This is a genomic window from Wolbachia endosymbiont of Anurida maritima (assembly GCF_042182995.1).
GTDB lineage: Bacteria > Pseudomonadota > Alphaproteobacteria > Rickettsiales > Anaplasmataceae > Wolbachia.
This window is the reverse complement of sequence record NZ_CP102058.1, coordinates 1,153,427-1,268,769: the sequence shown is the minus strand read 5'-3', so window position 1 is coordinate 1,268,769 and position 115,343 is coordinate 1,153,427. Positions and strand designations below refer to the sequence as shown.

Here is a 115,343-nt window from a genome sequence, read left to right as displayed (position 1 = left end):
GAGTTAAGTTAAATTTCCCGAGCGATAATTTCTAGTCAAGGGAATTGCCTCTGTTAATTTCGTTGAAATTGATACGCGATGCCCACCTTAACTTTAGTCTCAGGAATCTACTAAGGCTGACGGTAGATACGGATCCTATTTTGATTGGTTTAACATTTATGCTTCATCAATACAAAGAACAGGGTGTTTTCCTATGTTCGCCTAATGAAGTATTCCAAATTGTAATTGATGTTGAAAGGTATCCTGATTTTGTTCCTTGGTGCAAAGCCGTTTATATAAAAGAAAAAATTAACAACCAAATGGTTGTGGATCTCCTCGCAGCTTTTCATGGAATTAAAGGTAGATATACATCAGAAGTTACTTCTCTTTCTCCAAGTGGGACAAATGAAGGTTGGATAAAAGCTGTATCATCAAATGGAATATTTAAACATCTATATAATGAATGGCAATTCATTTCCATAGATGAAAATAAAACTATGGTAAAGTTTTATATAGAGTTTAAGTTTAAGTCCAACTCATTTTCCATTTTATTAAACTCAGTATATAAGTATACACAAAGTAAAATAATTGCTGCATTTAAAGATAGGGCTGAAAGCCTAGCTGAGTAAAAGTTATCTTGACATTATTTATATAAATGCATAATTTCTTTTAGTAAATTAAGTGTTTATATTATAATGATTTTTAGATTATTGCTTTTATTAATTCTTATAAGTGTTAATTCTTATGCAGTTGTTCAGCAAGACTTATCCAACAACCAGTACACTCAAAAAACTGATGAAATAACACCAGAAGAACTACTATCACCTTTGCCTGATGATAAATTATTAGGAGATCCCAAAGCACCAATTCTAATGATAGAATACGCTTCATTAACTTGCTATCATTGCTCTCTTTTTCATAGGGACGTTTTTCCTAAAGTTAAAAAAAAATATATAGATACAGGTAAGATGTTATATGTATTCCGTCATTTTCCTTTGGACTATAGAGGACTAAAGGCTGCAATGTTAAGTTATTGCTACGAAAAACAAGAAGACTATTTTAATTTTAACAAAGCTGTTTTTAATTCAATAGGTTCGTGGAATTACTCCAATTTAAGTGATTTGACTGTACTACAAAGAATTGCTGCACTAAGCAACTTAAAGCAAGATGCATTTAACCAATGCATTAATGATAAGAAAATGATGGATAAAATCATAAATGATAAATCACTGGCAATTAATAAACTTGGTATCATGGCCACCCCAATATTTTTTATCAAGCTTAATGATGGTAAATCATATATAGAGCATGATAAAATTAAACATGAAGGATATAAAACGCTGGAATACTTTACTAGTGTGATAGATAAACTATATGGAAAAGCTATAATGAAGTAATCCACTGTAGCTTACCACATAAAAGACTCTATACTGAGTCATTATTTTTCACTATTGTTTGCTGTTTTTTACGCTCAAATTCTCTTTTTTTACTGTGCCAAGTATAGTAATACATAGCGATTTTATTCTCTATTAATACTATTGTTCCATCATAAAACTGAACCATATCCATAACTTTTCTCTGAGCTTCATTAAAACGTTCTTTATACTTTTCACGATAAGCTGGATTATGTAGCAACATAACCCCTTCATTCTTGTTAGATTTTTTATTTAACGTTTCAACTTCACTAGCAATAGTATAAGACATATAACCCCCTCTAATTGATTATAAAAATCATATTTTAACAAAGAGGAATGTGCATGAACAATTCCTCTAATTTTAATATAATAATTGATTGATTATTATACTAGTTAACCATAGTACGATATATAATAACTTTTGTCACTTAAAATTTTATACCATAAAATAATAACTTAAAATAAATGTTTTTATTGTTCCAAACTATATTATTATATTTATAAACTTTATATGAATTAAGCCTCCTTAATTTACAATATAAAAAGTAATGCGTAATAACTTTAGCACAAAATTATCATATATAAGAAACTTATTTGCAAAAGAATATAAAACAATAGAAGAATATTGTATCCTTGAAAAAAAGCAACATATTCAGATTAGCCCTGAGGAAGGAAAACTATTAAGTTTATTTATAAAAATTCATAAAATCAAAAGTATTGTTGAGATTGGTACGTTATACGGTTATTCGTCAATTTGTATGGCGAAAGCTCTGCTGGAAGACGGTCATATATATACAATAGAAAATCATCCTCAACACTTAAGGATAGCANAAAAAAATTTTAGTGCTTTTAATCTGAGTGATAAAATTACTCTAATAGAAGGCAATGCATTGGAAAAACTTAATGAATTATCAGTAAAAGCACCTTTTGACATGATATTCATCGATGCTGACAAAAGTAGTTATCCTAAGTATTTAGATTGGGCAGAGTCATACATTAAACAAGATGGTCTAATCGTTGCAGATAACACTCTATTGTTTAACACAGTATTTTTAGAATCGCCTACAAAAGAAGTATCAGAAAAATCATGGCATGCTATGAGGGAGTTTAATGATAGATTATCAGATGAAAAGAAATATTTCTCTATATTGATTCCAACTGATGAAGGAATGACTGTAGCTTTAAAGCTAACATAAATTAAAAATCAAGGTCAGCATAATGTCTAGGAGGAGTTAATCCGGAAACTCTCTCTAATAATATCTCACGAAAACAAGGCCTTGATTTAACAATGGAATACCATTCTTTTAAAATTTTACTTTTTTCCCATGGAAAACTATTTACGTAGTCTATTACAGAAATATGCGATGCTAAAGTAATATCAGCTAAAGTGAACTTATCGGTTGCAAGCCAAACGTTCTTGTTAATTAAGTGTTCGATGTATTCCATATGGCAAGGCAGGTTATGCTGAGCTGCATGAAGAAATCTAGAGTCAGGGCTGCGGTTAGTAATTACTTTTTCATTCATAATATACTTAGTAACTTCATTGTAAAATTTGTTATCGAACCAATTGATTAGAGCGCGTATTTTAGACTTAATAATAGTGGATGAACCAAGCAATTTGACATCGCTATTGTAAGTCTCTTCTATATATTCACAAATGGCATTACTATCCGCTATTACAAAGTTATTATCTATTAACACTGGTACTTGCCCGGTTGGATTGATCTCCATAAATTCATTACGCTTTTCCCACGGATTTTCATACACTAGATCACAACTCAACTTTTTTTCTTTTAGAAGAGCTATAACTTTTCGTGAAAATGGACAAAGAGGAAAATGATATAAAATCATAATATTCCTCTTTTATTATCCCAGTACCTATAGATTGTCATTCCAGTGCGTGACAATGGAATCCAGTTTATTTCATTATGGACGTTATTTTTAACATATACTCCTAGAATCCATTGTACATTGCATAATTTGCAAATATTTTTATATCTGGATCCCAGTACAACTGTACGAACATTGTAGTTTGAGAGCAATTCCCACCGGAAGGGTGTCATTCCAGTGCTTGACACTGGAATCCAGTTCTTATTATACAACAGCCTGATGTATTCATTTAAAATTAAGTTTTCTTGATCCAAGTAGTCAAGCACTGGGATGACAGAAGAAGAGTATTTTAGGTAACAGTTGTTTACTCCAAAGTAATGTCGCAAAAGGTCTAACATATAAATTATAAGACTAATATAGGATATACCTTGCTAAATAAAAAAAAAAGTATAATATTTTATAAGGTATGCAGGCAAAAACTCTGTAATTTGGTCAGATCAGAAATGAAGCAGCCATATCAGAACCTTTTTGGGTTGCATACCTATTTCATTATTTGTTTTATCCGAGGCTATGAATATAGCATTAAAACATCGTCCTAGTAGCTTTAAAGATCTAGTAGGTCAAGATATATTAGTGCGTGTATTAGAAAATGCTTTTATTTTAAACAAAATCCCACAATCTATACTGCTCTCTGGTAGTAGTGGAGTTGGTAAAACCACCACTGCAAGGATAATAGCTTTATGTTTGAATTGTTCCCTGGGGCCAATTTTTGAACCTTGCGGATCATGTGAAAATTGTCTAGCAATAAAAAATTCAAGCCATCCAGATGTACTTGAAATCGATGCAGCAAGTCACACTAGCATTGACGATATTAAAGTAATCCTGGGAGATATTTGCTATTCACCTATAAGCTCTAAATTCAAAGTCTACATTATAGATGAAGTACATATGTTATCCAGCAGCGCATTTAACGCACTACTTAAAACCCTAGAAGAGCCACCATCTAGTGTAAAGTTCATTTTAGCAACTACGGAAATAAAAAAGATACCAATAACTATTATTGCACGTTGTCAAAGATTTGATTTACACAACATTCCTGTAGCTAAAATAGTGGAACGTTTAAATGATGTTGCACAAAAAGAGAGTTATTCCATTGAAAAGGGAGCATTAGAATTAATTGCACGACACTCTGGAAATTCAATGCGTAACGCCTTGTTTCTGATGAATCAAGCAGTTCTATATAGCAAAGATGGTGCAATATCCACTAAAAATGTGACAGACATACTTGGCTTAGTGGATAAAGATATTACATTCGATCTATTAGGGGCAATATTAGAAGGTGATTTACAGAAAGCTCTATCAGTGTTTGACAAGGCGATAAAAACAGCAAACCCACTTAGTATTTTTGAAGGTCTATTGCAAACAATTCAGTTAGTATGCCGTTTTTTGATTACAAAAGAAATTGATAATGCAGTTACAGAGCATGAAAAGAATAGGATAAAAGATTTAAGTATAAAGAAGTCTTTAATATTTTTTTCGAGATTGTGGAAGGTGTTGCTTAAAGGTATTCAAGATATAAAAACTTCAACATGCAACGATGTTGCTGCTGAAATGATGTTAATTAGCCTCTGTTATCTTTCTGATCTACCTTCTCCAGAACAGGTGATCAAAAAAGTTCTTTCGCAGAATGTAGAGCAAGGAAATAGACAGGGCAGACCTGTTGCACCTTCCCCCTCTGTCATCCCAGTGCGTGACACTGGGATCCATGTGGAAAATAAACAACAAAATTACGATTTTGATAAGATTTTGCAACTATTAAGGCGAAGTAACCAAATTTATCTTTACAAACAACTGTGTAATAATCTACAATTAATAGATTGTAAACCTGGATATTTAAAATTAAAAGCTGTATCTAAGTTGGATAGTAATTTTTGCAATGATTTAAAAAATTACTTAAACCAGGTGACTCAGCAGGAGTGGGTTATTACAGTTGATACGGGTTATATAAACAGGGAAGTGAGTAATTTAAATTATGCACCTGCAGTTAAGGATATACTTGATACATTTAAAGGTGCAAAGGTAGTTAATATAGAAAATAAGGAGTAAGTTGTGGATTTTAGTCAAATAATGAAACAAGCGCAAGAGATGCAAAAAAAGCTTGCAGAAGCTCAAGAAAAATATATTGGAAAAGAGTTTCAAGGTATTTCTGGTGGTGGCAAAGTTTCTGTGTTAGTGGAAGTCATAAAAATAGGTAGCTATAAAGCTAAAAAGGTGAACATAGACTTAGAACTTATGAGAAATGAGGAAAAAGATATAGTAGAGGATTTAGTAACGGCAGCGTTTAATGATGCCGTTAAAAAAGCAGAAGAAGATATGGCAAATGCAACTTCTGATCTTGCAGGTATGATGGGTTTACCATCTGGATTTAAACTTCCTTTTTAAGTTTACTACCGGAGTTTCTTTTAGTATAAGTATTTCTTTCCTAATATTTCTAACGCTAGTACTTCTTCATATAGTGCGCCTATAAGCCCTACATCATACCGCGCACAACTGTACGAACATTCATTTTTGAAGACAACAAATGGTGTCATTCCAGTCTGAAATCCAGCTTTTCCATAATCATTAAAACGTTGTGTTTTAACATANAAACGGCTACTTTTATGCTTACCAACTTAATAANNAATTCCTGGATCCCAGACTGGAATGACACCCTCCTGGTAGGCCCAAATTGCAATTTTCATACAGTTGTGCGCGGTATCTCAGCCGCTAACAAGCAGCGGAATGACGAGGTCTTTCGATAGTAAATCTTACCTGTGTTAGCTATACCAAAAAATCAAAAGTCGTATTTATTCATTAATAAAATCTTTGTCTTTTCCTAAAAATTAGTTAAAATGTAGAATATTTTGTGTTATTAAGTTAGCACTTGACTTAACTTTAGTTGTTACTTAGACTGCTAAAGTGGAATTTTAATTTTTTTACGAGGACAATTATGCATTATAAAAAGTTTTTTTCAGCAGCCGCTTTAGCAACGTTGCTAAGTTTATCAAACTCTGCTTTTTCAGATCCTGTTGGTCCAATAAGTGATGAAGAAACTAGCTACTACGTTCGTTTGCAATACAACGGTGAAATTTTACCTCTTTTCACAAAAGTTGATGGTATTGAATATAAAAAAGACACCGAAAATCATACTCCATTAAAAGCATCTTTTATATCTGGTAGTGGCGCATTTGGTTACAAAATGGACGACATCAGGGTTGATGTTGAAGGGCTTTATTCACAGCTAAACAAAAATGATGTTACAGGTGCAGTATTTGTGCCAGCAGATACTATTGCGGACAGTTTAACAGCATTTTCAGGGTTAGTTAACGTTTATTACGATATAGCAATTGAAGATATGCCTATCACTCCATACATTGGTGTTGGTGTTGGTGCAGCGTATATCAGCAATCCTTCAAAGATTCCTGCAGTTAAGGATCAAAAGGGATTCGGTTTTGCTTATCAAGCAAAAGCTGGTGTTAGCTATGATGTAACTCCAGAAATCAAGCTTTATGCTGGAGCTCGTTATTTCGGTTCTTATGGTGCTAACTTTGATAAGGCAGCTACAAACGATGCCGGAATCAAAGGAGTTCTTTACAGCACTGTTGGTGCAGAAGCTGGAGTAGCGTTTAATTTCTAGTCTATCTCAGTCTTGTTATCCCAGTGGGTTTTTTCTTGTCATCCAAGTAGCATGACGCTGGGATCTAGAAAAAGAAATGTGGATTCCAGTGTCAAGGCACTGGAATAACATCACTTTATTTAAACTATAATGTTTATCGTTACACGCTGGCAGGATGTCAATGTTATGTTGGGGCTTATCGTCTTTAAGATCCCAATTAGATGGGAAATTTGTACTTTTTTCAAATCAAAGCTTGAATTTTTCCCCGAAAATCAATATATTATATGCATGGAGTTTTAATTTAAGTTGTTATGTTGACCCCAATGGCAAGCTTATGTGTCGATAGCAGAACCAATCTTATGCAATATATTGCTAGGGTGCAAAAATTTCCTATGCTGTCTCAAGAGGAAGAGGTACGATTAGCAAAAAATTGGAACCAATATAAGGATGCTTCTTCTGCTCATAAATTGATTACCAGCCATTTAAATTTGGTAGTGAAAATTGCAATGAAATTCAAAAATTATGGACTATTGTTGATGGACCTGGTCATGGAAGGGAATATGGGTTTAATGCATGCAGTGAAAAAGTTTAATCCTGATTTAGGGTTTCGTTTTTCAACTTATGCGGTGTGGTGGATTGAAGCTTCAATAAAAGACTTTATATTGAAATCTTGGTCATTTGTGAAGATAGGCACAACGCAAGCACAAAGAAGATTATTTTTTAGTTTACGTAAAATANAAAAAAGAATTTTACAGTATACAAACAGGGAAACTTTAAACAATGAGGAAATAAAAGCAATATCTAATGAGCTTTCTGTATCCGAAGGAGACGTTATACAGATGAATTACCGTATGGCTTGTAAGGATCAGTCGCTAAATGATTGCATAAAAATAGGTGATGATTCTAAAAGGGAGTTACAAGATATGATCCCATGTAACTTGGTCAGTCAAGAAGTAACCTATCAGAATCATGAAGAAAAAGAATTAAAAGAAACAATTTTAAACAATGCACTAGCGAGCCTCAACGAAAGGGCAAGAGACATTTTTATCAGTAGATATTTGTCTGAAAACATTCAAACTCTGGATGAACTTAGTAAAAAATATTGTGTTTCAAGAGAAAGAATAAGACAGTTGGCTGAGCAGGCGATGGCTAAGGTAAAACGATATATACAATCTGAAAGTTTGAAATTTGGTTTGCATGCGTAGTTTTTTTATATTTCTAATATTTTTTTCAATAGGCGCTTTTGCATCGGTTAGTGATGTGCAATTGAAGGAAAAATATAAAGATTGGCTCGTGTATACTGCATCGGAAGATGGAGAGAAAGTATGTTATATTGTATCCTATCCTAAANAAAAAAGCGAACATTATACAACCAACCGCAAACCATATGTAATGGTTAGTTATGTTGATAAAAAAGCAGATGAGGTAAGCGTTACCTCTGGTTTTCAGTATGATAAGGAGCCTGTAGCTCTCAATATCGACAAAAAAATTAAATATACATTCCCCATAATACATGGAAGTTTTGCGTGGGCAGAGCATACAAAAATAGATCAAGATCTCATTCTAAAAATGAAGCAGGGATTATCAATGGTAGTGAATGGAAAAGCAAAAACAGTGACCATTGATGATACTTATTCCCTACTTGGTTTTCAAAAAGCGTATCAAAAAATGCATGATTTATGCCATACAAAGTAAACTATTGTAACAGAATACCCAGCTATAGTATAAATTAGACTACTCTTTCAATGAATAGCACTTTACTTTATATGGAATGCGGATATCATTTAAAATATATTTTTGAGAGTTAGCAATGTCAGAGGTTGCAGGTGTAGATACAGAAATCAAAAAGCAAAATTCTGTGTGCGAGCAGATGCGTTTTAGCGTGAGCCGCACAAGTCTTTTAAATACATTATCCAGAGTAAGTGGAGTGGTTGAAAGGCGTAATGCAATAGATGTTTTGGCGTGTATAAATATCAAAGCACAACACGGCAGCATAAAATTAATGGCAACTGATCTTGACATTTCAATGTTTGCCTCGCTTGCTGCAACCATATTAACAGAAGGAGAAGTAAAAATTTCAGCGCATACTTTACATGACATAGTGAAGAAGTTACCCGCTGATTTGGATGTCAATTTTGAAGTAAACAACCAAGGAAAATTATTGATGTCTTGCGGAAATGCAAACTTTTCTTTACCGAATGTAGTTTCAAGCAGCTTTCCTGCTCTTGAAGAAGACAATTATAAACATGATTTTATTCTACTAAATACGGACCTGATAGACTTATTAACTAAAACAAAATTTGCTGTATCACTAGATGATACAAGGTATAATTTAAATGGAATATATCTGCATACGGATGAGCAGTTTCTGTACTGCGTTGCAACTGATGGTCATCGTTTATCGTGTATCAAGAGGCCAAAGCCTGGGAACATCAATGGCGAATTTGGTGTGATCATTCCACGTAAAACTGTTATGGAGCTGTTAAAAATATTGGACGATTGTAATGAAATTAATGTAAAACTCTCAGACAGAAAAATCAAGTTTACATGCGGTGAATATATTCTAATATCAAAATTAATAGATGGAACTTTTCCAAATTATAAAGCAGTTATTCCAGCATCTCAAGATAAGCATATGATTATTGAAAGTAAAAAACTTTTAGATGTTATAGATCGAGTTTCCGTTGTTGTATCTGATAAAGTAAAATCCATTAAATTCTCACTACAAGAAAAGCTGCTAACTCTGCATTCAAACTCCCAAGAGTGCAGTGATGCAACTGAATCCATAGAAGTGGACTACAATGAAGCCCCTATAGAAATAGGGTTCAACTCGCGTTATTTGCTTGATGTTCTATCCTGTATAAAAAATAAATGTAAGTTTAGCTTAGCCGATGGTAATAGTGCTACAATTATCACTGATGAAGATGATTCAAGTGTATTATATGTAGTGATGCCAATGAGAACTTAAACTCGTCATCTCGCTCCTTGTTAGCAAGATCTGGAGATACTGCGGCGGTATGACACTTATTTCACTAAGAACGTTACTTTTTATTAAATTAGTAATCTATCTTTACCAAATACAAGCCAAAAGGCGGCGCGGTAACCCCAGCAGCACTTCTTTTGCATTGGCTTAATATATGTAGCATTTCTTGCGGATTAGTTCTATTTTTTCCAAATTCAACTAAAGTACCCGCAATAATCCTCACTTGGTTATGTAAAAAGGAAATAGCAGATATTTTGATGTGTATATGATCCCCGTTTTGTACTATATCGATATCATCAATTGTTCTTATCGGATTTGCGGCGTGACAATCTTTTGAACGGAAACTTGAAAGGTCATGTTTTCCAAGTAGATGTTTAGCAGCTTCACGCATAATATTTACATCAAGTGGGCTAAACACTTGCCATACATAACCAGTCTCCAGAGCAGCAGGAGCATAGCGATTAACTATTCTGTATTCGTAATATCTTTTTTTTGCTGAAAACCGGGCGTGAAACGCATCATCTACAACTTCTGCATTAAGCACGACTATAGGAATTGATTTTAAATGATAGTTTATTGCATTCCTTATTCTATAAAGCTCAAATTCCTTTTCCATATCAAAATGAGCAACTTGCCCTAAAGCATGAACCCCAGCATCGGTCCTTCCACCACAGTACAAGGCAATTTTCTCACCACTAAAATTAAATATAGCATTTTCTATCTTCTCCTGGATTGAGTTAGCAGAGTGTTGCTGTTTTTGCCAACCAGAGAAATTACTACCATTATATTCTACCGTTATTTTGTATCGCACTACAAAGTCTATCTAATTTTCTATCTAATACCAAACTTCGTTATTGGGAAGACAAATAGGACATATTATAAATTTGCTTAAACTCCGCAATTACAGGCAAAAGGGCTATTTTTAATTTGTCTTATTATTAATGAGACTTGGTATTAATATAATTTAAGCAGCCAGTTTCAATGACGTTCTTCGTTATTAAAAAACCCTTGGCAGGTTGTTCGCGTTCGATTATCATGGAAGTTATACAAGTTAATAAATGATCCATGGCAACCAACATAGAAGAAAAAAATAGTGATAAACAAAAAGCACTAGAAAGTACAATCAGTCATATAAATAAACTATTTGGTACTGGCTCAATAATGTGGGCAGATCAAAACCCTATACAAGAGGTACCAAGAATCTCTACTGGATCTATTGCTCTTGATGTAGCGCTTGGTGGTGGTCTACCTAAAGGGCGTATAATCGAAATATTTGGTCCTGAAAGTTCTGGTAAGACTACTCTTGCCTTACATGCGATGGCTGAGGCACAAAAAAATGGCGGAGTATGTGCATTTATCGATGCAGAGCATGCACTGGATTTACTATACGCTAGTAAACTTGGAGTTAACGTTACAGCTTCAAATCTAATGATTTCGCAACCAAACAGTGGAGAGGAAGCATTGCAGATAGTTGAACGACTGGTTTGCTCAAGTGCAGTTGATGTTATAATTGTTGACTCTGTTGCAGCTTTAACACCAAGAGCTGAAATTGAAGGTGATATGGGTGACCAACACATGGGTCTGCAAGCAAGACTACTTAGTCATGGTTTAAGAAAATTAACTTCGATTGTTTCTAAAACAAATTGTACATTGATTTTTATCAATCAAATTCGTATGAAAATAGGGGTAGTTTATGGAAACCCAGAAACAACAACAGGTGGAAACGCGTTAAAGTTTTATGCTTCTATCAGGCTTGATATAAGAAAAGTTGGTGTAATAAAAGACAAAGAAAATATTACAGGCAATGAAACAAGAGTTAAAGTTGTAAAAAATAAAGTTGCTCCTCCATTTAGAGAAGCGAAATTTGATATAATGTACAATGAAGGTATATCAAAACTCGGAGAAATAATAGATATGGGAGCAAAGCTTGGTGTGCTTGAAAAAGCAGGCGCTTACTATTCACATAACAACACACGTCTTGGACAAGGAAGAGAGAATGTAAAAACTTACCTAAAAACAAACAAAGAAGTCGCAAATGAAATAGAAACGAAAATCAGAGATTTACTCAGAAATCATGATAATTCTATCACAATTGATGAGGATAGTGAGCAACTTCTAGAAGAATCAGTTTTCTAATTTAAGCTATAACATAGTATTTTCAAAAATAAATGATATATGGATAACGCTTTCTTGATTCCAGTGTTAGTTACCTGGATGACAGGAAAGGGGCTATTTGGATAGTAAAATTGGCATTGGGATAAAATGCAAGAATTCTAACGAAAAAATACAACCCTCTTTTGTTAGCTATAAAATTCTGAAAAAATAAAAACCATAGGCGCCAGATTGTTTTTAGCTCAAGAACAAAAGTCAAATATCTGGAATTCTAGGGATAGAACCTCTAAGTCATTGATTGGACTCTTTATAATAATTTTCTCTGTACAGCAATAGTTACTATATCAGCATCTTGTGCAATGCTTCCGTAGGTCTGCCAATATAAATTAATCAGAGTGTTTTTTGCAAGTTTTCCTAAAACGTTGGATTGTTGAGAGAACCTTTGCTTGGCTCTCCAATTTTAGACGTATGAGTAAGGATTATGAGCATTCTCCTCTCACTTCAAAAAATAACATCTTTTTTAATATGATCACTATTATGCTTCACAAATTAGCTCATTCTTGAGTTTGAAGACATGCTCTAAGAGCCTGTACGTGATCTCTGAATATGGTAAGATGAGGTATAGTTGATATGAGGTAAACTATGAGGAATACATATCCAAGTGACATAAGTTGTGAAAAATTTGAAAAGATTAGACTAATTTTAGAAAGCGTGCGAAAGAAAACAAAGCCAAGAAGACTGGATTTATATGAGTTATTTTGCGGTGTGCTTTATGTGCTAAAAAGTGGCTGTCAATGGCGAATGCTGCCAAAAGAGTTTCCAAAATGGCGCAATTGTTACGATTACTTCAAGAAATGGAGTAAAAAAACGAATGAAGATAGAGAAAGTGTTCTAGAAATTGTCTTAAAAAAATTAGTTGGAGAGGTTCGTTCCAACAGTGGTCGGAATACCAAAACAAGCTTCTGCATCATTGATGCCCAAAGTGTAAAAAATACCGATACTGCTGAAGAAAAAGGTTATGATGCCGGCAAGAAAATTTCAGNNGGTCACATTGCAGTAGATACGCAAGNNCACGCAATTTATATTACTACAGCTAATATCGGAGATCGTAATGCTGCTGTAGAAATGATTTGTAAAGCAAGAAAAAATCTTTCCGAAGTTCAAAATATACTAGTTGATGCAGGTTATACAGGAGAAAATTTTGCAACTCAAATAAAAACGACTATTGGTGCAACTGTTGAAGTAATAAAACGAAGTGAATTACATACCTTTGTTGTATTGCCAAAAAGGTGGGTTGTAGAGCGTTCTTTTGCTTGGCTGGAAAAGTGTAGACGGTTGTGGAAAAATTGTGAGCGAAAGCTCAATACTAGCCTACAAATGGTCGTTCTGGCTTTTACTGTTTTGCTCCTTAAAAGATTATGAACAGGCTCTAAGAACCTGTTTAAAATCTTGGATGGATGAGGTAAAATAGGCATAGATTTAAGAAAGAGGTGTATCTATGCGTAAAAATTATCCAAGTGATATAAGTCGAGAGCAATTTGAAAAAATCAGACCAATACTAGAGAATAGCAGCANNAGACCAAGAAAACTTGATTTATATGAAGTATTTTGTGCAGTCTTATACGTACTAAAAAGTTGTTGCCAAAGGATTTTCCAAGGTGGGAGAGCGTATATTACTATTTTCAAATGTGGAATAAAAAGAATGGAAAAGAACCAAGTTGGTTGGAATTAGTTTTAAAAAAATTGGTTGGAGAGAACAATGGTCGGAAACAGTTTCTGTATAATTGATGCTCAAAGTGTAAAAAACACAGATACTGCTGAGAAAAAGGGCTATGATGCAGGTAAAAAGATTTCAGNNGGTCATATTGCAGTAGATACGCAAGNNCATGCAATTCATATAACAACAGCAGAGATAACTGACCGTAGTAGCGCTGTGAGAATGGTCGAAAATGCTAAAGAAAACCTCTCTGAAGTTAAAAACATATTGGTTGATGCTGGCTACACAGGAGAAAATTTTGCAACTCAAATAAAAACGACTATCGGTGCAACCGTTGAAGTAATAAAACGAAGTGAATTACATACCTTTGTTGTATTGCCAAAGAGGTGGGTCGTTGAACGCTCTTTTGCTTGGTTGGAAAAGTGTAGGCGGTTGTGGAAAAATTGCGAACGTAAACTCAACACTAGCTTACAAATGGTTGTCCTTTCCTTTATTTCTCTCCTATTACGAAGATTTTAAACAGGTTCTTATATGAAAAAGATTCAATAGAAATGCAACGCATATATGGCAGAGATTAAGCACATTCATGTACGCTGAAGAAGATACGCTACATTTTTACTGGAATTTAATTATTTTTAATAGAAAAGCCTGCAGGCGAAGATAAATTTTGAGCTCGAGAAATATCTCAATTGTCATTATAATTGAAATTTTTAGTATGCGGAAGTACTTTTTTAGCTAAGTAAGATTTACGTGCTGGAATGACAAGGTATCATCCAAGTAGCTGGAACCTAGAATATCCTAAATTATAAATTGAATTTGAAAAATACTATAGTATAAGCTCTCTTAAAAAAAGCTTTTCATGAGGAGTGATAGATGATAAGTTGTTAATAGTAGATTATTGTTAATAAGATTATGTGTTTTGGTTTACCTAATATAAACAAGGAAGGTTATTCATTTATAGTAGTTTCCTTTATAGTAACGTGTATAGCATTCTCTATATCTTGGGGATTTGGTGTTACGTGCTTGTTTCCGACATTATTGTGTACTTATTTCTTTCGTGATCCAGCAAGAGCTGTGCCAAATAATAAGGATCTTATATTAAGTCCTGCTGATGGTGTGGTTTCAAAAATTGAGGAAGTTCATTATCCTTTACCGGCAGAAAATGGAGAAGAGAAGAAGTTTACGCTTGTTAGCATATTTTTAAGTGTTTTGAACGTCCATGTGAATCGTATACCAATATCTGGTACGATAAAGGAAATGAGTTATAAAAAAGGCAAGTTTGTATCCGCAATGAGCAATAGGTCTAGTAATGAAAATGAAAAGCAGGTTATTGTGATTGAATACGAAAAGGGAAAAGAAATTATTGTGGAGCAAATAGCTGGATTAATTGCACGTCGTATCGTTTGTAATTTAGGAGTATCCCAGAATGTGAAAGCAGGTGAAAGGTTTGGAATTATAAGATTTGGCAGTAGAGTGAATATTTATGTTCCTGCTGATATAGAAGTAAGAGTTTCAGAAGGGCAAACTGTTATTGGTGGTGAAACAATTATAGCAAACTTAAATAAGGAAAACGTTCAAGAGAAGCTTACTTTTGACGTTATATGAATAACGATGGAAGTAACGGTAAATTCTTACCTATTACCAAATTATTTCCAAACTTTATAACTTTACTGGGTTTATGTGCTGGTCTCACTTCACTTAAATTTACATTTAATGAACAATGGGAATTCTCAGTAATTTTTATCATCATTGCAGCAATACTAGATGGGATGGATGGCAGAATAGCTAGAATTCTAAAATCAACTAGCGATTTTGGAGCCCAGCTTGATTCTTTTGCAGATTTTCTAAATTTTGGTGCAGCGCCTGCATTTCTTTTGTATTTTTGGAAGCTAAACGAAATCAAAGTCATAGGTTGGATTTTAGTAATGATATACGTAATCTGCATATCAATAAGACTTGCAAGATTTAATGTTTCGCTACACTCAGAACAACCATACTGGGGAAAATTTTTCTTTTCTGGTGTTCCAGCTCCAGTGTGTGCTTTACTTTCTTTGTTACCAATAATTATCACCTTTCAATCTCATGAGAGTGAATACTTACTTCTTATAGAGCGATTTTTTAACACAAGAAACGTAGCTTGTTACTTTCTGGCCATTTCATTTTTTTCGATAAGTCACATTCCAACTTTCTCCGCAAAATATATTTATATTCCCAAAAGCCTATCCTATATATTTGTGTCATTTTTTGGAGTACTTATTGTATTTTTCATCAGTAAGCCCTGGATAACTTTACCAATTTTAGGTATAGTGTATACACTTACTATTCCAATAAGCACCGGGTTTTACATATATTTTACATATAAAACTCGTTAGCTAACAAAAAACAGAAAGCTGCATGATTTTGAAGATAAGTGAACTATTAAATTCATTTCTGTACATAAAGATATTCAACATTCCATTTATAATTATTTGGGTAATTGCAACTGGAATCTTTTGTACTGCCCAGTTCAAATTCATTAACTTTAGGTTACTTAAATATGGAATACAGACGCTATTCAGTCTAAAGTGTAATAGCAATAACAATGGCATAATCACTCATATTCAAGCGTTTGCAACAGTAATTTCAGGAACAGTTGGTCTTGGAACAATATCAGGAGTTGCAATAGCNATCACAATAGGGGGCCCAAGTGCAGTTTTTTGGATGGTAATTACCGGAATACTTGGTATGTCGATAAAGTTTGCCGAGGTGGTGCTTGCATTCACCTATCGCTCTGAAAATACAACTGGTGGTGCTTTTTATTACATGGAATACGGGCTTGCAAAGATTGGATTTGCAAAAACTGGTAGATTTCTTGCCTTCACTTATGCGATTATGCTACTTATTGCAATGATTTTGGGCGGTATACCATTTCAAGCAAATCAAATAGCAGCATTGTCAAATAACCTCTTCGAATACAACGCATCCATCATTATATCCCTGCTTGTCTTCATTGTAATATTGGGAGGAATAAAGCGCATTGCTTTCGTTTCAACGAGCTTAGCACCAATTATGATAGTGCTATATGTGGGTATGTGTATATATTTAATTTATATAAACGGAAGTAACTTGCTGAATGCTTTATCCATAATATTTCAAGATATCTTTAATAAATCAGCTATAGGAGGCGGAGTATTGAGCGGATTAATAGCCGGAGTGAGAAGATCAGTGTTTGCTAACGAAGCAGGTACCGGAACAGCAGCTATAGCACATTCAGCTGTAAAAGAGGAAGATCCAATTAAAGTTGGTTGCGTTGCAATGATTGCACCACTTATAGACACAATATTAATCTCATTTTTGACCGGTATCGTGATAATTATCACTGGTATGCACAGCACTGATAACGTGGGTGATATTATACTAATTAGTTCGTTATTTTCAACAGCTTTGCCCTTGTTTAGCAAGTTAGTTTTTCCGCTAATGATATTTTCCTTTGCATTTTCCACAATAATAGCTTATTGTTACTACTGTGAAGTTGCTTTGCTGTACTTATTTGGTAATAAAAAAATACTGATACTGTTTCAAATTCTTATAGTGATTTCAGTGTATATTAGTTGTATGTCAAAAAATATAGAATTTATATCTTACCTAGGTGACAGTTTGTTCATGTGCCTTATGATTCCAAATGCTGTTGCAATATATCTACTGAGAAGGGAAGTTTTGAATACAATAGATTCTTATTACAATCCTAAAGGGTATTAACATGATTTATAGATTACTTTATATGGTGTTATTTTGCCTATTGTTTAATGATGTGTACGCTGCTTCAGGTTTTTACGAAAGTTATGATGCTGTGTTGAGTGGAGTAAATAACTTCATGAATGAAGTGCTGTTTTTCAAGATCTTTTACGTGCCATTTATAATTTTTCTACTAGCTTTTGGGTATGTGTTCCTAACATTGCGTTTTAAATTTCTCAACATAAGAATGTTTAAGCACGCGTTCGCTATTTTATGTGGAAAATATGACACAGATCATCACGATGGTCACATTACGCATTTCCAGGCATTTATAACTGCACTTTCAAGCACAGTAGGCCTTGGAACTGTTGCTGGTGTTGCAATTGCAGTTTCAATGGGAGGGCCAGGAGCGGTGCCTTGGATGATAATCACAGGTTTTTTTGGTATGTCAGCAAAATTTGCCGAAGTGACTTTAGCATTTAGACATAGAACAGAAGATCAGGAGCAGTTGTTTAGTGGTCCCTTTCAGTATATAAGGAATGGTCTGGAGGAATTTGGATTTAAAAGACTTGGTATTGTTCTGGCTGCTATGTATGCAGTATTTTTTATATTATCAGGTCTTGGTGGAAGTGTAGCGTTTCAAACCAACCAAATGGTCTCAATATTATCTGGCTATTCAAGTTGGGTAGATGGTCACCCTTGGTTTCTTTCTTCCATAATATCTGCGCTGCTTGCTCTGGTAATTATTGGCGGAATTAAAAGGATAGCTAAGATATCTTCCGCATTAGTACCTATTATGTCGCTTATATATATACTCAGTTGCCTTATTATTATTGCATTTAATATTCATAACCTTGGTTATACGTTGAAAATATTATTTTCCACTATGATAGATTTCAATGCTGTTGGTGGAGGGATAGTAGGTGCATTTGTTACCGGAATCCAAAGAGCAATCTTTGCCAGTGAAGCAGGTGTTGGTTCTGCCTCAATTACTCATGCAGCAACTAAAGATGAAGAACCAGTAAGAACAGGGCTTGTTGCAATGATAGAGCCGTGTTTTGATACAATGCTCATTTGTTGTTTAACAGGAATAACAATAGTAATAACAGGCGCATACCAGACTGATGTTGGTAAGGGAATATTGATCACTCAAAAGGCATTTGAAACAGTTTCTCCTTGGTTTCCTATACTTTTAACCATAGCTGCACCTTTGTTTGCATTTTCTTCGGTAATTTCATTTGTATATTGTTGTGAAATGGGGTGGCTATATTTATTCGGTGCAAAAAGTATAGTGATATATCGCATAGCGGTAATAATTGTGGCGTTTTTTTCTGGTCTTTCTAAAGACATAATGGCTATTGCCAATATCGGTGGAACTTTGTTCTCTTGTTTAGCTCTCATCAATATGACAGCGCTTATACTGTTTAGTAATCAGATTAACGATGAAGTCCAGTGCTACCTAAAAAGGCTGAGGAATAATAAAATTAATTAGGTTCTTGGTATAATGGAAAAGCATGTAGTCCTTATACTATCCTACATACTCGGTTCAATACCGTTTAGCTTAATCATTACAAGAATAAAAGGGATAAACTTAAGAGAAGTAGGTTCAGGAAACATTGGTGCTACAAACGTTGCAAGGACGGGAAATAAATTTCTTGCTGCTTTGGCATTATTTCTGGATTCCTTTAAGGGATTTATTGCCGTTTATATAGCACAACAATTTTGTGATAATAACGATTTTTATATATATGTATCTGCAATTTTAGCAGTTTTAGGACACATGTTTCCTATTTGGCTAAAATTTAAAGGAGGCAAAGGAGTTGCAACAACTCTGGGAGTGTTGATAGCGTTTAACATACCTGTGGCATTAGTGTTTATATTTGTTTGGCTAGCAGTGTTTTTTACCTTTCGATATTCTTCCCTTGCTTCATTAAGTGCTACCTCAACGGCTGTAGCATGGTCCTTTNTTTTTCAGAGGAATTTGTTCTTAACATTACTAATTATAGGAGCACTGGTCTTCCTAAAACACCACAGAAATATTGTGAATCTTCTGCAAGGTAAAGAGTATAAATTTTATAGATAATGTACTGCCAAATTATTGACACTTAAACTACGAGACAAATTGCTTGACGGTATGATTTTGTCCTCTTTGTTTAAGTCTATGATTTTTGCTTTTGTTATATTTTCTACTTCTTGAGGTGTTAAAAGACCATCTTCAATGAATTCCTTTTTTGTTTCTCTTATTTTTTCATAAAGTTGAGTAACGTGATCTTTATTTCCTTCATATACACTTTCAATTTCTAACTCTAGCTTATGTGAAGCTCCTTTTTTTAACATTTCATCCATTGCTGCTTTTGTTACTTTTAACCTTTCTTGCAAAATTTTCTTTATTTTTTCCTTATCATTTTCGTTGTTTTTACTGAGTTCTACATATACCCTATAACATCTTTTTTCTCTTGGGAGCATTCTTAACCCATCTAACATGCTAATTATCTGACCTTCAATAGTTTTTTCAGCTTTCAACTCAAATTCCTTCACTTCTTCTTCTATTATTTTATCAGCTATTCTTTTAGCTCCATCCAAAGATGAATCCTTGAGAGAAAAATCTGTCTTGAGTAAATTTTGGTTTAAAAGCTCTAGAAAGACTTTTTCTCCGATGTTTTCGAGTAAACTTTCTTGGTCACCTAAACCATGCTCCTGCAGTTTATTTCTCATGTGCTGAACCAGCTCAAAACATTGTAATTTATTTAACCCTATAGAGCTAATATTTTTCATCAACGTCAGCACAATTTGTTCGCTATATTGAGAAGTAAAATTCAGTAATTTTCTCATTAAGGGAACACTTACTTCTGAGATGAAATCATCAACTATTTTTTGACTTTCATTGTCACCAGGATTGTTCTGAACCTTATACCAAGCATTAAAGATTTTTTTATTGTTTTTCTTGTTTTTTAACCTGTCTAACATAAACTCACGTGCTTTATTTTGTGCTTCTGAGAGCAACATTTCCCTTGGGGGAGTAAATCTAATTTCTGGATCAGGATGAATACCCTCTAGCGTGCTTAACATTCTATAGATAATACCGGTGAAGCAAGTGTTAGGAATTCGCTCTTTTCTAGAGAAAGTTTGGCTATCAAGCAAATTTGTAATTAACGCGTCTTTTTTATTTTTTACAGCTCCTCTATCTCCATCATTGCAGGCTCTCAGAACTAGAAGTAAAATCTGCCCACCTGTGAAACCAGAGCTATGCTTTTGATCATCTTTGCAAAAGTCATCTAAAAATGCAATTACTCTTCCTTTATCCTCATCACTAAACTCATATGAATTGTTTATATATCCAATGAATTGAATATATTCATCATTTTTGATTACGTCTTCAGGTACTTGTTCGCAATACTTACCTTTTAATTTATCAATATTTTTAATGATATCATCATTTAACTTATGAGGAAGCAAATGTTCAAGCTTAACATCAAAACTATTAACCATACCACGTAAATTCTCTTTTATACCTTCCAAAAAGAAATTTATAGAAGCTTTAAGCAGCGTAAATGGGTTAAAATCTTTTGGCCTTAGTTCACTCTGCAATAAAATTAATAGCATTGTAAGTGGTATAGTTCCCAGTAACGAAATAAGCAAGAAAGTGGTAGTGAAAGTTAGATATGTTATGAAAGCAGAAAACAAGAGGAAGGCTGCTACCTTGATTGTATTGTTTTTAAAAAATATTTCCCAATATTCCCTTTTGCTCATTTTTTGCTGTTTTGCCGTTTTTATTTCTTTGTAGATATAAAGAGTTTTAATTTCAGACCTGAAGAATATAGTACCAAGAGAAAAAAGAACATTAACGGGATTAGTGATAATGCTTAAAGAAACAAAAGTTGCAAAATAACTAACAAACTTTAGCTTGCTAGATTCCTTTGAAGGAAATTGTATTTGAGAAATACCTATCATAGCTTACCTTTAACATCATTGCATTCTAGTAATAGCATAATAATTTAAAACGTCAATGTTTAAGTATCTTATTATCCGCACACTCATCGTATTCGATCTCGACTGTAGAGTGTGCTATCTCGAACTTATCTAGCAATATTTTTTTTATTTCATACAAAATATTAGTGTGTTGCCCATTTTGCTTTATCTTGGCATGCATGGTAATTATAAAATAATTATCAGACAGCGACCATGTATGTATGTGGTGCACATCTATCACTTCAGGTAATTCTGATGTGATCTTACTTTTTATTTCCTCAGTAGATATCCCTTCAGGTGTGCCTTCAAGAAGTATGTGGCAAGAATTCTTTAGAATTTTGTAGCCACTATTTAAAATTATTACACTAACAAGTACTGACAAAATAGGATCTACTATTTGCCATCCAGTAAGCATAATAATTATGGATGCAAGTATAGCAGCTACAGAACCTAAGATATCTCCTATAACATGCAATACAGCACTTTTTATGTTTATATTGCTTTCGCATTTACTATGTAATATAAAAAAGACTATAATATTAGAGATCAGGCCAAGTGTAGCAATTACTAACATTACTTTCCACTCAACATTTACCGGAAAAATAAATCTTTTTATTGACTCAATTATAATGATTACTGCAATGAAGAATAAAGTTAAACCATTAACAAATGCTGCAATTATCTGCAACCGATGATACCCGTATGATCTTTGCAAATCAGATTTCTTAGCTGAAAATTTGTGTGCTAACCAGCTTAAAACTAAGGCAAAGAGGTCAGTAAGCATATGCCCTGCATCTGATAATAGAGCAAGCGAATGTGAAATTATTCCACCTACTATTTCCATAAGCATTGTTATCGCAACTATTATTATGGAATAGATTAAGCGCTTGGACTGCGCTACTGAGTGTTTACCGTTATGCACTGCTGTCATATAAAATCTTTTCATGAACAAAAACGTGGGTAACACAGGGTTCGAACCAGCGACCGCTTGCACGTCAAGCAAGTGCTCTACCAACTGAGCTAATTACCCATCGTGGTTTTAGTATAGTGCTTCAGCAGAATGAAAGTCAATAAACCACTTTGCTTTTGTCCTTGTCCAATGTGATTCCGGAATATAGCTGTATAGAACTTCAGCTATACCCTATATTTTTCACATAAAATTAACAACTTATATTTCTTCACTAAGATATAGATTATACCAATATGAAAATTCACACTTTTTTAGTAGAGATCACCTTATATTTGAAGAGTTAATAAATTAGAGGTTAGAATTATGTCGATCAATCAACAAATAAATAAAAATATAACTAAAGAAGAATATTTCAACAATAATGGCAAAGCGCCACATGTTATAGAAGTTAAAGACTTAAATATTAAAGTAGAGGTTTATTCTCATAATTTAAGAGCAAGTAAAGTTGCTAACATTGAAAGTGAGATAAAAGAAACAGCTGCTAATTTTAAAGACGCATTCGAGTTAGAACGCGGCAGTTCAGAACAAACATTTAAAATTTATATGTTTGATGACAAGGATGATTACACTCACCTTGGCGGAAGCGAGCGTTTCGGTTCTTACCTTGGAGATGAAGGTGGTAAATGTTACTACAAAGGGGAAGCTGATGTTTTTGCTGAAATGTATGTCTACCAACAAGGTGGCGTTCATAATCTTCAGCATGAATTTGCACATGGTTTGACTTACTTGGCTACAGGAGGTAAGCCTCTACCTACAGTATTAATGGAGGGAATTGCAGATTACTTTGAGCACCATTCAGACCACAAGTTCAATTCTCAAGGATCAAGTATCGACAAAACTGAAGCTGCAAATTTGGATTTAGATAAAATTTTAAGTTTAGAATATTCAAAGGATAGCGAAGCAAATAGCCTGGTTTATAAAACTGGTCATGCGTTGATAATGTACTTACAGGAAAAAGATCCTAGTTTACTAAAAGACTACCTAGATGCTTTATGTCAAGGTGATTCACATAAATCAGGAAATTTTCTAGATCAAATAAAAGGTCACAATGATGCCTTCANNAAGGCTGGCTGGCTGGCTTCTAATAATACGGAAACTGCTATGGAAGACATTAATGCCCTACAAGTTACAAAAGGAGATTTTATAGCAACTGGTCAAGAAATAGTGGGTGGAGAAATTAAAAATATATCCTACTATAGAGCAAATATAGAAAAAATGGATGGAGAAAACGTTGGAAGTTTTTCTCCTATAGAACACGTTGCATTTTATGATCTTGCTCGTGCTATAAATAGGGCAACAAATGATACACTTGATATATCAAAGGAATATCATTTCCTCAAGGTAATAAAAACTTCCGATGGACAGGATAAACTAACTTACTCTGACCAACAAGGTAATGAATATCAAAACAGTCAAGAGTATAAAATGCAAGCTTTGAGGATATTATCAAAATATGGTGAAGATCTAAGAAAATCTTACTATGATGGGAAAGAAGACTTAGAAAAAATACGTGCGGGCGAGCTAGAAGATTTGGATAAGCAGAAGAACATAGAATATGATGATGTGTTGAAAGGCCTGCGTGAACAGGAAGAAACACAGCGTCATGATGCATACGAGCAATACAAAAGAGGAGAGATCTCTTATGAGAAATTTGTAGAAAAATACAATTCAGCCAGCACTAATTATCATAGTGAAGATAAGAGATTATATAGTGCTACACAAGACAAATATACACAATTGAAAGATGCAATACTAGATAAGTATGAAAATTTAAAAAGTACCTTGCTTGATGAAACCATAAACACTGGCTTAGAACAAGTAAAAGCGACTAAGAACATCGATGTAGAAAAGATGTTAGAAGAGATGATCAATATCGATTCAAACTTGATAAGAGGTACAAATCATATTGACCTACAAGAAGGTAAGATTTTTTCTATGCAAGCTCATGGTCACGGAAATATGGGCGCACTTTCTATATATGATGGAAATACAAAACTTGGAGAATTATCGAGCGAATCAGGATTTTTTAAGCAAGTTGAAGGACAAACTCAAGAAACTTTCGTTTTTGAGGATATATTGCACAACTTAAATGTTTCATACGAAGGCGGTGCTTATATGGCTATTACAAAAGAAAATGGTCATCATAAAGCTTCTCTGATAGACGGCAGAACAGTTGAACGCGATGAATACTTTGATGAGGCGCATTTACATGAAAATGAATTGTTGCATCCTAGCACTGGACACATCCAAAAAGATTTAGATTCTCTGCTCCTTAGAGGTACCAGAATTTTGAATCATCAAGATTCAGAGCATGCTCAATATTCCGATGAGCAAAAAGCAAATGGAGTAATCGTGGAAAAAAGAACATTACTGGATAATAAGGGAACAGATAGGACAGACGACGATGTATATGAAGCTGTCGTAAAGCAAGGAGACGAGCACTTATACGAATTCAAAAATATGGGCTTCTATATTACTGAAGAGGTGAAAAATGAAAGAGGTGAAGTTATAAATGAAAGTAACTTGTTCATTCATGATCATGGAAAAAACGTAAGGTTTCACTTGCCAAGCAGTGTTACTCACCTAAAATTAGTGGAAAAAGATGGACAATATAAATTAGCACCATCTGATTCTGAAGGAAGAGAGTATAATGGCATACCAGATGAATATAGATATATAGATCCAATATTTGCACATGAATATGAGAAGAGAGATTATTCCCATAAACATGTAAATGTGGGCCTTATAAACTTAGAGAAATATGGCTCTGGTAAACTTTTTGCTATAAAGTACGATCCAAATGATTACCACATACCAAGAAACTCTAGCGGTGAAATAGTTAGAATAAAAGATCAAACATATTTCACTAAAGTAAAATTGTTTGATGGTGATGAAGAAATTGGAATGTTATCTAATAACTTCCATAACTTCAAAGGAAAAATATTCTTTTCTGCTGATTATAACTACAGTTATAACGACTTCCTAGCATCTGTTTCTCCTCAAGTTGAAATTGAGAACATGGAAAATGGAAGTAAAAAAATAACTTTCGATCAAGGCAGTGGCGATATCGGTGATACTAATAGAGGCTACACGGATTATCAGAGAATATTCACAAAAGAGAAACAAACTGAAAGTTCAGCACAACAAGCAAGTGTAGGTAAAGTTGATGCAGAAGTTGATACTTCACATAGAACTACTAATGTTATTGCACAAGCCGCTAAAGAACAAACTGTCATGAGAGAAGACGAAATGCAATCTGATCAGTCAATTTCATCACAAAGTTTAACAAGAACGAAAAGAGCATCTTTAGTGGAGGAGAAAGAGCAGGTGTTAAAAGACACAATCTTGAAAATAGGAAAGAGCTCTGATCAATTCTCGGAAGGGAAGCACAAGGCAAATGTAACCATAGATTATTACGACATAAAGGCCTTGTATGATAAAGCAGAAGGAGCGGAAAAGCAATCTGTGTTAAAGTTTTGGCACAAATTGGCTGAATCAGGATATAAGGTTGGTGCTTTGCCAGAAGACAAATACTATTTTGAAAAAGGCAAATTCGTAATCCACGATAGTGGCGCAAAGAAACTTATAGTGTTACCTGAGGATAAGGTATCCATCAAAATAATGAAGGATGGCAATCATTATGATTTAGCTATATCTAATAAGGAGGGCAAGGTAATAAGTAGTATTACAAGAATAGATGACTTAAACTATGAGTTGCTGTCAGATACAAACGGTTTCAACTTAGAAACACAAGATAGCACTATATTTTTAGGTCAACATAACGAATATAATCTTTATCTAGAGAATGGCTTTGCAAAAATGTTCGATTGCGCAAGCGACCACATTTACCACGACCACAACTCGGCCTACATCTAATACATACAAGGGAGGGCAGTGCCCTCTTCTTGTCATCCGAGTAGCTGACACTGATTTACTTTATGATGATGTCATGAAAGTAGCCTCCTTCTCCTGTCATCCCAGTGCTTGACACTGGGATCCAGTAAATTTTACTATATATGAAAAGTTATAAAGAGGGTATCATCCGAGTAGCCCCTCCCCTGTCATCCCAGTGCTTGACACTGGAAATTTATTTACTAGATATGAAAAGTTATTATGTTTATATACTTACAAGCAAGCACAATAAGGCTCTGTATATAGGTATAACGTCAAATTTAACTAAACGAATTTGGGAACATAAAAATAAAGTTATTTCTGGCTTTACATCAAAGTACAATGTGCAGAAATTAGTTTACTTTGAGGTATTTCAAGACGTAGGTTCAGCTCTGAACAGAGAAAAACTTTTAAAAAGCTGGAAAAGAGAATGGAAAATTGATTTAGTTGAAAGGGAAAATCCAAATTGGGCTGATTTATATGATGAAATTACAAAATAAAATGAGATCCCAGTGTCAAGCACTGGGATGGCAGGAGAGAGGACTAAGATGACAGGAGAGGGGACTGGGATAGCAAGAGAAGAATTCTGAAGCGAAAAGCCTCAAGGGAATTTTATGCAAAATCTAGTATTTACGGAATTTATACTATTTTCATGCACATTATGGTTTTTATAATTAACGGAGAGTGTGATATGGCGTTGAATGAAGAATTGCATGGTAAGACAGAACAAGATCTCATAGACGATGGTGATTTTATAAATGCTCTAGTAAGAAAGCTCACAGCAGGAGCTGGTGATAATGGTGTTTATACTAAAACTGCTGCCGATACTGCATTAGCAGGTAAAGCTAATACTGCAGCTCTAGATACTAAAGTTAACGTTACTGGTGACAATCTTCAGCTTCCTGCTTTCGTAGCAGCACTAGCAGTAGGAGCTGGTGATAATGGTGTTTATACTAAAACTGCTGCCGATACTGCATTAGCAGGTAAAGCTAATACTGCAGCTCTAGATACTAAAGTTAACGTTACTGGTGACAATCTTCAGCTTCCTGCTTTCGTAGCAGCACTAGCAGTAGGAGCTGGTGATAATGGTGTTTATACTAAAACTGCTGCCGATACTGCATTAGCAGGTAAAGCTAATACTGCAGCTCTAGATACTAAAGTTAACGTTACTGGTGACAATCTTCAGCTTCCTGCTTTCGTAGCAGCACTAGCAGTAGGAGCTGGTGATAATGGTGTTTATACTAAAACTGCTGCCGATACTGCATTAGCAGGTAAAGCTAATACTGCAGACGTTTACACTAAAGGCATAGCGGATACTAGTTTTGTTAAAACTGATGGTACCAATGCTAATAATATATTAGCTAGATTAGCTGTTCCAACAGCTGATGATGTAGCTAGTGTACTTAGAGGAAATTCCACTTTCATAAATGCTATTAAAACCCATGCTAATGCTGAAGATGCAGGATTTCAAGGAGCTGTAAAGAACGTAATGTCACAACAGCATTTTGAGATTCCAGACGCAGCAGATGTTCCAATTTCTGTGGATTGGTAATCCAGCAAGTAGTCACGCTACTTGGATGACGTCATACGGTCCTCGGATGACGAAANAAAGGACTCGGATAACACCCTACAATGTCATTCCAGCGCGTGACGCTGGTTTACTTTATGATGGTGTCATCCCAGTACTGATTAGCTATAAAATTTAAGAAAATATTTAAGAAATTTACCAAATAAAAAAAAGGCAAAAGAAACCCTAGGGTAGCTAGTTATTCACTATCCATTTTTTAAATCGGCGTTTTTTGATGTTTTAAATAGCGTATTTCAGCTTGAAAACCTAGAAATTTGATAAAGACATAGAGTGCACATAGTGCAAAAAATTAAAAATAAGACGCCAAATACGTTGAGTTTTTTTTGTCATTTAATCTGTACAGAGAAGATAAATAAATAGCTTCAGTCTCATGATAAGGGCGCTGGCGAAGGAAGTTTTTATAATATCAGAGGATAATTTCGACCATAAACCCCTACCAATACATTTTAACAAAAATACTTCAGTGCATTTTCAAATATAAGCATTCCATCACCATATTTTGGCACAGCAACACCTAAACGCTTGCTCTTTTCTTTTTCAAGGGGCCAATTATCTTGCTGGGTAAAAAATATTCCCCTTTCTGGATGGGGCATTAAAGCCAATACTCTCCCACTTTTATCTGATAAAGCTGCCAGATCGTATGTAGATCCGTTTGGATTGTGAGGAAATTGCAGATTAGCATAGCTACTATTATCATCTATATAACGTAATGCTGTGCAATTTTTTTCGATTAATTGATTCAAAGTATCTTGATCCATAAAAAACTTGCCTTCTCCATGAGCAATAGGGAGATATAGTTCACTCAGGCCCCGTAGCCAAACAGAATTACTCTTTGAATTAACTCTCACTCTAATCCAACGGCATTGATAATTGCCTATATTATTATGGATTAAAGCTAGATTAGAGAACTCTGGAATTAATTTTACTAATATCTGACAACCATTACATATTCCTATAATCAGCTTGTCCTGAGATAAAAACTCTTGAAATTCATCCAACAGGTTGTTTTTAATGCGTAAAGCAAATGCATTACCAGCACCAGTGTCATCACCATAGGAAAAACCTCCTGGAATTGCAAGTATATTGCTTAATTTTAGTTCACCTGGATTATCTATGATATCGTTAATGTGAACGATTTTTACTTCAATATTACCAATACCAAGTTTTCTGCTGCATTCCATAAATGCAAATGCAGTTTCTTTTTCGCAATTTAAGCCATAACCAGATAGGACTGTGATTTTCATGAATTGCTAAAAATTAAAAAATTCGAATTTCTTTTTTACAAAATTTGCTACTAAATTTAACGCAAATAATACCAATAATAAAGCTATAATTGCAATAGCAGCAAGTTCAACAAATGCAATTTCAGGACTACTTGACCATATGTATATTTGTACAGGCAGAACAGTTGCCGGATCGAAAAAGGATGTAGGTGTATCAGCAATAAATGCTACCATACCTATCATAAGTAAAGGGGAAGATTCACCTAAAATCCTTGCAATTGCAAGTACAGTACCATGTATTATTCTTGGTAATGCAATCGGCAAAGAGTGATCTAATATCACCTTGATGTGAGGTGCACCGAGCGCAAACGCTGCATCTTTTATCGTAATAGGAACATTCGCAAAGGCATTTTTTGTTGCAATTATAATATTAGGTAACATCATAAATGAAAGAGTCATTCCACCAACAAGTGGTGAAGAGCGTGGTAGCCCAAATATGCCAAGATAGAGAGTTAAGCCTACTACACCAAATATTATTGAAGGCACTGCAGCAAGATTATTTATGCTAATTTCTACAATATTGGTCATGAGCCTATTTTTAGGCATAAATTCGTAAAGACAGATGCCCGACATAATTCCTATTGGTAATGCTAATGCTAGGCACACTATAATTGTCATCAATGAGCCGATAAATGCACCTAAAATCCCTGCATTCTCAGGTTCACGAGAGTCAGATTTAAGGAATAAAGACTTATTAAAAAATTTTTTCACTCTCCCTTTTTCTTTTAGCCAATCAAGTAATTTAGCATAATGATCATTCAAATGTTTATCTTTATTTATTGAATTAATTATACTTGACGCGGTAAACCAGATCTCATATTCACCACTACCTTTCACTTTCTTACGAAAAAATTTTTCTAGTTCTTTGTAAGAATTACGACTTAAAATTTCGTCACTGTCTTTAAAATCAGTTCCTTTAAACACCTTACGTAAAGAATCGTTGAGTAAGCCAATGGACTTATACCGCAAATCACTAGGATTACTCGCCAAAGTAAGATCAGCATTTATTTCAACTGGCAATAAAATTTTCGTTACTGTTAAGGCACTGTAAGAGTTAACTAATATACTCAACAATATGCACACAGGACAGCCAAGTGAGATAACTAGTGCCGTGAAAGAACAAAAGCGTAACGCTCTGTTCTTTTTATTTTTCCTTTTTATACGAGCATGTACACGCCTTGACTGAAGTAATTTAAGGAATTTTTTCTTTATGCTCATTTACTTTTTTTTACACGAGGATTTGAAAAAACTTTCCCCTTTTTCGTCATCCGAGTAGCTGACACTTGGATCCAGCAGGCTTTACCTGCAAATAATTTTTACATTTTCCATGAAAGCACAAACCAAAAGGAGAATAATGAATGCTGGATCCCAGTGTNNCACGCACTGGGATGACAAGAGAGAGTTCTGAGATGACATAATTAACATCACTCTCTGTTGTATCTACTTAGATTTCTTTTTAACATAAGTAGTACGTTCTTTGATCCTTGCAGCCTTTCCAAATAGCTTGCACAGATAATACAGTTTTGCTCTACGAACCTTTCCTTTTCTTGTCACTTGCACTGAAACCAGTGCAGGAGAATAAACAAAAAATTGAGACACTATACTTTCTCCATGACTTACTTTTCTGACCGCAAAAGAAGAATGTAACCCGCGGTTCCTTTTTGATATACATACACCTTCAAATATCTGTATACGCTCACTTGCACCATCAACTACCTTGAAAGTAATCTTCAGATCATCGCCAGGACGAAATTCTGGTACTTCTTTAGCTAACACTTGCATTTGTTGCTTATTGAACTTTTCAAGTAAATTTGTCATTTATCTCTCCATTTAATAATTCAGGCCGACGCTCTTTCGTTATAACTTGAGACTGCTTCTGTCTCCAATCACTTATTTTTTTATGATTGCCAGATAACAGAACCTCAGGTACTTTATATCCTTTCCACTGCTCAGGTCTAGTATATTGAGGATATTCAAGCATACCACCACCATAATTAAAACTTTCTTCAGTAATACTATCGGAATTATTTACTACACCTGGAAGAAGCCTAATGCATGCATCAAGAACCACCATCGCAGCTGGCTCACCTCCTGAAAGTATATAATCTCCGATACTTAACTCATAAGGAGTATACGCATCAATTATCCTTTGGTCAATACCTTCAAATCGACCACACAATATTGTTATATGAGGAAACTCTAACAATTCTCTGGCAATATTCTGATTAAACTTAGTTCCAGATGGAGTCATGTAAATAAACTTAGTGTTTTTATGAACAGAGAGCATACTATCTACTGCATCACCAACTACATCAGAACGCATAACCATTCCTGCTCCACCTCCATATGGAACATCATCCACAGTTGAATGTTTATCTTTCGCAAAAGAACGAATATTTATTACTTCAAGGTTCCATATTTTTTTTTCTAACGCTTTTCCGGCAAGAGAATAGTTCAAAAACCCGGGGAACATTTCTGGGAATATGGTTAATATTGTAACATTAAATGCCATTAAGGTTTATTTTAAGTTATTTGGGGCTATACTCTAAGAATAGTAAATTGATATAATATATAGTTAAATTAAACATGTCACTGAATAAAACGATATACGAAGGTAAAGCGAAAGCCATTATTGAAACTGAAGACTTATCAATTGTCATACAGCACTTTAAAGATGATGTTACAGCATTCAATAAGGAAAAATATGAAATAATCGATGGTAAAGGGATAATTAATAATCATGTTAGTGCTTTTATCATGAAAAAGCTTGAAGAAGCAGGAATTAGCACGCACTTTATAAAAACTCTAAATGAAAGAGAACAGCTAGTCAAAAAACTCAAGATAATACCTCTTGAGGTGGTAGTTAGAAATGTTGCAGCTGGCAGCTTTTGCAAACGTTTTAATATTAAAGAAGGTGAGAGGCTTGCATCTCCTATAATCGAATTTTTTTACAAAAATGATGACCTAGCCGACCCAATGGTAAGTGAAAATCACATACTGTATTTTGATTGGCTATCTAGCAAAGAAATGGATGAAGTTAAAACTACAACTTTAAAGATCAACGAAATCTTAGTCGACCTATTTTCAAATGCAAGTATATATTTAATTGACCTCAAGTTAGAATTTGGCAGATTAATAAATGACAGTACTAAAATCGTTTTAGCTGATGAAATTAGCCCTGATAACTGCAGATTATGGGATAAAAATACTTATAAAAAGCTAGATAAAGATGTCTTTCGTTTGAATTTAGGAGATTTAAAGGAAGCATACCTAGAAGTTGCAAAAAGACTGTCAGTAAAGTTAAGTTAACTAAATACTACTCTATCAAGTGGAGGGTTACATGCCTCATCAAATTTTCCAATAATTTCAATTTTTTCTCCACGTTTTTGGAAATGATTTTTCACGTTTTGCATATTCTCAGGACTTACGATCAATACCATTCCAATACCACAATTAAATGTTTTTAGCATTTCTTTCTTCTCTATTTTACCCTCCTTTGTTAGCCATAAAAATATATCTGGCCATTTCCAGGAATTAATGTCTATGTTTGCAAATAAGTTTTTTGGAAGAATCCGCGGAATATTATCTATCAAGCCACCACCTGTTATATGTGCAATGCCTTTTACCTTTGGCATAATAGGCAACAAAGAATCAACATATATTTTTGTTGGTTCGAGCAATACTTCTTTCCAAGGCTGATTATTCCATGGAGATGAATCATTATAATTTATACCTAAATCTTTAAAAATATGGCGCACTAAAGAAAATCCATTTGAGTGAATTCCATTTGATTCTAAGCCGACTATATAGTCACCTTCCTTCATAGCATCACATTTTGGAAGAATTTTGCTTTTATCAACTACACCAACTACAAATCCTGCAAGGTCATAGTGATTATTGCCATACATTCCAGGCATTTCCGCAGTTTCTCCACCAATCAATGCTATTTTAGCTTGCTTGCACCCCTCTGCAATTCCCTTAACCACAGATAATAAAACGTCTTTGGTCAAAACGCCTGTTGCAAAGTAATCAAGGAAAAACAAAGGCGTTGCTCCTTGTGCAAGTAAGTCATTTACACACATTGCAACTAAATCTATACCTATAGTATCATGCCTATTCACTTCTTGAGCTATCAACAGTTTCGTACCTACTCCATCAGTTGAGGAAACGAGCACTGGATGGTCATACTTCTTACTTAGTGCAGCAAAATCAAACAATGCAGAGAATGAACCTATTTCGCTGATTACTTCTTCTCTAGTAGTCTCTTGAGCAATAGGCTTGACTTCTTTTATTAACTTATTATATAGTTCAAGATCTATTCCTGATTTAGCATAAGTGTTCATAACTTTTTCAAAAATTTTATAATTATTAATACTACATTAATGCTTTAACACAAAAAGTGCAACGAAACTTTCTCTTAATTGACTATTATATGCTTACCAATATAGGGTAACTTAAATCATTTATAACTATCCAATGAACAAAAACATCAAAAACATACTGTTACTAATGGAGCTGCTATCAGGACGGCTGCTTCATGACTTTGCTAACTCTATGAATGGAATAATGTTTGGCTTAGAAGAGCTTGAAGTAATAGATAAGAACGATGCTGATACGCAGAAGGAGGCATTGTCACTGCTTAAAGAAAGCTCTGATGATTTAATATATAAACATAAAGTTATGAAGCAGGCATATTCTTCTTCAGTGGATAATTACAGCTTTGATCAGACCAAATCTAATATCGAAAATTATTTATTAAAAAAAAAGTAAAGCTCACGTGGAAAATAGATGCATACTCTACAAAAGGTAAGGAAGATTTAATTGAAAAGATAAATAAGATAATTTCTAATATGGTGCTAACTATAGCCAGTGCAGTAGCGGAAGTTGAACTAGTGTCTATTTTACTGAGTCAAACAGAAGATAAAATGCTATTAACTATAAAAATTCTAAATGAACACAAACCAATAAGCAAATCATTAGTAGACAAATTAATCAAAAAAAATGACACTAATTTAAATACAAAAGATATTAATATCTATATGACCTCTTTATTATTAGAGTACTATAACACTGAACTGCATTGTACTTGCAAAAATAATTTGCTGGAGATAGGTTTAATTATAACTTGAGTTGCATATTTGGTTATTACAACTTTTTCTTCGTTTCAAGGCATTCCCCGATAAGGGATACTAAATCTAATTTTTATAATCATTTAAATCTAGTACTATTTTATTAATGTAGCGCTCATTTGCATCTTTGATGATAAACTTCATACCATTTTTATATTTAATGACTTCATCTACAGAAGGCACTTTACCAGCAATCGAAAGAATCAAACCACCAAGTGTAACATAGTCTTCTTCAGGGTCACGTAATTCTATTTTTAGATCCTCTTCTATATCTTTTATAAGAGCCCTTGCTGACACTTCAAACTTGTTTTGAGACAATTCAGTAATGGTATATTCTGAATTTATTTCGTTCTCACTATCAACGTTTGGTATTAGCTCCTCTATAAGATCGGTCATTGAAATTAAACCATCAGTTCCACCATATTCATCCAATACGATAGCTAAGCATGATTTAGAAGATTTCATTCTAATAAAAAGATTAGTTGTCTTCATCGAGGGCGGAACAAATATTACGCTTTGTATAATATTTCTCAGATTAAAATTTTTATCCCTATTAAAAATAACATCTTTTACATAAAAAAAGCCTATTACGTTATCAAAGTTATTTCTATAAATTGGTATTTTAGTGTGGCAAGTGTTTTTTATCTTCTTTATTATTTCACGCTCGCTTGACTCAATGTTTACTGCGTATATCTCTGTACGTGGAGTCATTATATCCATTATACCACAATCACGGAATTTTAATAGACCATTAAATATATTAAGGTCTGGCAGATTTTTCATTAATGCCTCAGTCGCACACTTTTCCAACACAGAAGCTTTTTTGAAAAGGAAGAGAAAAATTTTGTATACTATTTTTTCTACTAAGGTTCTTTTTTTACTCAACTTATTCCCTGTAATGGCAAAAACATTTTCAGATCAGATTTATCAAGAAAACTGTTATTAAATGTTTAATAAGCATGTGAATAATGTCAAATTAATTTGTGAATCAATTGTTGATATAAAATACCAACAATTGATCAACAACTTTTTCAATGACATATACATAGTTGTGTAACAATCCATGATGGTAAAGTGTTTTTCATAAAAGAAAATTACTAACACTCTAAACATCTTACTTATACACATAAATTATAACAGAAAATCAATAGTATATAGAAGTTATCAACATATTTATCCACAAATTAAATAACGTCAATTTTTACTGAATTTTAAGTTAGTAACAAGTTGTTGATAGGACTATTATTACTACTATACTTTGAATATATAAAAGAATAGATTAAATAGGTTGGAAAGTAGTGAAATGGTGATAGTTAAAATTATTAAAGAATGTAGGCCGGACAAAAAAAATACCTATTTGGCTAATGCGTCAGGCTGGTAGGTCCCTTCCTGAATACCGCAAAGCAGTAGAAAACATGAAAGATTTCATAGAGATGTGCTATAATACAGATCTAATAGTAGAACTAACATTGCAGCCAATAAAAAGATTTGACATGGATGCGGCGATAATTTTTTCAGACATTTTAATAATAGCTGATGTTTTAGGTTGTGACGTAAACTTTATACGTGGTGTTGGACCAAGAATAAAACCTATAGAAAGTTCCGAAGAATTAAAAAACTTGCAAGAGCGAGAAATTGAAACTAAAACCTTGCCGATTCTAAATGCTATAAAAAAAGTCAGAGGTCAACTGCCCAAAGAAAAGTCTCTTATAGGATTTGCTGGCGGACCATGGACAGTAGCCTCCTACATTATAGAAGGTGGAAGCAGTAAAAACTTTTCTAAAGTGTTAAATTTTCGTCTACCTGATCTGAAGAAAATAATTGAAAAAATTACAGAAGCAACGATTATTTACTTGATAAAACAGATAGAGTCTGGTGCAGATATAATTCAGTTATTTGATAGTAATGCTGGTGCCTTGTCAGAGCCATTGTTCAAAGAATATGTTATAGAGCCAACAAAAAAAATTGTTTCAGCAATAAGGGCTAAGTTTCATGATTTTCCAATAATAGGTTTTCCAAGGTCTGCTGGAAATCTTTATAAGGATTACTGCGAACAAACAGGTGTATCTGCATTAAGTATAGATTATAATGTTCCAATAGAATGGGCAAAGGCGAATCTAAAAATCCCTCTACAAGGAAATCTTGCTCCTAATCTTTTATCCTATAATAAAATGGAAGCAATAAAAGAGGCGAAACGTATAATAGATTGCTTTAGAGATTTACCCTTCATATTTAATCTCGGACATGGAGTACTCCCTGATACTCCAGTTGAAAATATTGCTGCGTTGGTAAACCTGGTAAAAAGCTACTAATACAATACACAAAATTCCTAGCTTTTTTGTTGTACAGGGTTTATCATTTAAATTTAGCTTAAACAAGATTATGTCAGATCTAGCAGAAAGAATGTCCTTAATAAAACCTTCGCCTACAATTGCTGTAACCGATAAGGCAAATAAATTAAAAAGTGAAGGAAAAAAANNATCTGTGTTTTAGCTGCAGGGGAACCAGATTTTGACACTCCAGATCACATAAAAAAAGCGGCTATTCAAGCAATAAATGATGGCAAGACTAAATACACTGCTGTTGATGGAACGCGTGAACTGAAAGATGCAATAATTAATAAGTTAAAAAGAGATAATAATCTCGAGTATACAGCAAACCAGATTTGTGTTGGCACCGGTGCTAAACAGGTGTTGTTTAATTTATTTATGGCGACAATTAACTCTGGAGATGAGGTGATTATTCCAGCTCCATACTGGGTTTCGTATATTGACATGGTTAACCTTTTTGGCGGCGTATCAGTTGTCGCTGAGTGCAAACAAAATTTTAAACTAACACCAGAATTGTTGAAAAGTAAGATAACAAAAAAGACTAAGTGGTTAATTCTGAATTCACCAAATAACCCTGTAGGTGCGGTGTACACGTATGATGAATTGAAAAGCATATCAGAGGTATTACTTGCGCATCCACATGTAAATATCGTCACAGATGATATTTATGAGCATATAATATACGGCGAAAAGTTTTTTACCATCGCTCAAGTTGAGCCAAAGCTCTATGACAGGGTTTTTGTGGTAAATGGAGTATCAAAAGCTTATGCAATGACAGGCTGGAGAATAGGTTATGTTGCAGGTAGAAGTGATGTTATAAAAGCTATCTCTACATTACAATCTCAAAGCACTTCTAACCCAAATTCAATAGCACAAGCAGCAGCAGTTGAAGCATTAAACGGTGATCATAGCTTTTTGAAAGAAAGAACGGAGATTTTTAAGAGTCGTAGAGATTTTATGGTAGAAAAACTAAATTCTGCTCCGGGATTATCAGTAACTATCCCACAGGGCGCATTTTATTTATTCGTTTCATGTGAAGGTTTGCTTAGTAAGAGAACAAAGAGTGGCAAAATAATAAATAATGATTTAGATTTTACTGAATACTTACTGGAAGACCATTTAGTTGCTGTGGTTCCAGGAATTGCATTTGGTCTAGAAAATTTTATCAGAATTTCTTATGCAACCTCTCAGGAACAATTAGAAATTGGATGTGATAGTATTACTAAAGCGTGCCAGGAGTTAAGATGAAATAGACTACCCATAAGCTGTCTATTTTGCCATACTTCACCAATGTTATCTTAAATGCTCTAGCTTGTGTTTTTCTATGGAAGGCATTTTTATTGATTGAGCAAGTGTCTTTCTAATATTGAATTCCTCATTTTTTTTACTTCGTTGAAGTAGGTTAATATTATTTATTTTATTTACTAAATCTTTTCCTTCCTCTAAAACTTTTGAATCGCTTTCGTTGATGTGATGCTCATCGTTAAATTCTACAACGATCTCTTTCTTCTTTGGATGAGTATTCAGAAATTCTGACACCTGGAGTTTAGCAACAGCTTGAATAAATTTCTTATTAAATCTTGAATCGTTATATAGATTTTCCAAACTTTTGTCATAATGCTTTGTTTCGTTTATAGTGAGTTTTATTATCTCTTCTATGCCACTTAGAAGTTCCCTATACAATTTATCATATCTATTGCCTGACACATGTGTAGCGAATGTTTGTTCAATGTATTTTGTTATGTAATTTTGCAGCGTATTATCTATCGTGCTTATGTTCATCAGCCTACCTTGATGTTATATTAACTATTTTACATGTAGAAAGGTTAATATTGAGTTAACAGGGTACTTCTGAAGTCAAATTTTACTGAAAATTATGGTATTTTAGATATAATTGTCAGCATGAAATAAAAACATAAATAAAATGGATCTTGTAACAAAAGTGAAGCTTAAGATAAAGATGAATAAAGGTAAAATAATAAATATACTTATCATTTGCGGTATAATTTTTTTCATATACCTTATTCATGAGCCAGTTATAAATATGGTAGAAAAAATTGTAAGTAAAATAAAAGGTCTCTTTTAAAAATTGCAAAAGTAAAGTAGATTTTTTACATTACCCTCTGCCATCCCAATCTAGAATCTGGAAGATTTAGTTAATATATATAGTTGCTTACGCTAGTTATCTATATTAAATTTCGATAGATCGAAATAAATATTTATTTTGTTTTTTATAACTAAAGTATCTATAATTAAAGATTTTAGGTAAGTTTAGTGTTACAGAGGAATTTTTTAATATGGTTGTTGGCGTCACTGTTTTATGCATACCAATATATATTACGCGTAATTCCAAACATAATTGCGCCTGAATTGATAACAAAATTTAACATAAGTATTGCAGATGTTGGCCAGTTTGGTGGATTATACTATGTAGGCTATACGCTGGCTCACATACCTATTGGTCTTGCTCTTGACAGATTTGGGCCAAAATTTGTTTTGCCTATTTGTATTATCTTAACATTTACCGGAACATTACCACTTATATGCTTTGATGAGTGGTATTATTCAATACTTGGCAGAATAGTCGTTGGAATTGGGTCATCCGCTTCAGCAATTGGGCTTTTTAAAGTTGCAAGCATGTATTTTGCGCAAGAAAAATCAGCAAGAATGGCTAGTTTATCCATAATTATAGGAATTTTGGGGGGGATATGTGGCGGATTGCCTTTAGACTTCTTGCTCGATAAATTTGGCTGGAATTATGTTATCTATACCTTCTCAGCATTCGGATGTTTACTTGCTCTGTTGCTGTTCTTAATAACGCCTGAAAGCAATGCTCAGCAGGAAAAAGTTAGCATTAGAGACTTAAAAAACATACTTCTCAACAAGCATATTATTCTAATTAGCTTTTTTGGTGGACTCATGGTCGGTCCAATGCAAGGTTTTGCGGATGGTTGGGCAAAGGCATTCTTTTTTGAAGTATATGAAATGAATGAAGACTTAGCATCTTCTCTCTCTTCCGTAATATTGATAGGAATGTTAATAGGATCATTCTCTTTGGCTTATTTATTGGAAAAGTATAAAAATAAACATTATGAAGTAATAATTACCTGTTCATTTGCAATGATCGCCGGTTTTCTATTACTTTTTACTCAGATTGGTGGCTTGTATGTTGTATTACCTACGCTTTTTGTTATTGGTTTTGCATCTGGATATCAAGTAGTTACAATTTATAAAGCACTAAGTTATGTGAATAATAACTTGGTAGGCTTGGCTACAGCTGTGTCAAATATGATAGTCATGGTTTTTGGCTATTTTTTTCACACTGGGATCGCAAAAATAATAGGTTTGTGTTGGGATGGAACAGTAATACAAGGAAATCCTGTGTNNAGTGCTGAGTTGCTGATAAAAGCAACATCTATTATTCCTGTATGTTTGCTGATAGCTGTTTTTGGGCTCTTATGGTTAAAAAAGCAGGGTAAGTGGTCTTAAAATTGCTTGTGCATCTTAAAATTAAAGCGAGGTTTGATCTATGATGAGTGTTTTAAAAAAAATCTGCGGCTCTAAAAATAGTTTAAAGTCTTTTGATAACGAGGTTTATCAGTTTATAGAAAAAGAATTACAACGCCAAAAATCACAATTGCAATTAATTGCATCAGAAAATTTTGCAAGCAAAGCGGTAATGGAGGCACAAGGCTCTTTTCTGACTAATAAATACGCAGAAGGTTATCCAGGTAAAAGATATTACTGTGGTTGTGAGCATGTGGACAAAATTGAAAGTCTGGCTATAGAGAGACTTTGTAAGTTGTTTGGTGTAAAATTTGCAAATGTTCAGCCTCACTCTGGTTCTCAGGCAAATCAAGCAGTTTTTGCATCATTACTTACTCCAGGCGATACAATACTTGGATTATCGCTTAATTGCGGTGGGCATCTAACTCACGGTGCGGCGCCAAGCCTTTCTGGTAAATGGTTTAAGTCGATTCAATATACAGTAAATAAAGACACTTATCTGCTCAATATGGATGAGATAGAAAAGCTGGCGCTGGAGCATAAACCGAAATTGATCATAGCTGGTGCTTCTGCTTATCCAAGAAAAATGGACTTCAAACGCTTTCGCGAGATTGCAGATAAAGTTGGTGCTTATTTGCTTGCAGACATTGCTCACTATGCAGGGCTTATTGCAGCGGGCGAATATCCATCCCCTGCTGAATATGCACATGTTATGACTTCCACGACTCACAAAACTTTGCGTGGTCCTCGTGGTGGAATAGTTATGACCAATGATGAAGCATTACACAAAAAAATTCAATCCGCAGTTTTTCCAGGATTGCAGGGCGGGCCACTTATGCATGTGATAGCTGCAAAAGCTGTTGCATTTAAAGAAGCATTAGCACCAGAGTTTAAGACTTATAGCAAGAAAGTCGTGGAAAATGCGAAAGTGCTGACTCAAGAATTGCAAAAGCATGGACTTGACATTATAACCGGTGGCACTGACTCTCATATAGTGCTAGTTGACTTAAGATCGCAGAAATTAACTGGAAAAGACGTTGTAGATAGCCTTGAGAGAGCCGGTATTACCTGTAATAAAAACTCTGTACCATTTGATACAGCAAAGCCGACCATCACTTCAGGGCTCCGTTTTGGCACCGCTGCTGAGACAACACGCGGACTTGAGGCAGAAAATTTTAAAGAGATAGCTGGTCTAATAAATGAAGTAATTCAAGGATTAATCAGCGGAAATAGCCCTGATATTGAAAGAACGGTGAAAACTAAAGTTGAAAGGATTTGTAGTAATTTTCCTATTTATTAATTTATGTGGCGTTATTCAAGTAGCCCGCAGAAACGAAAAACTTACTTGATAAACTCCGCCAGCCTCCTTATCATGAAATTGAAGCTATTGTATTTGCTTTCGCCAATCTGCAGATTAAAAGGTAAGGATTACTTAATAGACCTCTTTCGAAACTCATATAGACAGCTCAAAGTCTGCTATCAAATTGAACCTCAACCCGAAACGTTTTCGTCTATTTCGATATCGATCTGTGATAATTTTGAATCTTTTCAGCAAACCTATAACATTCTCAACCACAACTCTTTGACTTGCAAGCTCTTGATTTTCTTCCTTAGTTAGTGGCTTCTTTTTCGTCTTCCTGTTCGGCAATTCAACATTTGCGTGAATTTTCTGCATTCCTCTATAGCCAGCATCAGCTAAGACCTTAATTTTCGGTAATATTGCCACTTTTGATTCCTTAAAAAGCCGAAAATCATCCATTTGAGAAAGATGTGCAAATGATCTTTTTGCTTTTCTTTTCTGCAATTATTTGTGTTTTTATACTGTGCTTTTTCTTTTTTCCTGAATAAAATCGTTTTTGCTTTTTTTGGGTCTTTCCACAGGAGTTTCTGTTGCATAGATCACTATATTCCATATCGCTTTTTAGAAGTTCTTTTCGTCCTGGCAACGCAAAATCTGGATGTTTTACCAATGTATCTTCAATCCACTTTATTATTTTATAGGTCGTACTTTCGCTCATACCATAACTTCGACCAATGTGGAAATATGTCCGATATTCTCGCAAATATTCCAATGCCATAAATAGCCTGTCTTCTATACAGAGCTTGCTTTTGCCCCCACTCCTTGCTTTTTTTCGTCTATCTTCTTCATCTATAATTTCTACCATTTTATTAAATGTTGACCTTTTTACTCCTGTCAGCCGCCGAAATTCTTCATTATCTAATTCCTTGTTTTGTTCATATCTCATACTTTTAAATGTATGATTTTATACTAATTTTTGCTCTTTGCCAATTTTGAAAGAGGTCTATTAGTGCTGTCCTTATTTGTAAAAGACATTCCTGACTTTTCCGCCACCTTTTTCTGGCTAAGGTCAAGTTAGCAATGCCTGAATTTTGTACACAGGACTTAGAAAGAAAAATCCCAGTATTTTTTCGTTCTTTCTTCATTCCTTAATCCGCAATTGACGTTTTAACAACTATTTCTTGCCTATTCTGATTTGCTAATCCAACAAGCAGATAATTACCTGAATTGTCGAATTTAAATAAACCATATTTAGCATTTTGATAATGCTGAGCGTGTCCCTCCTGAAAAAAGAATGAATTAGGAACGATACGTATGTTATACTGCCTGCGGAAATACAATAATTTCTCACCAGAGACTAAATTTTCCCCTTATTATGGAAACGGACAAATTGTGCCACGTTATTCTCATCTGGGCTAATCACCATATATCCACGTTTCTGCTGTAGTGCTAGCTCTTGTACAGGTGTATTGCGCTCTATAGCATACCTAAGTTGCATATAGTCCCCTTGCATAAGCGAGCGCGGATCAGCAGGAGCAAGTTCAAGCAATAGAGTTTCACCATGTTTTTTGATCTGTTCTTTTTCGTAAATGCCATAATTCATAGCTACCAGAACAATTACAGATAACACAATCATCACTTTTGTGCGCATGATGTGCCTACCTTATCCCAGCCTTTATTGCGCAAATAAAATCTTCCTGCCAACAGTACGATTCCGCTTCCTATAAGAATATAAGATTTCTCCATTAAGGAAATATTGAGTGTATAGTAGTATAAGAACAAGAATACCGGCATGAATAAGGCTCCTGCTATGATTAGTAATTTTTCATGTTTGCTGTAGCCGAGTACCATTAATCCAATAGTAAGTAATATACCTGAGCTTGAAATTAATCCCAAGATTACTGCACCTATAGATGCCAGTATCAGCGGAGCACATTTGAGCTTTTCTATCCCGCCTGCAGACCATCCAAATAAGACAATCAGTCCGCTGGCCAATGCCATTCTGATGAAGCCAGGGTGAATTAGTTCTTTATTTACAAATTCTGCACAGTCCAAAGACAGTACAGTAGCGCAGAGTGAAAAGACGAACGCATAAGAAATAGGAATATAATCACGCTTAATTTTTCCATGCGTCAGCAGAATGGCCGCACTAGCTAACTGGAATAAGAAGAAGCTGTTTAACAGCAAATCTATTGAACCTCCATCTTCATTTACAATAATATATATATTTATTAAGATGGAAAACAGCACAGCAAAAGAGGACAGGAAGCGGTCAATTGACATTCGATAAATGTGGTACGTGATGCTACCAATAATAAGTAAAGCTAAGGTTATACCCCAATAAGAATTCAGCATTTCCCCAAAACCGTACACAAAAATGGTCTTGCCGACTGCCATCAATGCAAACGAAAGCTGCATGTAAAAACTGTGTTTGATCATATCATTGTGATCAGCAATCTTTTGTAACCCTATAGCCCCAGCGACGAAGACCATTCCCCAAATAATCAGCCCTTTCTCATTATCGTAGTCAATAATACTAGCAGCACTTAAAAAGCAAATAAAACATACCGATATGATAAAANNTGCACCAATACCAATCACAACTCTCAGATAAATTGGCAGCTCCTTCTCTTTTTGTTGACTGATAATAAAATCAGACAGCCCATTATCAATGGCAAAACCTTTGCTATTTAGCTGTTGAAGTAGATGTGCTGCATTGTATTTGTTAGACATGATCAATCTCCATTTCTTTTACTATTTTTCGTAAATATGTTATGGCATAAGTGAATACACTAAGTGTTGTCAAACTCATCAATAGAAACATAATCGCACTTTTTTCATCAAGCATTTCATAAAGTATCTTGAAAACTGCTGCTTCGAAGATAATGCAGGTTGATAGCACTATAGTAGCTAATGACCACATATTCAACAACCTATAGCGATAGAAGAAATATGCTGATCCATGTCCAATAAGGCCAATAATACCACTCAACTTAATAGATTTTGTAGCATTGCTTGGTTCTGCTATCCAAATTATGATAGGGATCAGCATGATCAATAACGTTGCAATGGTGAGCACTACTCTTGTCCATTGTACTGCAAGCCATTCGTACGTTTTTACCGTGGCAAAATATTCACGTAGTGCCAAAGCAATACCATTGAGAATGNNGGCTAAGTAGGAAAAGATCATAAACCCCATTTCTGTGTTAGGTAGAGCTACTTGTTCCCACCATAACACAAGGAAGATGTTGGTAATCACCAGCCATAAAATCCATTGTGCAGCAAAATTAGAGATAAGTGTCCAGCCGATCGTTAGCAGCGACCACATCATGAAAAGCTGATAGGAATCTGCACCAGTCTGATAAATCTGTCCGAATACTGCCATAAACACACCTACCAATACACTTGCAGAAAGTAACAATACTTGCCCATTAGCGTGTTGTAAGGAATGGAAATAGACTCCGATGAGACAGGAAATAATAAAAAATTGGATAGAAAAAAGCTTCATAGCTGAAGTAATTTTTGTCCAATTAAAAGCAAAGAAACAGACTATACCACACAATATAAGCACTACACTGACAGTTAGTAGTAACCTAGATATCCATAAACCCCATTGATTATGAGGATAAAGAAGAGTTAAGGCATACTCTCTTGCTTCTCGCGTAATTTTCCCATGTGAATAGAGATCTTCAACTAACCTGCGATTTGCAGGAATTTGCTCAAGTGTATAGTGACATTTTTCTGTATCCATAATAATTATCTTATCGAAATACCCACTTTGTAATACTATTTTATAATTACGTATCTTTAAATTTCAATTAAACTATATAGTTTGTATCTATTTTATCTACTCTTTAAATTCTGTTTCTATAATAAATAGGTTTTTATTGCCTACATGGTTGGATAAAATTACAAAAAAAAATTTTAAAAAACGTAATTGATCAAGCATGCACAAAAGCAACTCACAGAGTAGATAATGCAAAAAAATAGAAGCTAATATTCAAATATAAAATGTTTACAAACCATTTTAGAAAGGCCTTCAAATTGTTTATGTAGGGTCGAGAACTGGCGCGCCTCCTTTAGGGTTTAGTGGCTATTCCGTCGTTTTCACTGTGGGCCTCAATCCAAATTCCCATGTTAACGTTTCCAGCTCCCGCCTCGTCAAACGCAGCATCCGCACTACGCTTTCCTAGCAGATTCTTTACCAAAGTTTATAACATATTGTACTGGTGATGCTTTCGGTTTGTAATACCTTATTCTGTAGTCTGAATATAGACCCAGCGTTTTGTATATCCATTCGCTACTCCATTTCTTCCAACCAAACCCTTTCTTTGCTTTCCTGGCTCGCATTAAATTGCGTCTTACCTTCTTTTCCACCCAGTGTTTTACGTAACTGAACTTTCGACTAGAGTTTCCTATCCTAAAGTAGTTTACCCACCCTCTCAATATCGGATTGATGTCATTTATCACTCTTTTTATCGGTTGCGATTTATGGCGCCGAAATATTTCCTTCAACTTGCGTAGCAGGTTTGTTCGTGCTTTCATCTGCGGTGTTTTCTTGACATTCCACTTTCCTTGTTTTGTGATATTCTCTTGAAAATCAAACCCTAGGAAGCTAAATGTTTCTCCTTTCTTTAGGTTGATGACTTTTGTCTTTTCTTCATTTACGCTCACTTCTAGTTTTGCTAATTCTTCTTCCAACCTTCTGTATACTGCTCTTTCTAGCCATTCCCGTTTCGGGTGTTCACTAATCAGTATCACTAAATCGTCTGCCCATCTGGCATATTCCATACGTTGGTACTTTCCTTCTTTGGTCACCTCTTTTGCTTTCTCCAACATTTTATCTACCTCATTTAGGTATATATTGCTTAGTAGTGGCGAAAGTGGTGATCCTTGTGCTATTCCTCGTTTTCCTCCTGTTTTGAGGATTAGCTTAATCATGCGCATTTGGCTAGGCCTGCGTTCAATGTCTCTTCTATATCTTCTGTCATAATACTTTCTAAGTTGCTAATAAAGATAGTTGACCAAAAATCCTGCTTAACACTTTTACCTGTAAAATTTTCTAAACCTAACCTTCCTTTGAGCTTGGAAAAAAATGTTTCTACTCCCCAACGTAAATAGCCCNNAAATTCTTCAGCTTTAAACTGCTGTTCGTCTAATAACGATGTAGCTAACACTTCAATCTCACCAGAATGAAGAACTATTTTGACTAATCGAAACTTTATTTTATCAGGTAATCCTAACTTTCTTAGCTGTCTCGCTATTTTGACAGATGCAGTTGACACTACTATCGTATCAGATNNTGGCTTAAACATAGCATTAATTTCATTAAATGACGAATATGGACAGCGAATTATGTAATTAATACCTCTTTGTGCAAGCTCAGCAAAAAACCGATAAGAAACATATCACAGATCATTAGATTTCACGCTGCCANNAATAGCTAAATAACTGTCACTTCTGCCAAGTACTGATTTTATTGCGACATTGTTTAGTACATCGTAATATACTTCAAAGGTTGTACTTGTGTAATCTCCGAGCTCTTTTTTGGTATAATTTCTTNNTGCTCGAGCCAAATTCATTTATCACCTCGCTACTTTTTGGCAGGATNTATAGAAGCATCAAATGCAAGCATTCTGAAACCATGGTAGGTTTTAAATTCCTTATCTTGGTAGTATAGAGAAACTATATCATCGTTTAGCTCTGAAAATGCAGTATGCTTTAGCTTTTTCCTTGCTTGAGTAAATGCACTCGCCGTAATTGTATAATCCTTTCTTGTATGTAGAATAAACTCATTAAGCATTACTTGTAATGCTTTTACACTCTTTCTAAAGATCAGAAGAAATACATTAACGAAAGGCAACTTTCTTTTTCGTGAGAAATCTTTCGAGGATGCTTTGTGAGTGTTTATAAAATTTAAACTCATCAATTTATTTTTTATAAATGTGATTATTCTTTTTTTTACTCATATTATTACTTCTTTTGACTCACGGATCTTACTTGATTTTATACATCTCTTTTTCCTTAACTTAATGGCAGTGGGGAAGTTCCGCCGGTCTACTCTCGCAGAAGAGAGTGATGGAATAACAGAAAAATCTAATCTATTTTCTCTTGATGAATGAACCTCGGTAGAGTATAGTAGCAGTGCGTTTATATAGATTCTAATGAGTAGTTTAGTTTTGATTTATACAACTTTTTCAAATTTTGAAGAAGCTAAAACTGTTTCTGAAGAATTGTTAAACGAGAAATTAATTGTATGTGTAAATATATTTCCTGAAGTAAATTCTCTGTATTTATGGGAAGGTAAAATTAGTAATAGTTGTGAAGTAGTAGCAATTATGAAAAGCAAAAATGATCAAGTTGATAAAATTGTAAAAAAAATCGAAGCAATGCATTCTTATGATCAGCCAGCTATTGCTGTGATGCCCATAGAAAGAGCAAATAAATCTTTTACTAATTGGGCTAATAGTGTTATTGATGTAAGTAGTATTGGGGTGTAGCCAAGTGGTAAGGCAGCGGTTTTTGATACCGCCACGCGAAGGTTCGAATCCTTCCACCCCAGCCATGTTGAAGTGGGTGTGAAATGATATCACTTTTCTATAGATTAAGATTATTAAATTATATATTAGGTGGTCTAAAAGATATAACTGTGAAACTGTTTCTCTTCACAATGTATCTTTACACATTCAGCATTGTACTCATGTTTCTCAGCAATGGTTTTTGGTATGCTGTAGAATTTGGCTCTTTAAAAAATGCGTTTTACCATTTGTTTCAATATTGTAAATTGTATTATAAAAACAGGGAAGATCTCGGTTATGGAATTTCTATTCGAGTGTTAGTAGCATTCCTTACTCCGCATTTTCTCTATAAGTTGTTCCTTAGCACAGGCTGGAAGTCCTTTTTAAAGGAAAAGATAATACGGATACTTATGTTCATAATCACAAGAAGAAAAAAGGGTAGTAGCAGTAGTAAACCAAGTGGCAGTAGTTATAGTGACAAGAATAATTACAGCAATAACAGTGGTAACAATGAGTATCACGCTCAAGATGCAAAGCGGAAAGTAAACATGATAAAGCAGCTATTAATCAAAGATATAGAGGCAACTATAGATAGGAGATTGAATGATATTTTTTTCGGTAAAAGGAGTAAACCTCATTGAAAAGGCTTTATCTAGTAAGGCTTTTTAAAATTGGTTGTATTTTGTTTTTTACGTATACCGGATCACAATCAGCCAATATACATGTGTGCACAAAATCTTGACTAAGGTCTGACAACCAAGAAATCGCTTTACGTTTTTCCACCAAGCTTTCTGTTTTTTTACAGTTACTTGTTGCATCAATCGTTGCCTGCGCTATTACTGATTTCCACAGTATACAGTACCGTTGTATATCATCTGACGTACTATTTGCTTTGTAATGGTGAAAAAATTCTTTAAAATTGAAGTTATTTGACATAATGATACCTCTTTGGATTGAAATTTGAAATGATTTGAGTTTATGTCGCCACAGCAGATCCCGCTAACACGTAGCGGGATACTTGACCTTTACAGGGATGACGGTTGTCGTTTAGCTATAAACATTAAGAAATTTACCAAATAAAAAAAGGCAAAAGAAGCCCCGTGGTGGTTGGCTATTTACTATGTACTAAAATATCGGCGTTTTTTTTATTCTAAAACGCTTGATTAAGAGCGATTTAGCTGCTTTTAACTTGCAACTAACCTACACCGCAAGTGTTTAAGAAATTTACTAAGCAGGAAAAAAGGCAAAGAAAACCCAGAGTAGCTAGTATTCAAATTCTCCCTTGTCAATTTGACGTTTTTTGCTGTCTTAAACAGCGCGTTTCGGCTTATATAGCTAGAAATTTTTAAAGACATGCGATGCACGTAGTGCGAAAAATTAAACATGAGACGCCAAATACCCTAAGTTTTTTGTCATTAACCTGCACAGATTGCGAAGATAAATAAATAGCTTCACTATCATGATAAGAGGACTGGCGGAGTTTGTCAAGGAAGTTTTTCGTTTCTATTCCCAATAAAAGTTTGTTATATGGTTATGCAAGAAGTCTAATTGGTATAACCATGCATAAATGCTATTTTCGGCAAAATCTCTTACAACACTCAAAAACAAAAACTTGATTTTCGCAGCTAAATAGTGAACCATCAAAAGCACGTATAAATATCTACAATGAAAGAAAAAACTTTCACAATCATCGATGGCTATGGTTTTCTTTTCAGAGCTTACTATGTACTACCTCACTTAATTACCACAACAGGAATGCCAATAGGTGGTGTATATGGCTTTCTGAATATGGTTCTTAAGTACATTGCCCATTCGGACTACTTAACTATAGCACTTGATGCAGGGAAAAAGAATTTTAGGCACAATTTATATCCTGAGTACAAAGCGAATAGAGTAACGCCTCCTGAGGATCTAACTCCACAGTTCACCATACTGAGGGAAGCTGTAGAAGCTTTTAACCTCAGCTATGAAGAAATTGAAGGTTATGAAGCAGATGACATAATCGCAACACTAGCTGCAAAATATGCCAACCACCAAGACTTTAAAGTGGTAATCGTTTCATCAGATAAAGATTTATTTCAACTCTTGAACCACAATATTTTAATATTCGACCCCATTAAAAATATATACATAGATGAAAAACAAATAGTAGAAAAATTTGGTGTAAATTCAAACAAGCTTCTTGATTTATTTTCTCTAACTGGTGATGCATCCGATAACATTCCAGGCGTTCCAGGAATAGGTCCGAAGACTGCAACTAAATTACTGGATGAATTTGATTCATTGAATAATATTATAGAGAACATTGATAACATCGAGCAAACGAGGATTCGTAATATTCTTACCGAACATAAGGAAAAAGCATTGATTTCAAGAGAGCTTTTATCACTATGCGAAAAAGTAGACCTTCAACATGATATTGCAAAATATGAAGTCCATTCTCCAAATATGGAGAAACTATTATCCTTTTTAAAGAAGTATGAATTCAATTCCTTAATAGGTAAAATGGAAAAGCTTTTTTCTTACAAAGGATCCAGCACAGAAGAAAAAATAGAGTATAGTAGTGAAGAGTTAGAGAAATTTTTAGAGCATTGTAGATATGAAGGCAGAATTGCAATTCATTACCACCTTGAAAACAATGTATTAAGTCTATCTTATAGCGAAAGTAATATTTTTTATATAGGGCAAGACAGCATACAAGATGCACTCATTATAATTAACTTAACTTTGCTCTCAAATGGGGTGCTTAAAATAATACATAACATTAAAGAGATCAGGAAAATCTTTCCTGCAGTAGAGAAGATTCTAGATTCAGTTGATGATTTGATGATAATGTCGTATAGCTTGGATACAGGAAAGCATGATCACAGTATTCCAAACATAGTTGCGCATAATTTGAGTGAAAATGCAGAAATTTTCTCGGCAAAAACTTTAATAGCAATTCATGAAAAGCTAAAGCAAAGGTTATTTCAGGAAAAATTGTTCACAATTTACGAGCGCTTCGATAAGCCACTTATGAAAGTAATATTTGATATGGAGAAAAATGGGATATTACTGAACATACAAAAATTACAGGAGCTGTCCGATAAATTTCAGCAGGTAATTGCCGTGCTTGAAGATGAGATATATAATTTGGCAGGAGAAAGATTTAATATTGCTTCGCCAAAACAATTAAGTGATGTTTTGTTCAACAAAATGGGGCTTAATAAAAAGAAAAAGTCAAAAAAATCTGGATCGTATAGCACCAATTATGAAGTTCTAGAGGCACTCGAAGAAGAAGGGGTAGAAATCGCAAGTAAAATTCTAAATTGGCGACATTTAAGTAAATTAAAAGGCACCTACACTGATGCATTAATAAAGCAAGTTGATTCCATTGATGGTAGAATACACACAAGCTTTTCAACGACTGCAACTGCAACTGGAAGGCTGAGCTCCAGCAATCCTAATTTACAGAATATTCCTATCAGAAGCGAAGAGGGAAATCTTATCAGACAAGCATTTATTGCGCCAAAAGGGTGCAAGATAATCTCTGCTGACTATTCACAAATAGAATTAAGACTCCTGGCACACGTTGCAAACGTTGCAGCATTTAAAGAAGCTTTTGCAAACGGACAAGATATTCACGATATCACCGCTAGGCAAGTTTTTGGAGTGCAAGAAATAGATGAACAATTAAGACGCAAAGCAAAATCCATCAATTTTGGAATTATATATGGCATTAGTCCATTTGGTCTTGCAAAGCGACTTGGAATTACCTTTCAAGAGGCTGCTGAATACATTAATTACTATTTTTCCTGTTACCCAGAAATAAAGGCCTATATGGAAAAAGCAGTGTCTATCGCAAGATTGCATGGTTATGTAGAAACTTTGTTTGGCAGGAGATGCTTTGTAAGAGACATAAACAATACAATTCCTTATGTAAGACAATTTGCAGAAAGGGCAGCAATAAACGCACCACTGCAAGGCACCGCCGCTGATATAATAAAACGTGCGACGATTCAGCTTTTTGACCAATTAAAAGTAGGTAAAATAATCCTCCAGGTTCACGATGAACTACTGGTTGAAGTGGAGGACGAAAAGGTGCAAGAAACAGCAAAACTTATGAAAGACGTAATGGAAAATGCAGTGAAGATTTCTGTACCACTTGAAGTAGAAATAAAAGTTGGCGACAACTGGGGTCTAAATTCCCTTAATTATGACTTAAACATCGTGAATTCTAGGAGTATAAATCATTTGAACTAATACGAAAAATATGTTAGAATAGAACATAGCAAATGCAAATAGGTCAGCCATGACAGGCCCACAAGTAAAAAGCTCAAAACCTCCAAAATTACCTACTCAGGTAACTAACAAAGATGAGAAAATTTTTGAAAAAGAGGAACATCAGGTAATCTACGATTACTTTGTAAAAACATTAGAAGATAAAGCCAAATTAAAGGAGAGCAAAGGAATAACTGATTATTTTATATTAGCTTATAAGAAGATACTACTAACTAATGTCAATCCAGAAAAGATAAGACCACTCAGTGAAGAGAATTTTTGTCAGTTTTTACTTTCTGTGCTTAAAGAAATTAGAGAGAAAAAATTAGCTGGAGAGGAAGATAGTAAAGTAAAGCAAGTAGTAGAGGGATGCTTAGATGATGTACGTGGTACAGAAGCTAAAGATTCACTAATAAAACTTGTTGGGTTACCATTGGGAATAAAAATAGACCCAAAAAATATTTCTGGCTCCTTTATGGATGGAGTGAAAGAAAAAATACCATTTTTAGGTGGGGATAAAAAAGAAGAGGATGAACCACCACTTACTGATGAAGAGATGGTAACAACGTTCTTACGTAAAGTTTTTCTGCCTATTCTTTTTTCCATTGCTTCAATACTAATTTTTGGTCCTACTACACTTGCGATAGTTGCTGCTGTTATTGGTACAATATTTGCTGTAAAGGGAGGAGTTGAAGTCCTTTTTTCAAATAACAAACCAGGTACTTTGTATGATCCTAGCTCACGAGATAGAGATGATACAGAAAAGAGAGCAAAATTGAATGGGAAAATTCTCGATGGTATTAGTAAAATTTTAGGATCCGAAGTTAATGAAACTGAGCAGAGTAATCAACCTGCTGTAACAGCTGAGGAGCAACTTACTAAAAAGAGTAAGCAGCCTACTGTGCTTGAACAAGTTACTTTAGATCCGCAAACAGGGCAGCAAAGGTAAGACTACTCAGGTTTGCCAAAAAGTGAGTTGTGTAAGAGATCTGCTATAACGCATACAACAGGAGTATGATCAGACGGATTTTCTAGCTTACGCAATCTATCATCTGTGTAACATGTTTCCAATTTATCTACAGCTTGTGGTGATAACAGCATATAATCTATGCGCATTCCTTGATTATTTCTGAGTGAATTGCCTTGATAATGCCACCAAGTGAATTGTTGCAAATTTGGGTGGGATATTCTAAACGCGTCTTTAAACCCAAGATTCAAGACTGCTCTTAACTTCTCACGTTCTTTTATATGAAAGCACACTTGGCCATTCAATAAATTTGAATCAAAGACATCAATTTCATCCGGTGCAACATTATAATCGCCAGCTATAATAGTTAACTCTTCATTCTTTAACAAAGTGCTCATCCTTTCATATAGGTTATCAAAAAACTTGAGTTTATATTCAAATGCGTGAGAGTCCGGGCTTTGACCGTTTGGAACGTATACACTTCCTACCCTTACCTTCTGATTATTGTGCTTTATTATGCACTCTATATAACGTGCTTCTTGATAACCTTCTACGATATCAATCTTAAACTTCTCCAGTATTGGATATTTAGATAAAACACAAACGCCATTTCTTGCAACTTGTCCATAGATAGCATATTCATATCCTAACTTTTCTATCTCCGCATAAGGAAATTGCTCTTCCGTACATTTTATCTCTTGCAGCAAAACTATATCTATCTGACTATCAACTATAAAACTACAAAGTTGGTTAACTCTTTTACGTATGGAGTTTACATTCCAAGTTGCAATCTTTAGCATCAGCAATCCTTATTAATTATATCAATTAAACTCTCCCCAGTAGGTAACCTCGATGTTATAATTTTTTTCCATTTGATTAACTTTAAACTATCAGCAATGTTCTTACTCATAGTATATGCAACTGTATTATTCATCGCATGAGATAGCCCACTTTTTAGAACTAATGAACAAAATACCCTTGCTGTCTGTGAGGAAAAAAAAGCAACACCATCAATTTTACCATCCAACAGCAAATTTTTACACCTATTAGTTAGACTCCTTTTAATAATTGTTTTATAGAGTACAACTTCTCTTACATTAAAATCTTCTTCGGATAATCTCTTTTTTAGGTCACATGATACTTCTTGTCCCCTTATATACAAGAACTTTATTGCGTTTGAATAATGAGCTTTTATGAATGATATCAGACCATCAACGTTGCTGTCTGCTGAGATTATATCAGAAAATCCCAAATTTTTTGCAGTCTGCATGGTTGAATTACCAACTGTAATAATCGGAAAGTCATCCACTTTGCATATTTGACTAAAAGCCTTTACACTGTTTTTACTTGTGGATATTACAACGTCAAATTCGTGCGCAGATATATCAGGATTTAAGTGTTTTATTGTGAATACTGGTTCTATAAAAACTTTGTATCCATACTTTCTCAATATATTTCTTGTATTGAACGAATCCAATAAAGGCCTCGTTAATAAAATAGACTTCATTCTGATTTATTTCACTACCAGTAAAATAATATCCTTTATACACAAATTACTAAATAAAAATTTTTATTTTTCAAATGATTAGACTTCTTGCATAACCTAGGAAAAAGGCAAATAGTTTTTAGGTTTACTGACGATTTGAAGAACTGTCACTCCAGCATTCTCTCCCTGTCATTCAAGTGTAGCTTGACACTGGTTCCTTTATGACGGCAGTGCCCCTATGAGGCTTTGTTGCATAGCGAGTAGAGATAGGAGAAAAAAAGAGAGAAAATTAAAAAAGAAGTGGTTACTCTATTGAAAAATGAATGCTTTAGGGAGTGTATGCATAAGTGTTGAAAGTAACACAAAAAAGACATAAAGAACTATTATTGCAAGAAAATGGAGGCAATAATGGATCAAATAGAAAGAGTACTAAATTTAATAAAAGATGAGGATTTAGAAAGGCTAGGAAAATTAAGTGAAGTAGATAAATGTAATACTAAATTGTTGGGCAAGATTATATTTAAAGGTCTAATGAAGTTAATATTAATGGGGCAAAAAACAAGCCTAAGAGCGCTAGAAATGGTAATAAACAGGTGTATAATGGATAAGAATAGCGATAAAAGTACAGTAACATACAGTGGTTTGTCAAAAAGGTTAAAAGTTATAAATCCAGAATATTTTAAGGGAGTATATATTGATTTGATGAGCAAGATTAAAAAGCTATTACCCCAAAAAACATCAAATAACTTACATAAGTTTGATTCGACGATCATAAATTTATCGGGATATCTCATAAAAGATGGGCTAAAAATAGGCGGTAAAAGTAACGACAGTCAAGTTAAAGTGAGTGTAGGATTAAAGGATCAATTGCCGACAAGTATAAGATTTTGTAAAGGACAAGAAGAAAGTAGTGAAGATATAGCATTAGTGAGAGCAATTAATGAAGCTAAAGTTGAAAAAGAGGATATTTTATTATTTGATAGAGGAATCAGAAAAGTTGGAACTTTTGCCGAATTTGATGAAAAGGAGTACAAATTTATCACAAGAGTTAAAGTGGGAAGAAAACATGATGTTATAAGCAGGAACAAAGTTATAAGAGAACAAAAATCGGATGGATCAGAGATTTTAGAAGATATAATAGTTAATCTTTATCGTGCACGAGGTAAAGTGGCAGAAAAGCATGATCTACGGCTAATAAAAATCAGAAATAAAATTGGAGATGAAATATGGTTTTTGACAAACTTGTTTGAAATGCCAGCTTATGAAGTAACAGAGCTATATAGGCGCAGATGGGATATAGAAGTGTTCTTTAAATTTATAAAGCAAAATCTTGGATATAAGCACTTTTTAAGCCATACTATGAATGGCATGAAGGTGTATATTTACATGATTATTATTACGGCTTTGTTATTTCTTGTTTATAAAATCAAAAATAATCTACATGGGTTCAAAATAGCATTACTGCAATTCACATTGGATCTAAATGACTCTTTTATACGTTCGATTGTTTTACTGTCGGGAGGTAATTTACATGCCGTTGATCATCTCATATCACGTTATTTTTGATACTTTCAACACTTATGCATACACTCCCTAAAGCATTCATTTTTCAATAGAGTAACCACTTCTTTTTTTAATTTTCTCTCTTTTTTTCTCCTATCTCTACTCGCTATGCAACAAAGCCCACATAGTGCAAAAAATTAAACATGAGAGGCCAGATACGTGAGTTTTTTTGTCATTTAATCTGTACAGAGAAGATAAATAAATAGCTTCAGTTTCATGATAAGGGAGTTGGCGGAGTTTGTCAAGTAAGTTTTTCGTTTCTATGAGCTACTTGAATAGCGGTTACAATGTTTGTACAGCTATATACATAGCGCTGGAACCCAAAAAAAGAACCAAGTAGCTCTGGCTACTTGGATGACAAAAGGCAATACAAGAAATCTATTGGCTCTCGTATACCTTAGTGAAACTTAACAAGTTTATCTATAGTTTTAGTGATGATTCTTGGAGTATCCGGAGAAACTGCTGAGCTCAGCCTATTTAGTCGCTCTATAGCAAACTCGCTGTTCTCATTTGTTATGAAATCACATAAAATATTTTCTATATCTTTAGTAACACTTTCATGCTTCCTCAGAGGATGATTATGTGGATACTTATTGATGGTTTTGATACTGGAATACTCAACAAAAGCTTGATCCTTAAAAGCAAGTTGTCTCAATTTCTCTTTGAATTTTCCTTCTTCCTCTTTTGCTAAAAGGCGAGACTTCATCAGTGATTTTATAATCAAATTTATAGCTTGATGCATTTCAGAATGCACTATAACTTTAATAGTATTTTCCTCTACTATACAATCATAGATACTTTTTTCGCTCTTTAATGACTCTATAAGGGCTCTGCTATTTTGTGAATTCAATTCCAAATTCTCTTCACTCATAGGAGTTATTATAAAGGTATTCTTATTTACTCTGATATTAAATTGTGGAAATCCTTCAGAAAAGGAAAAGGCTACATCCTTAGATTCAAGTGCGTGATTGCATGCAGAAAAAAGGGTATATGCTATGATGCTGCTTGGCACTTCCATTACGTGTTTACTCAGGTGATTCAATACATTTTCAATATCATGATATGTAAAGCCTGTGTCTTTTAGCAACTCAACAACTTCTTTGCCGTTGTGCTGCTTGTACTCTATTCTCACTTCTTCTGTAAAAAGTGTTTTAGCTGCTATATTCTTATCAAGCACTGTGAAAATTTTGATGAAATTCTCTAAATCTTGTTTGTTAACTAATTCAATACTAATTAAGTTTCTGCTAATAATTGAAATATTTTTTGTCATTTTTTCCCACTAAAAAAACTCACTAAATGAATTGTATTTTTAATTCATTAAGAATTGTTTAAAGTGAGCACACTAGTTTTCATTTACGTATACACGACAAAACAAGATAAAAAGTTACATAAAATCATCATGTGGTATAACACACTCTCCACATTCATCATTGCTGTTTGTGTAGGTTGTGACATCAGTGTGATTGTCATTATTATTTAGCATATCATCCAACTTTCCTTCTTTTTCAAGATCCATCAATTTGTCACTTCCTGCAATATGATGAATATAACTCCCATTGTCATCAGTATCTGTGGAACTGTTCTAACGTTATACTTTGATTTTATGTCGTTAAATAAATCTGAGTTTTTGAGCACATCGATTTCTTCATACTTCACACCTTTTTTATCTAGTAAATCCTTTGCCCTTATGCAGTATGGACAGCCCTTCTTTACATATATCACAACATTTTTCACAATTTATCTCCGTAGCTTACTAAAATATAGTTATTATATATAAGAAATATGTAAAAACATCAAATTGTATGAAAATTATTTATAATTGTGAGCAAGAGATAGAAAATAATGTAGCACTAACCTTCGGAAATTTTGATGGCATTCATTTAGGACATGAATTTGCAATTTCCACTCTAAAAAAGGTAGCACAAGAAAGAGGATTACCCTCTGCAGTTTTAACTTTTGAGCCTCACCCATCAACTGTTTTATTTGGTAGAAACAATTTTAGGTTAATAGACCGAGAACAAAAAAAGGAACTGATCAGCAGCTATGGTATAGATTACTTGTATATTATTAATTTTAATAGAGGTTTTTCTGAGGTTGGCTGCGATAACTTTATCAGTAAGATTTTAATAGATAAATATGGCACTAAACACATAATTGTCGGAGAAAATTGCACTTTTGGTCATAAACGATTGGGTAATATATTAACTCTAGAGAAATATTCTGAAACATATGGATACTCTTTGACTAAATTAGAGCCATTAATAATTGACGGCAAAATTTGCTCTTCTTCTTCAATAAGGGAGTATGTACAAAGGGGCGAAATAGAAATTGCTAATAAATTGCTCGGCAGACCTTATCAAATTTCTGGTGTTGTGACAAAAGGTGCATGTAGAGGTAGAGAAATAGGATTTCCAACCATAAACATTCCGATAGAAGATTACATGATAAAACCTAAATTTGGTACATATTACGCTAAAGTGGCATTTCCTGAAAGTAGTACAAGTTGGCTATATGGAGTAGTCAACATTGGTATGAGACCTACATTTAAGGACTTAAAAAAACCTATAGTAGAAATGCACATATTTGACTTCAATGAAAATGTATACAATTTTAAGGTCGATATACAACTTTTGAAATTTATTAGGCCGGAAAAAAAATTCCATAGTATTAACGAGTTAACAAAACAGATAGATTGTGATATACTGAAAGCTNTACCAGTTAAAGATAAACTTATGAAAAGGATATGTTTAATTATTATACTAATTATAGTAACATTTGATCAAACAAGTAAATTGTATATAAACTCATTGATTGATGAGGGCGAGTCAATCGAGATTACTAGTTTTATGAAATTAGTTGAAGTTTGGAATTCAGGGATTAGTTTTGGAATGTGTAGCGCTTTACCACATGGCAGTTTCTTTTTGTCAGCAGTTTCAATACTAATAATTGGTATACTTGCATACTTGATATACAAGTCTGATGATCAGTCAACTTGCCTTGGTTTCTCTCTGATGATTGGTGGAGCGATCGGGAATGTAATTGACAGAATCTATTGGGGAGCTGTATATGACTTCATATATTTTCATATCAATGATTGGTACTGGCCAGCCTTTAATTTAGCGGATTTATCTATAGTTTGTGGAATCTTTACATTGTTGTATAAGTGGTATATATATGATATGCTTATTTGTAAACAAAATGAAGAATAAAATAATTATGTTTATTTCCAAACAAAATGAGGAATCAAATAATTGTTTTTATATTAGGTCGAAATAATGCTTCATAAGCTTTTTAGTTTTCTTATACTACCTGTACTTTTTTTTACTTACCCAATTTCTTCGAATGCTTTAAACATAGAGCACGACATAAAATATGCTAAACTCAGTAACGGACTAGATGTCTATGTTGTTCCTAATCATCGGATTCCAGCTGTTTTTCATGCAGTCATATATAAAGTTGGGGGAATGGATGATCCAATCGGCAAAGCAGGATTGGCTCACTACTTTGAACATTTAATGTTTGAAACTACAGGAAAGTTCACAGATATAGAAGCCACTATGAGTAGCATTGGGGCTCAATTTAACGCGTTCACCACTAAAGAATATACCTGTTATTATGAGTTGGTCTCCAAAAAAGATTTGCCACTGGCAATGGAAGTTGAAGCAGACAGAATGGGCAGCTTTAATGTTACTCAAGACAAAGTAGACAGAGAAAAAAATATTGTACTAGAAGAAAGGAAGATGAGACTTGATAATCATCCTAACAACTTGTTATGGGAAGAAATGGATAGTGCATTTTACCGTAATGGCTATGGTAGGTCTGTTATTGGCTGGGAGAGCGATATTAAAACTTACAATCAGGATGACATAACGAGGTTTCATGATAACTATTATCACCCCGGCAATGCAATATTACTGATTGTGGGTGATGTGGAACTTGATGAAGTAGTGAAATTAGCAGAAGAAAAGTATGGCGAAATTAAAGCTAAGCCTATAATTAGGCATTACCCAAATCAGGATCCAGTACATAATGCAGGTTTATCAGTGATTTTAGAGAGCACTGAAGTAAAAGAACCAGTTTTATATTTTCGTTATCGTGTTCCCTTATTTGAGCACATAAATGAAGCTTCTGCTACTCATTTAGCGGTTGACATTTTAGGTGGCGGCAAGTCCAGCAAGTTATACAAAGATTTAGTTCTAGACAAAGACGTAGCGGTGTCTGTATTTGCTGAGTATGACAGCTTAACTTTTAGTGATAGCTACATTGATATTCAGGTCATTCCAAAAAGTGGCGTTAATTTAGATATTGTTGAAAGAGAATTAGATAATGCTATTAATAACTTCATGTCTAAAGGAATAACGGATGAGGAGTTGCAAAGCTCGAAATATAGATACAAAGTAGCACAGTTTGATAATCTATCTGACTTAACTCATATAGCAATGTTTTATGTGCCGCACCTAGCACTTGGCATTCCACTTGATGAAATAGATATTTCATATAGCAAGATTAATGATGTCAATCTAGAGGATGTAAATAATAAAATCCGTGCTATTTTTTCTGCTAATAAGTTGATTGGTCGTTTATTACCAAAAGGAGATGATAATGAGAATAAGTAAATTTGTATTTCTATTTTTTTTCTGTCTAGGCTTTAATTTACAAGCAAGTGGTAACTTAAATATAGAGGAGGTCACTACCCGTAAAGGATTTAAGTTTCTATTTGTTGAAAACCACGATTTACCAAAAATTTCACTTAATATATCATTCAAAGATGCAGGTTATGCATATGAAAATGTAGAAAAACAAGGACTTACCTGGTTTACTTCTCTTATAATTCAAGAAGGGGCAGGAAAAAATGATGCCAAAGATTTTGCAAAAAGGCTAGAAGATAAAGGGATTAGTTTAAATTTTATTGCTGGTTTAGAAGCATTTAGAGTTTCATTAGGTGCTTTATCAGAAAATCTTGAAGAAGGTATTTCATTATTGAGCGACGCTATAATGCGTCCTAAAGTTGACCCTGAAGGGTTGAATAGAGTTTTCGAGGAAGCCAAAGTTGATTTTAATAATCTTGAAAAAAATCTTTTTTTTGTTGCTGGAAAAGAATTGAATACGTTATTGTTTAAAAAACATCCTTACTCAAGAAGTGAATATGGAACTCTTGACACTGTAATGAGCATTACTAGAGATGATGTTTTAACATACATAAAGCGTAATTTTGCTAAAGATAACATAGTTATCAGTGTTGCTGGTTGTGCAAAAAAAGAAGAAATTATTACATTATTAGATAAATATTTATCTAAATTGCCGTCAAAAAGATCAAAAATTAGAAAAATACCTGTGAAAAATGATTTTGGTTCTGCAGAAAGTAAGAATATTTTTATGGATATACCACAGAGTGTAATATTTTTTGCTCAAAAAGGTATAGCTTATGAAGATCCTAATTATTATAACGCAAGCGTCTTAATTAATGCACTTGGCGGCATGGGGCTAAATTCAATATTAATGAAAGAATTGAGACAAAATTTGGGTATTACTTATGGTGTTTATGCAAATATTATTTCCAATAAACATGGGAACGTTATAGCTGGAAGTATTAATACTGATAGTTCTACTGCTGGCAAAGCTATATCAGCAGTAAAAGATACATTTAGCAGGATAAAAAAGGAAGGAATTGATGAGCAGTTGTTTCGGGATACAAAAATTAGTATGGTAAATTCCTATGTTTTCTCTATGTTTAATAATAACAACATAGTTGCAAAACTAAATAATATTCAGACAAACAACCGCGATATTAACCATATAAATGATTTTGTGAGCTATATTAATGACGTTAAATTAGAGAAAGTAAACGAACTGGCAAGCTCTTTACTGGAACCCGAAAATTTATTTTTTTGTTGAAGTTGGGAGAAACACTTAAGGTCAATAATTAATATTTTCTGCTATTGATCTTACTGCTTCTACATAACACTTATGCTCCTCAGCTAGAATGCGTTCTGAGAGGCTTTGAATATCATCATTAGGTAGCACTGGCACAGCAACTTGAGCAATTATGGCTCCAGCATCAACTTCAGGAGTGACATAATGTACAGTACAACCTGTAATTTTTACACCTGCTTTTAAAGCTTGCTCTTGAGCGTTTAGGCCTTTAAAAGATGGAAGTAAAGAGGGATGAATATTTATTACCTTGTTATGCCATTTACTCAGAAAACCAGCTTTTATAATTCTCATAAACCCTGCAAGGCAAATTAAATCAACCTTATGTTGAACAAGTATTTTGTGAATTTTATCAGCATCAAGCGGTTTATCCTTAACAATAAACGCTGGAATTCCTGCTTGCCCTGCTGCTTTCAGACCAGTAGCTTCACTATTATTTGTGATAACACATGCAACTTCTGCGGGAAAATTCTGATCTTGACATGCTTCTATCAAGGCTTGCATATTCGATCCCCTACCTGAAATTAGTATTCCGAGTTTTATCTTTTTCATTATAGCACAGTTAGTTTAGGATTTAGTTAATACTAACAAAACAGCTCAAAAGGAAAACTTATTTTATAGCAAAAAAGGCAGACTAAACTCTTTATATAAGTGGACCTCTAATTTTGGACCTCACTGGACAACACAAAATAACGTAGCCCCATGTACCCAGCTTAGATTAGCTTTAATGCTTAGATATTGTGCTATTTTTGTATAATATACCACTATAAGTATATATTTTTGTAATCGCGTTATTATTTATTTAACAAAGTATTAGTATAATTTATTACACTGGATTAAATGGAGAAAGTTCAATGAGTAAATTACCGAATAATGCAAAAATAGGTAAATCTCAGGTTACTCAGTGGGAGGTAATAAAAAATTGTGAATATGCTGATAATTGCTTGTCAAAAATAGTAACTTTGTACGTTATTAGAATAACTCAGCTATCAGATTTTTATACGAGTGATGAACCTGAAATTAACACTGTTTTAGCAAGAATAAGCGTGACAAGTGAAAATGTATTTTTAAACAAGGCTACTACTATTGAAGTTATGGAAGGTATTTTTCCGTATAAATTTAACAGCAAGAAGAGAAATAACATATTAAGGTTAGAAGATTTATATAATTATTTATGTTCTATTGTTAATAATAGCCTTCCAAAAGAAATGCTTGAAAGTCTTATAAGGGAATATAAGGATGCTGTTAACTTATTTAAAGCAATTACTTAACTGAACGTAGTATTTTTAAGATTTTGTTTTCTATTTCAGAAATGCCGCTTTCAAGGTTTTTATCTATCAAGCATATGGTAGACAAATACGTTTTTTGCTTGCTTTCAACATTGATAGTTAAAGTTCCGGGAGTGATTGTAACTGAACTAGCAAATAATGCAATGCTTTCATCATTATGCCCTTTGCATTTTCTTAGGATAATGATCGGTTCAAGCTTAGATTTGAACTGTAGCACCTTTTTTGTTACATAAACACTTGATAAAATGATTTGGTACATTAACCACGGTATATAACTTACTAACTTATAAAACGACAGTCTACTCGTACCATTTAAAATCTGACTCAGAGCGCTTTCAGCGTTTATCAACCGTCTAAAGATAAACAATGTGAATATAGAGGAAAACACTCCACAAAAAATAAAAAACGGCTCAAAATAACCAGACAATACAGTCCATAGAATAAATAAAGTTATAAACGACAGAGAAAAAAATTTGATTTCCTTCCTAAAGTTGAGGTTTTTCATAGTCTGTAATATAATTCAAATGACTCTTTAAGGAAAGATATATTATGAATTAAGTCAAAAATTCTGTAATATATTGAAGCTTAAAGATATCTTTAGATATGGAAGTTATTGCAGAAAATAGGAAAGCAAGATTTGAATACTTCATCTTAGAAGAATTTGAAGCGGGTATGGTCTTATTAAGCAGTGAAGTTAAATCGCTAAGAGAAAGAAAAGTAAATATTTCCGACGCCTACGTTATCGAAAAGAATAGCGAAGTATGGCTGCACAATATGCATATTGCAGAATATAAAGCTGCAAACCGAAAAAATCATAAACCAAAAAGGGAACGTAAACTACTTTTACATAAAAAAGAGATAAACAAACTGATTGGTCAAATCAAAACCGCTGGGATAACTGTTGTGCCGCTTTCGGTCTATTTTAACGATAAAGGATTGGCAAAAACTAAAATTGCCATTGTAAAAGGAAAAAAACTCTACGATAAGAGAGCAACCATAAAACAGAGAGAGTGGGATCGTGAAAAAAGTAGATTGTCTAAAAATAATTTATAGCAAAATATGTCTTTAAATCCAGTAATTTTCAGCATCGGTCCTGTTTCTATATATTGGTATTCCTTAGCCTACGTTTTGGGTATAATGTTTGCATATTGGTATTTACATAGGCTAGATGACCAAAAAATATTTACTAAGAATTTTTACGATTCGTTATTAACAGCCACTATTGTAGGTATTATCCTTGGAGGTAGACTTGGCTACGTATTGATATATGATCCGGTTTATCATATAAGCAACCCTATCGAGATATTGAAAACCTGGGAAGGAGGGATGTCATTTCATGGCGGTGCTATAGGAGTTTTGCTTGCAGTAATAATCTCCTGCAGAAGACATAACATTCCTATATTTTATGCACTGGACCTAGTTTCTTGCGGAGTTCCCATAGGTTTATTTTTAGGTCGCATAGGCAATTTTATAAACGGAGAGTTGTTTGGCAGAGTTACAACTATGCCATGGGGTATGGTATTTCCAGAGAGCGGTGATAATCTGCTGCGTCATCCAAGCCAGCTTTATGAGGCATTTTTTGAAGGACTGCTACTTTTTGCAGTTGCAAATTCACTGTTTTTTTTGACTAGAATAAGACTATATCACGGTGCATTAACTGGTATTGCAGTTATATGGTATGGACTAGTACGTTTTTTCGTTGAGTTTTTTCGCGAACCAGACTATCAAGTTGGCTATCTGTGGCTTGATTTAACTATGGGGCAGTTGCTTTCTATACCTATGGTTTTGCTGGGAATGCTTGTATATCTAGGCGCATTTAAATTTGAAATTTAATACGAAATCTGTTACATAGAGGAAAGGTGAGTTTAATAGAAAAATGTAGCCAGAAACCCCACATCATGTACAATTGTACGAATTTTCTGCGTTGTAGTAGAATGAATGTAAGATGTCAACCGCCGGTAGCGCGTGACGCTAAGCCATAAAAAATTCCTTGACAACTTCCGCCAGCGCCCTTATCATGAAACTGAAGCTATTATCTGGCGTCTTATTTTTAATTTTTTGCACTATGTGCACCTTATGTCTTCACAATATTCTAGCTATATAAGCTGAAACGCGCTTATAAAGCATTTAAAACATAAAAAAACGCCAACTTAAAAAATGGATAGTGAATAACTAGCTACCCTAGGGTTTCTTTTGCCTTTTTTTCTGTTTAGTAAATTTCTTAAACATTTATGACTAAAGGTTAGTTGCATTAAAAAGCAGCTAAATCGCGGTTATTAAGCGTTTAGAATAAAAAAACGCCATACTTGAAAGTATAATGTAAGTAATTAGCCAACCACGGGGCTTCTTTTGCCTTTTTTTTCATTTGGTAAATTTTTTAATATTTATAACTAAACGACAACCGTCATCCCAGTGCTTGACACTGGGATCTATTTTACATGTAACTCCAATTGTGTTTTGGCATAAAACGCGACGCGTATTAGACTTATTTGCAAGCAAAGCTTGCTAGATCCCAGTGTCAGCTACTCGGATGACAGGAGAAGGAGGCTACTTGCATGACACCCTTCCTAGTGTAACTTATTCGGAAGATTTGCTGAGCGGTAAGATTTTTCCTGATATGCTGCAGTCTTCAGAAGCTAATTCCACAAATTTATCTGTTAGTTTATCAAGTGACACCAATTCAGATCCAGGAAACGCCTGCTCACTACCCACAGGTCCTTCCGGATATACAGCATTTGCACATAATTTTGTATGTTTTGTTTCAGATGCATATATTTTCACCATTATTTCCAGTGCAGCTTTACTTGCAGCATACGGCATCCAATATGGATAAGAGGAAGGAGAAAGTGTCACCTCTGAGGTCATGAATATCGCTCTTCCAGCATTAGACTTTTTTAGCATTGGATCTAAGTTTTTTAGTAAGCACCAACTGGCAGTAAAATTTGTATTCATTACGTTCTGTAGCTCTTCAACCTCACAGTCGTGAATGGGGTTCAGTTTGCCTAAAATTCCAGCACATGCAACTAATATATCAAGTGCTCCAGATTCTGATAATTTCATGCTTTCTATCATGTTTGTCAGTATCTTTACATTCTCAAAATCTAAAAGATCAAGCTGTATTAGCTTCACAGAGCCTTCTTTAAATTCTTCAAGCCCTTCAATTTCATTATATAGTGGCTTGAGATTATCAATAGACCTTGAAATCAGAATCACATATGCACCTTCTCTTACAAACCTTTTTGCAACAGCAGAGCCTACTCCACCTGAAGCCCCGGTAATTAAAGCTACTTTACCTTCTAATTTACCCATTTCTTTTTCCTTAGCGAGATTCNNATTGAAATATTTTAGCTGAAAATTAAATTTTGCTCCATATATAAAAATCAAACTTAGCATATAAAAAAATAGTAATGACACTACCACACCACCTAAACTTCCATATATCAAATCCAGTTGGTCAAAGGAAGCTTTTAAGTATTGCTTGAAAGCTGAAGCGGAAATTGTCCAAAGAATAACAGCTACACAAGATCCAGGAAATACGTCTGATAAGTTTTGTTTTATGTTTGGCAACATAAAATATAGCCAAGAGACTACTGTGAAAAGTACAAGTTCAATAAGTAAATACCTAGTATAACTTAGCCCCTGATAGGAAAAATCAATTAGCATTGGTACTAATGTAGAAAACACTATAGTTAGAGTTATAATAAGCGTGATCACTAAAAATTGTAATATACTGAGCACTCTTCTCAATACATAAGGCGGCGAAATCGGAACTTTATAGGCCTTATTGAGTATTGTTCTAAGCCCTTCAATTGTCGATGAAGCGGTCCAAACAGCACCTACAATTGCTAAAGTTAGTAAGCTTTGTGGCGGGCCTGATATTATCTCTCTAATGCGTGGCATCAAAGATGATAAAATATCCTGTGGCATGTTATCAATGATAAATACCCAGCCAATGTTATACTGGTCTAAAAAATTTGCGAATGTTGACGCCACAGCCATTAAAACGATGAGAAAAGGAAATATTGATAACAGGATTAAAAATGACAAATACCCTGCATGCTCCACTCCATCATTGTAAATTGTGTCAATCAAAGCACGATAAAGACAATAAACGATGCTGTAAAATTTCTGTAGCACTGTAATATAAACGAACCAAGAAAAGTATTCTAAATGAAATAAAGGATACTTTTAAGCAAAAAAATCCTCACCGTTTACTTAAATTTAATCAAAGTGAAGGATAATCCAGCGTTAAATAGAAATTATCGGAGGCGTAATGAAAAAATTTCTTCTACTTGTAGCTTTAATTCTCTCCTTTGCGTTTGATGCAAATGCTGATGAAACAGTAAGTACAATATGTAACATAGTGAACTATGCTAATAGTATAGGTGGGCCGATGATCACGATAGTGATAATTGGTGCAGCTTTGCTTTCAATATTTGGCAGAATGCCTTGGCCTGCTTTATTTGCATTAGGTATGTTTACCGCTGTATTTTTTGGTGCACCTAAAATTGTAACAGCAATGACAGGGAAAGAAACGTGTAAAACCTGTGGTACTAATCAAGATTATGTATATGTAAAGGGTACGGGTACGTGTCAAGCCAAATGTACTGGTACTCAAAGACGCAACCAAGATGGAAATTGTGTATAATGGAAATGGTGCTCCTTGAAAGGAGCACCATAATTATATGACATTATAAACCTTTGCTGAGACTTTTGTTACATCTTCACTTGAAAGTGGTCAAGCTGACCACTTTCAGTTTCTATGACTACCTAATAAATTCTCTTTCTGTAATCATATTAGTTAAAGTCTGGATTCCAGCGTCACGCGCTGGAATGACAAGGTGGAGTGAATAACCATAGGGTGTCATCCCAGTGCCTTGACTACTTGGATCCATTTTCTTTTTTTCTAGATTCCAGCGTCACGCGCTGGAATGACAGGGTGAAGCGTCATCCAAGTAGCTGACACCACTTTTGCTTCAATATTTGCAATGCCCCTGTACAGATACAAACAATAGGCCTATCTATCATTCTGATGTGATTTCAGTTTTTTTTACGTGCAAACTCTCTAATCCCACCTTGTAGTTAGGGTAAATTAGAGAGACATCAAGATCTTTTTTAATTTTAACATTACTTACTTTTTTTGATCCTAAATAAAAACTCTGTGCATAATCTGGTAACTCAATTGGCTCTGGAGGGCTAACATTGAGAAGTTTGGCCGCATACATTACCACTTCAGATTGCGTGGCGGGTAAATCGTCTGCACAATTGTATATTTCACCAGGTTTTATGTTTTGCATGGAAGAAAATAAAATATTCGATATATCTTCAACGTGAATACGAGAAAAAAAATGCCCTTCCTTTTTCACATTTCTTGCTTTGCCAAGCTGCAAGTCAATTAACACATTCCTACCAGGACCGTATATTCCAGCTAAACGAAAAATATGTACAGGCAATCTGCTATTTAGCCACTTCCTTTCAGATTTAAGGCGCTTTTCTCCTCTGATTTCTATAGGTTTTGTTTCAGATTCCTCATCCACCCAATTACCTGAGTGATCACCATAAACACTAGTTGCAGACAAATAACCAAGCCATTTGACATTTTGCAGGCAATCACCGTATCTCTCCACAACATCATCGCCATCTGGAGGAATAGAAATTAAAACGTGCGTTGCGCTTTTAAGCAGATCTTGGCTAACTTTCTTATAATTAAAGAGGATTACATTTTGTATATTTTTACTTCTTGATGTGCCACTAACTTTCCAACCTAAGTTCAGTAATTTTCCCGATAAAAATTTAGCTACATATCCATAACCAAAGCAAAACAAGTGCATAGAAGTTAGTTGCTGAAATTTTTCTTGATAAATTCTACTCCTAATTTTATTCCCTCTTCATTGATAATATGCCCTAATCCATGAATTGGGTGCCCTTCAACATTTACTCCATTTTCTTTCAGAGCTTTAACCGCTAAGTCGAGAGACGAAAAAGGTACCACATCGTCAGCATCACCATGGATAACACATATGTTAGGTTTTGACTTGATCTCTGGTGCAGTTTTTGAAGGTGAAAGAAACCTACCAGAGTATGCAACAACTGATGCACAGGATTGAGAGCGGGTGAGAGCTGTATGTATTGCAAGCATTGCTCCTTGAGAAAATCCAACTAAAGAAAGTTGCGTATCTTTTAAATTAAGCTCCTTTAATTTTGTATCAATAAAATGATTTACAATTAATGTAGCATTTTTTACTCCATTATATAGCGCTTCCTCACTACGATCTTCCAAGCTGAACCACTGATAACCGTCACCTATTTCTCTCTTAAACGGAGCATTGGGTGCTACAAAACATGAACCCAGTAAAAACTTGCTCATAACTTTAGCAAGGTGAACAAAATTATCACCACTTGAGCCCCAACCATGTAAAAAAATAATCAAATTTTTCTTATTTCCGCCTGCACAAATTTCTGGACCTTTAAGTTCAATCATCTCTTTTCTTTTTGCATTTATATCTTTATTTAACACTAATTTTCAAATTTGTAAAATCAATGCGCAATTACGTTCCCGATAATATAGATAAAGTGACTTAGGTTCACCGACAACCGTCATCCCGCTACGTGTTAGCGGCTGAGATACCGCGCACAACTGTACGAACATTTCAATATGGCACATTAAACAATGTCATTCCAGTCTGGGATCCAGCTTTTGATCGAAAATGTTGCATAGTGCACAATCAATCTTTCTAGATCCCAGTGTCTGGGCACTGGGATGACATCATGGGGGTGCTGGGCATAAGTGTTGAAAGTATCAAAAATAACGTGATATGAGATGATCAACGGCATGTAAATTACCTCCCGACAGTAAAACAATCGAACGTATAAAAGAGTCATTTAGATCCAATGTGAATTGCAGTAATGCTATTTTGAACCCATGTAGATTATTTTTGATTTTATAAACAAGAAATAACAAAGCCGTAATAATAATCATGTAAATATACACCTTCATGCCATTCATAGTATGGCTTAAAAAGTGCTTATATCCAAGATTTTGCTTTATAAATTTAAAGAACACTTCTATATCCCATCTGCGCCTATATAGCTCTGTTACTTCATAAGCTGGCATTTCAAACAAGTTTGTCAAAAACCATATTTCATCTCCAATTTTATTTCTGATTTTTATTAGCCGTAGATCATGCTTTTCTGCCACTTTACCTCGTGCACGATAAAGATTAACTATTATATCTTCTAAAATCTCTGATCCATCCGATTTTTGTTCTCTTATAACTTTGTTCCTGCTTATAACATCATGTTTTCTTCCCACTTTAACTCTTGTGATAAATTTGTACTCCTTTTCATCAAATTCGGCAAAAGTTCCAACTTTTCTGATTCCTCTATCAAATAATAAAATATCCTCTTTTTCAACTTTAGCTTCATTAATTGCTCTCACTAATGCTATATCTTCACTACTTTCTTCTTGTCCTTTACAAAATCTTATACTTGTCGGCAATTGATCCTTTAATCCTACACTCACTTTAACTTGACTGTCGTTACTTTTACCGCCTATTTTTAGCCCATCTTTTATGAGATATCCCGATAAATTTATGATCGTCGAATCAAACTTATGTAAGTTATTTGATGTTTTTTGGGGTAATAGCTTTTTAATCTTGCTCATCAAATCAATATATACTCCCTTAAAATATTCTGGATTTATAACTTTTAACCTTTTTGACAAACCACTGTATGTTACTGTACTTTTATCGCTATTCTTATCCATTATACACCTGTTTATTACCATTTCTAGCGCTCTTAGGCTTGTTTTTTGCCCCATTAATATTAACTTCATTAGACCTTTAAATATAATCTTGCCCAACAATTTAGTATTACATTTATCTACTTCACTTAATTTTCCTAGCCTTTCTAAATCCTCATCTTTTATTAAATTTAGTACTCTTTCTATTTGATCCATTATTGCCTCCATTTTCTTGCAATAATAGTTCTTTATGTCTTTTTTGTGTTACTTTCAACACTTATGGGGTGCTGGGATGACACCTCTGGGCACTGCCGTCATAAAGGAACCAGTGTCAGCTACTTGCATGACATCAATAATTGATCTCAACTTACCGTCCAACTAGAAAGTTGTACATAGAATGACAGAAGAGACTCGCGTTAGATATTATTTATTTACTTTCGATCTTTTCTATCAATTTTTTAACTAAACCTCTTAGCCTCTTACTGGATTCATCAAGCTCTTGAATTTGCGAGCTGCGCTCTTTCATCAGTTCCTTATAGTTACCTTTTATGTAGTCAATCATTTCCTTCATCTGAGCAATCATCTTGTTAGCATCCATGCTGCCCAAATCAGGTATCATGTTAGGCATAGTGCCTTCTAACATACCGCCAGCCATAAGCTGCTGAGACATTTGCATAAATGGTTTTAAAGTCTGATTAAGCAATTCGGGATCCTTGGCTAATTTTTCTATTTGCTCTTTGCAAGTATCCATATACTGCTTCATAAATTCATCTTCTTGCACTTTACCTGTCATAATTACACCTACTTGAAAATATCGATTTTCTATTATATATTGTTTTTAAATTAAAAACAATACAAAATACTCATCACAATTGCATTAATACTCTTTAAACAACAAAAAATGCTCCTTTGCTTATAAAGGGTTACATACTTTCTTTAACCACTCCTTATCTTTGACGCTATTTTCTAAGAGCATGTCTTCAAACTAAGTAGAAAGGAGTTAAGAAGTGTGTTATAAGATATATTTTAAATGTACCCAAGCGATATAAGTGACAAAGAATGGAAGATGATAGAGCAATATTTTGAACCTAAAAAGACCGGCAGACCAAGAAAACACAGTATCAGAACGATTATCGATGCAATAAGGTATGTGATGAGAACAGGCTGTCAATGGAGACAACTACCTAAGAATTTTCCACCATGGAAAACCGTGTATAGTNTGTAATTCGCGTTTAAAAAAAGTGGAATATGGCAAGAAATTCATGATTTTCTAGTTAAAAAACTAAGAAAGATAATTGGTAAGAATGAAACTCCATCAGTAGGAATAATTGACAGTCAATCAGTAAAAACCACTCAAAAAGGGGATCCANGAGGATATGATGCTGGCAAGAAAGTAAAGGGTAGAAAACGCCACATCGTTGTAGATACTCTAGGTCTTGTAATTGCTGCTGAAGTACACAGTGCAAGCATTCAAGATCGTGATGGTGCACTAAATCTTTTTGTTCAAGCCAAATGCAAAGCTCCAACATTACGTAAGTTTTTTGCTGATCAAGGATATACAGGTAAATTGCAAAACCGCTGTTTATTGGAAACTGGATGTTTGTTGACGATTACCAAGAAAGTAGTTGATACAGGATTTCAGGTTATTCCTAAACGTTGGATTGTTGAGAGAACCTTTGCTTGGCTCTCCAATTTTAGACGTATGAGTAAGGATTATGAGCATTCTCCTCTCACTTCAAAAAATAACATCTTTTTTAATATGATCACTATTATGCTTCACAAATTAGCTCATTCTTGAGTTTGAAGATATGCTCTAAGTATCTCTACCATCAGCATAATAATGATTTTGAGTATGCGGAAGTAATTTTTTTCGTTAGAACAAAAAAAATTCTTTTCTTGTAGACCTAAATCATAATGTTCACATAGTTTTCCGTAGTAGTTAAAAAATCAGTGGAAAGTTACTGTAAGTTCATGTATTTTGAGGCTATAATGGTTAAAAATATGTGACGTATGGACGATTTTATCAGAGTTAAGGGCGCAAGAGAACATAATCTGCAAGGTGTAGACGTCAATATACCGAAAAATAAGCTGGTTGTTATAACTGGGCTTAGTGGTTCTGGCAAGTCTAGCCTTGCTTTTGATACAATTTATGCGGAAGGCCAACGCCGGTACGTCGAAAGCCTATCAGCTTACGCACGTCAATTTCTCAACATTCAGGATAAACCAGATGTTGAGTCGATTACAGGCCTTTCTCCTGCAATATCTATCAACCAAAAATCTATCTCAAAAAATCCAAGGTCAACCGTTGGAACTGTTACCGAAATTTACGATTACTTGCGCTTAGTGTATGCACGAATAGGAGTTCCTTATTCACCCGCAACTCAATTACCAATAACAAAACAAGCTGTATCTCAAATTGTAGATATTATAATTGCGTTACCTTTAGAAACTAAAATATATATACTTGCCCCTGTTGTGCGTGGTAGAAAGGGAGAACATCTCAAAGAGATATTGGAAATTAAAAGACAAGGTTACGTAAGGTTCAAAATAGATGGTGAAGTATACAATGTAGATGACTTGCCTAAACTCGATAAGAACAAGAAACACGACGTTTTTGTGGTTGCAGATAGAATATCAATATTGGACGATATAGGAAATCGACTGCCAAGTAGTATAGAATCCGCACTAAAACTTGGTAATGGTCTAATGTATGTAGAAGTAGTAAACCTACCTGACAATCATAATTCTGAGTATAAAAATGGTCAAATTCTGACTTTTTCAGAGAATTTTGCATGCCCCGAGTCTGGTTTCACTCTTGAGGAAATAGAACCAAGATTATTTTCTTTTAACAGCCCTTACGGTGCATGTGGTTCGTGTAATGGGCTTGGTAAAAAGCTGGCTATTGATGTAAAGCTGATAGTGCCAGATGAAACTCTTTCAATATCTGAAGGCGCTTTAAAGCCAGTAGGGCAGACAGCACGCCAAATGCACACAAGTTATGGATTTCTAAAAAATGCAATTCTATCACTGGCTGAAAATTACAAATTTAGCCTTGATATTCCGTGGAAGAACATAGGTCAAGAAGTAAAAGATATGATACTCTTTGGCTCTAATAAATTTCAAGGTTTGATCAGTATCTTGGAGAACCAGATGGATTATGATGAAACGCTTGTTGAGCGATATTGCTCTGTTACTCACTGCAGAGAATGCACTGGCTATAGATTGAGAAAAGAAGCGCTTACAGTAAAAATTGATAGCAAACATATAGGTGAAATATCAGGGCTTAGTATCGATGAATCCCTTAAGTGGTTTGAAAATTTGTCAGACAAGCTCACAGAACAACAGAAGCAAATCTCAAATAAAATACTAAGTGAAATAATCAAGAGGCTAACATTTTTGAAGAATGTAGGGTTGAATTACCTAACGCTTGATCGAGAATCTAGCACTCTCTCTGGCGGCGAGAGTCAGAGGATCAGACTTGCTTCGCAAATTGGCTCAGGATTAACGGGGGTTTTATATGTTCTTGATGAACCCTCAATTGGCCTTCATCAATGTGATAATGATCGGTTAATTGCCACACTAAAAAACTTAAGAGACATGGGTAACACTGTAATCGTTGTTGAGCATGATGAAGATACAATAATGGCTGCTGATTATGCGATTGATATTGGTCCTGGAGCTGGCGTAAATGGTGGAAAAGTTGTTGCAGAAGGAACACCAGACCAGGTGCAAAGAAATTCGGAGAGCATAACAGGGCAATATTTGAGTGGAGAGAAAAAAATTTTAATTCCAAGGAGAAGAAAGAAAGCAACTCAGTTCATAAAAGTAATAAATGCATGTGAAAATAACTTAAAAAATATAAACGTTAAATTTCCTATAGGGAATCTTATTTGCGTTACTGGAATATCAGGAGGGGGAAAATCAAGTTTAGTCATAGAAACGTTATATAAATATTCAGCACATAAGATATATCATTCGTCTGCACGGTATGGTCGGTGTGATAGAATAGAAGGCCTTGAATATATAGATAAAGTTATAGAAGTTGATCAGTCGCCAATTGGTAGAACTCCTGCGTCAAATCCAGCAACATATGTTGGTATGTTCACTCATATAAGAAATTGGTTTGCAGGTCTTCCAGAGTCAAAAGCAAGGGGATATAATATAGGCCGGTTTTCATTTAATACCAGAGGAGGAAGGTGTGAGGCTTGCAAAGGTGATGGGCACTTAAAGATAGAGATGCATTTTCTACCGGACGTTTATGTGAAGTGTGAGCAGTGTAAAGGGCGAAGATATAATCGGGAAACATTGGAAGTTACTTATAAAGGAAAATCAATCTCTGATGTGCTTGATATGACGATAGATCAAGCTTGTGATTTTTTTGAAAACCTTCCAATGGTAAAAGAAAAGTTGATTTCTTTGCAGGAAGTGGGACTTGGCTATATAAAACTCGGACAGTCGTCAACAACGTTGTCTGGGGGTGAAGCACAACGAATAAAGCTGTCCAAAGAACTATCAAAACGATTTACCGGAAGAACATTGTATATTCTTGATGAACCAACAACTGGATTACACTTTGAAGATATAAATAACTTACTAAAAATACTCCATAGATTAGTCGATCTGGGAAACACTGTTATAGTTATCGAGCACAATTTGCACGTTATAAAAACTGCAGATTATATAATAGACATCGGACCAGAGGGCGGAATAAAAGGCGGAGAAGTAATTGCTACAGGAACTCCAGAAGAAGTGGTAAAAATTCCAGAGAGTGTTACAGGCAGGTATCTTAAAACATATTTATCACATAGAACATAAACTATTTCTTAATTATATTAGGCTAGGTTGCATATTTATGATTTGGAGAGGGTAATGTCAGTATATCGATACTTTAGAAGGTACGTTGAATATGGAGTTGTACCTGCTAAGAGAGCAGAAGATTGCACACTAGTTCCAGAAAATAGTTTCTATAAGTCTGTACATTATGTTGATAATATATTAGGACCTGTGAAAGATGTAATTTGTGGAGTTGAGAGTAAAGACGATTATAACAAGTATTATAAAAACAATGATAAATGTGAATACGTCGGCCACAGAGCAGAGAGAGTGTATTCATTGTGTACACTGGGTGCTATTTTAGCAGCCAACATAATATTGCAACCTTTATTTTTGATGGTGGCATATTTGTCATACCTTCCAGTTAAGTTATTGTCAAAAATAACAGGGGACTATTGTTTTAAAACGGATACAAAATCATTCGTTGATTATTCAAACATGTTTTTAGGAATGGGACAGGAGTGTGCTAGTGGAATAGCTGAAGTATTTAACAAGATTGTAAGTTATGCTTGCGCTGCTATCATTTGGGCTGCCGCGTCAATCATAACGCCACTTGTGTGGGCTTGTGATAAAGTGCAAAGTAAGTTAAGTGAAATACAGGAGCCAGAAAAATATCATCGTTTATCTCATTGGAGTGATTCGGAAACTACTTTAGTCAATGGTATACCACAAACTGAGTTATAAGTTTTCAGCAGTTTGAATTATATTGAGATGAAATAAAAAGTGAAAGCACAAGTTACTTTAGCTATACTATATAAATTTTATAATATATTTTATGAATTGTGAACCTTCTCTTACTAAACAAAGCTACAAATCTCATATTTCCAAACGTATGCGTAAGTTGCGAATGTATCATTGATGAAAATCTTAATCTGTGTAGTGAATGTAACAAAAAAATCAATTTTCTAACTAAGCATTACTGCAATGTTTGTGGCGTAGTAATCTTAGACAATATTTATACGTGTGGTAAGTGCATCATCAATCCTCCACCGTTTAAAGTATTAAGATCAGTTTTTGCTTATGATCAACATAGTAAAAACATGATTATAAATTTCAAATTTTTTGATAATTTGAATTACGTAAAAATCTATGCAAAGTGGATACACCAAGCTAATCAGGATACATTTCAGAACGCAGAGATCATAATTCCTATACCGTTACATAAAATGCGCTTGTTTAAACGTAAATATAATCAAGCAGCACTGCTTGCAAAAGAATTGAGTAAGTTGTCCAATTTATCCTATACGCCATTTGCAATAAAACGCCTTCGCCATACTGCGCCTCAAGCTGGTCTTTCACTTAAACAGCGTGAAAAAAATCTAAAAAAGGCTTTTAGTATAAGCAACAAAAAAAATATCGAAAATAAAATCGTGATATTAGTTGATGATGTGGTAACAACCGGAGCAACTGTAAGATCTTGCTCTCAAGAAATTTTAAACTCCGGTGCAAGAGAAGTGAGAGTGCTTTCACTTGCGAGAACGGTGAATGATTGTGAAAATCAGCATGTTAAAACGTGATTTTTAATGACCTCAACATCACTAAACTCAAAGGTTTGATTCCCTATAATTTGAAATTTCTCATTTCCCTTTCCTGCAACTAGCAGAATCATACCCTCGTTATAGGCAATATCTACGCCTTTCTCTATAGCTTCTCTTCTATCTTCTATCTCCAGCGCATCAGGACAATTTAGTAAAATATCATGACGAATTTTTGCCGGATCTTCATCACGCGGATTATCATCTGTAATTATTACTTTATCTGCATACATTTGTGCTATTTTGCCCATTTCTGAACGTTTCGTCTGATCACGATTTCCACCACAACCAAAAATCAGGACTATTTTTTTATTAAAGTGCCATTTTAAAGACAACAGGGCTTGTTTAAGTGCACTTGGAGTGTGTGCGTAATCCACGAATGCAAAAGGTTTCACTTTTTCCATTCTTCCTGGTGGAGAAACGAGTTTTTCTACGCATATTTCTCTGTAATTCAGTCCAGATATACCAATTGCACACAGCAGATTATATGCTTGAAATTTTCCTAAAACTGGAAAAAATGTATTGTAAATTTGGCTGTCAATTTTTACTGTAAGATGTTGACCATTAGGGGTTGGTGTTTGCTCTAATAAAGTAATATCAGAACCTGTTTTTCCATAGGTTATAACTTTATTGCCACGTTTTTCAGCTATTTTAAGCAATGCACAGTATTCATCTATATCCGCATTTAAAATCGCTGTTTTTTCTTTTGGCAATACCTCGTAAAACAACCTTTTCTTAGCCTCAAAATACTCATCGATACTTTTGTGATAGTCCAAATGATCTTGAGAGAAATTAGTAAAAGCTGCAGCAGTGAAATTGAGTCCATGGATTCTATATTGGTCAATTCCATGGCTTGAAGCCTCTAATGCTAAGTGCTCTACATTTATACCACGCAATGTTGCATAAAGGTCATCTGCACCTGGAGTGGTAAGACTATTGCTATTAATTTTTCTGTCATTATTGATGCATGTTCCAAGTGTTCCAATAGATGCTGCATTATAACCTGCATTTTGCCAGATCTGGCGACAAAATTCCACCACTGAAGTTTTACCATTCGTGCCAGTTACAGCAGCAACATATTTTGGCTGTTTGAATTGATAAAATCTGCTGACTATTTCACTGTATATTTCTTGAGGGTTTGGGTGGAAGATACAGATTCCAGCATCACGCGCTGGAATGATACCATTTGTTATGCAATCACTTGCAATTATCGCTTTAGCTCCACAAGATAATATCTGATCTATGTAAATCCTATCCCTTTCTGACACACAAACAAAAAGATAACCTTCTTTAACTCTCTTAGGGTTACACGTGACGCCTTTGATTTCAATATCAAAATCAACATTTACAATGTTATGCAGTAGCTCTTTCAGTCTCACAATCATTTTTAACGATTGAACATGGCAGTCTTATCAATGCAGCATCCAGATCAAAGATCAAATCTTCAGTATCTTCTAGTCCGCAAAATATTCGAACAAAACTTCCACCATAATCCGAATCCATTACAGATCTTGACATAGATCTACGATCTATTGGTAATATCAAACTGTCACATCCCCCCCAAGAAGCACCGATGCCGAAAACTTTCATGTGATCAACCATGCAGCCTAGTTCTTCACATGAATATTCTCTATCGAGTACTATACTAAATACGCTACTTGCTCCTTTGAAATAACTTTTCCATAATTCGTGTTGAGGATGGGAGGGAAGTGCTGGATACAAAACTTTTTTGATTTTTGAATGTTTTTCTAGCCACTTTGCCACTTCCATTGCTGTATTTTGGTACCTTTTCATACGTGTGTGCAGTGTTCTTAGTCCCCTATGTGCAAGATAGCAGTCGTGCGATTGAATGGTTACTCCATAATTTTTATAGCTCTCATAAAGCAATTTAAAAATTTCACCTTCAGCAATAATAGCCCCCATCAATAAGTCTGAGTGACCGGCTAGATACTTTGTCACCGCGTATAGTGCAACATCAATTCCATAATCAAGTGGCTTAAATAACAAAGGAGTGGCCCATGAATTGTCACAAATGGTTACGATTGCACGTTCTTTAGCAATTTTTACTATATGCTCTATATTTGAAATCTCAAACGTTACAGAACCAGGAATCTCGATCATTATCAACGAAGTGTTATTCTGAATTAAACTAATTATATCCTGTGTTGGATCATAAAAAGTTACCTCTATTCCTCTTTTTGGTAGCTCATTTTCGGCAAATCTCTTTAGCCTATAATAACTATTATCTTGTATCAAGACATGCGAACCTGCTTTAGTGAAAGTCAAAAGAGCAAAAGTAAGTGCAAATAATCCAGAAGGATAGATGAGTGCTTGTCCCCTACCCTCAATTTCAGCCAGTGCATTTGAAAGATAATGAACAGTAGGCGTACCAACATTACTGTAACTGTAATCCCTTGCAACACCATCATTGATTACATCGTATATGCTTTCTCCATTTGCTGCACTTAAGTAGTCCTTATAAGTAGGAAATAATATGGTAGAGGAATGATAAACTGGCGGGTTCATCGACCCTTTATAATCATTAAATTTTCTTCCTGCTTTAACTAATAAAGACTCTTCTCTCACGTTTCTACTATTTATTTTTTAAATTATATTCACTTTGCGTATATAAGTTAAGAGAAATCGCATGTACTCGCTCTATTTCACTCTTTAATAATTCATAGATCAATTTATGCCTCTTTAAAGAGCTCATTCCAGAAAAGTCGTTAGATATTAATATTAATTTAATATGTGAAGGTAGTGTCGAAGAAGAAGCAAAATAATGATCTGCATGCTTTGCTGATTCATCGATAACGTTGATATTAATTACATCTATCGAATCGTGTATTTTTTCTTCTATCGTTTTAATAATATCCATAATNGGCTCCTTTAAGCAACAATACGCTCCTCTTGTCATCCCAGCGCGTGACACTGGAATCCAGAAGTTTTAATAAGTTGGTGAATATAGCAAGCATGAAAAAAAATTCAAGTAGGTTGCCGGATATGATATAAAATACTCTTGTTTGAATACTACTCATCCTGATATAATATCATTTTGTATATGATGACACCATTCAGTATGCAAATTTCCTTCAAATTAAACGTTTGTAAACTTAAAACTTTACTTTAGATCAAACTGCTGTATAGTGACTTTATAGCTTTAGTTTTACAATGAGTATACCTAGTATAGAAAATTGTGATCTTCACGGTAAAGCCGTCTTACTCAGAGTTGACTTCAATGTTCCTATAAAAGATGGAGAAGTTCGTGACGTCACTCGTATTTTGAGAGCATTGTCTACTATTCAGTATTTAGTGGATGCGAGTACAAAGATTATTATTATATCGCATTTCGGACGCCCAAAGGCTAGAGACGATAATCTGTCGCTAAAAAATATAATTGACACTTTATCACAGTTACTAAATAAAAAAGTGAAATTCATTGATGATTGCGTTGGTGAAAAAGTGCAAAAAGCAGTGAGTGCTATGGATGCAGGAGATATAATATTACTGGAGAATCTAAGATTTTATGAAGGGGAAAAGGAGAATGATGCAAACTTTGCCAGACAATTAGCATCTCTGGCGGATATATATGTAAATGATGCATTTTCTTGCTCTCACAGAGCTCACGCTTCTATTTCACGCATTACAGAGTTTTTACCTTCCTACGCGGGATTTTGCTTACAAAATGAGCTAAAGTACCTTGAAAAAGCTGTATCGTTTAAAGCTAAACCTATTACTGCGATAGTTGGGGGAGCTAAAATATCAACTAAAATAAAAGTGCTTATGAAGCTAACAGAAAAGGTTGATTACCTAGCTCTTGGTGGTGCAATAGCCAATAATTTTTTGTCATTTAGCAAAGTAAATATAGGAAAATCTTTCTTTCAAAATGGTATCGACGACCTTCTACATAATATTGTTGAAACAGCAAATAAAAACAATTGTAAAATAGTTGTGCCAGAAGACGTTCTGGTTGCAGTAAACTCTGATTACAGCACTAGTATTTCAAGAGGAACTGAGTCCATTTTGGACGGTGATATAATTTTGGATATCGGACCACAAACTTTGAGTACAATAAGCAGTATAATAGCAAGCAGTAAGACTCTGCTGTGGAATGGACCTATTGGTGTTTTTGAACATTCAGCTTTTGCAAGTGGTACAATTGGGGTAATGAAAGTCGTAAGTGACTTAACGCACAAAGGAAAGTTAACCAGCATAATAGGGGGAGGTGATAGTCTATCTGCAATAATCGCTGCAGGCCTTACTGATAAGGATTTTACATATGTTTCCACTGGTGGAGGAGCGTTTTTAAGTTGGCTGGGTGGTGACGAAATGCCGGGAGTTGCTGCTCTGCAAAAATGATTAGATTAAAACTTTTTTAAATTGTTTCTTGTAAGCTAGCTTTTTTGTGAACGTGATTATGTCGAAGACAGTTAAACTAATTTTGTGTTCAATAATACCAATAATAGGGTTTATTTTTTATATTAAGGATCATTATTTTCACACTGGCTATGTAGAAGAAAATAATTTTGAACCATTTTTCAGTTCACAACCAGGTTATATACCACCGTTTCAGAATTAACTGACTTTGATAGAGGAGTGTTGAAAGTTTGTGGAGATTGGGGAGCACATCCAGATAAAGAAGATTTCAAAATTTTACTTAGTTGTCCGCAACATCAAGAAGTAGTGAAAGGAATATATGATGAGCTTGATCATCAAGTGATTACGCCAGATGCGAATTTGGAGCTATTTAAAGATGAACTGGCTAACATTTGGTTTACAAATAGTGGAAGTGAAAAAGAAACTATAGGGTTTGGACATATTTTTTGTGGTGAGCCAAACGATAAATTAGGTGGTATGCATTTTATAGGTAGATATGTTGAAGCTCAAGAAGATAAATGGGCAGGTGCAATTTGGAATGATAAGTCTCTATGCAATAAATCAGATATTAAGCCACCGGTTTATACATTTGGAATGAAATATTTAGGTAAGGATGGAGAAGTGAAAGTTAAATGCCCAAATGGATACGCATATAACCTTCATGCTGATGATATTTTAATTTCTGCAACTAAGGCGTTTAAGGAATTAGGAAAGGATGGAATGTGCCTGTATAAAATGGAAGATGACAATTATCAATCAGTGTTTGTAAGAAAGAATGATGCTATACTCACGTTCTATCCCGACTTAACACCAAAATGTGATGATAAGAGTACTTATTGTAGTTGCAGTAAATCTTAATTTCAAAACCAATAGGGTGAACAAATGATAAAAATGCTATAGGGTGTAGCAAATCCAAATGAGTTAAAATTTTGATTAAAGGGTTTTGTGAATAATAATGAAGAAGGGCATTATTCGTCTAATAAAAGCAATTCAATACTCTTGTGAAGGAATAAAATCAGCTTTTATATCAGAAATTGCGTTCAGACAGGAGTTACTGCTTTTTATAGTATGTGTCTCAGTTTTGTTTGTTTTGGATGTAAGTAATCTAGAACGTGCAGTAATGATAAGCAGCCTATTCCTGGTGTTAATTGTGGAAATTGTTAACACTGCTTTTGAAACGACAATTGAGCGTATTTCCAGTGAACAACACATACTTTCAAAAAAGGTGAAAGATCTAGGTAGTGCAGCAGTTTTTCTTTCATTAATTAACTTCCTGATAACATGGATGATAATATTGACAGGTTAATACGAATGTTATTAAGATATGTTGTCAAACTCACCAATTAAAGTTTTTATATCTTGCGGTAAATCAGAGACAAATTCCATGTATCCCTTACTTTTGGGGTGATATAAGCCCAGTGTATAAGCATGTAGTGCTTGTCTATTGAAATTACGAATAAAACTAGAGTTTTTAGCATATTTTGTGCTTTTACTACTATTTTTCCCATAAACTTGATCACCAACTATAGAATGTCCTATGTGGCTCATGTGGACTCGAATTTGGTGCGTTCTACCTGTTTCTAAAGTGCATTTAACGAGGCTTGCTTGTCCTATAACTTTCTCTACTGAGTAATGAGTGATTGCTAATTTGCCCGTTGTTTTTGTTACACACATCATTTCTTTATTACCGCGTTTGGGAGCAATTTTAGTTTCTATAGTTCCCTGCTGGGAAGATAATGCTCCCCAAACTACTGCTAAATATTCTCGCTTTATTTTACGATTTGATAACAATTCAGACAAAAAACCATGGGCTTCCTCATTTTTTGCAATTACCATTAGCCCACTGGTATCTTTATCGAGTCTATGAACAATTCCTGGTCTTACATCAAGGTGAGCGATAACTGCGTTCAAAAGCGTATCATTGTTTGTCCCAGCACCTGGATGTACCGTTAATCCACTTTGTTTACTCAGAACTATAATGTCTTCATCTTCATAGACGATATTAAGTTTTATGTCATAATTAGGCTCAATTGATGTGGATATGTCAGGTTGAACGAGATGCACCACATACTCTTCATCTGGTTTTACTATGTGGTCATTATTAATTATCGGTGTGCCAAGTAATTTCACCTGCTCATTCTGTATTAGTTTTTGAGCTTTACTGCGTGACATGTTGCATTTTTCAGCTATATAGGTGTCTAACCTTAATTTNTTTCTCATCACTATTAATGTTTAAGGTTACTTCTAAGTGGTCTATAACAACTACCCCGCGCAAGCTACTGCAAATGCTGCGTGAATGTTTTTGTCTACAAAATCAACTTTTGTACTAGGAGGTTGAATTTGAAGGCCGTCTTGTTTTTCAATGTGGCAAGTTGTCTTAGAGCCATCTTTCCAGTGGATTATTATCTTGTTATCAAAATTCCGTAATGTTGCTTCACCAATCTTTTTCTCCTTTNNATCACCTTTTGCTTCTAGCTTAATAGATTCTAATAAATAATATAAAAATTCACTTGGCTTGCCATTGATTTTTTCTTTCCATTCGTCTGTTCTTTTTCGTTCAAATAAATCTTTTTTCTGCTGCCTTATTCTGTCTTGTTTTTCTAAGACTGCCAGTTCTTGTAGCTCCTTCTCTTCATCTACTAATTGATCAGTATTATCTTCATTATCAGGATCATTTGGTTGGTTGTGTTCTTCTAATAACTGTGCTTGTATCTCTTTATCTGCAGATTCATTAGTACTAGTTTGCATATCTTTATTTGCAGATCGATCAGTATTAGATTGACTACTGCTTCCTTGCCCATTTTGTTGAGGGTCTGGGTTATTATGTGCATTAGGCAGTCTTTCATTGTGGAAAGTAGCTCCCGCTAGTCCCGTATATTGTCCTGGCTTTAACCTAGCTACTCTATCATCAATAGTCTCTACTGCATTCTTAATAGCATTTATTGTGTCCATTACCTTCTTTACATCCACTTCACTCAGTTTACCTTTTACGTCTACGCTAACTTCTTTACACAGAACATCCACACTTTTACTAATATCTTTCAGGCAGTCAGTTATTTCTTTACTAGCAGTTGTTTTCACCTCATCCACATTTTTCTTTATATCTTTTTCTAATTTATCAAGTAAAGCTTTGAGATTCTTCCCTATACTGCCAAGCATTTCTTTAATGTTAATATTTGCAGGCTTTAAAAGACTATTATCAAGTAAATCGCAAGCTTTTTTAAGGTTACTGCCAAATGAGTCGCAAAATGGACTAAGCAGTTCTTTCATTAGAGATATTAGTTCATTTTCCTTTTTACCAAGCTTATTTTCTATTACTGATACAACCATGCCCTTTCCAGACCAGTATGGAAGTAGAAGACCTAAAGTACTGTGGTTTCTAATAGTATGATTTTCATGATCTACGCTATTACTTATTAGATTGCTAAGTGTTGATATGATGCATACAAGAATAACGACTAATAAAGATATTAATGTTATTGAAACATTAATGGATTGTGATATTGCTGAAACTACTATAATAGCACCAAATACATATGATCCAGTAAACAAGAAAATCCTATTTCTATTTTCTGCTTTTATATCTTCTAGTATTTCTCTCTGCGTCTTAGAAATTGGTAAAACTATTGAAAGCTTTTTCCTCTTACGATCTAAATTTGTTACAATTTCAATTTTTTCGGCTTCTTGAACAATCTGGCTGTACTGTTCATCAACTTGATAGTTTCCTACTTTTTTATCTATCTCATTCTCTTTTATTTTTTGTGTATTTATAAAGTTTATAACAACAGTAAATAAGAGAACTGCAAGAGGAATAAAGGCAAGAGGTGCTGGCGTGAACGTAAACCCAGCAATACTTAGTGTAACAGGCTGAATAGAAAAGGCAGTAACTGCTATAAGAGTAGCAATGGTACTTGCTATTGATATAGTACCAGAATACTTTCTTATAGAGCTCAAAATTCTACTGGGCTGGTCAGAAAGTTTTCTAACTCCTAAAAAATCAAAATAGTCTTTGAAAGGATCTTTAGTGTCTGTAACCATAACATTTTTCTAGTTTTAATTTATTTAGGTATACATTAACCAAACCTTAAAATCAAGTTTCTTAATTTTTCAACATGTGCCAAGGCCGGTTAGAGCGCACTGTATTAATCTTTACGTAACGATTTGTTAACCAAATTGAATGTGTGCCATATGTTTTTAGATTGGTGTATTTAATAGTTCTAGTATTACAAACTGAATAGTCGAATTCACTTAATTGAATTATTAAATCAACTTTATCACAATTTTCTAGAATATCTTCTTTTTTATAAGCTAGCAGCACTAATTTATTATTTCCTTTATTATATATGCAGCCATAATCGTTGCACTTTAGTCTTTTATCTGGATTGCTATATTTTGTATGATTCAAAATTTGGTTCTGCCCATTTTGTTTCGCCCATGTTTTGACAACAAAGTTCCTATTTTTTCTGATGAGAGAATATAGTAAGTTATCACTCTCCTTTGCAGCAACATTATCAGCATTTATTAGGATGTCGGGGGTTTTATATGCGGCACTAAAACAAATACCCAGCACAATAAAGAAAATTCCGAAGAAACGCCAATTTCTTTCCCACAAGCACAGCCACAATAACCCAAATGTTATTATAATAATTGATGAGGCAGGAAAAGTGCGAATAGGAATAACCAAATACTGAAGACTAGCGATAGCGTTTGTTATATACAAAATACTGTCAATTGGGCGCTCTATAAATGGCGCTATAATCCATTCAACACCCAAAGGAATCAACAAAACATAGATTATTCCACTTGGAATAATAATTAATGTAACTATTGGTATAGCAACTAAATTTGTGATAATGCCACTAATTGAAAAATAATTAAAATTGTATATCGTGTACGGAACAGTTGCTAAACTTGCTATTACTGAGCTGATCATTATCGATACAAAATATTTCATTATTTTTATTTTGAACAATCTATTAGCATTAATTTGATAACTGGCAACCAGTGCCAAAACAGCAGAAAATGACATCTGAAAGCCAGGCTTTAAAATTGCTTCTGGTTCTACTGAGAGTATCACTGAAGCAGCAAACGCAATTGCTATTAACCTTCGATATTTTCTCTCTATCATTGTTGCAACGAGTACTAAAATCACCATAATGTAGGCACGCTGAGCAGAAATTTGCATACCGGTAATCAATAAATAAAACGTGGTTGGCAAGATAGTAAGGAATGCAGATATTTTCTTGGTGTTATACTTAAGAGTCAAAGTTTCAGATATTGCGAATAAGTTACGAAATACTATAAAAAATAGGCCAGCAACGAATGATAAATGCAAACCAGATATGGCAAACAAATGTGCTATACCTGAATCTCGTATCGCGTCCGTAGTTTTTTGATCTACGCCATCTTTTTTACCGATCAGTAATGCAGAGAGTATATCCGCATGTGGTTTTTTGATATTTTGCTGCAGGTTTTCATAAATGTATTGACGGAAAGATTCTATATATTCTTGAAATTTCCTTGCTTCAGTCTTTTTGTACAGGGCTATTTTGCTTGTTGCAAAACCTGTTGCACTTATTTTCTGGTAATATGCTATTCTTGCAAAATCGTATGCATACTCCGAAGGCGCAATTTTTGGAGGGAAGAGTTTTGCTGATAATTTTACTTGATCGCCTATTTTAATGCCTTTTTCCACTTTGGTTCTAACTGATATTCTGATGTTATCTAGAGCTCTATCCGGTGTCATTCCAGCGCGTGACCATATCTTTTTNTTCTGGATCCCAGTATCAAGTACTGGGATGACAAAAGGGGGCACTGGGATGACAGAGGAGGATTCTGGAATGGTGGAAGGCTTTGTAATAGAAAGCAGAAATTGTTTGTATGAGCCCCTGTCGTTAATATCCTTCACTTTGGCAACGATATTTTTTACATACCTCTCTTTATCAAGAATTTGAGTATCAACTAAAGCTGTTCTTAATTTACTGGCTGTAAACCCTGTGAGCACTGCAATTAAAGCAATGCATAATATTGCGTACTTTCTGTATAATATTGCAATCAAAATTAGTGTGGGTAAAAGCAAAAGAAAAATAGATATAGTGAAAGTGCAGCTTGGTTCAAAACTTAGGGAAAAATAGGTTAAAATCCCTACACACTGACACACAGGAAACCATAGTATCAAGTTATATTTTTCATTATGACGTATATAACTAACTATTATGTCAAGAAAAGTTAATAAATATACTAATATACGACCCATAGCGGATTTTATCCTTGTATATCCTATAATTGCAAGTATAATAGCTAAATAAACAACGACGCGGGATGGAGCAGCTCGGTAGCTCGTCAGGCTCATAACCTGAAGGTCGTAGGTTCAAATCCTACTCCCGCAACCATCTCTATGATTATATGAAGGCTATGGTATTTTCTCAGGTAGGTTATGTACGATTTTCAGATTTCATTCTGCCCACCTCACTCTTTGTTATTTTCAGTGTCACTCTGACGTGTGACATTCAAACACAGAAAATTTATTTTACTTAAACCTTTATCTAATTTGAAAGGTACTACATTGACGCCCGCGATAGCCCTATTCCTATAGTGAGTAGGGTTATCTTCCCTCTTGCTTCATTTATATCATAAAGATTCAATAGAAATGCAACGTACATTGGGCAGAGATTAAGCACATTCATGTACGCTGAAGAAGATACGCTACATTTTTACTGAAATTTGATTGTTTTTAATAGAAAAGCCTGCAGGCGAAGATAAATTTTGAGCTCGAGAAATATCTCTACTGTCATTATAGTTAGGCTTTAAGTACGCGGAAGTAATTTTTTGCGTTAGAGTAAAAAATTTTTTCTATAGCTAATCAAAGTGGATCAAGAGAAACTTACCACTTTCTTTACAAAGGGTTTGATGTTACCATTTGACTGCCTATTCTGAATTTATTGAATGAACATTAACATAAAAAATCTAGTTCATGCTTTCTCTAAATTGCCAAGCTTAGGGCCATCATCATCACGCAGGTTAGTTATACATTTACTCCAAAACAAAGAGAAAGTTATGCTACCACTTGCATCTTTGATTAAAGAGCTAGCAGATCTTATAATAGAGTGTGAAGTTTGCGGAAATCTAGATACTAAATCACCTTGTTCTATTTGTACTAACCCAAAACGTGACACTAAGTTACTGTGTGTAGTAGAAGAATTAGGTGATCTATGGGCGTTTGAAAAAGGAAGTATATATTCAGGTTTATACCATGTTTTGGGTGGCAGATTGTCTGCGATAAATGGCATAGGTCCAAAAGAACTCAACCTTGATACTATTCTGAAAAGAGTGACGGAGTCTAAAATTGAAGAGATAATTATCGCAATTAATCCGACATTAGAGGGTCAAGTTACTGCACAATATATAACTCAATTGCTAAAAAATTTGGATGTGAAAATATCACGCCTTGCTTGTGGCATACCAATGGGCGGAGAAATTGACTACCTAGATGAAGGAACGCTGAGGATAGCACTTACTTCAAGACAGGATATTAAATAATTATCACAGTCATTCCATTTCTTTTTAGCAAGCTATAAGTTTCTTACCATACTACCACTACTTATAAAATACTAAATTTTAGTGACATACTTCAGCCTAAAAACTTGCTTTACTAATTGAAAATATTGTACACTCAAAACATAGTGTTTTAAAATGAGGAGTTATGTTAACTTTTGTATTAGATGGAGTACGTAATACTTATAATTGGTTAATCAAAAAATTAAGATCAACCGCTCTTGATTTCATTGCGCTATTTAACAAAGAATACTCAGATAGTAAACGAATTGGATACATATTAAAGGATATAAAGAAAGAATACGCAGATAGTAAACGAATTGGACATATTATAGAAGATCATCTGAAGATTAAGCCTAAAATAGAGTCATTTGAAATTAAACATAACCTAAAATGTACCCCAATAATAGATCTTCTGGAGATTAAGTCTAAAATAGGGTCATTTGAAGTCAAGCATGACCTAGTAGTAGATTTTTCAAAAATGTTTAAAGTAATGGAACAAGAGCATAGATCTATTGAAAATCTGAAAAATGTGATTCGAGTAAGAATTGATGATCAAATTAGGTCGGGGGTGTCGAGGTTTAGTTATTCTTATGATGGCCAAGATCCTTATTTTTATGCAATCAATCAGGCACAAAAAATAAATGGAATAACAAAAGGTAATACGGACTTGGTTCTTCTTTTGTGGCTAATGTATGTTCATGTGCCTATAGATGAATATGGAGAACTATTAGAGGATCTTGTAAAAAATCACTCCGGTAATAGAGCTGAGATGATAGAAAAGTTATACCTACTTCAAGAAGAAGGTAAATTATCAATAACCAGTCGTAAGAGCCTAGATGGGATAATTAAAATATCCCCACTTATAGAAAAGGAGTATATTTCAAATGGGAAATTTTCTGTTATGGGAATGATAAGTTCTGGCAATTTATATGGCTTAGCAGAAAGGTTAACAAAAGATACAGAAGGAAGGGTAAAAGAATTAACCGGTATAGATATTCAATATAGTCCCGGAAGCAGCTTGAAGAACCTTTCCATTCATGCAGTGATAGAAAATTATGGATTATTTAAGTAAATGATTGTTTGGGCTCTTAATTTATAAAATACTATAATAAAATATAGTGTAAGAGTCTTATGTGCTTAAAAAAACTTATATCGCTAATAACATTCAAAAAGAAAGAAATAGCGCCACCACTTAAAGTGGTGGCTTGGGAAAATGACCGTCTAAACTATAAGCAATTTTCAGGTAAATTTAACAATATAATTAAAACAATTGATCAGTCTTTTACAATAATATCTTTGGAAGGATATGATGGATGGGGCAAGACGTTTTTTTTGAAAGAATGGGTAAAAGAGTTAAAACAGCAAAATGAAATTGCAGCTTATTATAGTGCATGGGATATCAATGCATTGGACCAACCACTGCCTTCTTTTTTAAATTTCCTATTTGAAGATTTATTTGTATCGTATAAAGTAAAAAGAAGTGTTATACAACAGTTCAAGAACATAAACCAAGAGCTATTTTCTCTAAACACACTAGGAAAGCTGATCAGTAAATCTCCACTTGCTATGCTTTCAGTATTTCTTGATGCTGCAAAAGAGGCTGATAAAAAAGACATAGGTTTTGTCTTGAGTGAATTAAGTCTTCTCCAAAGAAGAAAAGAGAGTACTAGAGATTTTAAAACACAGTTAGCGGATGTGGTTAATAAAATCAGAAAAGACAAAAACATTTATATAATAGTGGATAATCTTGATGTGTGCCGTCCTAAATTTGTTGTCGATTTTTTGGAATCTATAAAGTATATGCTTGATGTGGAGGGGCTGGTTTTCATTATTCCTGTAAGTAAAGATAAGAGTAATGTACAAAGAGCAATCAGCACAATACTTGGACCAAATTTTGACCTAAAATCTTTTACTGATCTCTCTTTACATTTACCAAAACAACCGATAGAAAAATTTACAAAAGAACTATTTGAAAATATTAAATTACCGAAAAAGTCAAAAAATTTGATTGTAGATAGTTTTATATTTTATGCAGAAAGCCTGTCACTATCGTTAAAAACAATAGAATACTGCGTANAAAAAATAAAGCTGTGTCTTCTGACTCACACAAGAGAAGAATTACCTGATCCGAATTTGTTTTCGTTTTTGGTAATACTGCAATCGATAAATATTGATATATATGAAGAACTAGATTCCTCATGTCAAAGAGCATTGGAAAAAATTGAAAATGAATATAAATCTTTAATTCTAAATGGTCAAGAAGAATGGGAAAAACTTAAAACCTCTCTAGAAACTGCTTTTGCAGAGAGGGAGTCAAAAATTAACAAAGCTATAAAGGATATACTATTTTGAAAAGATACCCTACCTTTACATATACAAAGATAGGGTAACATTTGATTAACGCCCTTTTACTATGTCATTACCTTGTTCAAACTTTCTGATTAATTCGCTTACATTGACATTAGATAATTTTTTACCTGCAGATTTGTCATTATGTGAAGCATCAGGTTTACGAAGGTCTTCCTTACTGTTACTCCTAGTAATATTACATCTAACAATGTTTGAATCATTAGACTTATCGCTTACATCTGAAATATTGCTTTTTTCACTACATGAAGACGAATTACTCGACATATTGCCTAAGCTAAAGAGCTTTTTACCTTGATAGATTGGATTCCAATCAAGTGGATTATAAGTTTTTTTGCTAGTCTCAACCTTTTGCTGTTTAGGAGAAAAACCTAGGTTTTCTCTTTCTTTCTTGCTTAGTGTTTTGAGAAATTTTACGGTTTCTAATTCATCTCCTGCAGCTAAAGTAACTTTCTTTTCCTCCATAACATTAGGCTTTGGAAGAGCAGAATCAGCTTTCTCTCTTGCATTTAATTTATTAGTGCTTTCATAAATGTCAATATTATGATTTTTCATCAAATTTTGCATTGTTGGGCCAAATGTTCTTCCAAGATTGCTACTTACTGTTTTATTACTATCATTTGCTTGAGAATGAGGTGCATTTCGCTCAAAAATCGCTTTTATTCCAGCAAATTTAGCTTGGGAAGATTTCGGAGGAACAGGTGGATTAAGCTTTACTATTTTTTCTAACTCATTCTGCGACGATAACTTGGTCTCTGGTGCTCTTGGTGTTACCTGTGGGGCAACCATGCCTTTCGAGTTTTCATTTTTAGGAAAAATTTTTGGATTGTTTTTTTCTACTGTAGTATTCATTTTTTTACCTCTAAGCCTATTAACTAGTAGAATTATAAACTTAGAGGTATTAATTTTGTAATAACGATGCTAACAGGTTTCAAATAAGCATCGCCAGAGGATTCTCTATATAATGCTTAAAGGCGTTTAAAAATTTTGCTCCGAGTGCTCCATCAACTGTCCTGTGGTCAACAGAAAGTGTTACTGTCATTATTTCTGCTATCTCTATTTTCTCATTCATAACAATTGGTTGTTTTTTGGATGCACCAACTGCCATAATGCAAGATTGCGGCGGATTGATTATAGCACTGAAGGCTTTTATACCAAACATCCCTAAGTTGGAGATAGTAAACCCTCCTCCTTGAAACTCTTCAGGTTTCAATTTTCCAGATCTTGCTCTGCTTACTAAATCTTTCACTTCTTTTGATATAGATAAAATACCCTTTTTATCAGCATTTTTTACTATAGGAGTAATTAGCCCATCTTCAAGTGCCACAGCAATTGAAATATCTACATTCGAGTATTTAAGTATTTTATTATCTATCCACGAAGAATTTATGTCAGGAAATTTTTTCATGCTAAAAGTCACAGCTTTGATAATTAAGTCATTGATTGTTACTTTATTGTTTTCATCTGCTGAGTTAATCTCATTTTTAAGCGATATTAACTTATCAACCTGGCAGTCTACAGTTAAGTAAAAATGTGGAACATTCTGTTTGGATTCAATCAAGCGCTGCGCGATTATCTGGCGCATGTTACTTACTTCAACTATCTCAGGACTTTCAGTGCGTATACCACTGCTTAAAGACTCCAACACATCAGCTTTGATAATACGGCCATATGGACCTGTACCTTTTAATTGCTGCACGTTAACCCCTTCATTTTGAGCTATTTTCTTAGCTAATGGACTTATTTTTGTTCTACCTTCTACATAACCCTCTGTCATCTGAGTAGCTGACACTGGGATCCATGCTTCTTTTCTAGATCCCAGTGTCACGCACTGGGATGACATCAAAGAGTTGGATGACATCGAAGGGTTAGATGACATTGGAGGGTTGGATGATATTGAAGAGTTGTATGGTACTGAGGGATTGGTTTCAACTTCTTTCTTAGCTTCAATATTGGTAGCAGAAGCTGAAACATAGTTACCGAGTGCACTTTCATCTTCTCCTTCTTCCAGCATTAAAGCTATCAGTTGATTTACAGGCACGCCACTTGTTCCTTCTGTTACTAAAATTTTTGCTATGACTCCTTCATCCACAGATTCAAACTCCATTATGGCTTTATCAGTCTCTATCTCAGCAATTACGTCGCCTACTTCAACTTTGTCTTGTTCTTTTTTATGCCACTTTACAATTTTTCCTCCAGTTTTACTCATTGTCGGTGAAAGAGCAGGCATTAATATTTCTATAGGCATTGATTTTGTATTTAAAGATCTATTCAATTTTTAATTTACTCTTTATCTTATGTCAACCTAATCGTGAATTATGATGAATAAGTCTGTTACACTATCTCTCACGTCATCCCAGTGCGTGACACTGGAATCTTGGTTCAGTACTATTATCCTATTGTTTTTATTATTTAGCCATAGCTTGTTTGCTAATAACTTTGTTTCAACAAAATCAAGTAAGATCAACATGAGAACGGGGCCAGGGTTTCACTATCCTGTAAAATGGATATACACTTGCAAAAATCTGCCCCTGAAAGTGATAGAAGAGTTTGAGAGTTGGAAAAAGGTCTGTGATATAGATGAAGACTGCGGATGGATAAAAGGCAATCTGCTTAGTGATAAGCGCTACGCGATTTTAAAAGAAGATACTTATGGATATCAAAAACAGAGTGTAGACAGCAAGATTACTATGAAAATAGACAAGTTTGTTGTAATAGAAATAAAAAAATGCAGTGAAAAATGGTGTTTGCTGTCCTCATCGAAACGCAAAGCATGGGTACAAAAAAAACATATATATGGGGTTGATTAGGTTGACAAAAGATCTGAATTAACACTAGTTTCTGGGCCTTCTGTAGCATGCTCTTCAGATGAAGCAGAGGGTTCTTGAGGCTCTGGAGACTGTACAGGGCTATCACAGAAACTCCTTAACATCTCCTCAGCAGATGAGTTTAAAATTTGTACAATAGACTTTTCACTTTGTTCTTTTAACGATTGATCAAACCTAGAGATCAATTTAGAAAACTCGCTGCCTGATTTTTCAGCTTCACTTTTTATTTTACTTTCTATGCTTGCAATATTGTAAGTTAAAAATATGTTATAAAACGAACAAGAGGGAAGATAACTCTACTCACTATAGGAATAGAGCTATCACGGGCATGTGCGACCGAGGCAAAATTGGTATTACAACCGTGGCAATCAAGGTACACTAGCCCTATCTCTCGATACGTTTGAATAGTTGCATGGGACATACCCGTTTACAATAGACCTCTTTCGAAACTCATATAGACAGCTCAAAGTCTGCTATCAAATTGAACCTCAACCCGAAACGTTTTCGTCTATTTCGATATCGATCTGTGATAATTTTGAATCTTTTCAGCAAACCTATAACATTCTCAACCACAACTCTTTGACTTGCAAGCTCTTGATTTTCTTCCTTAGTTAGTGGCTTCTTTTTCGTCTTCCTGTTCGGCAATTCAACATTTGCGTGAATTTTCTGCATTCCTCTATAGCCAGCATCAGCTAAGACCTTAATTTTCGGTAATATTGCCACTTTTGATTCCTTAAAAAGCCGAAAATCANNTCCATTTGAGAAAGATGTGCAAATGATCTTTTTGCTTTTCTTTTCTGCAATTATTTGTGTTTTTATACTGTGCTTTTTCTTTTTTCCTGAATAAAATCGTTTTTGCTTTTTNTTGGGTCTTTCCACAGGAGTTTCTGTTGCATAGATCACTNNATATTCCATATCGCTTTTTAGAAGTTCTTTTCGTCCTGGCAACGCAAAATCTGGATGTTTTACCAATGTATCTTCAATCCACTTTATTATTTTATAGGTCGTACTTTCGCTCATACCATAACTTCGACCAATGTGGAAATATGTCCGATATTCTCGCAAATATTCCAATGCCATAAATAGCCTGTCTTCTATACAGAGCTTGCTTTTGCCCCCACTCCTTGCTTTTTTTCGTCTATCTTCTTCATCTATAATTTCTACCATTTTATTAAATGTTGACCTTTTTACTCCTGTCAGCCGCCGAAATTCTTCATTATCTAATTCCTTGTTTTGTTCATATCTCATACTTTTAAATGTATGATTTTATACTAATTTTTGCTCTTTGCCAATTTTGAAAGAGGTCTACTGTATCGGCGTCTTATGTTCAATTTTTTGCAGTATATAGATACTGTATGTCTTTACAAAACTTCATCTACATCTAGATTTTTATCTAAATAAGCTGAACGCGCTTATAAAGCGTTACAAGACATCAAAAAATGCCAATATTTTAAAGCAGCCAGGGCTTCTTTTGCCTTTTTTTTATTTGGTAAATTTCTTAATATTTATAGCTAACATATTTGAGGGCAACTTCCGCTAGTAGGGTGTCATCCCAGTGCGTGACGCTGGAATCCCAAAAAAAAGGATGATGTCATTCCAGTGCCTTGACTACTTGGATCCAGAAAACTTAACTTTAAATAAGTGGCTGCATAATAAAGACTAGATCCCAGTGTCACGCACTGGGATGACATTATAGGAGCACTGGGATGACACCGAAGTGGCTACTCGGATGACACCATCATAAAGTGAACCAGTGTCACGCACTGGGATGATATCATAGGGGCACTGGGCATAAGTGTTGAAAGTAACACAAAAAAGACATAAAGAACTATTATTGCAAGAAAATGGAGGCAATAATGGATCAAATAGAAAGAGTACTAAATTTAATAAAAGATGAGGATTTAGAAAGGCTAGGAAAATTAAGTGAAGTAGATAAATGTAATACTAAATTGTTGGGCAAGATTATATTTAAAGGTCTAATGAAGTTAATATTAATGGGGCAAAAAACAAGCCTAAGAGCGCTAGAAATGGTAATAAACAGGTGTATAATGGATAAGAATAGCGATAAAAGTACAGTAACATACAGTGGTTTGTCAAAAAGGTTAAAAGTTATAAATCCAGAATATTTTAAGGGAGTATATATTGATTTGATGAGCAAGATTAAAAAGCTATTACCCCAAAAAACATCAAATAACTTACATAAGTTTGATTCGACGATCATAAATTTATCGGGATATCTCATAAAAGATGGGCTAAAAATAGGCGGTAAAAGTAACGACAGTCAAGTTAAAGTGAGTGTAGGATTAAAGGATCAATTGCCGACAAGTATAAGATTTTGTAAAGGACAAGAAGAAAGTAGTGAAGATATAGCATTAGTGAGAGCAATTAATGAAGCTAAAGTTGAAAAAGAGGATATTTTATTATTTGATAGAGGAATCAGAAAAGTTGGAACTTTTGCCGAATTTGATGAAAAGGAGTACAAATTTATCACAAGAGTTAAAGTGGGAAGAAAACATGATGTTATAAGCAGGAACAAAGTTATAAGAGAACAAAAATCGGATGGATCAGAGATTTTAGAAGATATAATAGTTAATCTTTATCGTGCACGAGGTAAAGTGGCAGAAAAGCATGATCTACGGCTAATAAAAATCAGAAATAAAATTGGAGATGAAATATGGTTTTTGACAAACTTGTTTGAAATGCCAGCTTATGAAGTAACAGAGCTATATAGGCGCAGATGGGATATAGAAGTGTTCTTTAAATTTATAAAGCAAAATCTTGGATATAAGCACTTTTTAAGCCATACTATGAATGGCATGAAGGTGTATATTTACATGATTATTATTACGGCTTTGTTATTTCTTGTTTATAAAATCAAAAATAATCTACATGGGTTCAAAATAGCATTACTGCAATTCACATTGGATCTAAATGACTCTTTTATACGTTCGATTGTTTTACTGTCGGGAGGTAATTTACATGCCGTTGATCATCTCATATCACGTTATTTTTGATACTTTCAACACTTATGGGGCACTGGGATAACATCATAGGAGGCTTGGATGACACCTTGACGATTTGAAGGACCGTCATCCCGCTACATGTTAGCGGCTAAGAGATACCGCGGCGGTATGACGTAGAGCTCGCGTTAGCTATAAGATTAGCTAACATTCTGCACGTCCATAAAAAATAAACCTTCTTTCTCGTCTTGAACGCTAATAATAGCGTGAGTGTTAAAAGGTAAAGGATCATTTGTATGTCCATGGCCTACCCCTTTTATTGTAAATACAGGAAAGTTAACACTTTTTGCAAACCTTTCTTTTACAACTTCAACAAGGTTATCGTTATAGCAGTTAACGAAATCCCCAAAGATTACTGCATGTACTCCATCAAAGATGTGGGCTTGTTTTAGGTGATCTAAACTGCGCTCTATTGCGATGGGNTAAACTCTTATGTCCTCTAAAAATAGAATTTTACCTTTCGCATTTATTTGCCAAGCGGTTCCTATACTATTTTCAACTAGAGTCATATTACCACCGATGATTTTAGACTCTAATCTGCCATCTTTTAGTCTAATGCCATTATTTATCGTCTTTAGGTTATCAAATCTGATAGAATTCCGCTTGTTAAGAATTAACTCTTTCAATTTTTCAACAGAGCTTTCAGAAACGGAGTTATTTACTATCATTTCCAACATGGTGCCGTGAAGAGTTTGCCAATCATATTTAGCTTGTAGATGGATGTGCAAGGCAGTTATATCGCTATAGCCTATGAGGATCTTTTTGTTTTGAGCAATCCTTTCTTTTTTATCATTGGGTAACTTTTCTAGATAGGGAATTAACCGAGAAGCCCCTTCTCCTCATCTGATACACCAAATTATTTTACTATCATTAGTTAGTGCACTAATCAAATCATTTGCTCTGAATTCATCAGAGTTGGAATAAAATGGATTATCATTACTATATATTTTCTCCGAAATATGGGGATTAAAATCCAAAGCTTCTACATATTCTTTTATAGTAGTCAGATCTGATTCTTTTCCCTTCGAAGAAGGAGCAATAATATCAACTTGGTCGATTGCATGAGTACTTGTGTTAGCACATAAAGTGAGAATGAAATATAAAAGATAAACAATCATTAAAATATCTTATAAAACTCTTTTTTTAGTATATCATCCAATTCAGAGAGTGGAACTTTCACTCCTAGTTCTTCCATTGACGTGACGCCATAANCCTTGCAACCCACAAGGAATAATACCCTTATAGTGAGAGAGGTCTGGAAAGACGTTAAGCGCTATGCCATGATAAGTTACCCATTTTCTTAAACGGATACCAAAAGCTGCAATTTTTTTNTCTACTCCGTTATGGTTTACCCAAATGCCTATTCTATCTTCTCTAAACTCTCCAAGTATATTAAATTGCTTTAAAACATTTATGATCCACTTACTTAGATCTCTAATATATAGCTTTATATCGCATTTGTTTCTTTTTTTAAGGTTTAACATTAAATATATGATGCGCTGTCCTGGACCATGATATGTGTGTTTACCACCCCTTCCTGTTTTATATATGGGAAATAGTTTTTCAACAATATCATCAGCTGTTGCACTGATTCCCGCTGTGTATAATGAAGGGTGCTGGAGTAGCCATACCAATTCGTCTGCTGAATTATTGTGAATTTGTTGAACTTTCTCTTCCATGGATTTTACAGCACAGTTATAATCAATAAGCTGATTAGATATTAGCCATTCTACCATGTTCAATTTCTTTTCTTTTTAGTATAGCAGTGCATTCTTTTCCTGTCATCCAAGTACCCTCTTCTTGTCATTCCAGTGCGTGACACTGAGATCTATGTCTTAGTTTAACTACAGAATCTAAAACACTTTTAACTTTTAAACATCTTTCATGAGGCACATATGAATTTCAACATTTTTCAAAGAAAAAAAAGCAGAGTATTTAGTAAATACTCTGCTTTGCAACTAATAATGGAACCAAATTGGAGTAAGCGTGATTATGTAAGTTTTGCTGAGGAAGGTTACATAAAAAATGTTATTGCCTTTCGAGCAATCAATATGATTGCAAGTGCTGCATCTTCGGTACCTTTTACTCTCTGCCGGCTTACTGATCAGGGAAAATCACAATTGAAAATTCATCCATTATTAAAGTTACTTTATTCTCCTAACCCAATGACATCAAAATCGGAATTTATTGAGGGAATTGTAACTTATCGGTTAGTTAACAGCAATTCTTATATATTGATGATTGAGTCGCAGAACAATAGAAAACCACCAACAGAGCTTTATCTTCTGCGCCCTGATAGGGTTGAAATTGTTCCAGGAAGAAATAACGTTCCTTATATCTATCGTTATACCATAAATAACAACAGTTATGACTTTAAAGTTGATAAACTAACCGGACGTTCAGCAGTGTTGCACCTAAAGACCTTTAACCCTTTGAATGATTGGTATGGATTATCACCAATTGAGGCAGCTGCATACAGTATAGATCAGCATAATCAGGCGGGTGCTTGGAATCAAGCTATGCTACAAAATGGGGCAAGACCTAGTGGTGCAATAGTTGTGAAGTCAGCAAAAGATGGAAGTGGTGGAAATTTAAGTCAAGAGCAGTACCAACGCTTAAAAGCGCAGATAAATGATCATTATTCAGGTCCTGTCAATGCTGGAAGACCGATATTGCTTGAAGGAGGCTTGGAGTGGAAAGAAATGAGCTTATCACCAAGGGATATGGATTTTATCGAGTCCAAACATAGTTCAGCTCGTGATATTGCCCTGGCTTTTGGCGTTCCGCCGCAGTTGCTTGGCATACCAGGTGATAACACTTATAGCAATTTAGTCGAAGCACGCTTATCCCTTTGGGAGCAGACGGTTTTACCAACGCTAGAAAATATTATCTGTCACCTGAATTCTTGGCTGACACCAAGATTTGGTGAAGATCTGTGCTTGTCGTACGACAAAGACGCAATAGAAATTCTCATGGAAAAAAGACAAAAGTTGTGGAAATACGTAGAAAACGCAAGCTTCATGACGCTCAACGAAAAAAGAGAAGCTTTTGGCTTGCCACCACTGCCAGGTGGTGATAAATTGAGTTGAAGTTTTGATGTTTATTACTAAGTATAGTGTAGGCATTATGCTAAGTTGTAGTAGGTTAATAGATTGGAGGTAGTTTATGAACAGAGAACAAGAAAATTTAGTAGATAGTTCTCGATTTACTTCTTCGCATGGAAACACAGCAAATGTTAATGTAGCAAATCATTATGGTGCTACTCCTTTACATTATACTGCTTACGGAAATCGTGAAGAGGAGATGAATTTATTGCCTGGAAATGGAGTGGATATTAATGCAGCAGATCATCATGGTGCTACTCCTTTACATTATGCTGCTCACAACAACCTCAAAGATGTGGTGAAATTATTGCTTGAAAACGGAGCAGATGTTGATGCAAAAGATAATCATGATTCTACTCCTTTACATTATGCTGCTTACAAAGGCTGCAAGGATGTGGTAGAATTATTGCTTGCAAAGGGAGCAGATGTTATTAGTACAGCAAATAATCATGGTGATATTCCTTTACATTATGCTACTCGCGGAGGCCACAAAGAGATAGTAGGGTTATTGCTTGCAAAGGGAACAGATGTTGATGCAACAAATAATAAAGTAGAGGCTCCTTTACATTTAGCTGTTCAGTTGGGCTACAAAGAGATAGTAGAATTGTTGCTTGAAAACGAAGCAGATGCTGGTGCAAAAAATGATGAAGGAAAGACTCCTTTACATTTGGCTATTTATATGGGCCACAAAGAGATAGTAGAATTACTGCTTAACAGAGCAAATATTAATGCACCAAGCACAAATCTTAACAACTCAAATGCTGAGCAATTTCAAATAGCTGGTCGGTCTTATTGTTAATTAGAGAAGAGCACATAGGCCTCTATGTGCTCTTTGCCAAAAGATCTAACTTGAAGATACCAGTTCAGATGAGTTCATTGTCTCCTAAACCGTACACGTCTAACAAGCTACCGCTAGAGCTTGTGAGAAATTCTCTATTTTTGTTCCCTTTAATTTACTAGATAAATTATCTACAAGCAAATCTGATTTACTACAGACCTGCTCTATTTTTTCAGGAGATAAATAGGAATCTAATTGATTTGCTATACCAGATACTCCATCTAAAACTACTCCAGCACCGTATGGTATATATNNGGACACAGTGTACATAGCACCTGACGTAAAATCTAGTAAGTTCTGAGAAGAAGTGGTAATTTTATACCCTACTGTGTTTTTATCTTCTCCTTTGCATTTTTCAAGCACTTTTGATGCACCATGAGGAATATAAGACATACCAGCTATACCATATGAAGACCCATTTAAGGCGTATGATACAACTACCGTTGTTGCTGATAGCGCTTTGGCTCCATATTTTGCAGTATAAAGCAATGGCTTAAGGGCATAAGAAATAGTTTTACCTTGTGATTCAGATTCAAGCAACGAATTTAGTTCTTCTTGTGTTGCTGCACATTCAAAAAATTCTTCCTCATCAATTTCTGCAAGATCAATCTCTTCAAAACCCTCATCAATATCTACAAGAGTCACTGTTTCTTTTATAGGGCTAACTTCTACATCACTTCCAATAACACTTGAATTTTTGCCAAAAAGATTCGAAAACATACTAAACATTTTTTTTACCTACAACTTAACGCTCATATCAATATATTAACCTAATATTAACTAGGTGTCAAGCACATATGACTCTTATAAACGGATGTTAGTAAATTAACTATTTTTCTTGCCAACCAGAGCGATGAAGATTTGGTCTACATCAAAACTCATCTTAGGACGCCAAATAGGGCCATCCAAATGCATATCGATATAGATTGGATTACTATAATTTGGTGGTATGAAAAAGAACCTGAATATAGAATTTAAAGTGAAGTTAGATAAGGTTAAATTAGAAGAGATCGACCCTGATGCTTGATCAATCCCGAATTGTAAACTAGTTGAACATATACCACTCTTAATACTTGCTTTTCCGCTAATATTTTCAAAAAATGTTTTACCATTATATATATCAATATAAGCAAGTGTGGAAATTTCAGACTTATTCTTACTGCTTAACAAATTAGTGATAAATGAATTGAAATCTACATAAGTAACTTCTATTCCCTGCGCTTGTAAATTTATATCTCCTGATAAGCTATTAGCCCAATCATGAAAACTTTTTCCTTGAGTTTTGATTTCACCACTTAAGCTTATCTGACCATTTACATTGTCAATTCCTATAACCTTACCAATCTTTTTAGTGTCAAAATTGGAAATGAAAAATTTTGCATACATTGAATCTAATCTTAAATAACCCTGAAAAAACACTTGCCCATGTTCTAATACGTAACTTACCTGCCTAATAGTGATAGTGTTGTTTCTCATTACCGCATCCAAATTAAAATCTTTCAAAACATTCTGCTCGGTTTTAAATTCTGCAGTATTGATTTGCACATTTGCGTCAAAGCCTTCTTTATCATCCAAGAAATTAAGCTGCTTTGTTGACCATTGAATTTGATCTATCTCATTTCTTGAGTTTCTTTTCGTCTCTACTAAATTCGGTAATGTAATAATTTTTCCATTAAATTTACTGCCCGTAAGGTTAACATCTAATAAAGGTTTTGCGTATTTTTGATCTACTAATATTTTTGCATTACCGGTAATATCGAAATCTTCTCCAGATAGCTTTATTTTATCTGCAACCAGCTTACCTTTTTCCATTTTTAGCAAAAAATCCAAATTTTTAATTTTCGTATCATTCAATGTAAAGTCATTAACACTGGCCTTTATATTTGCGTCATACTTAGAATTTTTCAGCCATTGCATTTTAAATAAACTGCCAAATAATGAATAATCGTATTTATCTGCATTAAGATTATGCATGCTAAATTTACCATTGATTGCATTGTGTTTTTTTGTGTGGCTTACTCTGATTGACCCTTCCAAAAATTCCTTATCATTTGTTAATCTAATTTCTGAAATGGATAATATTCTTGGTGCAAAGTGTAATTTAGAACTTAGCATAAATTGATTTTTCTGGTTTTCTTTCATCTTTATAGAAGGGAAAAAACATGAAATGAATGACTCAAAATCATTTCCTTCTACTAACAAATCACCGTTAAATTCAGATAGGGCATTATTATTTGAGATCTCTCCTGATAAATAAGATATATTGTTGATTCCAGGAAATTTAAGAAGCGTATTAACTTTTACTTTGCCATCAGTGGATTTTAGTACAGCACGGAAATTGTCCAATATTTTGTTTTGATATTGAATGTTAGAAGCTTCCATATTAAAATTTAAGCTCAAGTTCTTTGGCACAATTGCTCTAAAGCATTCCAGAAGGTCTTTCATATTCGTTGTTCTTTGTGAATCATTTTGTATGGAATCTAAGTCAACTTTACTGAAGCTAATATTGAAATTAGTGTGATTGCCTTTTCTATCATTTTGTATTGTACCACTGGCTTGCATGCTTTTGGAATCAATTTTTAAGTCAGTTGCCGTAAACTCACTTTCATTAAGACTTATATTGGATGATATCTTGATATTTTCGCCAGGAATAACACAAGAGAGAAAGCTAAGATTAATAATTTTTGCTAAATCACTCACAGAACTGGAACTGTTATTAATTGTTAATGTTAAACTACCCTGGAGTTCCTCTTGATTTCTATTACCTGTAAATAGCAAATTTACAAAATTTGATTCAACACTAATATATACATTCTTTTTTGTGAGATTAACCTTTCCTGAAAAATCGTAATTATTATCACCTACCTTTACTTTACCAGAGAATTGCCTATTTTTTTTTACAGCAACCTCCTTTATGTTAACAATATCAGCAAAATCACTCTTAAAACTTACTTGGCTGTCTTTTATTACTATATCGACTGTGTTACCACTGGCTTTTGTATTTATAATATTAATTAAATTTTCTTTATTGCTTTTCATGCCAAACAATGTGATTGACTTTGGTTGCAACGAGAATAAAAGCAACGACAGGAACGATGGCCTTATTTCAATTTTTCTTACACTAATTAAATCTGATAGCTTTTGCTCTTTGTTTTCGTTGTATTGTACATATACATTATAAATAGTAAGCTTTGGAGTAATGAGTGAAACTTCAACTTTTCCTCCAATATGCACTTTAGCATCATACGTCTTCTCCAACTCTTTTATAATATATTCCCTGTAGCCACTCCAATCCTTAAAAGTTGCAGCAACGTGCATGAGAATGAGTAGCAGCAAGATTGATAATATGGCATATAAAGAAAGTCGTTCGGTAGAAGTCATAGTCCTATCCCCCTTGATTGAGTTTTGCTTCTATAACTCCCCCACAAGAACCGTGCATGCAGCTTTCCCGCACACGGCTCCACAATATTAGCGTTCACGACATACCTCCTGTGTATATAAGGAAAAACATATTTTTGGTTTTGGTGGTGGATTGACTTGTGTATAATGCATAAATTGTTCCCAATTCATGCTCTTTTTCTGGCTACGTCGGTTTATCCACTTAAACGTTAGCTTCTTTACTGCCCAATTAAACTTATTGAGCCATCGATAATTTCCGCTAATCCCGAAGTAGTTATAGTGTCCTCTTAGTTTGGCTTTGAGTATTTGCCACCAGTCTTTGAGACGAATAAGATTCCGAACCGCTTTCAACCACTCTTTGATTTCTTTAATCTTTCTGGCTAGGCTTATTTTTGAAGTTTTCTGCTTCATCATAAGTCTGCCATTTCGACTTTTCCCACAATAATGTGTAAATCCCAGAAAATTAAAGCTTTCCGTCTTTCGTTTCTCTCTTTCTGCTTGATACCATTCTTTCTTACCAAACTTTACTATTTTTGTTTTATTTTCAGATATTTCCAAACCAAACTTGGCTAATCTTTGTTTCAATGATTCTAGAAATTCTTTAGCGTCTTCCTCACTTTCACAGCACACCAGAAGGTCATCTGCGTACCTGACTAGCTCCATATACCCCTTAGATTCTTGTTTTACTTCCTTTTCAAACCATAGATCTAGTACATAGTGTAAATATATATTTGCCAATACAGGGCTTACTATTCCTCCCTGAGGTGCTCCTTGTGTGGTTGCTTCATAATGTCCAGCTTCGATGACTCCAGCCTTAAGAAATTGCTTTACTAGCCACAATAAATTTGGGTCAGATATTCGTTCCCTTACGCATCTCATCAGCCATTTATGTTGCATATTATCATAGAACTTCTTGATATCCACTTCTACAACGTAGTTAATTGGTTTGTGCATCACTGCTTTATCTAGTGCTTTGACTGCTTGATGACAGCTTCTACCAGGGCGAAAACCATACGAATTGTCCAGAAAGTTTGCTTCATAAATATTTTCCAATATCTTCTTTAACATTATCTGTACCAACTTTTCTTCTGTTGATGGTATTCCGAGACCGCTCTTTTCCTTGCTTCCAGTTTTGGGTATGTATACCCTTTTCACTGGTTGCGGTCGGTATTGCTTTCTCTTCATACTATCCACTAGCGTTTTAAGTTTCTCCTCTAGGTTTTCTCCATACGCCTCCACTGTCACTTGGTCTGCACCACACGCTTTGTTACGTTTTAGTTCCTTATAACACTCTGCAAGATTCTCCTCATTGATAAGGTGTATCAGCGATGTAAATTTTACCCGCTTATCTTGCTTCGCTCTTACCGCTATCTGGTTTAGTTTTCCTTGCATATTCCTCCAATCTCTGNNTTGTATCGGTATTGCAATCCTCATTCCAGTTGCTATATTGCTGACCGCTTCCCCTTGTATGTGGCTTTCCCACACTCTGAGTACTATCAGTCAGTCCGACTTCCTTTGTATCTTTCGTTGGTCCTTGCCTTTNGTTGACTTGTTCCAGCATACCTTAGTAGGAATACAAAGGATCTCCCAAGTTCATTTAGGCTCCATCTCAATACATGATACGGCCTCGGATCCCGATAGAGTGAGTGATAACTTGCCNTTATCGTTACCCCTCATGCTGTCTTCCACCACATGAACAGTGTCGACCTCTATAATGTTGGCAATTTCGGAACTCAATACCTTTACTTTCGTTGCACCCTGTATTGTCCATTCCATTAGCTTTACTACGCTCGTTACCTTACGCAGCATAATGGTCTGTTCTAGGCTGTTGGCTAGACTTTGCCTAGGTTGGATTTTCACCAACTGTTTTCTAAACGCTTCCCTTGGCGCACTCATAATAGGCCTCTCATTCCGGCATCTCTTCGTCTTGTCATCCCAGTTTACCTTTTTCCTGTCATCCCAGTGCGTGACACTGGGATCCATCTTATTTTCATCATGAGCATTATTTCAGCGTATGCTCCTAGAATCTGTTGTCTATTGCATAATTTGCAAATATTTTTATATCTGGATCCCAGTGTCAAGCACTGGGATGACAAAGATAGGCACTGGGATGACACCGTTTGCTGTTCCTTTAGCAAAAGATCTAGTTTATACATATTTCAAATTATTCAAATTTTCTCTAAACATTAAATAAAGAGTACCAAAATAAACAATAACACTCAAAGCTATTAAAGTCGTTAAATAAACGATACGAGCCAACACTTTATCAAAAAATAATCCTGCCAACAAAGCATGAAAAATATAAAGGGCTATTGACATAACTGCCGTTGCTACAAAAATTTTCATGATATTTAACAATAACGCTTGGCTAACCTTATACATTTTATTTATTGTTAAATAACTAATTAATAGAATAGAATTTATCCAAGTGGAAGCAGAAGTAGCAATAGCAATTCCCGTATGTTGATATTTACTCATTAACAAAAAGTTCAGTACAACATTAATTCCAAGACACATTAGTGAGAATATAGTTGGGATTTTCAAATTTCCTTTAGCAAAAAATGTGGGTAGCAACACTTTATTTATAATAAATGCAGGTAAAGAAAGAGAAAATGCTATTAATGTGGGAACAGTTTGTTGTACTGCATAGTGATCAAACCGGCCATAAGAAAAAAGTGTATGTAAAATGACATCAGGGATAATAATAAAGGCGGCAGTTATTGGCATGATTAACATTAATCCAATATTGAGAGCCTTATTTTGTATTTTGACTATATTCTCAGTATCATTCATCTGCTTTGAAATTAAAGGAAGAAGCACTGTACCGATTGCAGTACCGATTATTCCCTGCGGTAGTTGATTTAGTCTATCGGCATAATATATATAGGACACCGCATTTGGTATAAAACTCGCCATGATTGTGTCAATCCATAAGCTTATTTGAGTTACACAATTGTTGATAATTGCAGGTATCACACGCTTAAAAAACAACCTTACTTCATTGCTTAATTCAAGGCTAAAANNAGAAAAAGCTGCCTTTAACTTGTATGCACTAAACAGTATCAGAAGTAACTGTAAAATCCCTCCGATTAGCACAGCTATAGAAAGGTTATGTGCTGAGGTTTTTATATAAGGCATAAATAAACTGATGATTAAACAGAGATTCAAAACGATTGGTGCAATAGCTGTTGAAGCAAAATGCTGCTTTACTTGCAGCATTCCACCAATAAGTGATGCAATTGAAACAAAGATTATGTAGGGCATCATAATTCTTGATAAAGTAACAGTAAGGGTAAACTTACTTTGGTCAAATCCAGGAGCAAAAATTTGAATCATATAAGGAGAGAAAGTTTGCATGATAAGACAAAAAATTACTAAGATAATAAACGTAATGGATATTACACTACTTGCAAAATTAAATGCCTTCTTATTATCATGTGATTCTGCCGAGTATAACGGTATGAATGAGGTAGTGAACGCTCCTTCTGCAAAAAATGCACGAAATAGATTGGCAAAGCGAAACGAAGAAAAAAATATGTCTGCAAGAGAGGTTGCACCAATAACTGTAGCAATTAATACATCTCTTATTAACCCTGAGATCCTTGAAATAGCGGTAAAAAAACTAAATGTGAAAATACTTTTAAACATACCACTACTTCATTAGTATCAATACAATTAACTATAATAGTAAAAGTATCAATGAAAATATTTATTGGCTAAACTTAAAACCCTCTGCAAAAGGAGAGTTAAATAATCAATTGACTATTTGCGCTCTTATGTTAGAAATTTTATATCTTGGCGGGCGTAGCTCAGTTGGTAGAGCGTCAGTTTGTGGTACTGAATGTCGCCAGTTCAATCCTGGTCGCTCGCCCCACTAAAGTTTTCTGCTTGACGGAGATATGAACAAATGGTAATATTATTATTTAATTAAGGAGGTTGTATGAGTAAAGAAGATTTAACACTTTTAGGTGTAGCATTAGGTGTAGCATCAGTAACAGGTGCACTCACAGGTTTGGGATTGAGTTTCACAGCTTTGTCACCTTTGGTTATAGGTGGAATTGTTGCTGCCGTTCCTCCAATATTATTTGCTGCATGTTCGATATACGATAATGTAAAAAAAGGAGAATTCTCCANNAAAAAAGATCTTTTCGAGATGGCCGTTGTATGCGTTGCAGGCGCTGCAATTGGAGTTGGCCTTGCTGCAGCCGCAACTGCTATTTTTCCTGGTGCAATGCTTGGAATGGGCTCTGCAGCTTTAACAGGTGCGGCAATAGGAGTAATAGCGCCGATAGCAGGGTTCTTTGCAACCGTGGCTACACTATTTGCTGCTGACAAAGTGAATGAGCACATTATATCACCTATAATTGAGCACTTTTCTTCAAAAGGGAAGGGGTACGAATCACTTTAAACCAATTAAGTAAGGTTTCTGCTTTCTGTTATTCTAGTGTGCAGCACATAGCTGTACGAACATTGCAATTTGAGAGCAACCTCCATCGGTAGGGTGTCATCCCAGTGCGTGACACTGGGATGACAGAAAAAGTAATGAATTTACTGTAAAATTTGACATTAACTGCTGATAATGGGAATATTAGTAGAGTAAGAATTACTCAAGAAGGCATGCATAAGTACGACGTAGTAGTAGTAGGTGGTGGTCATGCAGGGTGCGAAGCGGCTGCTGCGGCAGCTCGCCTTGGTGCAAACACGCTGCTTATAACTCATAAAATTTCAACTATAGGAGAAATGTCCTGCAATCCAGCAATTGGAGGAGTGGCAAAGGGTGTTGTAGTTAGGGAAGTTGACGCTCTTGATGGAATAATGGGAAGAGCAATTGATCAAGCAAGCATACACTCAGTCATTTTAAATAGCAGCAGAGGTGCGGCGGTGTGGGGACCACGTGCACAGGCAGACCGAAAATTGTACAAGCAAGCAATACAGGAAATTATTCTAAATTATAACAATTTGACGGTAAAAGAAGAGTCAGTTGACGATTTTCTTATAGAGAGTAATAATAATGGAGAACCGTGCATTAAAGCTGTAATAACAAGCTCAGGAGAACGTATACTAACAAGCAAAGTTGTTTTAACCACAGGAACTTTTCTGCAAGGTGTGATTCATATAGGAGAACAAACAACTCCTTCAGGGAGAATGGGAGATAAGCCTGCAGTAGAACTTGCAAATACGTTGAAGAAATATAATTTTAAATTAGGTAGATTGCGCACCGGAACTCCGCCAAGGCTCGATCGTGGCACTATAAACTGGTCAATATTGCAAGAACAAGTGGGTGATAATCCACCTGTTCCGTTTTCTTACTTAACAGAAAAAATTAACCAACCTCAGGTATCATGCTTTATTACCCATACTAATGAAAACACGCATAAAATAATTAGAGAGAATCTGCACAGGTCAGCTTCTTCATATTTAGATGATATTGTTGCACCAAGATACTGCCCATCAATTGAAGTTAAAGTTAAAAAATTCGCAGAAAAAAGTAGTCATCAAATATTTCTAGAGCCAGAAGGGCTTGACGATAACACTATATATCCAAATGGAATTTCAAATTCATTGCCCATCGAAGTGCAGTGTGAAATGATAAAGAGTATCAAGGGACTTGAAAATGCAGAAATATTAAGACCTGGATATGCAGTTGAGTATGACTATATTGATCCACGAGAGCTATTTCATACTCTTGAAACTAAGAAAGTCAAGGGTCTATATTTTGCCGGCCAAATTAATGGCACTACTGGATATGAAGAAGCAGCAGGACAAGGAATTATCGCTGGAATTAATGCAGCACTCTCCTCATCTGGCAAAAAAGAAAGCTTTGTTCTTCATCGCACAGATTCGTATATTGGCGTAATGATAGACGACCTGGTCACCAAAGGGGTGATCGAGCCTTATAGATTATTTACCTCACGTGCAGAATATAGGCTAGCTATCAGGTCAGACAATGCGGATAGAAGATTAACACAAAAAGGTTATGATATTTCCCTTGTGTCGCATGAGAGATACTCTGTTTTACAGAATAAACTTGAATCCATTAAGCAGCTTGAAGAGAAGTTAGGGAGTCTGACGATTACTCCTGAGCAGCTTAGGTCTTATGGTATCAAAATATCTTATGATGGGATAAGAAAAACGGCATTAGATCTACTCAGCTATCCAAACATCGACTGGAATAAATTACAAGAAATATGGCCGAGCGTCACACGCTGGGATGGCACTGCAATGGGTGGCATAACTAAGAATGAAATATGCGAAGCGGTTGAAATTGAAGCAAAGTACAGGCCTTACCTAATAAGACAAGAAGCGGATATGAAGTTTTTACGAGAGGAAATTAACACTCAAATTCCAACTAATTTCAACTACTCACAGATTAAAGGCCTGTCAAGTGAAGTAATAGAAAAGTTGCAGACGATAAAACCAGCAACAATTGGCATTGCAAAGCAAATACAAGGCATCACTCCTGCAGCGATAGTGAGCATATTAGTGTACCTTAGGAATAAGAAAACGAAAGTAGCTGCTAGTTTTGCGNTGAGGTATCCCATGTCAAAAATCGAAGAATTTCGTTCTTTTATGCACGAAATAAATGTTGATGCATTTATGCTGCATACTAAAGACGAATATTCAAATGAGTATTCAGAAGAGCTAACAAAGCTGTGTGGCTTCACAGGAACAAATGGGCTACTTATCGTTACAAAAGACAACAAGTGCCCATTTTTTACAGATGGACGCTATATCACACAAGCTCACAATCAGCTCGATCGGGGCAATTTTCAAGTATATAATATACAAGAAGAGGATCCACGCGAATGGGTAAAAGCAAACTTAACATCAACTGCCTCACTAGGTTATTATTTGCAATATTTTACCGTAAAAGATATAAGAAAGTATGAGAATATCTGTAAATTAATACCCTGTTTAGCTGGANAAAAAAGTGACTATCGAAAACAAGCAGTGGTTTTACATTCTATTAAATATGCTGGTGAAAGTAGCAAGAATAAATGTGAAAAAATTGCTAAAAGCGTAGATAAAGAAGCTGAAGCAGTGCTTTTAACTGATCCAAATTCAATTTCATGGTTATTAAATTTAAGAAATGAAAATGCTAAATATACTCCATGTATATTGGGCCGTGCTATATTGTATAAAAGCGGTAATGTTGATTTGTTTATTCAAGATAAAGAACATTCAACTATAGAAGCAAATTTAGGCAATCATATAAATATTTTTGATATTAGTGAGCTAGAAAATTCGCTGCACAAGCTAAATTCAATAGTTATAGATCCAAACACAACTCCAATGAGTATCATGGCTGTAATAAAAGATAAACAGGTAGCTGAAAGAGAAGATCCTTGTTTAATTCATAAAGCAGTGAAAAATCAAACTGAAATAGCTGGGGCTATAAATGCACACATTAAAGATGGAGTGGCAGTTACAAACTTTCTACATTGGCTTACTAATAGATTTACTGTCATCCGAGCAGCTGACACTGGGATCCAGGAAAAAAACATAGATTCCAGTGTCACGCGCTGGAATGACACCAAGGAAGATGATGATTATTCAGATAAGAAGTTCAATGAAATGACAGAACTTGAAGCTGAAGAAAAGATTTTAGAATACAGAAAAGAGCAGAATTTGTTTAAACAATTGAGCTTTCCAATAATTTCCGCATTTAATGAAAATGGAGCAATAATTCACTATCGTGCAAGCAGTAAGACGAATAAAGTAATTCAGAAAGATGGACTGTATTTGATTGATTCTGGTGGTCAGTACCTTGACGGCACAACTGATGTGACAAGAACTGTAGCAATTGGTAATCCGACCAATGAGCAAATAACCCACTATACAATAGTACTCAAAGCTCACATTGCTATAGCAAGTGTCGTCTTTCCTCCTGGCACTACTGGTGGAGAATTGGATATATTAGCACGTACGCATTTATGGAAATTTGGAATGGACTATATGCATGGTACAGGGCATGGAGTAGGAAGCTATTTATCAGTGCACGAAGGACCACAAGCAATATCAAAAAGTAATAAAGTAAAATTAGTACCAGGTATGATACTATCCAATGAACCTGGCTATTACATTCCGGGAGAGTATGGAATAAGGATTGAAAATCTGATGTATGTTGACAGACAAGAAGACGGCTTCTTAAACTTTAAACAACTGACCTCTATTCCATATGATAGAAGGCTAATAGATGTGCAAATGCTTACTAAGGATGAAATTGAATGGATAAATAGCTATCATCAATTTGTCTATAAAAACTTAGAGCATGTCTTCAAACTCAAGAATGAGCTAATTTGTGAAGCATAATAGTGATCATATTAAAAAAGATGTTATTTTTTGAAGTGAGAGGAGAATGCTCATAATCCTTACTCATACGTCTAAAATTGGAGAGCCAAGCAAAGGTTCTCTCAACAATCCAACGTTTAGGAATAACCTGAAATCCTGTATCAACTACTTTCTTGGTAATCGTCAACAAACATCCAGTTTCCAATAAACAGCGGTTTTGCAATTTACCTGTATATCCTTGATCAGCAAAAAACTTACGTAATGTTGGAGCTTTGCATTTGGCTTGAACAAAAAGATTTAGTTGCACCATCACGATCTTGAATGCTTGCACTGTGTACTTCAGCAGCAATTACAAGACCTAGAGTATCTACAACGATGTGGCGTTTTCTACCCTTTACTTTCTTGCCAGCATCATATCCTCTGGATCCCCTTTTTGAGTGGTTTTTACTGATTGACTGTCAATTATTCCTACTGATGGAGTTTCATTCTTACCAATTATCTTTCTTAGTTTTTTAACTAGAAAATCATGAATTTCTTGCCATATTCCACTTTTTTTTAAACGCGAATTACAACTATACACGGTTTTCCATGGTGGAAAATTCTTAGGTAGTTGTCTCCATTGACAGCCTGTTCTCATCACATACCTTATTGCATCGATAATCGTTCTGATACTGTGTTTTCTTGGTCTGCCGGTCTTTTTAGGTTCAAAATATTGCTCTATCATCTTCCATTCTTTGTCACTTATATCGCTTGGGTACATTTAAAATATATCTTATAACACACTTCTTAACTCCTTTCTACTTAGTTTGAAGACATGCTCTTAGATATTGCGCTGAATAGTGAAAACAAAAAAGCTATTGAAGTATTAAGATCATATGGAGCAGATATCAAGAATAAGGTAGATGGTAGTACTCAAAAAATTACTACAGAAAAACCAAGTAGTACCCTAGATGGAGCAGAAAGTGCAGAGGTGACACCTCCGATCAAGCAAAAAGCATAAGGTTTTTTATCAATAGCCGGCTTAATGATTTTAACTTGATTTGCTTGGTCATTAAAAGCCGGGAGTGTTTGTAAAAGACAAGATTTGATCTGACAGACAAGAATTAACTGACAGAAGAATTAAAACTAATATCAGGCTGTTGTTTAATGCTACTAACATTCTTCTGAAAAGCAATATGTTTACTATCCAAAAAATTTGTATAGGATAGCAGTATTTGCCTCATTGTAAGAACGCAACCAATGATCAACATCGATCTGTCAAAGAATAGTAGATTTTCTTTCTAAAGATAATATTGATCTCCTTTCTTTTATTATTTTATAACTTACTTATTTTAAGTGTCAGATCAAGTCCTATTTAATACACTTTCTGGCACATCTGTAGTTAATATTAACTACCAATATCGTATCTGAAGAACCCCCCTGGCCATTCTAAAAAATTTAATGCTGAGTACACTTTACTTTTGGCTTCCTCTATAGTGCTCCCTTCTGCTACTATATTTAGCACTCTTCCGCCATCTGAAACCCAATTACCACTCTCATCTAATTTAGTACCAGCATGAAACACCAATGCACCAGGAATGCTTTCAATTTTATCCAATCCCTTAATTACTTCTCCCTTTTGATAATCACCAGGATAGCCTTTACTTGCAACAACCACACAAATTGTAGATTTGTTATTAAGCTCAACCACTTTGGCACTTAATTTTCCTTCCGCAACTGACAACATCAATTTTAACAAATCGCAATTTGAATCAAATCTAGGTAATATCGATTGTGTCTCTGGATCACCGAATCTAACGTTATACTCGAGAAGTTTTGGGCCATCTCTGCAAATCATTAAACCAGCAAAGAGTACTCCCTTATAAGGCGTACCCATGTTAACCAATGCTTGAGCTGTAGGGTATATTATTTTTTGGATGATTTTTTGCTCCAGGTCCTTACTTATAATTGAAGGTGATGAGTACGATCCCATACCACCAGTATTTTGGCCTTCATTATTTTCATTCACTCTCTTATAATCTTTTGCGCACCCAAGAGTTACTACTTTCAACCCATCAACAAGAGCA

General features: G+C 34.5%; 100 protein-coding genes, 4 tRNA genes, 2 other RNA genes and 16 pseudogenes (2 of these 122 running past the window's edge). 65 read left to right on the top strand and 57 right to left on the bottom strand.

Annotated elements, in window-relative coordinates; all coding sequences use genetic code 11:
• The 3 genes from ssrS to NOX90_RS06785 all read left to right on the top strand — a co-directional run.
• A non-coding RNA gene (ssrS, locus tag NOX90_RS06795) (6S RNA) lies at positions 1–139 on the top strand; it begins 22 nt to the left of the window's first position.
• 19 nt (positions 140–158) lie between these two features.
• A complete protein-coding gene (locus NOX90_RS06790; RefSeq protein WP_375604017.1) occupies positions 159–608 on the top strand; it encodes a type II toxin-antitoxin system RatA family toxin in 450 nt (149 codons plus the stop codon).
• 66 nt (positions 609–674) lie between these two features.
• Positions 675–1,376, top strand: a complete 702-nt coding sequence (locus tag NOX90_RS06785) for a thioredoxin domain-containing protein (protein ID WP_375604016.1) — start codon at positions 675–677, stop codon at positions 1,374–1,376.
• A 28-nt stretch (positions 1,377–1,404) separates the two neighbouring features.
• Here NOX90_RS06785 and NOX90_RS06780 read toward each other — a convergent pair whose 3' ends face one another.
• Positions 1,405–1,683, bottom strand: coding sequence for a DUF2671 domain-containing protein (locus tag NOX90_RS06780; RefSeq protein WP_375604015.1), 279 nt, complete (start codon positions 1,681–1,683; stop codon positions 1,405–1,407).
• A gap of 259 nt (positions 1,684–1,942) precedes the next feature.
• Here NOX90_RS06780 and NOX90_RS06775 point away from each other — a divergent pair, with 259 nt between their 5' ends.
• A complete protein-coding gene (locus tag NOX90_RS06775) occupies positions 1,943–2,590 on the top strand; it encodes an O-methyltransferase (RefSeq protein ID WP_375604014.1) in 648 nt (215 codons plus the stop codon).
• Between the two features lies 1 nt (position 2,591).
• Here the strand turns inward: NOX90_RS06775 and NOX90_RS06770 are convergent, their stop codons facing one another.
• Both NOX90_RS06770 and NOX90_RS06765 read right to left on the bottom strand, forming a co-directional pair.
• Positions 2,592–3,245 carry a glutathione S-transferase family protein gene (locus NOX90_RS06770; RefSeq protein ID WP_375604013.1) on the bottom strand — a complete coding sequence of 218 codons (654 nt, stop codon included), beginning with the start codon at positions 3,243–3,245 and terminating at the stop codon, positions 2,592–2,594.
• Between the two features lie 197 nt (positions 3,246–3,442).
• Positions 3,443–3,571: pseudogene (locus NOX90_RS06765) on the bottom strand (WPE palindromic element domain-containing protein); the annotation flags it as partial.
• 112 nt (positions 3,572–3,683) lie between these two features.
• On the opposite strand from NOX90_RS06765, the gene ffs reads away from it, so the two are divergent.
• The 7 genes from ffs (at position 3,684) to dnaN (ending at position 9,847) form a co-directional block, all read left to right on the top strand.
• Positions 3,684–3,773: signal recognition particle sRNA small type (gene ffs, locus NOX90_RS06760), an RNA gene on the top strand.
• Between the two features lie 21 nt (positions 3,774–3,794).
• Positions 3,795–5,330: a DNA polymerase III subunit gamma/tau gene (dnaX, locus tag NOX90_RS06755; protein WP_375604012.1), complete on the top strand. Its 1,536-nt coding sequence runs from the start codon at positions 3,795–3,797 to the stop codon at positions 5,328–5,330.
• Between the two features lie 21 nt (positions 5,331–5,351).
• Positions 5,352–5,666, top strand: coding sequence for a YbaB/EbfC family nucleoid-associated protein (locus NOX90_RS06750; protein WP_179951361.1), 315 nt, complete (start codon positions 5,352–5,354; stop codon positions 5,664–5,666).
• Between the two features lie 547 nt (positions 5,667–6,213).
• The gene (locus NOX90_RS06745; protein ID WP_375604011.1) at positions 6,214–6,900 is read left to right on the top strand and encodes a P44/Msp2 family outer membrane protein; all 687 of its coding nucleotides are present in this window, start codon (positions 6,214–6,216) and stop codon (positions 6,898–6,900) included.
• A 290-nt stretch (positions 6,901–7,190) separates the two neighbouring features.
• Positions 7,191–8,084, top strand: coding sequence for an RNA polymerase factor sigma-32 (locus NOX90_RS06740; RefSeq protein WP_375604010.1), 894 nt, complete (start codon positions 7,191–7,193; stop codon positions 8,082–8,084).
• The gene (locus NOX90_RS06735; protein WP_375604009.1) at positions 8,077–8,574 is read left to right on the top strand and encodes an invasion associated locus B family protein; all 498 of its coding nucleotides are present in this window, start codon (positions 8,077–8,079) and stop codon (positions 8,572–8,574) included. Before NOX90_RS06740 ends, NOX90_RS06735 begins: the two co-directional genes overlap by 8 nt.
• 115 nt (positions 8,575–8,689) lie before the next feature.
• Complete coding sequence (gene dnaN / locus NOX90_RS06730) at positions 8,690–9,847, top strand: DNA polymerase III subunit beta (protein ID WP_375604008.1); 1,158 nt, start codon at positions 8,690–8,692, stop codon at positions 9,845–9,847.
• An 88-nt stretch (positions 9,848–9,935) separates the two neighbouring features.
• Here the strand turns inward: dnaN and truA are convergent, their stop codons facing one another.
• Positions 9,936–10,673, bottom strand: coding sequence for a tRNA pseudouridine(38-40) synthase TruA (gene truA / locus NOX90_RS06725; RefSeq protein WP_375604007.1), 738 nt, complete (start codon positions 10,671–10,673; stop codon positions 9,936–9,938).
• A gap of 254 nt (positions 10,674–10,927) precedes the next feature.
• Here truA and recA point away from each other — a divergent pair, with 254 nt between their 5' ends.
• From recA to plsY, 9 genes and pseudogenes are all read left to right on the top strand, one after another.
• A complete protein-coding gene (gene recA / locus NOX90_RS06720) occupies positions 10,928–11,998 on the top strand; it encodes a recombinase RecA (RefSeq protein ID WP_375604006.1) in 1,071 nt (356 codons plus the stop codon).
• A gap of 384 nt (positions 11,999–12,382) precedes the next feature.
• A pseudogene (locus NOX90_RS06715) lies at positions 12,383–12,538 on the top strand (IS5/IS1182 family transposase); the annotation flags it as partial.
• Between the two features lie 78 nt (positions 12,539–12,616).
• A complete protein-coding gene (locus NOX90_RS06710) occupies positions 12,617–13,396 on the top strand; it encodes an IS5 family transposase (RefSeq protein ID WP_375604005.1) in 780 nt (259 codons plus the stop codon).
• A 76-nt stretch (positions 13,397–13,472) separates the two neighbouring features.
• Positions 13,473–14,210: pseudogene (locus tag NOX90_RS06705) on the top strand (IS5 family transposase).
• Positions 14,211–14,603: 393 nt separating this feature from the next.
• Complete coding sequence (locus tag NOX90_RS06700; RefSeq protein ID WP_375604004.1) at positions 14,604–15,296, top strand: phosphatidylserine decarboxylase; 693 nt, start codon at positions 14,604–14,606, stop codon at positions 15,294–15,296.
• Positions 15,293–16,063, top strand: coding sequence for a CDP-alcohol phosphatidyltransferase family protein (locus NOX90_RS06695; protein WP_375604003.1), 771 nt, complete (start codon positions 15,293–15,295; stop codon positions 16,061–16,063). Before NOX90_RS06700 ends, NOX90_RS06695 begins: the two co-directional genes overlap by 4 nt.
• Positions 16,064–16,085: 22 nt before the next feature.
• Positions 16,086–17,429 (top strand): alanine/glycine:cation symporter family protein, encoded by a 1,344-nt coding sequence (locus NOX90_RS06690; protein WP_375604002.1) that lies wholly within the window; start codon positions 16,086–16,088, stop codon positions 17,427–17,429.
• 1 nt (position 17,430) lies between these two features.
• Entirely contained in the window at positions 17,431–18,897 is a 1,467-nt protein-coding gene (locus tag NOX90_RS06685; protein ID WP_375604001.1) for an alanine/glycine:cation symporter family protein, read from the top strand.
• A gap of 12 nt (positions 18,898–18,909) precedes the next feature.
• On the top strand, positions 18,910–19,488 hold the full coding sequence (gene plsY / locus NOX90_RS06680) for a glycerol-3-phosphate 1-O-acyltransferase PlsY (protein WP_375604000.1): 579 nt from the start codon (positions 18,910–18,912) through the stop codon (positions 19,486–19,488).
• Here plsY and NOX90_RS06675 read toward each other — a convergent pair.
• The 3 genes from NOX90_RS06675 to NOX90_RS06665 all read right to left on the bottom strand — a co-directional run bounded on the left by NOX90_RS06675 (position 19,479) and on the right by NOX90_RS06665 (position 22,404).
• Positions 19,479–21,356: a hypothetical protein gene (locus tag NOX90_RS06675; protein ID WP_375603999.1), complete on the bottom strand. Its 1,878-nt coding sequence runs from the start codon at positions 21,354–21,356 to the stop codon at positions 19,479–19,481. The two genes, plsY and NOX90_RS06675, sit on opposite strands and share 10 nt — an antisense overlap.
• A gap of 52 nt (positions 21,357–21,408) precedes the next feature.
• Positions 21,409–22,305: a cation diffusion facilitator family transporter gene (locus tag NOX90_RS06670; protein WP_375603998.1), complete on the bottom strand. Its 897-nt coding sequence runs from the start codon at positions 22,303–22,305 to the stop codon at positions 21,409–21,411.
• Positions 22,306–22,331: 26 nt separating this feature from the next.
• Positions 22,332–22,404: transfer RNA gene (locus NOX90_RS06665), tRNA-Val, on the bottom strand.
• A 243-nt stretch (positions 22,405–22,647) separates the two neighbouring features.
• Here NOX90_RS06665 and NOX90_RS06660 point away from each other — a divergent pair.
• From NOX90_RS06660 to NOX90_RS06650, 3 genes are all read left to right on the top strand, one after another.
• On the top strand, positions 22,648–26,220 hold the full coding sequence (locus NOX90_RS06660) for a peptidase M2 (protein WP_375603997.1): 3,573 nt from the start codon (positions 22,648–22,650) through the stop codon (positions 26,218–26,220).
• A 140-nt stretch (positions 26,221–26,360) separates the two neighbouring features.
• Positions 26,361–26,735 (top strand): GIY-YIG nuclease family protein, encoded by a 375-nt coding sequence (locus NOX90_RS06655; protein ID WP_375603996.1) that lies wholly within the window; start codon positions 26,361–26,363, stop codon positions 26,733–26,735.
• Between the two features lie 161 nt (positions 26,736–26,896).
• Positions 26,897–27,787 (top strand): hypothetical protein, encoded by an 891-nt coding sequence (locus NOX90_RS06650; RefSeq protein ID WP_375603995.1) that lies wholly within the window; start codon positions 26,897–26,899, stop codon positions 27,785–27,787.
• A 482-nt stretch (positions 27,788–28,269) separates the two neighbouring features.
• Here NOX90_RS06650 and NOX90_RS06645 read toward each other — a convergent pair whose 3' ends face one another.
• From NOX90_RS06645 to trmD, 4 genes are all read right to left on the bottom strand, one after another.
• Complete coding sequence (locus NOX90_RS06645; protein ID WP_375603994.1) at positions 28,270–29,067, bottom strand: phosphoribosylformylglycinamidine synthase subunit PurQ; 798 nt, start codon at positions 29,065–29,067, stop codon at positions 28,270–28,272.
• Positions 29,068–29,073: 6 nt separating this feature from the next.
• Entirely contained in the window at positions 29,074–30,324 is a 1,251-nt protein-coding gene (pstA, locus tag NOX90_RS06640; protein ID WP_375603993.1) for a phosphate ABC transporter permease PstA, read from the bottom strand.
• A 222-nt stretch (positions 30,325–30,546) separates the two neighbouring features.
• On the bottom strand, positions 30,547–30,924 hold the full coding sequence (gene rplS / locus NOX90_RS06635; protein WP_375603992.1) for a 50S ribosomal protein L19: 378 nt from the start codon (positions 30,922–30,924) through the stop codon (positions 30,547–30,549).
• Entirely contained in the window at positions 30,908–31,618 is a 711-nt protein-coding gene (gene trmD / locus NOX90_RS06630; RefSeq protein WP_250296397.1) for a tRNA (guanosine(37)-N1)-methyltransferase TrmD, read from the bottom strand. The genes rplS and trmD overlap by 17 nt, the downstream gene beginning before the upstream one ends.
• 74 nt (positions 31,619–31,692) lie before the next feature.
• Here trmD and purC point away from each other — a divergent pair, with 74 nt between their 5' ends.
• Positions 31,693–32,415 carry a phosphoribosylaminoimidazolesuccinocarboxamide synthase gene (gene purC, locus NOX90_RS06625; RefSeq protein ID WP_375603991.1) on the top strand — a complete coding sequence of 241 codons (723 nt, stop codon included), beginning with the start codon at positions 31,693–31,695 and terminating at the stop codon, positions 32,413–32,415.
• Here the strand turns inward: purC and purM are convergent.
• Positions 32,412–33,449 (bottom strand): phosphoribosylformylglycinamidine cyclo-ligase, encoded by a 1,038-nt coding sequence (gene purM, locus NOX90_RS06620; protein WP_375603990.1) that lies wholly within the window; start codon positions 33,447–33,449, stop codon positions 32,412–32,414. The genes purC and purM overlap by 4 nt on opposite strands.
• A 133-nt stretch (positions 33,450–33,582) precedes the next feature.
• On the opposite strand from purM, the gene NOX90_RS06615 reads away from it, so the two are divergent.
• Both NOX90_RS06615 and NOX90_RS06610 read left to right on the top strand, forming a co-directional pair.
• Positions 33,583–33,876 carry a hypothetical protein gene (locus NOX90_RS06615; RefSeq protein ID WP_375603989.1) on the top strand — a complete coding sequence of 98 codons (294 nt, stop codon included), beginning with the start codon at positions 33,583–33,585 and terminating at the stop codon, positions 33,874–33,876.
• An 80-nt stretch (positions 33,877–33,956) separates the two neighbouring features.
• On the top strand, positions 33,957–34,235 hold the full coding sequence (locus NOX90_RS06610; protein ID WP_375603988.1) for a hypothetical protein: 279 nt from the start codon (positions 33,957–33,959) through the stop codon (positions 34,233–34,235).
• Positions 34,236–34,301: 66 nt separating this feature from the next.
• On the opposite strand, the gene NOX90_RS06605 is transcribed toward NOX90_RS06610, so the two are convergent.
• Entirely contained in the window at positions 34,302–35,120 is an 819-nt protein-coding gene (locus NOX90_RS06605) for a transporter associated domain-containing protein (protein ID WP_375603987.1), read from the bottom strand.
• Between the two features lie 418 nt (positions 35,121–35,538).
• Here NOX90_RS06605 and hemE point away from each other — a divergent pair.
• Together hemE and NOX90_RS06595 are read left to right on the top strand one after the other, a co-directional pair.
• A pseudogene (gene hemE, locus NOX90_RS06600) lies at positions 35,539–36,547 on the top strand (uroporphyrinogen decarboxylase).
• A gap of 70 nt (positions 36,548–36,617) precedes the next feature.
• Positions 36,618–37,813: pseudogene (locus NOX90_RS06595) on the top strand (pyridoxal phosphate-dependent aminotransferase).
• Positions 37,814–37,858: 45 nt separating this feature from the next.
• Here the strand turns inward: NOX90_RS06595 and NOX90_RS06590 are convergent.
• Positions 37,859–38,347 carry a hypothetical protein gene (locus NOX90_RS06590; protein WP_375603986.1) on the bottom strand — a complete coding sequence of 163 codons (489 nt, stop codon included), beginning with the start codon at positions 38,345–38,347 and terminating at the stop codon, positions 37,859–37,861.
• 492 nt (positions 38,348–38,839) lie between these two features.
• On the opposite strand from NOX90_RS06590, the gene NOX90_RS06585 reads away from it, so the two are divergent.
• Both NOX90_RS06585 and glyA read left to right on the top strand, forming a co-directional pair.
• Positions 38,840–40,054 (top strand): MFS transporter, encoded by a 1,215-nt coding sequence (locus tag NOX90_RS06585; RefSeq protein ID WP_375603985.1) that lies wholly within the window; start codon positions 38,840–38,842, stop codon positions 40,052–40,054.
• A gap of 40 nt (positions 40,055–40,094) precedes the next feature.
• A complete protein-coding gene (glyA, locus tag NOX90_RS06580; RefSeq protein ID WP_375603984.1) occupies positions 40,095–41,372 on the top strand; it encodes a serine hydroxymethyltransferase in 1,278 nt (425 codons plus the stop codon).
• A 153-nt stretch (positions 41,373–41,525) separates the two neighbouring features.
• Here the strand turns inward: glyA and NOX90_RS06575 are convergent.
• The 7 genes and pseudogenes from NOX90_RS06575 to NOX90_RS06545 all read right to left on the bottom strand — a co-directional run.
• Positions 41,526–42,318 (bottom strand): annotated as a pseudogene (locus NOX90_RS06575) (IS5 family transposase).
• Positions 42,319–42,520: 202 nt separating this feature from the next.
• Positions 42,521–42,712 carry a GDYXXLXY domain-containing protein gene (locus NOX90_RS06570; protein ID WP_375603983.1) on the bottom strand — a complete coding sequence of 64 codons (192 nt, stop codon included), beginning with the start codon at positions 42,710–42,712 and terminating at the stop codon, positions 42,521–42,523.
• Between the two features lie 17 nt (positions 42,713–42,729).
• Positions 42,730–43,023 carry a GDYXXLXY domain-containing protein gene (locus NOX90_RS06565; protein WP_375603982.1) on the bottom strand — a complete coding sequence of 98 codons (294 nt, stop codon included), beginning with the start codon at positions 43,021–43,023 and terminating at the stop codon, positions 42,730–42,732.
• Positions 43,008–44,105 (bottom strand): DUF4401 domain-containing protein, encoded by a 1,098-nt coding sequence (locus tag NOX90_RS06560; protein WP_375603981.1) that lies wholly within the window; start codon positions 44,103–44,105, stop codon positions 43,008–43,010. The genes NOX90_RS06565 and NOX90_RS06560 overlap by 16 nt, the downstream gene beginning before the upstream one ends.
• Positions 44,098–45,123 carry a DUF2157 domain-containing protein gene (locus tag NOX90_RS06555; RefSeq protein ID WP_375603980.1) on the bottom strand — a complete coding sequence of 342 codons (1,026 nt, stop codon included), beginning with the start codon at positions 45,121–45,123 and terminating at the stop codon, positions 44,098–44,100. The genes NOX90_RS06560 and NOX90_RS06555 overlap by 8 nt, the downstream gene beginning before the upstream one ends.
• A 428-nt stretch (positions 45,124–45,551) precedes the next feature.
• A complete protein-coding gene (locus tag NOX90_RS06550) occupies positions 45,552–46,313 on the bottom strand; it encodes a group II intron maturase-specific domain-containing protein (RefSeq protein ID WP_375603979.1) in 762 nt (253 codons plus the stop codon).
• A gap of 5 nt (positions 46,314–46,318) precedes the next feature.
• A pseudogene (locus NOX90_RS06545) lies at positions 46,319–47,298 on the bottom strand (IS4 family transposase); the annotation flags it as partial.
• 238 nt (positions 47,299–47,536) lie between these two features.
• On the opposite strand from NOX90_RS06545, the gene cutA reads away from it, so the two are divergent.
• From cutA to NOX90_RS06530, 3 genes are all read left to right on the top strand, one after another.
• Entirely contained in the window at positions 47,537–47,872 is a 336-nt protein-coding gene (cutA, locus tag NOX90_RS06540) for a divalent-cation tolerance protein CutA (protein ID WP_375603978.1), read from the top strand.
• Positions 47,863–47,937: transfer RNA gene (locus NOX90_RS06535), tRNA-Gln, on the top strand. The genes cutA and NOX90_RS06535 overlap by 10 nt, the downstream gene beginning before the upstream one ends.
• A gap of 135 nt (positions 47,938–48,072) precedes the next feature.
• The gene (locus NOX90_RS06530) at positions 48,073–48,531 is read left to right on the top strand and encodes a hypothetical protein (protein ID WP_375603977.1); all 459 of its coding nucleotides are present in this window, start codon (positions 48,073–48,075) and stop codon (positions 48,529–48,531) included.
• A 7-nt stretch (positions 48,532–48,538) separates the two neighbouring features.
• Here the strand turns inward: NOX90_RS06530 and NOX90_RS06525 are convergent, their stop codons facing one another.
• On the bottom strand, positions 48,539–48,826 hold the full coding sequence (locus NOX90_RS06525; RefSeq protein WP_375603976.1) for a hypothetical protein: 288 nt from the start codon (positions 48,824–48,826) through the stop codon (positions 48,539–48,541).
• A 729-nt stretch (positions 48,827–49,555) separates the two neighbouring features.
• On the opposite strand from NOX90_RS06525, the gene polA reads away from it, so the two are divergent.
• Positions 49,556–52,132: a DNA polymerase I gene (gene polA / locus NOX90_RS06520; protein WP_375603975.1), complete on the top strand. Its 2,577-nt coding sequence runs from the start codon at positions 49,556–49,558 to the stop codon at positions 52,130–52,132.
• 49 nt (positions 52,133–52,181) lie between these two features.
• A complete protein-coding gene (locus NOX90_RS06515; protein WP_375603974.1) occupies positions 52,182–53,099 on the top strand; it encodes a hypothetical protein in 918 nt (305 codons plus the stop codon).
• Positions 53,100–53,101: 2 nt separating this feature from the next.
• Here the strand turns inward: NOX90_RS06515 and NOX90_RS06510 are convergent, their stop codons facing one another.
• The gene (locus NOX90_RS06510; protein WP_375603973.1) at positions 53,102–53,917 is read right to left on the bottom strand and encodes an exodeoxyribonuclease III; all 816 of its coding nucleotides are present in this window, start codon (positions 53,915–53,917) and stop codon (positions 53,102–53,104) included.
• On the bottom strand, positions 53,917–54,624 hold the full coding sequence (locus NOX90_RS06505) for a uroporphyrinogen-III synthase (RefSeq protein ID WP_375603972.1): 708 nt from the start codon (positions 54,622–54,624) through the stop codon (positions 53,917–53,919). The genes NOX90_RS06510 and NOX90_RS06505 overlap by 1 nt, the downstream gene beginning before the upstream one ends.
• Positions 54,625–54,999: 375 nt before the next feature.
• Here NOX90_RS06505 and NOX90_RS06500 point away from each other — a divergent pair, with 375 nt between their 5' ends.
• Positions 55,000–56,169 (top strand): IS4 family transposase, encoded by a 1,170-nt coding sequence (locus tag NOX90_RS06500; RefSeq protein WP_253303197.1) that lies wholly within the window; start codon positions 55,000–55,002, stop codon positions 56,167–56,169.
• Between the two features lie 394 nt (positions 56,170–56,563).
• On the opposite strand, the gene NOX90_RS06495 is transcribed toward NOX90_RS06500, so the two are convergent.
• Positions 56,564–57,436, bottom strand: a complete 873-nt coding sequence (locus NOX90_RS06495) for a hypothetical protein (RefSeq protein WP_375603971.1) — start codon at positions 57,434–57,436, stop codon at positions 56,564–56,566.
• A gap of 114 nt (positions 57,437–57,550) precedes the next feature.
• Positions 57,551–57,900, bottom strand: a pseudogene (locus tag NOX90_RS06490) (glutaredoxin).
• A gap of 68 nt (positions 57,901–57,968) precedes the next feature.
• On the opposite strand from NOX90_RS06490, the pseudogene ribF reads away from it, so the two are divergent.
• The 4 genes and pseudogenes from ribF to NOX90_RS06470 all read left to right on the top strand — a co-directional run.
• Positions 57,969–58,898: pseudogene (ribF, locus tag NOX90_RS06485) on the top strand (riboflavin biosynthesis protein RibF); the annotation flags it as partial.
• Positions 58,899–59,375, top strand: coding sequence for a signal peptidase II (lspA, locus tag NOX90_RS06480; RefSeq protein ID WP_375604630.1), 477 nt, complete (start codon positions 58,899–58,901; stop codon positions 59,373–59,375).
• A 66-nt stretch (positions 59,376–59,441) separates the two neighbouring features.
• Positions 59,442–60,782, top strand: a complete 1,341-nt coding sequence (locus tag NOX90_RS06475) for a M16 family metallopeptidase (protein WP_375603970.1) — start codon at positions 59,442–59,444, stop codon at positions 60,780–60,782.
• Positions 60,769–62,080 (top strand): annotated as a pseudogene (locus NOX90_RS06470) (M16 family metallopeptidase). The gene NOX90_RS06475 and the pseudogene NOX90_RS06470 overlap by 14 nt, the downstream one beginning before the upstream one ends.
• A gap of 2 nt (positions 62,081–62,082) precedes the next feature.
• Here NOX90_RS06470 and purN read toward each other — a convergent pair.
• Entirely contained in the window at positions 62,083–62,649 is a 567-nt protein-coding gene (gene purN, locus NOX90_RS06465; RefSeq protein ID WP_375603969.1) for a phosphoribosylglycinamide formyltransferase, read from the bottom strand.
• A 302-nt stretch (positions 62,650–62,951) separates the two neighbouring features.
• Between purN and NOX90_RS06460 the strand changes: the two genes are divergently transcribed.
• On the top strand, positions 62,952–63,368 hold the full coding sequence (locus tag NOX90_RS06460) for a hypothetical protein (RefSeq protein WP_375603968.1): 417 nt from the start codon (positions 62,952–62,954) through the stop codon (positions 63,366–63,368).
• On the opposite strand, the gene NOX90_RS06455 is transcribed toward NOX90_RS06460, so the two are convergent.
• The gene (locus NOX90_RS06455) at positions 63,361–63,891 is read right to left on the bottom strand and encodes a Na+/H+ antiporter subunit E (protein WP_375603967.1); all 531 of its coding nucleotides are present in this window, start codon (positions 63,889–63,891) and stop codon (positions 63,361–63,363) included. The genes NOX90_RS06460 and NOX90_RS06455 overlap by 8 nt on opposite strands.
• Positions 63,892–63,989: 98 nt before the next feature.
• Between NOX90_RS06455 and smpB the strand changes: the two genes are divergently transcribed.
• Positions 63,990–64,439, top strand: coding sequence for an SsrA-binding protein SmpB (gene smpB / locus NOX90_RS06450; protein WP_250296338.1), 450 nt, complete (start codon positions 63,990–63,992; stop codon positions 64,437–64,439).
• Between the two features lie 6 nt (positions 64,440–64,445).
• Complete coding sequence (gene lgt, locus NOX90_RS06445; protein ID WP_375603966.1) at positions 64,446–65,219, top strand: prolipoprotein diacylglyceryl transferase; 774 nt, start codon at positions 64,446–64,448, stop codon at positions 65,217–65,219.
• Between the two features lie 744 nt (positions 65,220–65,963).
• Here the strand turns inward: lgt and NOX90_RS06440 are convergent.
• Positions 65,964–66,695 carry an SDR family oxidoreductase gene (locus NOX90_RS06440; protein ID WP_375604629.1) on the bottom strand — a complete coding sequence of 244 codons (732 nt, stop codon included), beginning with the start codon at positions 66,693–66,695 and terminating at the stop codon, positions 65,964–65,966.
• Positions 66,696–66,719: 24 nt separating this feature from the next.
• Positions 66,720–67,523: pseudogene (locus NOX90_RS06435) on the bottom strand (YihY/virulence factor BrkB family protein); the annotation flags it as partial.
• Between the two features lie 136 nt (positions 67,524–67,659).
• Here NOX90_RS06435 and NOX90_RS06430 point away from each other — a divergent pair.
• Entirely contained in the window at positions 67,660–68,034 is a 375-nt protein-coding gene (locus NOX90_RS06430; RefSeq protein ID WP_375603965.1) for a TrbC/VirB2 family protein, read from the top strand.
• Positions 68,035–68,152: 118 nt separating this feature from the next.
• Here the strand turns inward: NOX90_RS06430 and NOX90_RS06425 are convergent, their stop codons facing one another.
• The 5 genes from NOX90_RS06425 to NOX90_RS06405 form a co-directional block, all read right to left on the bottom strand.
• Positions 68,153–68,281: a hypothetical protein gene (locus NOX90_RS06425; protein WP_375603964.1), complete on the bottom strand. Its 129-nt coding sequence runs from the start codon at positions 68,279–68,281 to the stop codon at positions 68,153–68,155.
• 129 nt (positions 68,282–68,410) lie between these two features.
• Complete coding sequence (locus tag NOX90_RS06420) at positions 68,411–69,217, bottom strand: SDR family oxidoreductase (RefSeq protein ID WP_375603963.1); 807 nt, start codon at positions 69,215–69,217, stop codon at positions 68,411–68,413.
• A 5-nt stretch (positions 69,218–69,222) separates the two neighbouring features.
• The gene (locus NOX90_RS06415) at positions 69,223–69,867 is read right to left on the bottom strand and encodes an alpha/beta hydrolase (RefSeq protein WP_375604628.1); all 645 of its coding nucleotides are present in this window, start codon (positions 69,865–69,867) and stop codon (positions 69,223–69,225) included.
• 318 nt (positions 69,868–70,185) lie between these two features.
• Complete coding sequence (locus NOX90_RS06410) at positions 70,186–71,355, bottom strand: IS4 family transposase (RefSeq protein WP_253303197.1); 1,170 nt, start codon at positions 71,353–71,355, stop codon at positions 70,186–70,188.
• A gap of 199 nt (positions 71,356–71,554) precedes the next feature.
• Entirely contained in the window at positions 71,555–71,920 is a 366-nt protein-coding gene (locus tag NOX90_RS06405) for a hypothetical protein (RefSeq protein WP_375603962.1), read from the bottom strand.
• A gap of 237 nt (positions 71,921–72,157) precedes the next feature.
• Between NOX90_RS06405 and NOX90_RS06400 the strand changes: the two genes are divergently transcribed.
• The 5 genes from NOX90_RS06400 (at position 72,158) to NOX90_RS06380 (ending at position 77,477) form a co-directional block, all read left to right on the top strand.
• Positions 72,158–72,352 carry a transposase gene (locus NOX90_RS06400; protein WP_375603961.1) on the top strand — a complete coding sequence of 65 codons (195 nt, stop codon included), beginning with the start codon at positions 72,158–72,160 and terminating at the stop codon, positions 72,350–72,352.
• A gap of 21 nt (positions 72,353–72,373) precedes the next feature.
• Positions 72,374–72,925 carry an IS5 family transposase gene (locus NOX90_RS06395; RefSeq protein WP_375604627.1) on the top strand — a complete coding sequence of 184 codons (552 nt, stop codon included), beginning with the start codon at positions 72,374–72,376 and terminating at the stop codon, positions 72,923–72,925.
• A gap of 212 nt (positions 72,926–73,137) precedes the next feature.
• Positions 73,138–75,942 (top strand): excinuclease ABC subunit UvrA, encoded by a 2,805-nt coding sequence (uvrA, locus tag NOX90_RS06390; RefSeq protein ID WP_375603960.1) that lies wholly within the window; start codon positions 73,138–73,140, stop codon positions 75,940–75,942.
• Positions 75,943–75,996: 54 nt separating this feature from the next.
• Positions 75,997–76,644: a hypothetical protein gene (locus NOX90_RS06385; RefSeq protein WP_375603959.1), complete on the top strand. Its 648-nt coding sequence runs from the start codon at positions 75,997–75,999 to the stop codon at positions 76,642–76,644.
• Positions 76,645–76,742: 98 nt separating this feature from the next.
• A complete protein-coding gene (locus NOX90_RS06380) occupies positions 76,743–77,477 on the top strand; it encodes a ComF family protein (protein ID WP_375603958.1) in 735 nt (244 codons plus the stop codon).
• On the opposite strand, the gene NOX90_RS06375 is transcribed toward NOX90_RS06380, so the two are convergent.
• Genes NOX90_RS06375 through NOX90_RS06365 form a run of 3 tightly spaced genes read right to left on the bottom strand, consistent with a single transcriptional unit; the run spans position 77,459 to position 80,373 of the window.
• Positions 77,459–78,880: a UDP-N-acetylmuramoyl-L-alanyl-D-glutamate--2,6-diaminopimelate ligase gene (locus NOX90_RS06375; protein WP_375603957.1), complete on the bottom strand. Its 1,422-nt coding sequence runs from the start codon at positions 78,878–78,880 to the stop codon at positions 77,459–77,461. The genes NOX90_RS06380 and NOX90_RS06375 overlap by 19 nt on opposite strands.
• The gene (gene metC, locus NOX90_RS06370) at positions 78,849–80,081 is read right to left on the bottom strand and encodes a cystathionine beta-lyase (protein WP_375603956.1); all 1,233 of its coding nucleotides are present in this window, start codon (positions 80,079–80,081) and stop codon (positions 78,849–78,851) included. The genes NOX90_RS06375 and metC overlap by 32 nt, the downstream gene beginning before the upstream one ends.
• 7 nt (positions 80,082–80,088) lie before the next feature.
• The gene (locus NOX90_RS06365) at positions 80,089–80,373 is read right to left on the bottom strand and encodes a BolA family protein (RefSeq protein ID WP_375603955.1); all 285 of its coding nucleotides are present in this window, start codon (positions 80,371–80,373) and stop codon (positions 80,089–80,091) included.
• Positions 80,374–80,666: 293 nt separating this feature from the next.
• Between NOX90_RS06365 and NOX90_RS06360 the strand changes: the two genes are divergently transcribed.
• From NOX90_RS06360 to NOX90_RS06350, 3 genes are all read left to right on the top strand, one after another.
• A complete protein-coding gene (locus NOX90_RS06360) occupies positions 80,667–81,854 on the top strand; it encodes a phosphoglycerate kinase (protein WP_375603954.1) in 1,188 nt (395 codons plus the stop codon).
• A 240-nt stretch (positions 81,855–82,094) separates the two neighbouring features.
• Entirely contained in the window at positions 82,095–82,730 is a 636-nt protein-coding gene (locus NOX90_RS06355; RefSeq protein WP_375603953.1) for an EndoU domain-containing protein, read from the top strand.
• Positions 82,731–82,827: 97 nt separating this feature from the next.
• Positions 82,828–83,178, top strand: a complete 351-nt coding sequence (locus tag NOX90_RS06350; protein ID WP_375603952.1) for a diacylglycerol kinase — start codon at positions 82,828–82,830, stop codon at positions 83,176–83,178.
• 11 nt (positions 83,179–83,189) lie between these two features.
• Here the strand turns inward: NOX90_RS06350 and NOX90_RS06345 are convergent, their stop codons facing one another.
• From NOX90_RS06345 to NOX90_RS06335, 3 genes are all read right to left on the bottom strand, one after another.
• Positions 83,190–84,044, bottom strand: a complete 855-nt coding sequence (locus tag NOX90_RS06345) for an RluA family pseudouridine synthase (protein ID WP_375604626.1) — start codon at positions 84,042–84,044, stop codon at positions 83,190–83,192.
• Positions 84,045–84,134: 90 nt separating this feature from the next.
• The gene (locus NOX90_RS06340) at positions 84,135–85,910 is read right to left on the bottom strand and encodes a hypothetical protein (RefSeq protein ID WP_375603951.1); all 1,776 of its coding nucleotides are present in this window, start codon (positions 85,908–85,910) and stop codon (positions 84,135–84,137) included.
• Between the two features lie 61 nt (positions 85,911–85,971).
• Positions 85,972–88,128, bottom strand: a complete 2,157-nt coding sequence (locus tag NOX90_RS06335; RefSeq protein ID WP_375603950.1) for a ComEC/Rec2 family competence protein — start codon at positions 88,126–88,128, stop codon at positions 85,972–85,974.
• 59 nt (positions 88,129–88,187) lie between these two features.
• Between NOX90_RS06335 and NOX90_RS06330 the strand changes: the two genes are divergently transcribed.
• The 4 genes from NOX90_RS06330 to NOX90_RS06315 all read left to right on the top strand — a co-directional run bounded on the left by NOX90_RS06330 (position 88,188) and on the right by NOX90_RS06315 (position 91,781).
• Positions 88,188–88,264, top strand: a tRNA-Met gene (locus tag NOX90_RS06330).
• Between the two features lie 559 nt (positions 88,265–88,823).
• Positions 88,824–89,411, top strand: a complete 588-nt coding sequence (gene recR, locus NOX90_RS06325) for a recombination mediator RecR (RefSeq protein ID WP_375604625.1) — start codon at positions 88,824–88,826, stop codon at positions 89,409–89,411.
• 163 nt (positions 89,412–89,574) lie between these two features.
• Positions 89,575–90,501, top strand: a complete 927-nt coding sequence (locus NOX90_RS06320; protein ID WP_375603949.1) for a hypothetical protein — start codon at positions 89,575–89,577, stop codon at positions 90,499–90,501.
• 59 nt (positions 90,502–90,560) lie between these two features.
• A complete protein-coding gene (locus tag NOX90_RS06315; protein ID WP_375603948.1) occupies positions 90,561–91,781 on the top strand; it encodes a P-loop NTPase fold protein in 1,221 nt (406 codons plus the stop codon).
• Between the two features lie 45 nt (positions 91,782–91,826).
• Here the strand turns inward: NOX90_RS06315 and NOX90_RS06310 are convergent, their stop codons facing one another.
• Together NOX90_RS06310 and NOX90_RS06305 are read right to left on the bottom strand one after the other, a co-directional pair.
• A complete protein-coding gene (locus tag NOX90_RS06310) occupies positions 91,827–92,648 on the bottom strand; it encodes a hypothetical protein (RefSeq protein WP_375603947.1) in 822 nt (273 codons plus the stop codon).
• 79 nt (positions 92,649–92,727) lie between these two features.
• Positions 92,728–94,044 carry a pyruvate dehydrogenase complex dihydrolipoamide acetyltransferase gene (locus NOX90_RS06305; protein ID WP_375604624.1) on the bottom strand — a complete coding sequence of 439 codons (1,317 nt, stop codon included), beginning with the start codon at positions 94,042–94,044 and terminating at the stop codon, positions 92,728–92,730.
• 73 nt (positions 94,045–94,117) lie between these two features.
• On the opposite strand from NOX90_RS06305, the gene NOX90_RS06300 reads away from it, so the two are divergent.
• Positions 94,118–94,606 carry an SH3 domain-containing protein gene (locus NOX90_RS06300; RefSeq protein ID WP_375603946.1) on the top strand — a complete coding sequence of 163 codons (489 nt, stop codon included), beginning with the start codon at positions 94,118–94,120 and terminating at the stop codon, positions 94,604–94,606.
• Here the strand turns inward: NOX90_RS06300 and NOX90_RS06295 are convergent.
• The 3 genes and pseudogenes from NOX90_RS06295 to NOX90_RS06285 form a co-directional block, all read right to left on the bottom strand.
• A pseudogene (locus tag NOX90_RS06295) lies at positions 94,603–94,875 on the bottom strand (hypothetical protein); the annotation flags it as partial. The gene NOX90_RS06300 and the pseudogene NOX90_RS06295 sit on opposite strands and share 4 nt — an antisense overlap.
• Positions 94,876–95,074: 199 nt before the next feature.
• Entirely contained in the window at positions 95,075–95,872 is a 798-nt protein-coding gene (locus tag NOX90_RS06290) for an IS5 family transposase (protein ID WP_375603945.1), read from the bottom strand.
• Positions 95,873–96,283: 411 nt separating this feature from the next.
• Entirely contained in the window at positions 96,284–96,478 is a 195-nt protein-coding gene (locus NOX90_RS06285; protein WP_375603944.1) for a hypothetical protein, read from the bottom strand.
• Here NOX90_RS06285 and NOX90_RS06280 point away from each other — a divergent pair.
• Positions 96,469–97,638 carry an IS4 family transposase gene (locus tag NOX90_RS06280; protein ID WP_253303197.1) on the top strand — a complete coding sequence of 390 codons (1,170 nt, stop codon included), beginning with the start codon at positions 96,469–96,471 and terminating at the stop codon, positions 97,636–97,638. The two genes, NOX90_RS06285 and NOX90_RS06280, sit on opposite strands and share 10 nt — an antisense overlap.
• A 146-nt stretch (positions 97,639–97,784) precedes the next feature.
• On the opposite strand, the pseudogene NOX90_RS06275 reads toward NOX90_RS06280, so the two are convergent.
• A pseudogene (locus NOX90_RS06275) lies at positions 97,785–98,762 on the bottom strand (LD-carboxypeptidase).
• Positions 98,762–99,380: pseudogene (lipB, locus tag NOX90_RS06270) on the bottom strand (lipoyl(octanoyl) transferase LipB). The pseudogenes NOX90_RS06275 and lipB overlap by 1 nt, the downstream one beginning before the upstream one ends.
• 159 nt (positions 99,381–99,539) lie before the next feature.
• Here lipB and NOX90_RS06265 point away from each other — a divergent pair.
• Both NOX90_RS06265 and NOX90_RS06260 read left to right on the top strand, forming a co-directional pair.
• On the top strand, positions 99,540–100,733 hold the full coding sequence (locus tag NOX90_RS06265) for a phage portal protein (RefSeq protein ID WP_375603943.1): 1,194 nt from the start codon (positions 99,540–99,542) through the stop codon (positions 100,731–100,733).
• A gap of 76 nt (positions 100,734–100,809) precedes the next feature.
• Positions 100,810–101,547, top strand: coding sequence for an ankyrin repeat domain-containing protein (locus NOX90_RS06260; RefSeq protein ID WP_375603942.1), 738 nt, complete (start codon positions 100,810–100,812; stop codon positions 101,545–101,547).
• Between the two features lie 864 nt (positions 101,548–102,411).
• Here the strand turns inward: NOX90_RS06260 and NOX90_RS06255 are convergent.
• From NOX90_RS06255 to murJ, 4 genes are all read right to left on the bottom strand, one after another.
• On the bottom strand, positions 102,412–104,967 hold the full coding sequence (locus NOX90_RS06255; protein WP_375603941.1) for an AsmA-like C-terminal region-containing protein: 2,556 nt from the start codon (positions 104,965–104,967) through the stop codon (positions 102,412–102,414).
• Positions 104,968–105,054: 87 nt separating this feature from the next.
• Positions 105,055–106,377 (bottom strand): group II intron reverse transcriptase/maturase, encoded by a 1,323-nt coding sequence (ltrA, locus tag NOX90_RS06250; protein WP_375603644.1) that lies wholly within the window; start codon positions 106,375–106,377, stop codon positions 105,055–105,057.
• A 548-nt stretch (positions 106,378–106,925) separates the two neighbouring features.
• Positions 106,926–107,141 (bottom strand): hypothetical protein, encoded by a 216-nt coding sequence (locus NOX90_RS06245; protein ID WP_375603940.1) that lies wholly within the window; start codon positions 107,139–107,141, stop codon positions 106,926–106,928.
• Complete coding sequence (gene murJ / locus NOX90_RS06240) at positions 107,134–108,633, bottom strand: murein biosynthesis integral membrane protein MurJ (protein ID WP_375603939.1); 1,500 nt, start codon at positions 108,631–108,633, stop codon at positions 107,134–107,136. The genes NOX90_RS06245 and murJ overlap by 8 nt, the downstream gene beginning before the upstream one ends.
• A 150-nt stretch (positions 108,634–108,783) precedes the next feature.
• Here murJ and NOX90_RS06235 point away from each other — a divergent pair.
• The 4 genes and pseudogenes from NOX90_RS06235 (at position 108,784) to NOX90_RS06220 (ending at position 113,298) form a co-directional block, all read left to right on the top strand.
• Positions 108,784–108,859 (top strand) — tRNA-His (locus tag NOX90_RS06235).
• Positions 108,860–108,925: 66 nt separating this feature from the next.
• The gene (locus NOX90_RS06230; protein ID WP_375603938.1) at positions 108,926–109,393 is read left to right on the top strand and encodes a hypothetical protein; all 468 of its coding nucleotides are present in this window, start codon (positions 108,926–108,928) and stop codon (positions 109,391–109,393) included.
• A gap of 209 nt (positions 109,394–109,602) precedes the next feature.
• Positions 109,603–111,495 (top strand): annotated as a pseudogene (mnmG, locus tag NOX90_RS06225) (tRNA uridine-5-carboxymethylaminomethyl(34) synthesis enzyme MnmG); the annotation flags it as partial.
• A gap of 30 nt (positions 111,496–111,525) precedes the next feature.
• Positions 111,526–113,298 (top strand): M24 family metallopeptidase, encoded by a 1,773-nt coding sequence (locus NOX90_RS06220; protein WP_375604623.1) that lies wholly within the window; start codon positions 111,526–111,528, stop codon positions 113,296–113,298.
• Here NOX90_RS06220 and NOX90_RS06215 read toward each other — a convergent pair.
• Genes NOX90_RS06215 through NOX90_RS06205 form a run of 3 tightly spaced genes read right to left on the bottom strand, consistent with a single transcriptional unit; the run spans position 113,270 to position 114,037 of the window.
• A complete protein-coding gene (locus NOX90_RS06215; RefSeq protein WP_375603641.1) occupies positions 113,270–113,626 on the bottom strand; it encodes a transposase in 357 nt (118 codons plus the stop codon). The two genes, NOX90_RS06220 and NOX90_RS06215, sit on opposite strands and share 29 nt — an antisense overlap.
• Positions 113,532–113,729 (bottom strand): transposase, encoded by a 198-nt coding sequence (locus NOX90_RS06210; RefSeq protein WP_375604568.1) that lies wholly within the window; start codon positions 113,727–113,729, stop codon positions 113,532–113,534. The genes NOX90_RS06215 and NOX90_RS06210 overlap by 95 nt, the downstream gene beginning before the upstream one ends.
• Positions 113,672–114,037, bottom strand: coding sequence for a transposase (locus NOX90_RS06205; protein ID WP_375603639.1), 366 nt, complete (start codon positions 114,035–114,037; stop codon positions 113,672–113,674). The genes NOX90_RS06210 and NOX90_RS06205 overlap by 58 nt, the downstream gene beginning before the upstream one ends.
• 54 nt (positions 114,038–114,091) lie before the next feature.
• Here NOX90_RS06205 and NOX90_RS06200 point away from each other — a divergent pair, with 54 nt between their 5' ends.
• A complete protein-coding gene (locus NOX90_RS06200; protein WP_375603937.1) occupies positions 114,092–114,277 on the top strand; it encodes a hypothetical protein in 186 nt (61 codons plus the stop codon).
• A 103-nt stretch (positions 114,278–114,380) separates the two neighbouring features.
• Here the strand turns inward: NOX90_RS06200 and NOX90_RS06195 are convergent.
• Both NOX90_RS06195 and purD read right to left on the bottom strand, forming a co-directional pair.
• Positions 114,381–114,571: pseudogene (locus NOX90_RS06195) on the bottom strand (IS481 family transposase); the annotation flags it as partial.
• 93 nt (positions 114,572–114,664) lie between these two features.
• On the bottom strand, positions 114,665–115,343 hold the 3' portion of the coding sequence (gene purD, locus NOX90_RS06190) for a phosphoribosylamine--glycine ligase (protein WP_375603936.1). Its footprint extends 593 nt past the window's final position; only the last 679 of its 1,272 coding nucleotides appear in the window; the start codon falls outside the window, past its right edge — the gene reads right to left on this strand; it ends in the stop codon at positions 114,665–114,667.

Excerpts from the sequence above, each read along its gene's own strand:
- NOX90_RS06790 (WP_375604017.1), top strand. The coding sequence starts at position 159 with ATGCTTCATCAATACAAAGAACAGGGTGTTTTCCTATGTTCGCCTAAT.
- NOX90_RS06785 (WP_375604016.1), top strand. The coding sequence starts at position 675 with ATGATTTTTAGATTATTGCTTTTATTAATTCTTATAAGTGTTAATTCT.
- NOX90_RS06780 (WP_375604015.1), bottom strand. The coding sequence starts at position 1,683 with ATGTCTTATACTATTGCTAGTGAAGTTGAAACGTTAAATAAAAAATCT.
- NOX90_RS06770 (WP_375604013.1), bottom strand. The coding sequence starts at position 3,245 with ATGATTTTATATCATTTTCCTCTTTGTCCATTTTCACGAAAAGTTATA.
- dnaX (WP_375604012.1), top strand. The coding sequence starts at position 3,795 with ATGAATATAGCATTAAAACATCGTCCTAGTAGCTTTAAAGATCTAGTA.
- NOX90_RS06750 (WP_179951361.1), top strand. The coding sequence starts at position 5,352 with ATGAAACAAGCGCAAGAGATGCAAAAAAAGCTTGCAGAAGCTCAAGAA.
- NOX90_RS06745 (WP_375604011.1), top strand. The coding sequence starts at position 6,214 with ATGCATTATAAAAAGTTTTTTTCAGCAGCCGCTTTAGCAACGTTGCTA.
- dnaN (WP_375604008.1), top strand. The coding sequence starts at position 8,690 with ATGTCAGAGGTTGCAGGTGTAGATACAGAAATCAAAAAGCAAAATTCT.
- recA (WP_375604006.1), top strand. The coding sequence starts at position 10,928 with ATGGCAACCAACATAGAAGAAAAAAATAGTGATAAACAAAAAGCACTA.
- NOX90_RS06700 (WP_375604004.1), top strand. The coding sequence starts at position 14,604 with ATGTGTTTTGGTTTACCTAATATAAACAAGGAAGGTTATTCATTTATA.
- NOX90_RS06695 (WP_375604003.1), top strand. The coding sequence starts at position 15,293 with ATGAATAACGATGGAAGTAACGGTAAATTCTTACCTATTACCAAATTA.
- NOX90_RS06685 (WP_375604001.1), top strand. The coding sequence starts at position 17,431 with ATGATTTATAGATTACTTTATATGGTGTTATTTTGCCTATTGTTTAAT.
- NOX90_RS06675 (WP_375603999.1), bottom strand. The coding sequence starts at position 21,356 with ATGATAGGTATTTCTCAAATACAATTTCCTTCAAAGGAATCTAGCAAG.
- NOX90_RS06670 (WP_375603998.1), bottom strand. The coding sequence starts at position 22,305 with ATGACAGCAGTGCATAACGGTAAACACTCAGTAGCGCAGTCCAAGCGC.
- NOX90_RS06655 (WP_375603996.1), top strand. The coding sequence starts at position 26,361 with ATGAAAAGTTATAAAGAGGGTATCATCCGAGTAGCCCCTCCCCTGTCA.
- NOX90_RS06650 (WP_375603995.1), top strand. The coding sequence starts at position 26,897 with ATGGTTTTTATAATTAACGGAGAGTGTGATATGGCGTTGAATGAAGAA.
- NOX90_RS06645 (WP_375603994.1), bottom strand. The coding sequence starts at position 29,067 with ATGAAAATCACAGTCCTATCTGGTTATGGCTTAAATTGCGAAAAAGAA.
- pstA (WP_375603993.1), bottom strand. The coding sequence starts at position 30,324 with ATGAGCATAAAGAAAAAATTCCTTAAATTACTTCAGTCAAGGCGTGTA.
- rplS (WP_375603992.1), bottom strand. The coding sequence starts at position 30,924 with ATGACAAATTTACTTGAAAAGTTCAATAAGCAACAAATGCAAGTGTTA.
- trmD (WP_250296397.1), bottom strand. The coding sequence starts at position 31,618 with ATGGCATTTAATGTTACAATATTAACCATATTCCCAGAAATGTTCCCC.
- purC (WP_375603991.1), top strand. The coding sequence starts at position 31,693 with ATGTCACTGAATAAAACGATATACGAAGGTAAAGCGAAAGCCATTATT.
- purM (WP_375603990.1), bottom strand. The coding sequence starts at position 33,449 with ATGAACACTTATGCTAAATCAGGAATAGATCTTGAACTATATAATAAG.
- NOX90_RS06615 (WP_375603989.1), top strand. The coding sequence starts at position 33,583 with ATGAACAAAAACATCAAAAACATACTGTTACTAATGGAGCTGCTATCA.
- NOX90_RS06610 (WP_375603988.1), top strand. The coding sequence starts at position 33,957 with ATGGTGCTAACTATAGCCAGTGCAGTAGCGGAAGTTGAACTAGTGTCT.
- NOX90_RS06590 (WP_375603986.1), bottom strand. The coding sequence starts at position 38,347 with ATGAACATAAGCACGATAGATAATACGCTGCAAAATTACATAACAAAA.
- glyA (WP_375603984.1), top strand. The coding sequence starts at position 40,095 with ATGATGAGTGTTTTAAAAAAAATCTGCGGCTCTAAAAATAGTTTAAAG.
- NOX90_RS06565 (WP_375603982.1), bottom strand. The coding sequence starts at position 43,023 with ATGCGCACAAAAGTGATGATTGTGTTATCTGTAATTGTTCTGGTAGCT.
- NOX90_RS06550 (WP_375603979.1), bottom strand. The coding sequence starts at position 46,313 with ATGATTAAGCTAATCCTCAAAACAGGAGGAAAACGAGGAATAGCACAA.
- cutA (WP_375603978.1), top strand. The coding sequence starts at position 47,537 with ATGAGTAGTTTAGTTTTGATTTATACAACTTTTTCAAATTTTGAAGAA.
- NOX90_RS06530 (WP_375603977.1), top strand. The coding sequence starts at position 48,073 with ATGTTTCTCAGCAATGGTTTTTGGTATGCTGTAGAATTTGGCTCTTTA.
- NOX90_RS06525 (WP_375603976.1), bottom strand. The coding sequence starts at position 48,826 with ATGTCAAATAACTTCAATTTTAAAGAATTTTTTCACCATTACAAAGCA.
- polA (WP_375603975.1), top strand. The coding sequence starts at position 49,556 with ATGAAAGAAAAAACTTTCACAATCATCGATGGCTATGGTTTTCTTTTC.
- NOX90_RS06515 (WP_375603974.1), top strand. The coding sequence starts at position 52,182 with ATGACAGGCCCACAAGTAAAAAGCTCAAAACCTCCAAAATTACCTACT.
- NOX90_RS06510 (WP_375603973.1), bottom strand. The coding sequence starts at position 53,917 with ATGCTAAAGATTGCAACTTGGAATGTAAACTCCATACGTAAAAGAGTT.
- NOX90_RS06505 (WP_375603972.1), bottom strand. The coding sequence starts at position 54,624 with ATGAAGTCTATTTTATTAACGAGGCCTTTATTGGATTCGTTCAATACA.
- NOX90_RS06500 (WP_253303197.1), top strand. The coding sequence starts at position 55,000 with ATGGAGGCAATAATGGATCAAATAGAAAGAGTACTAAATTTAATAAAA.
- NOX90_RS06495 (WP_375603971.1), bottom strand. The coding sequence starts at position 57,436 with ATGACAAAAAATATTTCAATTATTAGCAGAAACTTAATTAGTATTGAA.
- lspA (WP_375604630.1), top strand. The coding sequence starts at position 58,899 with ATGAAAAGGATATGTTTAATTATTATACTAATTATAGTAACATTTGAT.
- NOX90_RS06475 (WP_375603970.1), top strand. The coding sequence starts at position 59,442 with ATGCTTCATAAGCTTTTTAGTTTTCTTATACTACCTGTACTTTTTTTT.
- purN (WP_375603969.1), bottom strand. The coding sequence starts at position 62,649 with ATGAAAAAGATAAAACTCGGAATACTAATTTCAGGTAGGGGATCGAAT.
- NOX90_RS06460 (WP_375603968.1), top strand. The coding sequence starts at position 62,952 with ATGAGTAAATTACCGAATAATGCAAAAATAGGTAAATCTCAGGTTACT.
- NOX90_RS06455 (WP_375603967.1), bottom strand. The coding sequence starts at position 63,891 with ATGAAAAACCTCAACTTTAGGAAGGAAATCAAATTTTTTTCTCTGTCG.
- smpB (WP_250296338.1), top strand. The coding sequence starts at position 63,990 with ATGGAAGTTATTGCAGAAAATAGGAAAGCAAGATTTGAATACTTCATC.
- lgt (WP_375603966.1), top strand. The coding sequence starts at position 64,446 with ATGTCTTTAAATCCAGTAATTTTCAGCATCGGTCCTGTTTCTATATAT.
- NOX90_RS06440 (WP_375604629.1), bottom strand. The coding sequence starts at position 66,695 with ATGGGTAAATTAGAAGGTAAAGTAGCTTTAATTACCGGGGCTTCAGGT.
- NOX90_RS06430 (WP_375603965.1), top strand. The coding sequence starts at position 67,660 with ATGAAAAAATTTCTTCTACTTGTAGCTTTAATTCTCTCCTTTGCGTTT.
- NOX90_RS06425 (WP_375603964.1), bottom strand. The coding sequence starts at position 68,281 with ATGGATCCAAGTAGTCAAGGCACTGGGATGACACCCTATGGTTATTCA.
- NOX90_RS06420 (WP_375603963.1), bottom strand. The coding sequence starts at position 69,217 with ATGCACTTGTTTTGCTTTGGTTATGGATATGTAGCTAAATTTTTATCG.
- NOX90_RS06415 (WP_375604628.1), bottom strand. The coding sequence starts at position 69,867 with ATGATTGAACTTAAAGGTCCAGAAATTTGTGCAGGCGGAAATAAGAAA.
- NOX90_RS06410 (WP_253303197.1), bottom strand. The coding sequence starts at position 71,355 with ATGGAGGCAATAATGGATCAAATAGAAAGAGTACTAAATTTAATAAAA.
- NOX90_RS06405 (WP_375603962.1), bottom strand. The coding sequence starts at position 71,920 with ATGACAGGTAAAGTGCAAGAAGATGAATTTATGAAGCAGTATATGGAT.
- uvrA (WP_375603960.1), top strand. The coding sequence starts at position 73,138 with ATGGACGATTTTATCAGAGTTAAGGGCGCAAGAGAACATAATCTGCAA.
- NOX90_RS06385 (WP_375603959.1), top strand. The coding sequence starts at position 75,997 with ATGTCAGTATATCGATACTTTAGAAGGTACGTTGAATATGGAGTTGTA.
- NOX90_RS06375 (WP_375603957.1), bottom strand. The coding sequence starts at position 78,880 with ATGATTGTGAGACTGAAAGAGCTACTGCATAACATTGTAAATGTTGAT.
- NOX90_RS06365 (WP_375603955.1), bottom strand. The coding sequence starts at position 80,373 with ATGGATATTATTAAAACGATAGAAGAAAAAATACACGATTCGATAGAT.
- NOX90_RS06360 (WP_375603954.1), top strand. The coding sequence starts at position 80,667 with ATGAGTATACCTAGTATAGAAAATTGTGATCTTCACGGTAAAGCCGTC.
- NOX90_RS06350 (WP_375603952.1), top strand. The coding sequence starts at position 82,828 with ATGAAGAAGGGCATTATTCGTCTAATAAAAGCAATTCAATACTCTTGT.
- NOX90_RS06345 (WP_375604626.1), bottom strand. The coding sequence starts at position 84,044 with ATGTCACGCAGTAAAGCTCAAAAACTAATACAGAATGAGCAGGTGAAA.
- NOX90_RS06320 (WP_375603949.1), top strand. The coding sequence starts at position 89,575 with ATGTTAACTTTTGTATTAGATGGAGTACGTAATACTTATAATTGGTTA.
- NOX90_RS06310 (WP_375603947.1), bottom strand. The coding sequence starts at position 92,648 with ATGAATACTACAGTAGAAAAAAACAATCCAAAAATTTTTCCTAAAAAT.
- NOX90_RS06305 (WP_375604624.1), bottom strand. The coding sequence starts at position 94,044 with ATGCCTATAGAAATATTAATGCCTGCTCTTTCACCGACAATGAGTAAA.
- NOX90_RS06300 (WP_375603946.1), top strand. The coding sequence starts at position 94,118 with ATGAATAAGTCTGTTACACTATCTCTCACGTCATCCCAGTGCGTGACA.
- NOX90_RS06280 (WP_253303197.1), top strand. The coding sequence starts at position 96,469 with ATGGAGGCAATAATGGATCAAATAGAAAGAGTACTAAATTTAATAAAA.
- NOX90_RS06265 (WP_375603943.1), top strand. The coding sequence starts at position 99,540 with ATGAATTTCAACATTTTTCAAAGAAAAAAAAGCAGAGTATTTAGTAAA.
- NOX90_RS06260 (WP_375603942.1), top strand. The coding sequence starts at position 100,810 with ATGAACAGAGAACAAGAAAATTTAGTAGATAGTTCTCGATTTACTTCT.
- NOX90_RS06255 (WP_375603941.1), bottom strand. The coding sequence starts at position 104,967 with ATGACTTCTACCGAACGACTTTCTTTATATGCCATATTATCAATCTTG.
- ltrA (WP_375603644.1), bottom strand. The coding sequence starts at position 106,377 with ATGCAAGGAAAACTAAACCAGATAGCGGTAAGAGCGAAGCAAGATAAG.
- NOX90_RS06245 (WP_375603940.1), bottom strand. The coding sequence starts at position 107,141 with ATGTATAAACTAGATCTTTTGCTAAAGGAACAGCAAACGGTGTCATCC.
- NOX90_RS06205 (WP_375603639.1), bottom strand. The coding sequence starts at position 114,037 with ATGTACCCAAGCGATATAAGTGACAAAGAATGGAAGATGATAGAGCAA.
- NOX90_RS06200 (WP_375603937.1), top strand. The coding sequence starts at position 114,092 with ATGCTCTTAGATATTGCGCTGAATAGTGAAAACAAAAAAGCTATTGAA.